The following is a 115,343-nucleotide window of genomic DNA, read 5'->3' as shown; positions in this document are numbered from 1 at the left end:
GCAAGCAGCGGCACCAGCAGTCCTATTAGCAAACTACTGCGTTCTGTTGTGTCGGCAGCGAATGCAGCGCCTGGCCAAGCTAGGCTGACAAGCACATTGCATAGTATTTTTTTCATGGGCATTATCCGCATCCTGATGAAGACAGCTTGATGATTCGTCGGCACGAAACATAGCACCGCGAGCTGTTCGCCAATCCAGCCGAAGCGTTATTCCCTCCGCTTCACTGGTACCGCCCAATCAAAGCTAATTGGTACTTAAACAAACCAAGTTAGATGGCTTAGGCTTCTGCTGATCCGCCATTGTTATTGTTCGTGCGCCAATCGGGCGCACGGCGTGGGGTTATGGCGGGTCTTGCGTATGTCAGATAGCTGCTGTCATTCCGGCGCAAGCCGGATTCGGCCGCCAGCTTGTTCAAGGATAGGTGACCATGCCTGTGGCGCGAATCGACCGCAAACAAAACCCCGTCGGCATTGCATCCGCGGCGCAAGCACAGGGCCATGCGCTGATCGAAGCGTTGCCGTGGCCGTGCATCGTGTTCCAGCGCGAGCCTGATAGCATGCTGACGTGCAATGCCGCATTCCGCGCGGAATTTCCACAGCACGGCGCGGTTGCATCGCGCCAGGCGTTCGAACGTATGTTCGAGGCCACCGGCGGCCAGGGCGGCTCGCCGATCTACTACGCACCGGATACGCGCCGTTGGTATCGCATGGAACACAGCGAGCTGCCGCTCGGCGATCGCGCCGATGCGCTGTTCCTGATCAATATCAGCGAATGCATCGAAGTGCTGCGCCGTCACCGAGCGCAGCACGAACAGCTGTTATCCACCTCGCGCACCATGAGCGTGGGCGAAATGGCCACCACGCTGGCGCATGAGTTGAACCAGCCGCTGTCGGCCGCGATCAATTATCTGGCCGGCTGCGAGCAGATCGTCGACGGCGAAGCGCAGGACAGTCGCCTGCGCCAGGGCATCCACCTGGCCAAGCGCCAGACCGAACGCGCCGCGCAGATCATCGGCAGCATCCGTGAATTCGTGCGCAGCCGCGAACCGCACCGGCGCAATCTCGATGCACGCCAGCTGATCCAGGACGTGATCGAGCTGCTGCGGCTGGAGACCGAGCAATACCAGGTGAGCATCGTCAGCGACGTGGCCGAGCAGTTGCCGCCGATCTTTGCCGACCGCGTGATGATCGAGCAGGTGCTGCTCAACCTGATCAAAAACGCGATGGAAGCCATGCACGAAACGCCACCGGCGCGCCGGCGCATCCATATCGCGGCGCGGCTGGATTACGACGGCATGGTGGAGATCCGCGTCAGCGACCAGGGCTGCGGCATCGATGCCAACGGCATGCAGCAGTTGTTTACGCCGATGTACACCACCAAGCCCGACGGCCTGGGCATCGGCCTGGCCATCTGCCGCTCCATCGTCGAATACCACGAAGGCCGCCTGTTCGCCGAACCCAATCCCGATAACGCCCCGGGCGCGGCACTGATATTCACCGTGCCGCGAGGACTGGCTTGATGACGGCCACGCTCGACAGCCGCGTCTATCTGGTCGACGACCACCAGGAGTTCCGCCAATCCTGCATCTGGATCCTGGAGCAGGCCAATTTCCAGGTACGCGATTTTCCCAACGCGCTCGCGCTGTTGAAAGAACTGGCGCGCGAGGCGCCGCCGGCGCGCTGCTGCATCGTCAGCGATATCCGCATGCCCGGCATGAGCGGCCTGGAATTGCAGACCGAGCTGGTACATCGCGGGCTGTCGATACCGCTGATCTTCGTCACCGGCCACGGCGATGTCCCGCTGGCGGTGGATGCGATGCGCCACGGCGCGGCCAATTTCATCGAGAAGCCGTTCGATGCGCCGCTGCTGATCGACGCGATCCAGACCGCACTGGCCCATCACGCCCCGCAAACCGCGTCCACCGCGCTGGCCAGCCTGACCCGCCGCGAGCGGCAGGTGCTGGACGGCATCATGAGCGGCAAGCTCAACAAGGTCATTGCCGACGAACTCAGCATCAGCCCGAAAACCGTGGAGCTGCATCGCTCCAACCTGATGGCCAAGCTGGGCGCCCACAACGTGGTGGAGCTGACCCGCGTGGTACTGGGCCAGAACTAGATGCTGCGCGAAACGGCCATCATCATGGATCACACCCCAGCCAGCGGCGACACCGCGGACGCGCTCAGCGAAGCCGCCCGCGCCTTGCTCACGCGCGGCAATCTGCTGCTGCAAAACGAGTGCGGCGCACTGAGCCTGCGCGCAGGCGTCGGCCAGCGCCATGCCGCTACGCTCGCCTGCGTACAGTTGGACAGCGCGCAGGGCCGCCTGCTGATCGCGCTGGAACGCGAGCAGCTCAACGCGCCACTCGGCGATGCGCAATGGCAGGACTACGTAGGCGAAGCGCGCCTGCTCGCCTGGTCGCTGGCGCACGAGCCGCTGTTGGATGCGCTGGGCCGTGTGTTCGGCGGCGGCTATGTCGCCACCCGTTTTTTCGCCGCTGGCGCGGATCTCGCCTGCCTGTGGCTGAAGCTTGACTGGCAGGACGACGCCGGCCAGTCGCTGCAAGGCTGGCTCGGACTGGGCGTGGCCGAAACCTGCCTGCTGGCCGCCTGCACAGCATGGAAGCGCGATCCCTCCACGCTCTCCCTGCTCGGCGATGCCACCGAACTGGGCCTGGAATTGCTGCTGCAGGGACGTCCGCTCACACCGGCAGCAGTCGCGGCCTTGCATACCGGCGACGTGCTGCTGCTCGGCGACGGCGCCGAAGGCGAAGCGCTGTTGCAGCCGGATCCGCACACCGCACGCTGCATGTTCGGTCTGCCCGCCGGCTGGACCGTGCAGCGCCGGCACGGGCAATGGATGATCGCCGCCAGGCCGCTGCTGGCCAGCAGCGTGGATGCACAGCGTCCGCACTGTCGCCTGGCCCGGCTCACACTGAGCCCGCACCAAGTGGAAGCGCTCAAGCCGGGCAGCATGCTGAGCTACGACACCACCCTGCTCGGCAACCCGGTCGAGATTCTGCTCGGCGGCGCATGCATCGGCAGCGGCGTGCTGGTGGCGCTGGGCTCGTGGCTGGGCGTACGCATCGGCGATGACGCCCCACACTAAGGACGCGATCCGTGGATTTCAGTAGCTTCTCGCCTGCCCTGATCATCACCGTTGTCGTCGCACTGGCGATGGCGCCGTTCGTGGCGGTGATGGTCACGTCCTTCACCAAGATCGTGGTGGTGCTGAGCTTGCTGCGCAATGCGCTGGGCTTGCAGCAGGTGCCGCCGAACGTGGTGCTCAACGGATTGGCGATCATCTTGTCGGTGTACGTGATGAACCCGGTGATCATGGACACCTACTCCAGCGTGCAGACGCAAATGAGTACACAGGCGCCGGGGCCCATGACCATGGACAAGCTCAGCGCGGTGGTGCAGGCCGGCAAGGAACCGCTGCGGCAATTCCTGATCAAGCACAGCCATGCCACCGAGCGCGATTTCTTCCTGCAAAGCGCCAAGCGGCTGCTGCCGCCGGACCGGCAGGCGGATCTCACGCCGAACGACTACATCGTGATCATGCCGGCCTTCACCGTGAGCGAACTCACCCAGGCCTTCCAGATCGGCTTTCTGCTGTTCCTGCCGTTTCTGGTGATCGACCTGGTGGTGGCCAATATCCTGCTGGCAATGGGCATGATGATGTTGTCGCCCACCATGGTGTCGCTGCCGTTCAAGCTGTTGCTGTTCATCCTGCTCAGCGGCTGGGCCAAGCTGGTGCACGGCCTGGTGCTCACCTACCAATAGGAGCAGCGCATGTACGACCAGGAAATCCAGCTTGCGCGCGAAGCCCTGTGGCTGGTGCTGGCCTTGTCCGCGCCGCCGATCCTGGCTGCCGCGATCGCCGGCCTGATCGTGGCGTTTCTGCAGGCCGCCACGCAGATCCAGGAGCAGACCTTTCCGTATGCGGTGAAATTCATGGTGGTAGTGATTGCCTTGCTCGGCACCGCGGCGATGCTCGGCGGCACCTTGTTCAAATTCGCCGATCGCTTGTTCAGCGATTTTCCGGGCATGCTCAGTTGATGCCGGCGCCGATGGCCCCGTTGTCGATCGAATATCTCGGCAACCAGCTCAATGGCGTGGCGCTGACCTTGCCGCGCATCGTCGCCGCCTTCCTGGTGCTGCCGCTGATGACCTCGGACACCGTGCCGGCGCTGGTGCGCAACAGCTTCTATGTCAGCCTGGCGATCCTGGTCTATCCGCTGGCCGCGGCAGCCAGTCCCAGCACCACCATCATGGCCGGCGCCAGTTGGACCCTGGTGCTGGGCAAGGAGATTTTCGTCGGGCTGCTGATCGGCTTCTGCTTCGGCACGGTGTTCTGGGCGCTGGGCGCGGCCGGCAGCGTAATGGACACCAAGGCCGGCGCATCGATGGCGATGGAAATGGATCCGGTCGCCGGCGAGCAAAGCACCATCACCAGCGTCTTCCTCATGCAGGTGGCGACCTGGCTATTTATGGTCAGCGGCGCCTTCATGGTGTTTCTGGATCTGCTGATGTCCAGCTACGTGATCTGGCCGGTCGCCAGCATGCTGCCGCCGCTCAAACCCGGCGGCATGGAATTCTTCGTCGGGCAATTCAATTACCTGATGACCGCCGTGCTGGTGTTTTCGGCGCCGGCGCTGGTGGTGATGTCGCTGGTGGATATCGCGCTGGGCCTGGTCAATCGCTATGCGCAGCAATTGAATGTGTTCGCCCTGGCGATGCCGATCAAATCGTGGCTGTCCAGCTGGGTGCTGCTGCTGGCGCTGGGCGCGATGATCGAGATGGTGATGCGCAAGCTGTATGAAAATCGCGATCTGCTGAGCGAGCTCAAGCGCATTCTGTAAATACTTATTTACCGTCGCGCGATTCGCGGATCGATTCGGCCCAGCGCAGCAACTCCGCCACTGCCTCGAAGAAGTCGCCCGGCAGGTACTCGTCCACTTCCACCTTTTCGTACAGGCCGCGCGCCAGCGTCACATTGCGCATGATCGGCACGCCCGCCTCTTCCGCCGCCTGGCGGATCAGCGCCGCTTCGTGATCCTCGCCCTTGGCCACGATCACCGGCAGATCGTCCTCGCCCTGCTGGTAGCGAATCGCAATCGCCAGATGGGTGGGATTGGTCACCACCACGCTGGCCTTGCGCACGCCGGCCAGGGTGTTCTGCTGCGACCACTCCTGATGCAGTTGGCGGCGGCGCGACTTGATCATCGGATCGCCTTCGTTCTCCTTCAGCTCCTGCTTGATCTCGCGCCGGCTCATTTTCATTTTCTTGTTGAAGGCGTAGCGCTGGTAAAACACATCCAGCGCCGAGACAAAGAAAAACACGAAAATCACGCCGGTCGCCAGGCGCTTCACCGCAATCCACAAAGCTTCGCCCATCGCTGCCGGCGGCGCGTAAGGCAAATCCACCAACTGGCCGATCAGCGCAAACAGCACCCACGCGAACAAGCCGATCAACAAACTGCTTTTCACCACCGCCTTGACCAGCTCAACCAGGTTCTCCTGCGAGAACAGCCGCTTGATGCCTTCGGCCGGATTCATGCGGCTGAGATCGGGCTTGATCTTCTTGGGCGCGAACACCGGCCCCACCTGCAGAAATTCCACCAGCACGCCGAACGCCATCGCGCCCAGCAGCAGCGGCACGGTAAGCCATAGAAACGTGATGCCGGCGGCCCAGCCGATATTGTGCAAAGCCTGGTCGAAGGGCTGCTGCATGCCTTGCATGATGGTGTCGAACAAGCCATCCAGCCGCGCGCGGATCAGCGGCATGCCCATCATCACCATCAGCAGCCACGCCAGCACCAAGGCGGTGCTGGTCAGCTCGCGGCTTTTGTGGACGTCACCGTCCTTGCGCGCATCGCGCAGCCGCTTGGCAGTCGGTTTTTCGGTGCGATCGCCGCTGTCCTTGTTCTGCCCCGCCATCTGTCACCCGCCGTGCGTTATTCAGCTTCGGGTCAACGCAACGCAAGCTTTTTGCGTTTCCCGGCGAACCAACGCATAGAAGTGTGCGACGCGCCACCGGCAGCCGCCACCTAGGGAATCCCCCAGCTACCGCGGCCGCGCAGGAGACCTACACTGGTGACACGCATCGAATCCAATCTAAGCGCCATGAACCTTAGCGAGCTTCCATCGCGCCTGCTGCCTCCTGCGGGAGCCGAGGCGGGCGCGGTCCAGGCAGCAGGCCGGAGCGTATCGGCCCAGCTGCATGCGGCCACCGGCAATCAATTGCTGGAGCTGGATGTGTGGGGCAACACCGGTGCTGCCGAGCGCGTGCTGGGCACGCCCGCCGCACTCAACGCGCCCTCCACGGTTCAGCTTGATCAACTCGCTCATCACATCCTCGCGCCGCTAGGCTGATGCAGCAGGCATGTCCGCCCAGCTGCAATCCTTAGCCGAACCGCTGCTGGAAACCACGCGGCGGTTGGTGCATGCCCTGCAACAAGAGCCCTCGACCGAACTGCGCCTGGCGCTGGCCAAGCGCATCGTGCGCCAGTTGGGCGATGAGGCGTATCCGGTATTCCTGAAGATGCTGCTGATCGTCGCCGAGAGCGAAGACGCCGCCGCCAAGCAATGCGTGGCCGACCTGCTCGCCGCAGCGGCACAACGCATGGATCTGCCGGCCGGACAACTGAGCGCATGGGGCAGTTCCTACGGCTCCGTGCAACGCCGCCGCCTGCTTGGCCCGATCGAATACCTCACCGTGTGGTACTGCCAGCAAACGCAGCGGCCGATGCTCGACAAGGCCCTCTACGCCGACGCCATGCGCAAACTGCTGGCGCTGTTCGAACTCAATCCGCAGCTGCGTGCGCACTATGCCGGCAAGCTTGAGGCGGAAGTCGGCAGCGAACTGGAAGGCACTTATACGCGCGAAACGCGCGATATTCTCGGCCGCCTCGCGCAACGCTGGCGGCAGGCCGGCAGCACGCCGGATGACGTTGTACAGGCAGCCATTCGCGGCACTGCGGCCGTTACGCCAATGCCGCCAGGCTGGGTCGTCCACCAACTCTAACCCACCCCACGACCGTAGGTTGGGTTACCCCGGACTTGATCCGGGGGTAACCCAACGATGTCGTTACGAAGAAAGATCGTTGCGTTACTAACCCACTCTCGACCGTAGACCGTAGGTTGGGTTAGCGCAGCGTAACCCAACGATGCCGCTTCGTAGCGAATTCGTTGGGTTACGCTGCGCTAACCCAACCTACGTGTTGCTAAGTGCGACCTATGTGCGAACGCTAGTGCGCCACTGCGGCACTACGCTCCCGCCACGTCGCCACATCCAGCGCATAGCACTGCGCCAGCTGCCGCCGATGCTCGCACAGCCCCAGATCGCGAAACCCAAGGCGCAAGGCAATCCGCCGCACGCGCCGATGTTCCGGATGGCAATAGCCCAGCAAGCGCGGCACGCCCACTACGTCGAACGCCTGCCGACACAGCAGATGCGTGCCTTCGATCGCATACCAGCGCCCCCACGCCTCCGGCTTCAGCCGCACATGAATTTCCAGATCGTCGCTACCCTGCACCGGCAGCAGCGACAGCAAGCCGACAAACGTGCCGTCCAGCGCCTCCGCACGCCACGCACCGAGCCCGCGCGCACCGGCATACAGGCGATGCACACAGGCCACGATCGCGGCCACGTCGATAAAACGCGTGGGGCTGTCCATCAGCAAGGGATACGCGCTGGTCTGCGCGAACAGCCCGCTGAGTTGGGGAATATCGTCGTAGTCGAGCGGCAACAGCCGCATCCGTCGCGACTGCGCCACCACCAGCCCTGGCACCGCACGACGCACGCGGCCATCCGCAGCGCTGCGAAAGCTCTCGGCAGACCCCAACGACGGCTCGCTCTGGAATGGATCAGGCGCCATGACAGTCCCGTTCTCCTTGCCGTGCATTACGCCTGCAAGCAGGCGCCGCGCCTAGCTGGGAATTTCCCTAGGAAAGCTCATTCCGCCGCCGGCACGTAATCCTCGTCGCCGATATGCAGCAGCTTGCCGCCATCGGCGTAAAAGAACAGCTGTGCCTGACTGCCGTCGTCGTAGCGCAGGTCGATTGCGTAGTCGTGAACCTGGTAATGACCGCTGCGCGCGCTGTTGGCGGTGGTCGAAGCGCCCGGCGAGATCAGCCCGCCGCTGCCGCTGTAGCTGAAGCTGCCATCCGGCGAAAACTGATACGTATTGCTGCGCATAAACGAGGCATGCCCGCCGGCAATCGCCGTACCGCCGCCACCCACATGCTTGTAGCTACCCTGCAGGCTCATACCCGCGGCCGCCGGCGGCAGGCATTGCGCGCTCACCATCGGATTGCGGCCCGGCATGCTCAGCGCCTTGTCGCCGCCCTGTGCTGTCCAGCTGCCCCAGCGGCGCGCTTCGCTCTCGCGCGATTGCACCGGGTCGATCAGCTCCGGCGCCAGCTTGGGATTCTCATAAGCGCTGCCGTCCTTCAACAACAGATACGGGCGCCAGGTCGGCAGGCGCATGCCGCCTACGCCGATCCTGAAAGCCTTCACCAGGCACACACCTTCCATATCGCTGCTGCCCAGGCCTGCCGCCTGCGCATGCAGCGGCAACAACAGGCCGGCGGCCAACAGGAATACCCAACCGCGCAAAGTAAACATGGGATGCGAGTCCATCAGCACATAAAAAGAAAGCCGGGATACGCGCAGTATCCCGGCCCCTGGATTCACATGGCGTGATTACTGCTTCTGCACCATCGTATCGAGCGACTGGCCCAGCGTCTTGATGATGTTGTTGAAGGCATCCATCATCTGGCTGAATTCTTCCGCTTCCGCACTCAGCTGGGTGGTCTGGCCCGGATCGTCCGAGTTGACGTTGCCGGCATTGGTCTTGAGCGTGTTGGCCGCCTGGTTCAACTTGTCGCCGAGCGCCTTGGCCAGCGCTTCCAGCCAGCCGCCCGAACCGCCGCTGCTACTGCTGTTCATCAGCATATTGATCAGCGGCTCGGATGCGTCTTGCTGGAAATTGCTCAGCGCGTTGCGCACCACTTCGGTGGCTTCCGCACGAGTCATGCCGGCGCTGGCAAGCGTATTGACGGATGAAGCGTAGATGGGGGAGACAGTCATGGTTTTGCCCTCTGCAAGGATGGGGAGTCGCAAATCGACCGATCGTGCTGCGTCGGATCCGCGCCTGGCCTCCCTGCCTGCGACACATCCAGCACTGATGAAGATCGGTAGTAAGGCGGTCCAGAGCTGCCAGACCTTGGCGAAGTATCAAAAGCCGCCTGCCGCAGGCCAACTAGGCCGAACCCTAGGCTAGGGTTTTCCCCATGCCCGCAAGCGATGTTCTTGCGATCGCAACATTTCGCCACGGCCCCAGGGAAAACCCTAATTGCTGCACGCACGCGCGCGGCCGATGCTCATGCTGTGTCGAACACGGGCGATCCCCATCGCCGTCACCCCACTCGATTGCTACGTGCGCCGCTGGCCAGGCATGGCCAGTACACCGAGGAGTTCCGCCATGACCATCTACGCCATTGGAGGCGGCAGCTACACCCCGCCGCAGCAACCCGCACCCAAGCCCGCCACCTATCAGGTGAAAGCCGGCGATTCGCTGGAAAGCATCGCCCAGGCCAATCACACCACGGTGCAGGCGCTGGCCCAGCTCAATCAGCTGGATCTGGATCACCCGCATGCCGTGGTGATCCGCCCTGGCCAGGAGCTGCAATTGCCAGCGCCGTCGGATGACAGCGATACGGCAGCCAGCGATCCCGTGGTGCAGGCGCTCAACAACTACGAGCAAGTTGCCACCAGCACGCGCAACAGCGAATACATAGCCGCGCATTCGGGCAACAATCCGGGCGATCCGGGGCTGCAATTGAATCTCGACCAGGCGCAGACCAAGCTCAACCAGGCGCTGGAATTCCAGGCCGCCGCCAACCAGCGCGCCGGTGCCGCGCCCGACGCGAACGAGATCAACAGCCTGGTGCAGCACTATGGCGCTCTCGCATCATTTGCCAACAACGGTTCGGCACAAACCGGACTGAACCAGGCCGCCAGCACGTTGAATGCGCCCCAGGCGACCAGCGTGGACCAGATCTTCAGCCAGGTATCCGCGCCTTCGGCCGACAACAGCAATCTGGGCACGCGCGAAAACCAGTTCGCCAACGCCCTGGCCGGTCAGCCGCCGGATGTAGTCGCCGCCGTGCGCAACGATCCGCGCTACCAGCCGCTGTTGAACCAGTTTGTCGACGCCACCGTCAGCAGCAGCGCCAACCTGCCGCCGCAAGGCAGCGGCACCGGCGCCGTGGCCAACTGGGAAAACCAGGCACAGCAGAATCTCTCCGATCTGGCTGACATGGTGAATGGGCGCCCGGGCCTCTATAACGGCCTGCCGCCGAGCATTGCCGCGGATATCGTCAAACTGCCGCAGACGCAGCAGCTGATTTCCAATGTATTGACCAGCACCCTGCCCCCCGGCGCGCAAGCCGGTGCCGCCGGCCAGCAACAACTGCAAACCTGGCTGGGCCGCAATTTCCAATCGATGTCGCGCATCGCCGATTCGCTCGGCAGCAACACGCCCGCAGCCACTCAATTCACCCAGCAGACTGCGCAGCAGATCGTCGGCGCGCTACAAGCAGCCAACGTGCCGCCCAGTGCGTATTCGCAATATCTGAATCTGACCGCCGAACTCGGTGCGCCGCCCACCGATATCAATACGCAGGCATCGCCCGCACTGGCCATCGCCATCGCCCAGCAAGTGCAGGCCGGCGGCGACAGCAAAGACGCGCAAGGCATCATCAACGACGTTTGCTCGGCCGTGAACAATGTCGCCACCTCCAGCGGCAGCTATACCACCAGCGTCACACAGGCCTTGAGCGACTACCAAAGCAAAACCGCCGACCTCAACTGGCTGGTCTCCAACTTCGGCGCCAACGCCTCGCAGCAGCAACTCAATACCGCGGTGCAGAACTACATCAACCAGCAGGGGCCTGCCTGGCAAAGCGCGTACAAGCAGGATCAGATTACGCTGCAGAACTCCGGGCAGTTTCTGGCCAACGACATCACTCAGCTGGAAAACCTGCCGCCCGGACTGAAGAGCTCGCAGGTGGACTCCACCTTGAAGAGCCTGGCCGGCAACAGTTCCGTGCAGCAGGCGCTGGGCTTCGCGCTGCAAAGAAATCCCACCGCCGTGCTGGGCACGGATGGTTCGCAGGCGAATGCGCTGCTGCAATTCCTCGGCACCGCGAAAACGCTGGGCGGTGGCGTCACCGGCGGCTCCAGCCTGGCCGGCGCCATCGCGCAGACGTATATGCAGACGCAGTACCAGCCCCAGTTGCTGGCCAGCTTGTCCGGTCTTACGCCGGGCACGCCGCAATTCAGCCAGGCGGTGCGCAACAGCCTGGAGAGTTTCGTACAGCAGCACCCGACCATGGCCAGCCTTACCGGCATCAACGAAGAGAACATCACCAAGCTCTCGCAGCTGTTCCAGCCCGGCGCCGCCGGCGAAGACATGGAAGCCACCGTTACCGGCAACCTCAAGCAATTCGCCAGCAACGCCCAGCCGATGACCAAGAGCCTGGCCTTGACGCTCAGCACCTTCGGCCTGCTCAAGGACAGCATCACCGCCTATAACAGCCCCAGCGCCGGCAATGTGTTCAGCGCCTGCTGCGATGCGCTGGGCCTGTCCAAGAGCGTGGCCGGCACCGTCTTCAACAACGCCAGCCCCAGCAACCCGTTCCTCAAATCGATTGCCGCCTTCGGCGACGGCAGCAATGCCATGGGCCAGCTCACCGGCAAGCTGCTCAACAGCGTCGGCCTGATCACCAATCTGCAAAGCCTCGGCAGCGACCTCAGCGGCGGCAATACCGTCGGCACGGTGAGCGTGGGCATGAACCTCGCCGCCAGCGGCCTGAAATCCGACACGGTCGAGAGCGCGCTGATGGCACTGGGCGCACGCGGCATCATCACCGACAGCGCCGCCAGCTTCCTCGATCCGATTGCCGGTGCGCTGATGTGGGGTTCCAGCCTGATCTCGGTAGGCCAGCTGTTTTTCAGCGGCGGCGCGCATCCGCCCAGCATCACCACCCAGCAGAGCTTCCTCAAGGATCTGGGCTACGGCGGCCTCAGCCAGAATGCGCAATGGGATCTGCTGGCGCAGACCAGCAACAATCCTTCGCTCAGCACGCCGGGCAGCAGCCCGCTGATGCTGCTGACCAAGTACGCGCAGGACAAGGGCTACAACCTGCAGAACGCCGACCAGCGCAACGCCTTCGTCAACTGGGTCAACCAGCTGGCCGCCACACCCGATGCCAACGCCCTCAGCGGCGCCCACACCATCAACGGCCAGACACCCAACCAGCTCGATTCGCTGGTGCAGAACCTCAACGCCGAGCTGGATTACAGCAAGGGCAATATCAGCAACTTCGCCGCCACCAACGCAGCCAGCGACCAGAACTTCAATCAGGCGATGAGTCAGACGGGCCGTTTCAGCGATGTGGCCAATCTCGGCGGCGTCGATGGCGTGCAGGACAATGCCTACGCCGTCGGCAACAACGATCACGTCATCACGGTGGCACCGCGCTCGGGCGATATCGGGGTGATTGCGCCGCAGTCGGCGTATCAGATCGATCAGTTGCTGAAGGTGATCGGCGCCGATCAGCTACCGGCGGCGTAGTTGCAGGAACGCTGTCACAGCGCAACGCGGCAAGCCGGTGCAAGCACGTTGCATCGGCTTCACCCGCGATATCGGCTGGGCGCCACGCCAAAGTAGCGAGTAAACGCGGCACCGAATGCTGCCTGGCGGAGATAGCCGCAACCCGCCACGCCGGGACACTCACTCGGCGGTGCACCACCGTTCCAAGACGCGCCTCAAGCAACGGTGGATTCGGGCCGCGCTGTGTAGGTGTTACGCACAGCTTTGTCAGCCAATGTCCTACATACGTCCCAGGCGGTGCCTTGTTATGGTGTGGCGTCGTCGGTGTATTCACCCGCAGAGGTACCGCCGACGATGCTTGCAGCGATGCAAGGCTGCGCGGGCCGTGGGAGTAGACGCTCCCACGACCCGCTAAACCACAACCAACTTCAAAGGAGTTGATCATGGCCTGCCCGGATCATACGGCACCTACGTGCCCCCTCGACCATCGTGGTCGAATTTTCGACGTCACCTCACCGCCTGCCGAGGCGCTCCCATGGCAACAGCCGCGCCGCGGTGTGCGGCGTCCCGAGCCGCCGCCGGAGGATCCGTACGCGCTGGCCGTGCAGGCCATTGAAAGCGTATTGATCGCCAACCGCGACTATCGCATGCCACCCGGTTCGAGCGACCATCCCCTCGCAGGCCCGCTGCCACTCGACGCAGCCCAGTGCTACGGCCTATGCACCGCTATGCACCTGCTGAGTACGTATGCAAGCAGACATCAAGCGCTGAGTGACTGAGCCGCGCGTACGCGTATGACCGAAGTCATGGACGCGTCAGCTACGGACGCGTCTTTTGCGGCACGTTGCCAATCGCCAACGTGCCGCGTTTTGGCCGCACAACAAAGCGCAGACCTGGAAAGGTCGAGGTAGGTTGGGTTAGCGCAGCGTAACCCAACAATGCCCGTTCCTTTGGTGGAGATCTGTTGGGTTACGCTGCGCTAACCCAACCTACGCGATTCGGCGGCGTCGTTACCGCCAACGTTCGCAATAACGCGGCCCATGATCGCGCAAGCAATCATCGTAATGATCATGATCGTAATGATCGCGCCGCTCCACCGTAACGCAGCCGCCCAGCACCAGCGCACAGGCAATACCAAGAAGAAGAATCTTTTTCATTGTTGTTCTTGTAATGATGGGTAAGGTTTACTGCAGGCTCGCGAGCAGGCTGTCCGCGCCCTTGTCGATACCGCGCTTGGAAGCACCGAGCTTGCCGAAGGTGGCGCCGATGTTCATGGCATTGGGATACTGCTTGTCTACGTACGCCTTCAGCAGCTTCTGGCTCGACGCATCGTAGATTTCCACCGCATAGCTCACCGAACCCGTCATCAGCCCTTCGCGACCGCGGATGGCCTGCACGGTGTTGATCGGCGCGCCGCCCAGATCCATGCGCGTCCAGGTGGAGAGGAACTTGGTGGTGCCCTTGGCGCCGGTAAGCGTTACGCGGATGCGCAGCGTGCCGTCGACCGGTACCGGCGCCTGCTCGAAGCGCTGGCGCAGCTTGCTCTCGAACTGCTGCTGCATGTAGCTGGCCAGTTCTTGCTTGTCCTGCTCGGTAATCTTCGGGTTGAATTGATTGTCGGCGCCGCGGTAGATCGTCACCGGATCCATCACGAAGCTGCGGTAGCGCTTCCAGTCGACGTCGGCGGTGTAGGCGTAAGGCTCGTGGCCGCGCCGGCTCTGCTCATTCGGGCTCAGATAGCTCGATGACTGAATATCCTGATACGGCTTTGGCTGCGGCGAGGCACAACCGGCCAGCGCGCTGGCCGCGCCGAGCAGCAAAAGGCACGAAGCCCTGGAGGTGACCTGCATGATGCGTTCCTAGTCTTGGTGGGGAAGCGCGCCGTGGCGCGCAGGGAGCGCATGGGGGCGGCTCCTTGATGAAGATGCTAGGGAACGGTTTTTAGGAATTGATTAGGGTTGGCCCATGTGCGCGGCCAACCTCATCGCGCCGGAAACAGGATGCGAATGCGCAAGCCCTGCCCCAGCTCGCCCGGGCCGGTTTCGATGGTCGCATCGTGCAACCGGGCAATGCTCGCTACCAGCGAAAGACCGATGCCGCTGCCTTGCGTGGCCGCCGCCGACGCGCGATAGAAGCGCGTAAAAATCGCCTCGCGCTCCGCCTCCGGCACACCCGGACCGTCATCGGCTACTTCCAGCATGGGGTGGCGGCGACCCTCGCGATCCGTATCGCCGCAGCGAACTTCGACCACGCCGGATGGACGGCCGTGCCGCAGCGCGTTGTCGACCAGGTTGCGGATCAGAATGCCCATCTCGTCCACATCGCAGCGCACCAGGCACGCCGCGCCGGACAACTGCAGCCGGGTATCCTGCGCGGCCGCCTGCACCGCAAACTCATCGAGCACATGGCGGCACAGAGCCATCAGATCGACGTCATCCAGCCCGGTGGCATGCAGGCCCGCATCGAGCCGGGCCAGATCCAGCAATTGATCGGCCAGGCGATGAGTGCGCTGCGACACATCCAGCAACTTCCGCAGCGCCTCGTTCTTGCGCTCCGGCGTCGCTGCGCGCAACGCCACTTCGCCCTGCATCTGCAAGGCCGCCAGCGGCGTGCGCAGTTCGTGCGCTGCATCGGCGATAAATTGGCGCTCTGCGCGCATGGCGTTATCCACCCGCGCCAGCAGTGCATTGAAGGCCAGGATCAGCGGACGCAATTCGTCCGGCACTTTCTCCGCCGACAAGGGTTCCGAATCGAACGCCTTGCGCCGCGCGATCTCTTCCGACATCGCCCGCAACGGGCGCAGCGACGTCACCACCGCCCACCACATCAGCACGCCGACAATGGCCAGCTCGATCGTGTTGAGGAACATCGCGGTGAGCATGCTGGCCGGTTCGCTGATGGTTTTTGACGCAGCCGACGCATGCGCCAGCGGGTGCTCTGCGCTGCCGGCAGGCGCGGTTTGCGCAACGTTCCACTTGTCCGGCAACGCACTGATCAGGCGATTGCCCAGCGAATACAGCCCCGAGCGCCACGCGTTCGAAGGGCCCGCCGTGACATAGGAAGCGAACATGGCGATGGAAATGCCCCAGGCCAGCGCGATCACCAGGCCCAAGGCCGCCAGCATGCGCCACTGCAGGGATTTCATGGCGCGTCACCGATGGTGTAGCCATGGCCATGTACGGTGGTGATCACCTCGTCGCCCAGCTTCCGCCGCAATTGATGCACGAAGACCGAAACGGTATTGCTGCCCACCGCCGCACGGTCGCCATAGATGGCGCGCTCCAGATCGTCGCGCGTAATCACATGCCCCTTGCGCTTGAGCATGGTGAGCAGCACCTGGTACTCATGCGCACTCAAGGCTACGTGCTCGCCACCCTTGGTCACGCGCCGCTTCACCGGATCCAGCACCACCTCGCCATGGCTGAGCGTGGGCACCACCTGCCCTTCACTGCGCCGCGTCACCGCGCGCAGCCGCGCCAGCAATTCACCCAGCTGGAACGGCTTGACCAGGTAATCGTCGGCGCCCGCATCCAGGCCACGGATGCGATCGCTCAACTGGCCGCGTGCCGTCAGCATGATCACCGGCACCGTGTCGTAGCGTTCGCGCAGAAAGCGCAGCACGGTGAGACCGGATTCGCCCGGCAGGCCGATATCCAGCAGCACCGCGGCATAGGCATGTTCGACCAGGGCCGTTTTCGCCGCCATGGCGTTGCTGGCGTGGTCGATCGCCCAAGCGTGCTGCCGTACGCCATCGCAGATGGCTTCGGCCAGCATCAGGTCGTCTTCCACTAGCAGCAGATTCACCGGCATGGCCCCTCGGGACAGGATGTGCGACTGCAAGCATGCGCCTGGGTGATTAGGTTTTGATTAATACCCTGGCTGGCGCCGTTGCTTTTCCGGAGAGCGCCAGGCTGCAGATTTGCGCGTTACGTCAACAGTATCTCATCGTCATTCCGGCACAGGCCGGAGTGACGGTTATGGAACTGCGCCACCAGCGTCATGCACCCGACGGCGCCCGCCACTCCGTCGCCGTCAATTTCGCAATGAAAAAATCAGCCACAGCACTCACCTTCGCCGGCCGCGCACGCGCCGTGGGCGTCACGAAATACAGGCCGCCCTCGGGCATGCGCCAGTCCGTCAACAACGGCTCCAGTTGCCGATCGGCAAAATAGGGAACCGCCGCAAACTCCGGCAACTCGGCAATGGCCAGCCCGGCCAGCACGGAAGGCAGCAGCCCCTCCAGCGTGGTGGTTCGCAATACGCCGGTAGGCGTTACCGTGCATTCCTCCCCGGATTTATGCGTAAAACGCCATACATCGCGCCGGCTGCGGTTGAGGTAGGTAAGGCACTGATGCGCCCCCAGATCGTGCGGATGCTGCGGACGGCCATAGCGCGACAAATAACTGGGCGATGCCACCACGTAGCGGCGCACTGGCGCGATCAGCCGCGCGACCAGCGACGAGTCTTCCATGATCGCCATGCGCAACGCGGCATCGAAACCTTCGCCGATCAGATCCACCTGCGCGTCAGCCAGATGCAGGTCGATCGAAATATCCGGGTATTGGCGGAAAAATTCCGGCAACAGCGGCGCCACCCAGCGCACCCCGAAAGCGAGCGGCGCGGCCAGCTTGACCAGGCCGCGCGGGCGGCTTGAGGTCTCGCGCGCAAAGTCCTCTGCGTCTTCGGCATCGGCATAGATTTTTGCCGCGCGCTCGGCCAGCGAACGGCCGTAGTCGGTAAGCGCCAATCGGCGCGAGGTGCGGTTGAACAGCCGGCCGCCCAGCCGCTCTTCCAGCCGCGTTACCGCCCGCGACACCGTGGCGACCGACACGCCCATGCTGCCCGCCGCCCCGGCAAACGAGCCTTCCTCGGCGACCTTGGCGAACATCGCCAGCCCTTCGAAATCCGGCAGTTTTGACATCGACATTCCTGCAACGATGGTTTTCATTCATTTCTATTTCGAAAAATAGCACCCCGCCCTAAATTTGTCCCGTCGCAGCAATCCACCCACTCGGAGACAAACCATGGCTCGCAAGCTCGAAGGAAAAATTGCCGTTGTAACCGGCGCCACCAGCGGTATCGGCCTGGCCACCGCCAAGCGTTTTGCCACGGAAGGTGCCCTCCGACACGACCAAGATCTCCGCCGGCTATGGCAGGAAGATCGACGGAATACTCGGATACAGCTTTCTATCGGACAAGTTGGTCTTGATTGATTATCCGGCGCACCAACTCGGGATTTTCGAGCATCAAAGCGAAACCCGGGCGATGACGAATACGTGCCATAAGCGTTGGGATACGCGTCTTGAGACCGTAGATAGCTTTCCGGTTATATCCAATTTTCGATTTGGAGCCATCACTGCGCCCGTCAGCTTCGACACTGGATCGAATGGCGGCATTGCATTCTTCAAAAGCGCGCTTGCATTGAAGAGCATAAGCTCCGCTCTAACGGAGAAGGGCACGCTCACTCACATTGGAGCGAGAGGTGAATCCAAATCGAAGTCCTATGTGTTCGGTGCGGCGGTGGGGCTGGGGCCATTCACGCTTCCGGCTGGACAGACAGTAAGCCTTCATAACGAAGAAGGCTCAACAGCCACGCGCATCGCGAATATTGGAAACAAGCTGTTCGCGGACATGCAACTCAAGGTGCTGCTCGACTACCCCGCAAAGACCATAACGGTGTTTGGCGACTGCCAGTGACAAGGTCCTGGCATAGAAAACGGAGACATAGGTCTAAGACTTAAGAAACCCAGATAAATGGACGAAGGGAAAGTGCACCCTGCCCCCTGATCTGGCAATCGGCCTTCCTCCATTTCCAAGCCGAAGATTATTCCGTTCAGAACGGTGCTGACTACTAAGTGGTGCGGATTTGCCGATTCCTACCGCGCTTCACCTTGGCCGTATCGTCTCGGCGCCCACGAATGTCACGACCATCATGATTGCGGAAGCCATCAGCCGGCGTCTTCGATAGGCAAGGTGCTACGAAAACCAAGCCATCACTCGTTTTCAAACGTGAACAAGCAAGTTCCGAAAAAAGGCCCCTAACGCACGGGGGCTTTTTTTCTACCAGCTTGATCTCTGGTGCTTTTTTGGAACGGCCATCACTTCCTGACGACTCACCCATCCGTGGATAAGCCCAGCGTTTAAGCTAAATCAGCGCCACAAAATCGCGACAAACAGCCGGATTGTTACGTTTCAGCCAGCAATCCCCTAAAGACGCAACGAAGCGACGAAAATTTCACATCACCGCTAAATTTCCACGTTGCAGAGGTAGCCACAGCGTAAATCGCGTACCGGTTTCTCCCGATACCCACGCAACCCGCCCATCAACGGCCTGCGCGCGGCGCTGCTGATTGTGCAAACCGCGCCCGCCTGCTCGCCAGAGCGTGGCTGCCACATCGAAGCCTTGGCCGTTATCTTCAATGATCACTTGCACGCCATCAGCTGCTGCGGAGGTAGCCACTCGAATGACCGTGGCGCGCGTATGGCGCAGGACGTTGGCGATGCATTCCTGGACAATGCGCAAAATGTTCAAGGCACTCGAAGGATCCAACCAGCTCAGTGCAGGCAGCTCTTGCACATTCCACATCAGCGCAACATTGGCACTTTCCATGCGTGGTTCCAATCGGAAGCGCAAGGTGGCCAGCAACAACAAGAGATCGGCCTCGACCGGCTCCATCGAGTCGATCGCCAACTTCAGATCGTCCATGCAGTCTTTGAGCAGCTGCGATACCTCGATATCGCGCATGCGCCCCTGTTCCACCGAGCGGATGGCGCTGATCAGGGTGGAGCCGAGTCCGTCGTGCATGTCCTGCATCAAGCGCTGGCGTTCGTCGCTCAGCAACTGGCGCTGTTCGATCTCGCGCAGCCGTTGATGGCTTTCTTCCAGCTCGACTTCACGCAAGCGCAGTCGCTGCGCCAAACCGGCATTGACCTGCTCCACTTCGTCGATGGCATTCACGTAGCGCCGATACATCAGCAAGCCTAAGAGGGTGAAGGTAACGCCATTGGTATAGGCGCCGAGAAACCAACCCTCCGGACCTATGACGTTGTTGTGCAGCGCCCAGTCCGACATGCCGAGCAGGACACTAATGGCGATCGCGACGACCACCAATCGCCCTTCCCGCGACGAGCGCCAGGTACAGATGCCCCCCACGAAGCCGACGGTCATCGCCATCAGCAGTTCCACCGCGTAGAACGCCGCCAGCATCGGCGGGGAGTTGGGCAAGGCCCACGGCAGCGGCAGGCTTGCCACGCCAATCAGCAGGGGTGCTGCAATCATGCCGCGACTTAGCCAGCGCAATGGCCGCCCGTGCAGCAGCCGCAGGAGGAAATGCACCGCGGTAAGCAGCCAGCATAAGGAATTGAGCACAAGCCAGCCGAACCAGTCGTGCGCAATCGGCAAATCCACGTAGTAGTGCAGGTGTGCGGCAAAGGCGATAGCGGATAAGTTGAAGAACAATAGATAGCCCGGTTCGTGACAGCGCTTCAACCACACGAACAAGGCAAAGACACCGACCGCCAGAAACGCAGCGTTCAACATCGCCGGCAGTCCCTCCTGCAACCACTGCCTCACCTGATAACGCCCGCGCAATGCATCGGCCGGCCCCAGCCACAGCGAGGACACGGCCACTGGGTAGGCGGGGCTATGCTCCAGTCGAATCACAATTTCCCGCACGGGCGTGTCACTCACACCCGGCTCCAACCCCACCCACAACGGCGTAAACAAGCTATTCCATTGCTGGCCACGCTGTTGCGCCCGATACATCAACTTGCCGTTGATATAGATAGCGATAGGGCCGTCGGTTTTGAGGCGTATGCCGTATAGCGCCCATGATGCCGTTATCGCCTGCGGTCCATCCACGCCCAGCCTGACCCAGGTAATTAGGTTTGCCGGCCCGGCCGGCGCTGTGGCAAGTGGATGCATGGTCAGCGGCAACGCCGTCGCGTGCCAGGCCTGCGGCAAGCTATGGCTGTCCAACGAAGCAGGAGGCGCACTGTAGCCCGGTGTTTCCACCTCCTGCCAACTGGCCTTCGTCAGATGCAGGCATTCGCCAGACCGCTGGATGCCGCTTCCCGCCAGCGAGAGGAACGCGCCCAGGGCAACCAGCAAGGTCACCGAGAAAACCAGTGCTGCCAAAGCGGGAAGATTTTTCAAAAAGCGGCGAGGCGCCCTGTCGATTACCGCACTCCGCAATGTTGACGTACGAACCGAATTAGCCGTCCAGAATCCCCTGATTCCTGGCTTCATATATCGCTTCCGCCTTCGATGTTACGTTCAATTTGCTATAGATACGCCGCACAAAGCTTCGCACGGTGAAAGGCGACAACGACATCAGCTTGGCGATTTCATTGGCCGTAAAACCTTTGGTGATGAGCTCCAGCACTTCTTTCTCGCGCGCCGATAGAAGTTGCGTTGTTTCCTCCGGCGCAACCGGGGGACTTGCGCCACCTCCCCCGATCTGCCGAAATCGCGCAAGCACTTGTCGCGCAATGATAGGACTGATCGGGCTGCCGCCGCTGGCGAGATTGCGAATTTCATTGACGATTTTTGCCGGCGAACTGTCCTTCAGCAGATAACCCGATGCGCCGACCTCGATCGAACGGATGACGTGGGTTTCGTCGCCGAAGTTGGTACTGACCATGACACTGCAGCTACTCCATTGCTGCACGGCGGCCTTGATGACATCGATGCCGGAACCATCGGGCAAGCCCAGATCCACCAGAAGCACATCGGCCGGTGCACCCTGCAGCAGCTGCAGCCCCTCAGCGCGCGTGCCGGCAGTGCCGGCAACGCGGATGTCCCCCGCGCTCGCTATCGCCTCCGTCAAGGCCAGCCGGAAACACAGGTCGTCCTCCACGATGGCCACGTGGATCAGGGGCGTAGTCTGGCCGGTGGCCGGCAATTCCATGAAAGGTCCAGGATTCGAAGGAGGATGTCATTTTGCAATGTGCCGGACAATGGCGCGTGTAGCGTCTTTGTTCTACAGACAGCATAGCGCGCCGCCTGCACGATACCCAGCCATGGTCATCTCTTTAGGCTTTCGCATCCTCGCCACATTGCAGTACCCGATGGACGCGACCGACGACGGCCAGTTTGCCCGCCGCGTGAGCGATTAGGCGTCACACCTCAACCTGGCGCAATCGCTCTGAATCGATACGTGCTCCTCTGATATCGATGTAGATGCCGACGCCGACGCCGACGGTCTTCCTGGCACTTCACTGAAAGAGAGCAAGCCGACGACGAAGCTCGCCAATACGGTCTAGAAACAACTTACATTTCCGCAAACCAACCACAGAGGGAATCGAATGGCCACGACTGATGATTTATCCATCGAGCAATTCATGCAGGAATTCGACTCAGCCATCCAGAAGGCACCCGCAGAACCGACGCTCCGGTCTCAATCGGCATATTCATGGCAGACGCTATGTGACAGCCTGTTGCGACGACTACTGGAGCAATTCCGCGAGGTCTACAATTACCGTAATCAGGCGCGTATTGAGCTCACGGGGGACGGCGTGAGCTCGCTTGGTGTTGTGATGTTCGCGATGGATGGAAAGAGCTTCCCCCCGGGCGGAAACCTTCGGTTTTCCCCCGCACGGATCCCTGGCGAGGTCCAGTTCGACATCATTTTCCTGGACAAAGTCGTAAACACCGGAACGTGCTCGTACGGACTCGCAGACTCGCGCTGGCTGATGCTTCGGCTCAGGGATTTCTGCGACGAATTCCACGCGCGGGCACTATCGTAGTTGCTTGGCTCGTCCCTTGCGCACCCCTCCCCTGATTGGGGGCTGATCCGGCCAGCACCCACCACCGAGGACGACATGCACCAAACGCAAGGGTGCTATGGAAACGAAGTTATCACCCAGCCTTAAAGCGAAAAACACGTTTTGGCAAAAATAAACCCCCGACGCTTCGGGGGTTTATTTTAAAAATCCACCCATTTGTTCTCTGGCAATGGTCGGGCGGCCTCTTTCTACTTGCAACGCGCCAGGCAACGGTGCGTGTAGCATCTTTGTTCTACAGACAGCGTAGCGCGCCATCTGCACGATACCTGGCGATGGGCGCTCGCCCATCGCCGTCACACGGAACCCGGTCCGTTTTTTTATTAATAAATTAATTCGACTGCATGGGTTGTCGCCGCGTTTTTTATCCATGCGCGCTTAAATTTAAATAGGAAAACTCAGAAGAAAATACGGTTGCATACGAGTATGAAAGCAATGATCCATGGCGCGACAGGTTTTATCACGTCACTTTCACGATGCTCATTGTTTTATCTCGGCCAGCAAGGGGGAATTGGGGGAAAGCGGGTAATGCTTTCGCGCATTTGATAACCATCAATGTGCGTTATCCGCGAACTTATATTTCTAACGATATTGCGCCAATGAAATGGCGCGATCTACGGCCGCTCGCCTCGGATTTCTGACCAGGCAAGCGCACGTCGGTGCACGTCGTCGCCTGTGAAAAACCGAAATCCGCATTGACTGATTTTCAGTGAGCCGCTCTCACCAAGGGCAGCTTTATCGACTTTTCCTTACTTTCCACAGGATTAGAGAGCAATGAGAAAGCTAGCCGCAGCAAAACGGGAACATAGTGCGACTTTCAAATGCTTTGGCGCCGCTATATTGGCGCTGGCACCTCTTGGATTCGCCTCCGCGCAAACCGTGGTGCCATCGAATGCGAGAACCTATTGCGCGGTTTCTCCGAGCACATTTGCCAGCTGGTTCGTAGACGGCAAGCCAAGCTTGAATGGCGCGATCAATCCAGCCGACGGCATCCGGTTTCCCCTCCAGAATAGTGACTGCGATTTCTATCATTGGGGCGAGCAGATGTTCCTATGGCTTACCTCGCCTGCCTCGGGAAATTCCGGATCGAACGGCCTCGTATTCACGTCGCCGATTTTCTATAACGTCTCCGGAGAAGATGCGACGAGGCACCGCACTTACTCGCGAAACACGCCTGAAGCCCCGCTCCCTCTGTTGAAGGTGCGTAACGCTCAGACCGGCCCGCACGACCTGCAACTCGTGATGGACAAGGAAGGGCACCTGTTCGAGGTGCTGCCCGCCCTGCAAGCCCTGGATGGCAATTCGCTGATGCGCAATGCGGCCGGCAAAATGGTCGAAGTCAATCGCATCGAAGCCAAGCCCGGCGAAAGGCCCGCGTTTTTCGATACGGCAAACAAACAGATCGTTCAGCCGAAAGCGCCGGCGCTCGATACCACGCTGGCCCTGCGTGTCGCCCCAGAGCTGGTCACGGTCACCCCGGAGCAAACGAAGAACTTCGTGCAGGCTTTCGAGGCGCACGGCAAGGTGGTGTTCGTCGACAGCAATGGCAACACCATTGATCCGACCCAGGGCCAGGCGGGACGTCTGTCGGGCGTGCTTCTGGCGCGGAATGAATCGCTGGTGTACTACGCCACGATGGTGAATGACGTGTACGCGTTCTTCCAGACCGGCAGCCTCAATGGGACCTTTGGCGACCGCGGTCCGGAGGAAAAAAATTACTTCTTCCCCACCACGCAACAGGAGCTCGACCCGGTTATTCGCTATGCGGCGACGAAGGGCTCCAGCTTGCCGGACCGCGTTGCAATGGCGGTCGAACTGAAGACTTCGTGGATTGATATCGCCGGCCTGCCGGCACTGGGATTGAATCCAAGCGACTTCATTACCGTGACGACCACGGTGCCCGACTACGACCGGAGCAATCCGCTGCTGTGGATCCCTACCGGGCGTAGCAATAAGGTGACGCTGGCCATGGTAGGCATGCACGTGGTCGGCAGCGTCGCGGGACACCCGGAAATGATCTGGGCCACCTTCGAACACACCAACAATACGCCGAGGTCCAGTTACACCTACACCAATGACCAGGGCCAAATTTCCACGGTGCCGCAGGGGCGGGCCGGCACCTGGGCGTTCGCATCGCCGAACGCGACGAACTACAACGTGCAGAAGGCCAGTTACGCGGATTCGCCCAATATCACGGCGACCAAGGACCAGACCATTTCGCCCAGCGACACCATGCTCTTGAAGGCTTGGGGTACCGCTTCGGATGATACGGACTCCGCGTTCAAAAATACCGAGGTCATTTCGGCCGACAGCAGCGTACTCACCCAGATTGCCAAGGGTGACGTACGGGCTAACTACATCATGACTGGCGCGACGTGGACCACCAACGGGAAGGCGGTGCGGCGCGACAACCAAGTCGGCACCAACCGTCTCAACAATACGACCATGGAGACGTACGACCAGGGCGTCGACAGCCAACGCAACGGCGCGAACTGCTTTTCCTGCCACACCAACAAGCAGAAGGAAGGCGAGCCTGCCAACACCGATGTCAGCCACATTTTTAGCGCGCTGATCCCGCTGTTTACCAAGTAGCCCTGACTCACCACATGGCCCTGCGTAGCCATTGATATCGGAACACGATCGGCGGCCCCGGCCATGCGCGGGATCGCTCTTGTTCGCCCCATAAGGAGAGCCCCAATGAATTCCAGAAGGCGCTTTTTGAAGTCGTCATTGACCGTCGCAATGATCCCGCTGTTACCTGATATCGCGTTCGCCGACGAGCCACGGGCCGCGGCGGCGGCAGCGACGGTCACGCGCCCCAGTTGGAGCGTGTTTCGCAGCGGACCGCTGTACTCGGTGTACGTCGAGACCATCCGCAAAATGCGCGCCAATACCAATGCCAGCGATCCCAACAGCTGGTTCTATTGGGCCAACGTGCACCAGAACTTCTGCCCGCACGGCATCGCCTACTTCCTGGCCTGGCATCGCGGCTACCTGCACTTGTTCGAGCAGAAGTTGCGCGAGATTTCGCGTAACAACGCTCTGATTGTGCCGTACTGGGACTACTACACCGACCCCAAGATGCCGAACGAATTTCTCGATACGTCCTCGCCGCTGTACATCGCCGGCCGGCGCAACAACAACGTGCACGCGTCGCTCAGCCTCGACCCGTTCGCCAACAACGTGATCAACTTTCCGCAGGGCATGGGCAACGCCTTCGAGCCCTCGGTCGAGAGCCGGCCGCACAATGCCGTGCACAACATCATCGGCGGCGTCATGGCGAATCTGCAGTCGCCGCAGGACCCGATTTTCTGGGTACATCACGCCAATATCGATCGTCTGTGGGCAGCCTGGGTCAAGGCCGGCGGCGGCCGCACCATGCCTGCGCCGTCCTCGTCGTACTGGTCGGGTATCTTCAACTATGCGCCAGGCGTAACCATGCCGCGCAACGTGACCATCTCGACCGTCGGCCTGGGTTATCAGTACGAGAACGAGAACATGCCCAACAGAATTCCCCCGGCGGTGGCGCCGGCACGGCCGCCACTGATCAAACTCAAGGCACTGGCGCCGAAGCTGCTGGGCGCACAGACCCTGGGTGGCGGCGAGCAGCTGTCGCTCGACCAGAAGTCGGTGAGCGTGGAAGTGCCGGTATCCGTGCAGCAACAGCCGCACCTGCGCACCCTGCTGAAGGCATCCAGTCAGGCCGCGAACGCGAATCCCGCCACCGTACGCGTGGTGCTCAACGGTGTATCGCTGACCGAACTCGGCCAGAGCGGCGGCTACTACTACAAGGTCTTTATCGACCTGCCCGAGCGCGCCAACACCGAGCACGGCGAAAGCGACTACCTGCTCGGCACGCTGGGGCCCTTCGAGATCGCCGGCCTGCAGCATCACGCCGAGCACGGTGGCGGGCAGGTACAACTGTCGTTCCCGGCCACCGACGCCCTGCAGCAGATCAAGCCGGAGAAGCTGGACAAGCTCACCATCTCGTTTGTCCGCGTGGACGGCGACAACCCGGTCAACGGCACCGTGATCAATATCAAGGAGTTCCGCGTAGAGGCCGACAACGCCCCGTCGCCGTAGTCGACGGCAGCGACCTTGTCGTCAAGGAAGGATACGGCGATCGCCGCATCCTTCCTCCCGACACATTGTCGGTCCGGTCGGCACAGCCATAGCCATAGCCATCGTCTGGCGCAAGATCACTCAGGGGCAACAAACATGAGCACGATTTCCTCGACTCCGCCGACCGCATCGGCGGCGGGTCCCGGCACAACCGCCGCGCCCGACTGGGACGCCATCCTCGACCAGGCCGGCCCGGACGGGCCTCTTCCGCGCGTTATCCATCATGGCGGATTCTGGGAGGTAGTCATCGGGGTCCATGTGAAACTGGTGGATGCCCTCCGCCAGGTGAAGAGGCAATTTGCGAGGCTCGTGGTATTCGCAGATACCGTGGATGCTCGGCATGACGGCATGATCGATTTAGGGGACTTCGAAGGCCTGGTCATCATCGCCCGGCGTCTGGAGACCAACGGTACGCTGCATTTCCGTGTAAGGACGGGGATGTATACATTACTCGGCGCCTACGTCCGGGAAATCGAACCTGCCAACTGCAAACCGCAAGCGACGACGTGGTTTAACTTCGAAGACGCGGCGGGTGTTCGGCATGCGCTTAGCCAGTCGGGTTACCTCACCGATCCGTTGACACCGCAGGTGACCAAACTGGCATACGAACACGTGACGCTCCACGACACCGTACTGATGCCGTTCGAAGCCCTTCCCATCGACCTCACCTTGATGCCGATGCGCACCTGCAAATCGCTGGCGGATCGCATGCTGCTGGCTGCGCAAGAACTGGGCGCACAGGGCAAGGGGGAATTGGGCATGGAACTGTGCGGGCGCCTGCGCGAGATGCTCGCCTTGTTGCTGCCGATACAGGGCAAAAGCGCCATACCCCCCGATCAGTATCGGAACATGACCGAACTCTTGGGCCTTACGCCGGATAACACAGATTGGCAACCGCTCGCCCTGACGAGCGCCAGCGTACACGAGCTGCTGCAGCCGGTGCGACTGGCTACCGACCAGGTGCCTTACCTGAGCGCATCCTTCTATGGCGACCTGGCCAAAGAGCACGTGCCGGCGCTACAGGTCTACGCCAACAGCTACACGCGCATGGCCGATCGCACGCTCGATCTGGACACGCGCAAACAGGCGGCGCGGCTGGTACTGGGGGAGAAAGACGATGCCGGCGCCTTTCAACAATTGGTCGCCACGCAGTTAGCCGAAAACCTTCGCCTGGCCACCGAAAGCGTCACTCGTGCCCAGAACGCGATCGAACCGCAGAACGCCAATGTGCGTCGCGCCGAGCAAGCCTTCAAGGACGGTCTGGATGCATGGAAAGCCGCCAAGGAAGCCGAAGCGGCCTGGTCCATCGTCGGCGCGGTATTCACCTTCGTCTCAAGCATAGGCTCGATGTTCGGCGGCAACGCCAGTGGCGCCGCCGGTGCAGCGAAAGCGGCGGCGGACGTGGCCAAGACCGCCGCCAAGCTGGCCGAGATCATGAAGACCCTGGTCAAGCTGGGTCAGAATATCCAGAAGATCGTAAAGTTGTGTCTGGCCATCGTGGCGGCAGCGGACAAGATTGCCGACGCAGGCAAGTTTGCCAGCGACTTGGCTGCCATCAGCAAAGAAACCCTGTCCGACGACGCCAAGGGCGCACCGTCAGCCGCGGCTCAGTGGGATCAACTTTGGCTGGAGGTGGAAACGCAGCTCGCACCTGCCATCAAGGAAGGCATCAATGGTGCGGAGGAATACCTGAAAGAGCTGAAGATCCTGGTGATCTACGGCCGCGCCCTGACCACGGCGCAGGCAGCCCTGCCGCCGTTGATCCAGGAGCTTGCTCGCAACAAGCTGCAACGCGAAATCGCCGTGCGGCAACGCGATGCCGTCATACGCGAAATCTCCGATTTGAAGCATCAGCAGATGCTGTCAGTCCAAGCCATGGCGGTGCTCTGGGGCAACTACCGAAACGTGCAACGCGCGTTGCTCGTCGTGCTGTACCAGTACGATGCCGCATGGCGTTACTGGGCGCTGGACGACACGGTGATCGTCCGCGACGACTATCGCGGCATTGCCGACCTGGCCGGCGAACTCAAGGGTATTGCCGATCTCAAGCAGATGCAGGCGCGCGCGCTGGAGAAATTCAAGCCGGCGCCACAGGAATACCAACACGCCGCTTATGCATTGTCGGCTGCGCAACGCGATGCACTGCTCGATGGACAGAAGATCGGCGTGCGCCTTACACCCGCAGACGGCCCATTGTCGGGCTGGGGCCGCACCAGCCGCGTGCGGGTCAAGGAAGTCCATATCTGGGTGGAGTGGGTTGCCGGGAAACGTCCTGCGCGCGGGGAAATCGAGTTCACGGCACGTACCGCCGGTGAATACGACGATCGGCGCCTAGCGGGCCAGGAATACAAAGTTTTCCATTTTCACGGCGCACCGCTAGATCTGACTTTCCGCTACGACGTAGCTGGCTTACCCGCGGATCAGCCCGGTGCTGCCGTGCATGTGCGCGCGGCCATCGCCGATGAGTTCCGCACGTCTTATAGCGAGCCCACGCTGTATGCCGATTGGATTCTGTCTACGCCGAAGGTAGCTGCGGGCGATGGCAAAACCTTGGATCTGCGGAAGCTGAAAGCGGATATCGCTGGCATTCGGGTGGAGTTCTCCGGGACTTACATCAAAGATCCGGAGCGGATGATATGAGGCTTGTTCCGGAGAGCCTTCGGCAGGTTCTCCGGATGGACTTCGCGGAATGGCCATATCGGCGTGATACGCGAAGTAGTCCGCACAGGTCGTGATCCGCTGGACTTGCACGGATGGCGAGACGGTTGCCTTGACCAGCTTTCCCCTGGGTGGTCCTTGCGTAGTGCAGTCGCCAGCGACTCGGCTACCCTACTGAAATGCAGCAAACGCCAAGGTGCTACGGAAACGAAGCTATCACTCGTTTTCAGGCGTGGACAAGCATGTTTTGACAAAAATAAACCCCCGACGCATCAGGGGTTTATTTTAAAAATCCACCAATTTGATCTCTGGTGTTTTTTTAGAACGGAATATCGTCGTCATCGAAATTGTTGTTGAACGCAGGACCGCTCTCCTGCGCCGGAGCGGGCTGGCGCTGCGGCGCATTGCCGCCACCGCCACCGCCGAAATCGTCGCCGCCACGCCGCGGCGCACCGCCGCCACCCTGCGCGCGCTGGTAGCCGCCACCACCGCCACCACCCATGCCGCCGCCTTCGTTACCGCCGCCAAGCATCTGCAGATCGCTGGCGATGATGTCGGTGGAGTAGCGTTCCACGCCGTCCTTGCCGGTGTATTTATCGGTACGCAGCGAACCTTCGATGTAGACCTGGCGGCCTTTCTTGAGGTATTCGCCGGCGATTTCCGCCAGGCGGCCGAACAGCTTCACGCGGTGCCATTCGGTGCGCTCCTGCTTCTGGCCGCTCTGCTTGTCGGTCCATTGCTCGGAGGTGGCGATGCTGAGGCTGGCGATCGCGGTGCCGCTGCCGGTGTAGCGGACTTCGGGATCGGCGCCGAGGTTGCCGACGAGGATGACTTTATTGATGCCGCGTGCCATGGATGACCTCAAAACTGAATCTGGATAAAGGCGTTAGAGCTGGGCGCCAGGAGCCCATCCTGCCGTGCCGGCGTCTCATGCGACGCGCCAGCGGCGGCAGCCCGCCCGAAGCAGGATAGCCATGATACATGCCCGGCGGCGGGGGCCTAGCCCGGGGGTAGCTAGAACTTGGCCACCACCCGCAGGCCCAGCACGGTGGCATCGCGGTTGGCGCTGCTGCCGCCCGGATGGCGGATGTACTGCACGTTGGGCATCAGCGCCAGGCCGTGCCAGAGCTGGAACTGGTAGTTGAGCTCGGTGACGTATTCATAGCCCTGCTGCACCGGCAGCGGGCCGAGGCCGGCGGCGTTAACCAGGCGTTCGGCATTGGCCACCTCGGTGCTGACCCGGTTGCGCCCGATCGCAAAGCCCAGGCGATCGTCCGGCCGCGAGGCGAACGGGCCTTTGTAGAGCAGGCCGATATCGATCATCTGGTCGATCAGGTCGGTATGCGGGTCGGCCTGGACGACATTGCCGAACACGCTCAGACCGCCGCCGCTGCCGTTATGGAAAACGTCCTGCTGGCCCATGAAGTAGCTGCCCGACACGCTGCTTTGCATCAGCGGCGTATTGCCGCCCAGCACGTCTTCGATGCCGTCAACGCTGAGGAACGCATCGTTGTAGCGCGCGGTATTGCGCCAGCCGCCGACACTCCAGGTGCCGGCCAGCGGCTGTCCGCCCTGGCCGGACAACGCGGTATGCCAATCCAGCTGCGCCAGCATCAGCGTGCCGGTATTGGGGCCGGACGTGCTCAGCTTCAGGCCCTGCGACGTGGAGGCATTGTTCGGATTGACCTCGAAGCCGCCGAACTTGATCGTCCAGGCCGCCGAAGGATTGAGTGCGATCACGCCGCCGGTCTGCGCCAGCGGCCACGCGTCCACGCCCTTGGAGATCCAGCCGGGCAGCGCGCCGCAGAAGCCAAGGTTCTGGAAATTGCAGGCGAACGGGAAGAAATCCACGCCGATATCCATGCGGCCGAATTTCACATCGACCAGGCCGTTCCACAGCACCTGTTCCAGATAGAAGCGCGTCAGCCGCGTGACATTGCCGCCGCCGTAGATTTCCTGCGATTCCAGCAAGGTACCCAGGTGTGCCTTGGCGTCGATCTGGCTGCCGTTGCGGTCGTTGATGTCTACATGCAGCGAGCCGCCAGTCCAGCCCCACAGTTTCTGGAAATCGAAGGCGGCGTGGATGTGGATCTGGTCGGCGTAGGCGTCGGTCTGGCGCGTACCGCCGCTGGTGTTGTGGGCGAATTCGCCGAGGTAGTCCACACCCAGATCGACGCCCTGGTCGTACAGGCGCTGGCGTGCTCCGCCCCAATCGCCGGTCAGGGTGGTGTGGGCGTAATCCTGGTCGCTGTCGGCGGCTTGGGCGCTGGCGGCGGTAACGCATCCGGCCATCGCGATCAGGGCAATGATTTGCTGGCGCATGCTGATTCTCCTGGTACGGCAGTACAACGGCACGGTGCTGGCGATAGGCAATGCAGGCCCCCTGCGGGCATGTGGATGCCCGCCCGTGTGCGTTATCGGGTCAGCGGTTGATGGGATGGCCGGGTAGCGCAGGAGCGTCGATGTTTATGACCAGCTCAAGCGATTGCGCCCCGGACCTTGCAATATCCAGACGTTCTTTTTGCTCGTCATCCCGGCGAAAGCCGGGATCCAGTGACTTCGAAGTGAAACAGGCGCTGGATCCCGGCTTTCGCCGGGATGACGGTGAGGTTCTTTGACAGGTTTCGATCCATGTGAATGGCGCGCTGATTTAGCGAAAGCTTTTCAGATCTTGAAAGCCATGGTGGCTTCCACCGCCTGCTTCCAGCCGGCGTAGAGTTCTTCGCGGCGCGCTTCAGGCATGTCGGGCTCGAAGCGATGATCGATCGCCCAATGTTTGGCGATGTCCGCGCGATTCGGCCAGAAGCCGGTCGCCAGGCCGGCGAGATAGGCCGCGCCGAGCGCGGTGGTTTCCGCCACCTTGGGCCGCAATACCGGCACATTGAGAATGTCGCTCTGGAACTGGGCGAGGAAGCCGTTGGCGATCGCGCCGCCGTCGGCGCGCAGCTCCTTCAGTTTCAGTCCGGCATCGTTTTCCATCGCCGACAGCACGTCGCGCGTCTGGTAGGCCATCGATTCCACCGCGGCGCGAACGAAATGCTCCTTGGTGGTACCGCGCGTGAGCCCGAACACGGCGCCGCGCACGTCGCTGCGCCAGTACGGCGCACCGAGGCCGACAAAGGCCGGCACCATGTACACGCCTTCATTGGTGCCGGCGCGTTCGGCGTATTCCTGCGAATCGCTGGATTTGCCGAGCATGCGCAGACCATCGCGCAGCCACTGGATCACCGAACCGGCCACGAAGATCGCGCCTTCCAGCGCGTATTCCACTTTGCCGTCCACGCCCCAGGCGATGGTGGTAAGCAGACCGTTGTGCGAGGCCACGGCTTTGTCACCGGTATTCATCAGCATGAAGCAGCCGGTGCCATAGGTGTTTTTGGCCATGCCGGGCTCGAAACAGGCCTGCCCGAACAAGGCGGCCTGCTGGTCGCCGGCAATACCGGCAATCGGCACTTCGTGGCCGAAGAAATGCTTGCCCAGGGTATGGCCATAGATTTCGCTGCACGAACGCACTTCCGGCAGCATCGCCTTGGGTACGTCGAGCATCTGCAGCAAGTCGTCGTCCCAGCGCAGCTCGTGGATGTTGTACATCAGGGTGCGCGAGGCATTGGTGTAGTCGGTAACGTGCACCTTGCCGCCGGTGAGGTTCCAGATCAGCCAGCTGTCGATGGTGCCGAACAGCAGTTCACCGCGCTTGGCGCGTTCGCGTGCGCCCTCGACGCGATCGAGTATCCATTTCACCTTGGTGCCGGAGAAGTAGGCATCGATCAGCAGGCCGGTCTTGCTGCGTACCATCTTGTCGTGGCCGGCGGCGATCAGCTCATCGCAGATCTCGCGCGTCTGGCGCGATTGCCACACGATGGCGTTGTATACCGGCTGGCCGGTGGCCTTATCCCACACCACCGCGGTTTCGCGCTGGTTGGTGATGCCGATGCCAGCGATCTTGCGCGCATCCACCTGGGCGTTGTTCATCACTTCGGTGATGGTGGTGAGTACGCTGGTCATGATTTCGCGCGGGTTGTGCTCGACCCAGCCCGGCTGCGGAAAGATCTGCCCGAATTCGCGCTGCGCGACGCCGGCGATACCGCCCTCGCGGTCGAACAGGATGGCGCGCGAGCTGGTCGTGCCCTGGTCGATGGCCAGGATGTATGACTTATCCATGAAACGACTCCTATGCAAGCAATCGCGGGCCGGCCATGGGCGCAGCCCGCATCATCGATATGTTCAGTGCGAAGGATCGATCGCGGCGCGTTCGCCGGGATTGACGCCCTGGCTCAGCAGCGCCCGCTGGCGTGCCGGCAGGAAGGGATAGATCAGCCACTGATAAGCCGCACCGCCGACAGCACCGCCGATCAGCGGACCGACGATGGGAATCCACCAGTAGTTGTCCGGTGCCGGCAACGCCGACGAACCCCAGCCAGCAAAATACGCGAACAAGCGCGGACCGAAATCGCGTGCCGGATTGATCGCCCAGGCTTCCAGATATCCCATCGACGCGCCGATGGTGGCCACCAGGAAACCGATGATCAACGCACCGGAATTCGCGCCGGGCGCCATCTCGTTGTACTGCTCGGTGATCGCGAAGATGCCGAACAGCAAGAAGGCGGTCAGCACGATCTGGTCCAGCAGCGCATGCATCGGCGTGATGGCCAGCCCCGGATGCGTGAAGAACACGCCTGCGGCACCGCCCATGGCACGCGTGAGCTGATGGGTCTGGTTGTAGTGATCGATCACCGGCGCAAACAGCAGGTATACGACTGCCGCGCCGATAAAGCCGCCGATCACCTGCGCCACGGAGTAAGGAATCACCTTCTTCCATGGAAAACCGCGGAACAACGCCAAGGCCAAGGTCACCGCCGGATTGGCATGCGTGCCGGATACCGAACCGGTCACATAGATGGCGATCGTCACCGCCAGGCCCCACGCGATGCACACGCCCCAATAGGCGTTGACATAGGGACTGGGGTCGTACAGCACGTACATGCAGGCTACCGAATCGCCGAAGGCGATGATGATGAATACGGCAACTGCCTCGGAAATCAGCTCGCCGATGGTCTGCCGGTTCATGACTGCACCTCCGGCGTGCGTGACTCGAGCGGCCTTGCGATAAACAGGCTTACTGGATGCTTCGACATGTCTCTCCTCATGTCTTGTTCTCCGCGGTGACGATGGACGGGCCGATCGACTGGCCATGTGGTGACGTTGCGCGCTCCTATGGCATGCAAAAGCGCGGTTGCTTCAGGTAAACGAGGCGCGACGCGGCGGCGCATCAGCCAGGTAGCTGGTGAGGCGCATGACTTCGTCGGGCTTGAAACGCAGGCCGAGCTTGCTGCGGCGCCAGAGCACGTCGGTGGCATCCACCGCCCACTCCATCGCGCGCAGGTAATCCACCTCGGCCTGATACAGATCGGCGCCGAAATGCTCGCCCAGGTCCTGTAGCGAGCGTGCCTGGCCGAGAATGCGCATGGTGCGGCCGCCATAGCTGTGCACCAGGCGCCAGGCCATGGTTTCGGGCAGCCAGGGATGCGCCGCCTGCAGTTCGCGCTGCAGCACATCCACATCCTGGCGCTCGCCGCCGGGCAGCGGATGGCCTTTGGAGGTCCAGGCTTCGGTGGCTTGCGGAAACACTTCGGCGAGGCGGTCCATCGCCTCTTCGGCCAGCTTGCGGTAGGTGGTCAGCTTGCCGCCGAAGACGTTGAGCAACGGCGCGCCCTGCTGGTCCAGTTCGAGCAGATAGTCGCGCGTGACTTCGGAGGCATTGCCCTCTTCGTCGTCCAGCAGCGGACGCACTCCGCTGTAGCTCCACACCACATCGCTGGGCGCGATGCTGCGCTTGAAATAGCGATTGGCGGCGTCGCACAGATAGCGCGTTTCATCCTCGTCGATGCGTGGCGTGGAAGGATCGCTGCGATAGTCGACATCGGTGGTGCCGATCAAGGTGAAATCGTGTTCATAGGGAATCGCAAACACGATACGGCGGTCGGGTTGCTGGAAGATGTAAGCATGCTGGTGATCGAACAGGCGCGGCACCACGATGTGGCTGCCCTTTACCAGGCGCAGCGCGTGATCGTGGCCGACCTTGGCGACGTCATCCAGGAACTGCACAGCCCACGGGCCGGTGGCATTCACCAGCGTCTTGGCGCGTACCGTGAAAAGCTCGCCGCGCGCCGACTCCAGCTGCACGGTCCAGCCATCGGCATCGCGGCTGGCGCTGACGCAGCGGGTGCGCGTGAAAACGGTGGCGCCGCGCTCCATCGCATCCATCGCGTTGAGCACCACCATGCGTGCGTCCTGCACCCAGGCGTCGGAGTACACAAAGCCGGTAACGAACTCATCGCGCAGCGGCGGACCCGACTCATGCCGCTTCAGGTTCACCCGCCGCGAGCCCGGCAGGGTGCGCCGGCCGCGGCCCAGGTTGTCGTACAGGAACAGCCCCAGGCGGATCATCCAGGCCGGGCGCAGATGCGACTGATGCGGCAGCACGAAGCGCAGCGGCCAGATGATGTGCGGGGCGGCGCGCAGCAGCACTTCGCGCTCGGCCAGCGCCTTGCCCACCAGGGCGAACTCGTATTGCTCCAGATAGCGCAGGCCGCCGTGGATCAGCTTGGTGCTGGAGCTGGAGGTATGCGCAGCCAGGTCGTCGCGCTCGCACAGGCAGACGGAAAGCCCGCGCCCGGCTGCATCGCGCGCAATGCCCGCGCCGTTGATGCCGCCGCCAACCACCAGCAGATCGAACTGCTCAGTCATGGCCTACCCCGCAGGCTGCGCTTGAAGTTCCCATGTTCGCCGTTCCTTTTTGCTGCGAAAATTTTCATTTTCGCTTAACAAACAAACTGAAATCGAAAATTCGAACAGAAAACAACGTATGAAGTTCGATATCGATCAGGGATGTGAGCGTATTCGAACATTTTCGCTCATTGCACGCTGCAGCGCAGCGAGGCCGTCAAGCTTCCCCGGCGATATGTACCTGCACCCCTGTTTCGCCCAGCATCTGCGCCATCTCGGCCGGCGGTGCGCGGTCGGTAAACCAGGCATGGACCAGGGACATCGGGCCGAGCCGGACCAGGGCATTGCGCCCCAGCTTGCTGTGGTCGGCAGCCAGGAACACCTGACGGGAGTGCTCGATGATGGCCTGCGCCACGCGCACTTCATGCAGGTCGAAATCCAGCAGGGTGCCGTCCGGGTCGATGCCGGAAATGCCGATCACGCCGAAATCGACCTTGAACTGCCGGATCAGCTCGATGGTGGGCTGCCCGGTGACGCCATGGTCGCGCCCACGCACCACTCCGCCGGCCACGATCACCTCGAAACTCGGGTTCTCGCTGAGCATGATCGCCACGTTGAGGTTGTTGGTGATCACGCGCAGGCCTTTGTGGTTCATCAGGGCGCGCGCCACGTCTTCGTTGGTGGTGCCGAGGTTGATGAACAGCGAGGCGTCGTCAGGGATATGGCTGGCCAACAGGTTGGCGATGCGGACCTTTTCCTCCTGCCACAGGCTCTGACGCTTGGCGTAGGTGAGGTTTTCCACGCTGGAGGGCATGCTCACCCCGCCGTGATAGCGGCGCAGCAGGCCGGCATCGCAGAGCGCGGCAAGGTCGCGGCGGATGGTCTGCTGGGTGACGTCGAAGTGTCCGGCCAGGTCCTCCACGGTGGCAAAGCCCTCCTCGCGCACCCGCGCCACGAGCTGCTCCTGCCTGCGGTTGAGTACCAGATCGCTCATCGTCACTTCCGTCCGGACAACTGCCACCATGGTAGCGTGACCGGACGCACAACCCATGCCATGGCGGCGGACGCCGGCCCCGAGCCGCCCTTGCGCGGGCCCCTGAATCGGTTGAAATCAGGCAGAACCCACACGTAATGCAGTCTGCGCCTCTATAATTGGGGACCTATGTCCAGTTCCAGCCGCATGAACTCCTCTGTGCTCCAGACCATCGATCCCGCACGCGACTATGCCGGCGTGCGCGCGCTAGCCGAAGGTGACATGCAGCGCATCGATGCCCTGATCCGCCAACGGCTGGCTTCGGACGTGGTACTGATCAACCAGATTGCCGACCACATCATTGCCGGCGGCGGCAAGCGCCTGCGCCCGATGCTGCACGCGCTCGCCGCGCGCGCCTCCGGCTACGCCGGCGACAAGCACCTGAAGCTGGCCGCGGTAATCGAGTTCATCCACACCTCCACCTTGCTGCACGACGACGTGGTGGACGAATCGGACCTGCGCCGCGGCCGCAAGACCGCCAATGCACTGTGGGGCAATGCCGCCAGCGTGCTGGTGGGCGATTTCCTCTATTCGCGCTCGTTCCAGCTGATGGTGGAACTGGACGACATGCGCATCATGCGCATCCTGGCCGACACCACCAACACCATCGCCGAAGGCGAGGTGCTGCAGCTGCTCAATATCGGCAATGCCGATGTGAACGAGGCCGCCTACCTGGCGGTGATCGAGCGCAAGACCGCGGTGCTGTTTGCGGCTGCCACCGAGCTGGGCGGCATCCTGGGCGGCCTGCCGGAGACGCAGGTGTCGGCGCTGCGCCGCTACGGCATGCAGCTCGGCTACGCGTTCCAGATCGCCGACGACCTGCTCGATTACGTCAGCGATGCCAGCACGCTGGGCAAGAACATCGGCGATGACCTGGCCGAGGGCAAACCCACCCTGCCGCTGATCTATGCCATGCAGCGCGTGGGCGTGGAGCAGGCGCGCGAGATGCGCCATGCCATCGAGCACGGCGGCCTGGATTCGCTGGATCACATTCTTACCGCCATCCGCGAATCGGGCGCGATCGAGCGCACGCGCGAATGCGCCCTGCGCCATGCCTATGCGGCGCGCGATGCGCTGGCCTCGCTGCCGGCGTCCTCGTATCGCGATGCGCTGGCCACGCTGGCGGATTATTCAGTGCAGCGCACGTTCTGAAAACGTGCCCATAAAAGCGCGCCCATAAAAAAAGGCCCATGCCATGGCATGGGCCTTTGCTTGCGTGCTTACTGGCCCTGCGGGGCCGGCCCCTCGGAAGGATCCCGCGGAATGCTCGGGCGCGTTTCGATGCGCCGGAGGATGCCGGATTTGGCCGAGATCAGCAGATATTCGTTTTCCACCCCATGCACCCACTCGTAGCCATCGGTGGGCTTGTCCAGGTGGTAGTGGTGATAGTTGTGGATCACGTTGTTGTCGGCCATGTACTGGGCCGGCACGGGCTGGCCGGTACGGTACATCTGCATGCCGTTTTGCCGCGACGCGGACGGGAACGGCCCCGCCAGCGCGACTGACGAAACCAGCAACAGACTGCAGAACATCGTGGAACGCATATTCATGACATGGATCTCCGTGTGTTGTTGCAACCACTAAAACGAAACGATCCGGCAAATGGCGTACTGCATCCAGCTATTTATAAGGCCGCCCCGCACTCCCCAAAGTTGATCCGCGGGCCGGCCGTTTTTTTCGTCAAGGCTGCCCGGCAAAGGCAGCGCGCAGCCAATCATGCATCAAACGGTAACTGCGTGCCGCAGCGACAGGGTCATATTTGCAGCCGGGCGAATTTTCCTCGGTCTCGGTGAAGCAATGCACGGCATGGCCGATCACCACGAACTGCCACTCGGCCGGGCTGCCGCGCATCTCGTCCAGGAACTTGTCCGCATCCGGCATGGTGCCCTTGTCGTCGGCGCCATTCATGGCCAGCACGCGCGCCTTGATATGTGTGGCAAGCGCCGGATCGTCGGTGGTCAGGCCACCGTGGAAGGACACCACCGCCGCCACGTCCGCGCCACTGCGCGCCAGGTCCAGCACGGCGCTGCCGCCGAAGCAGAAGCCGATGGCCGCCAGCTTGGACAGGTCGATGGGCGCCGTGCCCGCCTGCGCCTTCAATTGCGCCAGCGCCTCGTTCATGCGCTTGCGCATCAGCGCGCGATCGCCATACAGCGGCTTGGTCGCGGCCTGCGCCTGCTCGGACTTGCCATGCTGCGGCCGCACGTTTTCACCATACATGTCGGTAAGCAGGATCACGTAATCCTTGCCCGCGATCATGTCCGCCTTTTGCACGGCTACATCGTTCACGCCCCACCAGTTGGGCACCATCACCAGGCCCGGGCGCTTGGCGCTGCTGGCATCGTCATAGACCAGCACGCTTTTGAAATGCGTGCCGTCCAGCGTCCATTCGACCGTGCGGTGAACCATCTTGGCCTGTGCGGCAAAGCTCAGGGCAGCGAGCAAAGCGAAACAACCCAGTCGAACGAAACGCATGGCGTAATTCCTCAGGTTTGGGTTACTGGATAAACAAGCATCGTTTACAGGCCCGCGGCATGCGCGGCGATCCGTCGCTTCAGCGGCGACAAACGATCGAGCAGGCGCACGCCCAGGCCCCGCGCCGCGACCAGCGGCATCGCTTGCCAGGCGTAGATGCGGGCAAGTGCATCGAAGCCGTAGGCATCGAGCGTGTCCGCGCTGCGCCGGCGGCGTGCGTAGCGGCGCAGCACATGCGTGGCGGCAATATCGCGGCCTTCGTTGCGTGCGGCAAGCAGCGTGTCGCGCAATTCGGCTACATCGCGCAGTCCAAGATTCACGCCCTGCCCGGCCAGCGGATGCACGGCATGCGCCGCATCGCCGAGCAGTACCAGGCGCTCGGCCTGATACGCATCGGCCAATTGCAGCTTCAACGGAAAGGCGGCGCGCGGCGTGCTGGCGACGATGCGCCCGAGGCGAAAATCGCTGGCAATGCCCAGTTCGGCCAGAAACGCCGGCTCATCCAGCGCCTGCACCCGCCGCGCCTCGGCTTCCGGCATCGACCACACCAGCGAGCTGCGTCCATCGGCCAGCGGCAGCAAGGCCAAAGGCCCGGTCGGCAGGAAACGCTGCCAGGCCGTGCCCGCATGCGCACGCTCGGTGGCGACATGCGCGACGATCGCGCGCTGGCCGTAATCGTGGCCATGGGTGCCGATGCCTGCGCGCTGGCGCAGCGGCGAACCGGCGCCGTCCGCTGCGACCAGCAGGCGCACGGAAAGACTTTCGCCGTCGGCCAGTTCCAGCACCACGCGATCGCCGCGTACTTCGAAATCCTTCACCGTGGCGGGACACAGACGCTGCACGCCCGCTGCTTCCAGCGCCTGCCACAGCGTCCACTGCACCAGGTTGTTCTCCACGATGTAGCCGAGAAGGTCGCGGCCTTCATCGCCGGCATCGAAGTCGATTGCGGCGCCGCTCTGCGCATCCCATACATGCATATGGGTATACGGACAGGCGCGTGCATTGCGAATGGACGTCCAGACGTCCAGCTCTTCCAACAAAGCAATGGAGGATGGCGCCAGGCCCACCACGCGCAGATCCAGTTCGTCCTGTGCATGCCATGCCGCGGGGGGGCGCGCTTCCAGCAGGGCGGTAGCAAAGCCGGCGCGGGCGAACGCCAGCGCCGCAGCGGCACCCACCATGCCGCCGCCTACTACAGCGATATCCAGGGCCGGTCCGCGGCGCTGCACGGTTGGAACGGTTCTCATGGCAGACGCTCCAGCACCGCGCGCGGCGGTTGGCCGCGAAAGCCCATGCCGCGCCGGGCCAGCGCCCGCTGCAAGGGTGGTACGCGGTCGTAGGCCAGCAGAGCGAGCGAACGGAACGGCGCCAGCCATGGCTGCGGCATGCAGGCGAAGCGGACCAGGTCATGGCTCATCGCCATGGTGCCTGCACGATCCGGCGCGCGGCGCGCCGCATACTGATCCAGCAAGGCCGCTGCACCAGGGTCGTGCGCGTCGGCGACCAATTCGGCCAGGGTCAGCGCATCGCGCAGCCCGAGATTGAAGCCCTGCGCGCCGATCGGATGGACCGTCTGCGCGGCGTTGCCGACCAGCACCGCACGCGTACTGATCAACTGCCGTGCCGCGACCCGGCGGATCGCGTACGGATGACGCCGGCCCGGCCGCTGCAGGCGTCCCAGCTGCCAGCCGAAACGTTGCTGCGCCAGTGCCAGGAAACCTGCATCGTCCAGCGCGGCAACTTCGTCGGCGATCTCGGCCGGCACGGTCAGCACCAGTCCGCAGCGACGCTCGGCCAGCGGCAGCATGGCGATTGGACCTTCGTCGGAGAAACGCTCCCATGCGCGATGGGCCGGATCGCGCTCCGGCGTTACGGTGCAGACAAATAAGGTCTGCTGGTAGTCATGTGTCTCGACCTCGATGCCGAGCTGCGCACGCACGAAGGATTCGGTGCCGTCCGCACCGACCAGCAGTGCAGCATCGATGTACTGCTCGCCTTGCGGCGTGTTGATCTGCGCACGCCAGCCGCCGGGATGCTGCTGCAGCCCGACCAGGCTGGCAGGCGCCAGGCGCACCAGCTGCGTGCACGCATCGAGCCGACGCAGCAGACCGGCGCCGAGTTCGCGCGCCGGCAAGGTCCAGCCCAGGGCATCCACGCCATGACGTGTCGCATCCAGCCGCGCGCTGCCGAATTCGCCGGCGCGGCTGACATGGATATGCCGAATCGGCGTGGCCTGCGCCGCAACCAGCGGCCATACCCCGATCGCGGTCAAGCCGTTCACGGTCGCGCGCGCCAGCGCGAGATTGCGTTCGTCGTAGCTGGGCTGGGCGTCTGCGCGCGGGGCTGCCGCTTCCACCAGGGTTATCCGGCAGCCGGCCGCATCCAGCGCAATGGCCAGGCTGGCGCCAACCAGCCCGCCGCCGACGATCAGGATGTTGTTGTTGGCGTCAAAGGGAGCAGAGTCATTCATGCGCGGAATCATACGCGGGGCGGCGGCATTCTTCGCATGCTCGGGGGCGGCTGGGCTACACTTGATGTCTTCATTGACCGTCCGTTTTCCAGGGAGCCCCTTATGGCGATGACACAGACCCAACGCCTCAGCATTTTCGCTGCGCTAGCCCTGGGCATGGCGGCAACCCGCCTGCATCACTTCAATACCCTGCCCGATGCCAGCTGGGGTGTGTTCTTCCTCGCCGGCTTCTGGTTGCGTGGCACGGCCCGATGGGCGTTCCCGCTGCTGATGGCCACTGCGGTGCTGGTCGACTACATCGTGATCACCAACATGGGCATCAGCTTCTGGAGCCACTACTGCGTATCGGCCGGCTACTGGTTCCTGATTCCCGCCTATGGCGCACTGTGGCTGGGCGGCAGCTGGCTGGCCAAGCATCAGTCCGGCCTGCACCTGTCCACCCTGGCGATGGCCGTGGCGGCGCTGCTGGTCAGCGAAAACCTGTGCTACGTGATTTCCAACGGCAGCTTCTACTGGCTGAGCCATAGCGTGCCGACGCCGCGCAGCTTCGGCGCCTGGTTCGAGAACATGGGCGACTGGTACCTGCCGTTCCTGCAGACCACGGCGCTGTATGTCGGCCTGGGTGCGGTGCTGCACGTGCTGGTCGCGCAGATCGCGCGCGTGCTGCCGCATCACGGCAGCGTGCAGCACTGAGCGCAGCACCGGCATGGGCAATCGGCTTTCCAAGATCTACACGCGTACCGGCGACGATGGCAGCACCGGCCTGGGCGACGGCTCGCGCGTACCCAAAGATTCCCTGCGCGTAGAGGCCTACGGCACCGTCGATGAATTGAACAGCACCATCGGCATGGTGCTGGCCTGCGAGCACGTCGACGATGCCGTGCGCGAAACCCTGGTCCAGGTGCAGCACGAGCTGTTCGACCTTGGCGGCGAGTTGTGCATCCCCGGCATGGCGATGATCCAGGACGCCGACATCAGCGGCCTGGAAGTGGCGCTCGATGGCTTCAACGAGCCGCTGCCGCCACTGAAGGATTTCATCCTGCCGGGCGGCGGCATGGCCGCTGCCTGCTGCCATCTGGCCCGCACCGTCTGCCGCCGGGCCGAACGCCAGGTGATTGCACTGGGGCGCGTGGAAGAGATCCGGCCGCAGGCGCAGCGCTATTTGAATCGCCTGTCGGATCTGCTGTTCGTGCTCGGCCGCGTGCTGGCCCGGGCCGGCGGCCACGGCGAAGTGCTGTGGCAGCACGAGCGCCGCCGCAAACCCTGAGCGCACCGCATGCTGCAGCTCTATACCCACGCTATCTGCCTGCAGCACGATCCCGGACCGGGCCACGCCGAATCCCCCGCGCGTCTGCGGGCGGTGCTGCAGGCACTGGATCAGGACCGCTTCGCCGAAGTGGATCGCGTGGAGGCGCCCCGCGCCACCCGCGAACAGCTGCTGCGCGTGCATGCTCCCGGCTACGTCGACCGCATCCTGGCGATCCGGCCGGACGTGGATACGGTGCGGCTGGACGAAGACACCTTGATGTCCCCGGCTTCGGCGGAAGCCGGCTTGCGCGCCGCCGGCGCGGTGGTCGCCGCCGTCGACGCCGTGATGCAGGGCAGCGCTTCGCATGCCTTTTGCGCCGTGCGCCCGCCCGGCCATCACGCCACCCCCGATACGGCGATGGGCTTTTGCCTGTTCAACAACATCGCGGTGGGCGCGGCCCACGCGATCGCTGCGCATGGCCTGAAGCGGGTGGCGATTGCCGATTTCGACGTGCACCACGGCAACGGCACCCAGGACATCTTCCAGCACGAACCGCGGGTGCTGTTTATTTCCAGCCACCAGTCGCCGCTGTATCCGGGCACCGGGCGCGAAGACGAACGCGGCATGGGCAACATCGTCAATGCCCCGCTCTCCCCCGGCGAGGGTTCTTACGAATTCCGCGAATTGTGGGATGGCGCGCTGCTGCCGCAATTACATGCATTCAAGCCGCAGCTGGTGCTGGTGTCGGCCGGATTCGATGCGCATCGCAACGATCCGCTGTCCGATATCCGGCTGCAGACCGAGGACTACGCCTGGATCACCGAACGCCTGGTGGAACTGGCCCGCGCGCATGCCGGCGACCGGCTGGTATCCACGCTGGAGGGCGGCTACGACCTGGCCGCCCTGGCCGCCTCGGCCAGCGCCCATGTCAGCGCGCTGATGGATTGAACCGCCATGCCGCCATGCAGGCCGGCGGCATGGACTGGAATCACTTTTGCGGCGCGAAATCCAGCGCCAGCGAATTGATGCAATAGCGCAGGCCCGTCGGCTTGGGGCCATCCGGAAAAACATGCCCCAGGTGCGAGCTGCATGCTGCGCATCGCACTTCCGTGCGATGCATGCCATGGCTGTCGTCCTGCACGAGGCTGACCGCACCCCGGGTGATCGGCTGGAAATAGCTGGGCCAGCCGGAACCGGAGTCGTACTTGGTTTCGGAGGCAAACAAGGGGGCCTTGCAGGCCACGCAGGTATAGATGCCCGGCTCCTTATGCCGGTACCACTTGCCGCTGAAAGGCGGCTCGGTCGCCGAACAGCGGCATACCGCATATTGTTCCGGGCTCAGGCTGGCGCGCCATTGCTCGTCGGTCTTTTCAGGCGGTGGCTGGTTCATGCTGAATCCTTGTGCGGGACGCGTGCCGAGCGAAGGGCCTTTCTGATAGCTTAACGCCCCTTCGTCTCCGATTGACTGCGCCCTCCGTGAAGCCTACGCCCTCCTTGCGTTCCATGCCTCCACGCCGCCTGCTGGCAATCGCCGCATCCGCTGCCTTGCTGAGCAGCCCGGCCATTTATGCCGGCACCGGAAATAAAAAGCCCAAGGCCACCCTGGACGGCTCGGAAGTGGTGTGCCCGCTCGGCACCTTCATCTGCGCCCCGCGCCCCGACAATTTCGCGCTGTGCCGCCCCAACGGCCTGCTGGAGTTCTACGACCCCTTCCTGAGCAAGGATTCGTCGCTGCGCAATACGGCCAAGACCTTCGTCTGGGCCGATCACGTGGAAAGCCCGGACCAGACCCTCTATCACCTGACCGGGCACGTGAAGACCGTGCGCGCCGACCAGGAGCTGCACGCCGACATCGCCGACTACAACAGCGACACCAGCGACTACGACGCACGCGGCAATGTGCATTACCAGGAAGCCGAGCACCTGCTGTCGGCTGACCACATCACCGGCAACACCAACAACAGCACCGGCCTTGCCACCGGCAACGTGCGTTTCCAGATGCTCGACTCGCACGGCAACGGCACCGCGGTACGCGCCGAGCAGCTGGATGCGAACCGCAACCGCTACAGCGTGGCGACCTATTCCACCTGCGACATCGGCCGCCATATCTGGGAAATCCGCGCCAAGAAGATCGATACCGACGAAAACACCGGCCGCGGCGTGGCGCACAGCGCCACCATGAACATGTTCGGCGTGCCGATGTTCTATTCGCCATACATGTCGTTTCCGCTCAACAACGATCGCCAGAGCGGCTTGCTGTATCCGTACTTCGAGCACACCGGCGAAGCGGGCTACCAGTTCCGTATCCCGTATTACTTCAATCTGGCGCCCAACTACGACGCCACGCTTACGCCGCGCTACTACACCCTGCGCGGGTCGATGCTGTCCGGCGAAGTCCGCTACATGTTCCCGAAGACCAGCGGCTCGTTCGCCTTCGAGTACCTGCCGAACGACCAGTACAACGATCAGAGGATCACGCCGACCTCCTTCGACACCCAGGGCTCGCAGCGCTATTTGTACAAGTTCGTCAACAGCACCTCGGTGTGGCCCGGCTGGTCGCTGGGTACCAATATCAGCCGCGCTTCCGACCAGAACTACCTGCACGATTTCGGTGACGACCTGTTCACCGTATCGACCACCTTGTTGTATTCAAGCATGTACCTGTACGGCGCCGGCAATTGGTGGAGCGCACAGGTCGGCGGCGATATCTGGCAGAACGTGGAACCGTCGGTGCCCAATAGCGTGGAGCCGTACCGGCGCCTGCCGCGCGCCGCGTTCAACATGGATATTCCGTTCTGGCGCTGGTACGACGTGGGTATGACCAGCGAAGCGGTGGCCTTCCACAAGCCCGACTCGGTGGAAGGTTCGCGCCTGGATCTGTACCCATACGTGGATGCCGACTTCCAGGGCGCGGCCTGGTTCTTCCGTCCCAAGTTGGCGTATCGCTACACCCAGTATTCGCTCGATTCGGGCTACCAGGGCTACGGCTTTTACGGGCCGATCAGTGCCGGCACGCCGTCGCCATACACGGAAAGCAATCCGAGCCGCTCGCTGCCGATCGTCAGCCTGGATCAGGGCCTGATCTTCGAGCGCAGCACCTCGCTGTTCGGCAGCAACTACACCCAGACGCTGGAGCCGCGGCTGTATTACCTGTACGTGCCGTATCGCAATCAGAACAACCTGCCGTTGTTCGATACCAATACGATGGACTTCGATGACTGGATGTTGTTCGCGCCGAACCAGTTCTCCGGCTCGGATCGCCAGATGAACGCGAACAACCTCACCGCCGCGGTCACCACCCGCTTCCTCGACGATGGCGGTGTGGAGCGCATCTCGGCCACCTTCGGCCAGATCCGCTACTTCACCCCGCAGAAGGTGCAGGTCCCCTGCTCGGGCACCGGCTACTCGTGTACGGCGATCACCAACTGGGCCGGCTCCGACTACGTCGCCGAGCTGAGCAGCCAGTTGAACGACCAGTGGACCATGAGTACCGAGTACTTGTGGAACCCCAACACCCGCAAGACCGAGCTGGGCACGTTCACCGTGCAGCGCCGCCTGGGCTTCGACGGCATCCTCAATTTCTCCTACCGCTTCCGCGAGGGCCTGCTGGAACAATACGACGTCTCCGCGGTCTACCCGCTCACGGCGCGCTGGCGCCTGATCGGAGACTGGACGTATTCGGTCATGGACAAGCGCACGGTGGAAGCCGTGGCCGGCGTCCAGTACGAGGGCTGCTGCGTGAAGATGAGCGTGGTGGCCCGCCACTATGTCAACGGCTACGACGGCGTGATCACCACCCTGCCGGCCGGCCAGATCGGTCCGGGGAGCGACACTGCCGTGATGTTTGAGCTGGAATTCAAGGGCATGGGCGCGCTCAGCGGTCAAACGGACAACATCCTTCGGCGTGATATCCTTGGATATCAATGATCGCGCCCAGGCGGGTCCGGGCGCTCTCCGAGCGGCGGCCAGCCCGGCTCCGGTTCAGGATTACCAACCATTTCCCTCGCCACCGGCGATAGAAGGCTGTTCACTGATGAAGCAGATTTTTGCGTTGTTCCTGCTGACGGTCGCCGTGGCGATCCCGTCAATGGCCCAGGCTCAGCTGCTGGCGCCGCAGAATGCCAGCTCGGGCATGCAGCCGATCGACCGGATCGTGGCCGTGGTCGAAGACGATGTGATCCTGCAGAGCGAGCTGAACGACGCCGTCGCCGCGATCCAGCAGCAATACGCCAGCCAGCCGGGCCAGCTGCCGCCGATCGATGTGCTGCGCCGCCAGGTGCTCGACCGCCTGGTGCTGATGAAGCTGCAGCTGCAGCGCGCCGACGACCAGGGCGTGCGCGTCTCCGACGCCGAAGTGGACCAGGCCGTACAGAACGTGGCCTCGCAGAACAAGATGTCGCCGGACCAGCTGCATGCCGCAGTGGAACAGAGCGGCCTCAGCTTCGCCGCCTTCCGCCAGCAGCTGCACGATCAGCTGGTGGTGCAGAAGCTGCACCAGAGCGTGGTGCATGACTCGGTTTCGGTCACCAATAGCGAAATCGACAACCTGCTCAACAGCCCCAGCTACAAGGCGGGCGAAGTGCACCTGGCACATATCCAGATCAGCATTCCCAGCGGCGCCACCGCCGCCGACATCCAGACCGCGCAGAACAAGGCCGAGCAGGCACTGGCCGCGGTCAAGGGCGGCATGAACTTCAAGGCCGCGGCGATCCGCTTCTCCGACGCACCCGATGCGCTGGACGGCGGCGACCTGGGCTGGCGCCGCATCGACGAAGTGCCGCCGGCCTTCGTCGACACCATCGACTCGCTCAAGCCGGGCGACGTCAGCGGCATCCTGCATGGCCCGACCGGTTTCCACATCATCCAGCTGATCGCCACGCGCGCGCCCTCCAAGCAGATGGTGACCGAGTACCACGCCCGCCAGATCCTGATCCGCCCCAGCGAACTGCTCTCGGCGACCCAGGCGCAGCAGAAGGCGCAGGACCTCTACAACCGCATCGTCAACAAGCACGAAGATTTCTCCAAGCTGGCCAAGGACAACTCCAACGACGACACCACCGCCAATGCCGGTGGCGACATGGGTTGGTTCCAGCAGGGCGACTGGGGTTCGCTGATCGGGCAGAAGGTCGACCAGATGAAGGACGGCGAGATCTCGCCGCCGTTCCAGAGCGAAGCCGGCTGGCACATCCTGCAGCGCCTGGGTTCGCGCAGCACCGACATGACCACCCAGGTGGCCCGCGACCAGGCCCGCCAGGCAATCGGCAACCGCAAGGCCGACCAGGCTTACGACGACTTCCTGCGCGAGCTGCGCTCCAACTCGTACGTGAAGATCCTGGTGCCGGAATTGCAGGCTCCTGCCGGTTCCGACAGCCTCAGCACCGACAGCAAGGCCTCGCCGTAATGACAGGCCGCTTGTGAACGGACGCGCATTACCGCGGCTCGCCCTCACTGCAGGCGAGCCGGCGGGGATCGGTCCCGAGCTTCTTGTCCGATTGGCCGCCAGCTCGCTGGCGGCCAATTTCGTTGCGGTGACCGACAAGGGCTTGCTCGAACGCGCCGCGGCACGCTGCGGCACCACGATCCAGCTGCTCGATGACGATGGCTCGGACAGCCAGCACCGCGCTCCCGGCAGCCTGCGAGTACGGCATGTGCCGCTGGCCGTGGCAGAGCAGCCGGGCCAGCCCGACCCGCGCAATGCACAGCATGTGTTGGCCACCCTGGCCGAAGCGGCGGATGGCTGCATGCAGGATCGCTACGCGGCGGTCGTCACCGCACCGCTGCAAAAATCTTCGATCAACGACGCCGGTATCGCTTTCAGCGGCCACACTGAATTTTTCGCCATGCGCAGCCATGCGGAAGTGGTGATGATGCTGGCCAGTCCCGAACTGCGGGTCGCCCTGGCTACCACCCATCTGCCCTTGAGTGCCGTGCCCGCCGCCATCCAGGCCGACTCGCTGGAGCGCACGCTGCGCATCGTGCACGATGAGCTCCGCGACAAATTCGGTCTGACGCAGCCGCGCATCGCCGTACTCGGACTCAATCCGCATGCCGGCGAGAACGGGCACATGGGGCGCGAGGAAATCGACACCATCATCCCGGTGCTGGAACAACTTCGCCAGCAAGGCATGTCCTTGCTCGGCCCGCTACCGGCGGACACCGCCTTCGTGCCGGCGCAGCGCCAGCATTACGATGCCGTGCTCGCGATGTATCACGACCAGGCGCTGCCGGTGCTCAAGAGCGAAGCTTTCGACCGCACCGTCAATCTCACCCTGGGCCTGCCTTTCATCCGCACCTCGGTCGATCACGGCACTGCGCTGGACTTGGCCGGCAGCGGCAAGGCCGATCCTTCCAGCCTGATGGCCGCGGCGCGAATGGCACTGGATCTCGTTGCCCGGCGCCACCTGTCCGCAGCGCAGCGGTAAGAGACATCTCATGAACGCCCCCAGCCGCCCCAAGAAAAGTTTCGGCCAGCATTTTCTGCACGAGCGCCGCTATATCGATCGCATCGTCAGCGCGATCTCGCCACGCCCGGATGACTTCGTGGTCGAGATCGGCCCCGGCGAAGGCGCACTTACCTTTCCGCTGCTCGCCGCCGCCGGCAAGCTCACCGCGATCGAACTGGACACCGACCTGATCCCGCGCCTGCAGGCCCATGCGGAACGCACCGGCACCCTTTCCATTGTGCATGCCGACGTGCTGAAGGTGGATTTCACGGCGATGGCGCGCGATGCCGGTGTTTCGCGCCTGCGCGTTGCGGGCAATCTGCCGTACTACATCTCCAGCCCGATCCTGTTTCACTGCATCGAGCATGCGGCCGCCATCGCCGACATGCACTTTATGTTGCAGAAAGAAGTCGTCGACCGCATGGCGGCCGAGCCCGGCAGCAAGGTATATGGACGGCTATCCGTGATGCTGCAGCTGGCGTGTCGGGTCGAGCCGCTGTTCGACGTGCCGCCCGGCGCGTTCCGGCCGCCGCCGAAAGTGGACTCCGCCGTGGTGCGACTGGTGCCGATCGCCGCCGAAGCACGCCACGATGCCGATCCGGAGCGCCTGCACAACATTGTGAAGGCCGCTTTCGCCCAGCGCCGCAAAACGCTCAGCAACGCGCTGCGGCAATGGATGGACGCCGATGCAATCCGGCAGGCCGATGTCGATCCCAAGGCGCGGGCAGAAACGCTTTCGCCGGATGACTTCGTGCGTCTTGCGAAGGTCGACGTAGCATCCTGACAACGGCACCGGCCTCCGGCCGCAGCCCAGCTATTGCGCTGCCCTTGAACGCGCATAGCCCGTACAATGCCCTATATGAACGACAAATCCCCCTACACGATCGACGTGCAGGTCCATACCCGCTTCGTGCCGGACCAATCTGCGCCTGACGAAAATCGCTACGTATTCGCGTACACCATCAGGCTGCACAACGCGGGAGTCGTTCCGGCCCGCCTGCTCACCCGTCACTGGGTGATCACGGATGCCAATGGCAAGATCGAAGAAGTACACGGCGAAGGCGTGGTCGGCGAACAGCCCTGGATGCGGCCCGGTGACGATTACGAATACACCTCCGGCGCCGTGCTGGAGACCGCCGTTGGAACGATGCAGGGCAGCTATCAGATGGTCGCCGACGACGGCACCCGCTTCGAAGCGCCCATCCCCACCTTCACCCTTTCCATTCCGCGCACTTTGCACTGAGAGGTATCCCATGATGTGCGCGCAGCAGATCCGTGAGGCGAGGCGCTGATGACAACCTATGCAATCGGCGACGTCCAGGGCTGCTATCCGGAATTGCAGCGGCTGCTGGAAAAATTGCGCTTCGACCCGGCGCAGGATCGCCTGTGGTTCTGCGGCGACCTGGTCAATCGCGGCGGCCAGTCGCTGGACACGCTGCGGCTGGTGCACTCGCTGCGCGAAAGCACCATCGTCACGCTCGGCAATCATGATCTGAGCCTGCTGGCGATCGCCCAGCGCAAGCAGGATGCGCAAGCACGCGTCAATCCCGAGCTGCGCGAAGTGCTGTTCGCCGAAGACGCGCCGGTGCTGTTCGAATGGCTGCGCAGCCAAAAGCTGCTGCATCATGACGAAGCCCTGGGCTGGACCATGGTGCATGCCGGCCTGGCGCCCACCTGGACGCTCAAGCAGGCGCAACGCTGCGCCCAGGAAATCGAGCGCGAGCTGTCCAGCCCGCGCCATCCGCGGCTGCTGAAAAACCTGTTCGGCAATCGACCGGCAGCCTGGTCCAGCCGGCTGCAAGGTATTGAGCGCATGCGCGCATCGATCAATACGCTGACGCGGATGCGCTTCTGCGACGTCAACGGCCGCATCGACTTCGAAGGCAAGGATGCACCGGGCACGCAGAAGCCGGGCATGTATCCGTGGTTCGAGGTGCCCGGCATGCGCCGGCGCGAAGTGCGTATCGTATGCGGCCACTGGTCCGCATTGGGACGGTTTGCCGGCCTTGGCATCTACGGCATCGATACCGGCTGCGTGTGGGGCGGCAAGCTCACCGCGCTGCGACTGGACGTGGAAGAGCCGCAGTACATCACGGTGGATGCCGAGCCGCATCGCAAGCGCCTGGCGGGCGAAGGCGATTAAGGCAGGCGAGGCGTAGGTTAAAAGCGCCCCTGCGTTCTTCAGTTCGTACAGCAAAAGGCCCGGCACACGCGCGGGCCTTTTGCTGTGTGGTGAAACTGTTGGGTTACGCTGCGCTAACCCAACCTACGCCAGGCGCACGATCAGCTCAGCTGACCGTGGCAATGCTTGTACTTTTTGCCCGAGCCGCAGGGACAGGGATCGTTGCGACCCACCTTGGGACCGCTCGGTTCCGGTGCCAGCTGCGGCTGCGAGGCCTCCATGCCGAGCGCGCCACCCGTGGGCGCACCGCCGCCGGTGGTCTGCATCTGGCGCTGCAGGCGCTCGGCCATGCGCTGCTGCTCTGCTTCCATCGCGGCAACTTCTTCCTCGCTGCGGATGCGGATGCGTGCCAGCATCTGGGTGACTTCCACCTTGATGCGCGCCAGCATCTGCGAGAACAGCTCGAAGGACTCGCGCTTGAATGCCTGCTTGGGATCCTGCTGCGCATAACCGCGCAGATAGATGCCCTGGCGCATGTAGTCCATGCTGGAAAGGTGTTCCTTCCAGGCGTTGTCCACCACGCTCAGCATGATGTGCTTTTCCAGCTGGCGCATGGTTTCCACGCCGATCTGCTTTTCCTTGGCCTGGAACAGTTCGTCGAGCAGCACGCGCACCTGCTTCATCACCGTGCCCGCATCGGCTTCCGACTGCTGCTCCAGCCAATGCTTGAGCTGGGTCGACATGCCGAACTCGCTTTCCAGCTCGCGCTCGAGCCCGGCGATGTCCCACTGCTCGTCGATGCTGTCGGCCGGCACGTAGCGGTGAACGATGCCCTCGACCACGTCCTCGCGGATATCGGCGACGGTTCCGGACACGTCGTCCTCTTCCAGCAGCTCGTCGCGCTGGCGGTAGATCACCTTACGCTGATCGTTCGCCACGTCATCGTATTCGAGCAGATTTTTGCGGATATCGAAGTTGTGCTGTTCGACCTTGCGCTGCGCCTTTTCGATCTGGCGGCTGATCATGCGATCTTCCAGCGCCTCGTCTTCCTTCATGCCGAAGCGCTTCATCCAGCGCACCAGGCCTTCGCCGCCGAAGATGCGCAGCAGGTTGTCCTGCAGCGAGAGATAGAAGCGCGAAGAACCCGGGTCGCCCTGGCGGCCGGAACGGCCACGCAACTGGTTGTCGATGCGGCGGGACTCGTGGCGCTCGGTGCCCACGATATGCAGGCCGCCGGCAGCCAGCACCTGCTCGTGGCGCTTCTTCCATTCGGCCTTGACGCGGGCGCGGTCGGTTTCCGAAGCATCTTCCGGCAATGCCGCCAGCGCCGCTTCCAGGCTGCCGCCGAGCACGATGTCGGTACCGCGGCCGGCCATGTTGGTGGCGATCGTCACCGAGCCCGGCATGCCGGCCTGCGCCACGATATGTGCCTCGCGCTCATGCTGCTTGGCGTTGAGCACTTCGTGCGGAATCTTTTCCTTGCGCAGCAGATTGGACAGCAGCTCCGATACGTCGATCGAAGCGGTACCCACCAGCACCGGCTGGCCGCGCTTGTGGCAGTCGCGGATGTCCTCGATCACTGCCTTGTATTTCACTTCCTGGCTGAGGAACACCATGTCCGGGTTGTCCTGGCGGATCATCGGCTTGTGGGTGGGGATCACCACCACTTCCAGGCCGTAGATCTGCTGGAACTCGTAGGCTTCGGTATCGGCCGTACCGGTCATGCCGGCCAGCTTCTTGTACATGCGGAACAGGTTCTGGAAGGTCACCGTGGCCAGCGTCTGGTTCTCGCGCTGGATCGTTACGCCTTCCTTCGCTTCCACTGCCTGGTGCAGGCCGTCGGACCAGCGGCGGCCGGCGAGGGTACGGCCGGTGAATTCGTCGACGATGATCACTTCGCCGTCGCGCACGATGTAGTCGACGTCGCGCTGGTAGATCGCGTTCGCGCGCAGTGCGGCGCTGAGGTGATGCACGATCGCCAGGTTGCGCGAGTCGTACAGGCTGCTGTCGTCCTCGATCACCTTGGCCTGCTGCAGCAGTTCTTCGGCATGCTGCATGCCCTCTTCGGACAGATGCACCTGCTTCTGCTTCTCGTCGACCCAGTAGTCGCCGGCGCCGTCTTCCGCTTCCTGGCGCGTCATGCGCGGCACGATCTTGTTCACCGCAATGTAGAGCTGCGGCGAATCTTCTGCCGGACCGGAAATGATCAGCGGCGTGCGCGCCTCGTCGATCAGGATCGAGTCCACCTCGTCGACGATGGCGTAGTGCAGGCCGCGCTGGCAGCGCTGCTCCTTGGACAAAGCCATGTTGTCGCGCAGGTAATCGAAGCCGTATTCGTTATTGGTGCCGTAGGTGATGTCCGCGGCGTAGGCGGCGAACTTGTCGGCATGGTCCATGCCCGGCCACACCACGCCCACGGTCAGGCCGAGGAAGTTGTACAGCTTGCCCATCTGCGCCGCGTCGCGCTTGGCGAGGTAGTCGTTCACCGTCACCACGTGAGCGCCCTTGCCTTCCAGCGCGTTGAGGTACACCGGCGCGGTCGCCACCAGGGTCTTGCCTTCGCCGGTACGCATTTCGGCGATCTTGCCCATGTGCAGCACCATGCCGCCGATCAGCTGCACGTCGTAGTGGCGCATGCCCAGCACGCGCTTGGCGCCTTCACGCACCACCGCGAAGGCCTCCGGCAGCAGCTTGTCCAGCGCCTCGCCGTCGGCGATGCGCTGCTTGAATTCGGCCGTCTTGCCGCGCAGGCCCTCGTCGCTGAGCTTCTCGAACTCAGGCTCCAGCGCGTTGATGCGCGCGACGGTCTTGGACAGCTGGCGCAGCACGCGGTCGTTACGGCTGCCAAATAGGCTCGTCAGGGCACGGTTGAGCATCGATCTTCCGGATCAGGAAACGGGAGGAAGCCTGCCCGGGCAGGCCCAGGCGGGCAAAGGACTGATGATACTAGGGTCCGATAGGTATCCCAAACGCGGAAACCTGCGCTGGACCCGGCTATTTCGGCACCAGCATGCAGCAGTGTGAACTGCATAGATGACCGGATAGGCCCTGGACAGGGGTGGCGGTGGGGTGCGGCGCTTTCAAGGGCGCCGCAGGGCCGCGCTCAGCGATGGTTTTTCACGTACGCCAGGGGATTGAGCACGCGGCCGTTGTACCAGACCTCAAAATGCACGTGCGAGCCGGTGGACCGCCCGGAGGACCCCGCTTCGGCGATCTCGTCGCCGACGCGCACATGCTCGCCCGGGTGCACCAGCAGCTTGCTGTTATGCGCGTAGCGGGTCATGTAGCCATTGCCATGGTCGATCTCGACCACGTTGCCGTAGCCATTGCGGACGCCGGCATAGGTGACCATGCCTTCGGCAACGGTATGCACCGCACTGCCGTAAGGCACCGCGATATCCAGGCCGGTATGGTGCGCGGACCTGCCGTCGAAGGGGTCGGCGCGCACGCCGAAATAAGAGGAAATGTAGCCGTCTGCCGGCATGCCCGTGGGCTTGAGATTGGAATCGATGCGGGCATTCATCAGCAGGCTCTGCATCGCACTGAGCTGCGCCTGCTGGGTATCGAACTGGGTGGCCAGCTGGTCGATGCTGGCATCGAGGGTCTGCGGCAAAGCATAAGCGCTGCTGCCGCTGGTGACTTCCACGCCGCCCACCGGCGGCGGCTGGTCGAAATTGAATTCGCCGCTGTCGAGCTTGCCGACCTGCACCAGGCGCTCGCCCAGCGCATTGATGCGGGTGGCCTGGGCCTGCAGCTGACCGAGCTTGATGGCCAGGGCATCGAGTTGCCGGTGGGCATCGTCGCGCAGGTCGCCGAGCTGCACATCCTGCTGCTTTACCTGCTTATGCAGTGCGTCGATCTCGGCCATCGCGCGGTCGCGCGGACTGACCACCGCCAGCGCCACGCCGGCGCCAAGACTGGCCAGCGCCAGCACCGCTGCAGCGCCGATACCCAGAACGCGCCAGCGCAGTCGCTGATTGGCGAGGTCCAGTGTTTTTGGAACCTTCCCTGCGCGTGAGACGAGTATGATTTGCATGTCATTACCAGTTGTAGTTACCCGATGCAGCGCGACGCCCCCGTCCCACCCCGCACCGGCCATGGACCGCAATCCATTACCGCCGTTGGTCCGGTCGCCGCACTGGCCAAAAAGGCCGGCAAGCTGGAAGCCTTGGACCGCGCACTGCGGCAGACGTTGCCGTTGCCACTACGTGAGCAGGTCAGGTTCGCCAACTTCCGCGACGACCGCCTGGTGTTTCTGGCTTCCTCGCCGGCCTGGGCATCGCGGCTGCGCCTGCAACAGGCGCAAATCCTCGCTGCCGCTCGCGCCATAGGCGCGAATGCCGGCTCAGTTACCGTGAAAGTGGCCCCCCTTCCTCCGCCGAATCCCCAGCCGGAGCAATCAAAACCGCTTTCAGCCGCAGCCGCACTTCATTTGAAGGCAGCCGCAAAATCGATACAGGATCCCGAATTGCGGGCCCTATTCCTGGAACTGGCGTCCGTCGCCGAACCTGCGGATTCCAACCCCGACGGAACGCCCTGAGCTGAAGCGTTCTTCCCGGCAGATGGGCCGACATCGGCCTACCCCTCGGGCGGGAAGTCGGATTTATACCACGCACCCCCCTGCCCAGGTCTCTAGGACCTGTCTCGGCATCGTGAAAGTGTGAACCCGGAAAGTGTGAACTGGATCACAAAACAAACAAGCCGGACCCAGAGGGCCCGGCTTGCGGGGTCAGAACCCGGGTTTTCAGATCGCCTGGGCGGGATGCGCGTAGGAGATCGGCGCGGTGGCCGGATCGTCCTGATAGCTCACTTCTTCCCAGGCGGAAACGTCGGCCATCAGCGCACGCAGCAGCTTGTTGTTCAACTCGTGCCCGGACTTGTGCGCGTAGTACGCGCCGATCAGGCTGTGGCCGAGCAGATAGAGATCGCCGATCGCGTCGAGGATCTTGTGCTTGACGAACTCGTCTTCGTAGCGAAGACCGTCTTCGTTGAGCACGCGGTAGTCGTCGAGCACCACGGCGTTGTCCATCGAACCGCCGAGCGCGAGGTTGTGTTCGCGCAGCATTTCGATGTCACGCATGAAACCGAAGGTACGTGCGCGGCTCACTTCCTTCACGAAGGAGGTGGTCGAGAAGTCGATCTCGGCGCGCGAGGTGCGCTTGGAGATGATCGGGTGGTTGAACTCGATCGAGAAACCAACCTTGAAGCCCTCAAACGGCTCAAAACTGGCCCATTTATCGCCTTCCTGCACTTTCACCGGCTTCTTGATGCGGATGAAGCGCTTGGCCACGGATTGCTCTTCGATGCCGGCAGATTGCAGCAGGAAGACAAACGGGCCGGCACTGCCGTCCATGATCGGCACTTCCGGCGCGGACAGATCGACATAAGCATTGTCGATGCCCAGGCCGGCCATGGCCGAGAGCAAGTGTTCCACCGTTGAAACACGAACGTCACCATTCACCAGCGTGGTGGACAGACGCGTGTCGCCGACACGATCCGGACGCGCATGAATATCGACGGGCGGATTGAGATCGGTGCGACGGAAAACAATGCCGGTGTTCGGTGCTGCCGGACGCAATGTCATGTAGACCTTGTCGCCGGTATGCAGCCCGACGCCGGTAGCACGGATGATGTTTTTAAGCGTACGCTGCTTGATCATTTATTGGGTACCTGTAAGGGGCAGCAGCCAATGCGAGCCAGGATGCTAACACAGTCTTAACCTGCGGAAAAATAGACCATACCGAACCGTCCGGTGAATCCTTCATTTTCCTTTCATCCACAAATGCAAGTCATTCGCATTGGGATGCTGCAAGTACCTTTAATAAATCAAGCACTTGCGATATGACACAGAGCCCCGCGCCGGGGACGGGAAGTTCCGGCAACGGGACTCTGGACCAGCTGAGGCGGCATCCACACCACACTAGCCAATCGTGCGCCATCCTTAGGCCGCACTGTCTATCGCATTCAAACGCACGAATACGACGTCAGCCGACATAGCGATGTCCCCTAGCCGCGTCCGGCCTTCTGGCGACGGCGAGGCAGCAGGCAGGGAGGATATCCTCGCTGCCCGGCACGGGGAACTATGACAAGTTAATACGTCGTTAGTTCATGACATTCACATTTCTTTACGCATTAATCTGCCTGGCGGCGCAAGAACGCGGGGATGTCGAGATAGTCGAAGCTCGGATCGGCGCTCTTGGCCTGGCTGTCACCGCCACGCGGATTGCTGGCCACGATCTCCGGCTGGGCGTAATCGACCACCTCGTTGCCGGTACCGGTGCGCAGCACCATCGGACGCGGCCGCTGGCGCATTTCCACCTGCTGGGTCACTACCGGGCGGACCGGCTGGCGCGAGGTGGCGCGGTTCAGGCCGGTGGCCACCACGGTCACGCGCACGTCGTCCTGCATTTCCGGATCCAGCGAGGTACCGATCACCACCGTGGCGTCTTCGCTGGCGAAGTCGTGGATGATGCGGCCGATTTCGTCGAACTCGCGCATGGTGAGGTTCGGACCGGCGGTCACGTTGACCAGGATGCCGCAGGCGCCATTGAGGTTGACGTCTTCCAGCAGCGGGTTGTTGATCGCCGCCTCGGCCGCGGCCTGGGCGCGGTCGTCGCCGCGGGCGGTACCGGTGCCCATCATCGACAGGCCCATTTCGCTCATCACGGTACGCACGTCGGCAAAGTCGACGTTGATCAGGCCCGGGCTGGTGATCAGGTCGGCAATGCCCTGCACCGCACCCTGCAGCACGTCATTGGCCGCCTTGAAGGCGTTCAGCAGCGTGACTTCGCGACCGAGCACCGACAGCAGCTTTTCGTTCGGTACGGTGATCAGCGAGTCCACGTGCTGGGACAGGTCTTCGATGCCCTTGAGGGCGACCTGCATACGGCGGCGACCTTCGAACGGGAACGGCTTGGTCACCACCGCCACCGTCAGGATGCCCTTCTCTTTGGCCAGCTGCGCAACCACCGGAGCCGCACCGGTGCCGGTGCCGCCGCCCATGCCGCAGGTAATGAACACCATGTCCGCGCCTTCGAGCATTTCTTCGATGCGCTCGCGATCTTCCAGCGCGGCCTGGCGGCCCACTTCCGGATTGGCGCCCGCGCCCAGGCCCTTGGTGACATTGGCGCCCAGTTGCAGGTGCATGCGACCGCCGCAACCCTTCATGGCCTGCGAGTCGGTGTTGGCGACGATGAATTCGACGCCTTCGATGTTGGAGTTGAGCATGTGCGCCACGGCATTGCCGCCGCCGCCGCCCACGCCGATGACTTTGATCACCGCATTCGGTGCGAGTTTTTCGACCAGTTCAAACATTTCCCGTCCTCCGTAGAGCTTTCGTTGTCGTTGTAACCGCGGCACCGCTCCTGCAATGCCTTGGTGGCGAGCGAACCTCCATTCGCCCATGCCGCGCGTCCTGCGCGGCCAAAACTAGAAATTCTTGGTAACCCAGCTGCGCAGCTTGTCGACCAGGCCGCCGACGCTGCCGCCGGTAGTGCCGCTTACGCGCATGCCGCCCGAACGCGCGCCATGCAGCAGCAGGCCTACGCCGGTGGAATGCAGCGGATTAGCGATCACCTCACCGAAACCGTTCACGTGCTGCGGCACGCCGATGCGCACCATCTTGTGGAAGATCTCTTCGGCCAGCTCCAGCGCACCTTCCATGCGCGAGGCGCCACCGGTCAGCACCACCCCGGCCGCGACCAGGCTGTCGTAGCCGGAGCGGCGCAGCTCGTCCTGCACCATCTCGAAGATTTCCTCGTAGCGCGCCTGCACGCTCTGCGCGAGCGACTGGCGCGCCAGCCGGCGCGGCGGACGATCGCCCACGCTCGGCACCTGGATGGTCTCCTCCGCGTGCGCCAGCTGTGCCAGCGCACAGGCGTACTTGATCTTGATTTCCTCGGCATGCGCCGTGGGCGTGTGCACGCCATAGGCGATGTCGTTGGTCACCTGATCGCCGCCGACCGGCAGCGACTTGGTGTAGCGGATCGCACCCTGCGTGTAGATTGCGATGTCGGTGGTACCGGCACCGATATCGACCAGGCATACGCCCAGCTCGCGCTCGTCATCGGTCAGCACCGACTTGGCGCTGGCCACTGCCGAAGGCACCAGTTCATCCACCGACAGGCCGCAGCGCTGGATGCATTTGCTGATGTTCTGCACCGCCGCCGCCGCACCCGTCACCAGATGCACGGACGCTTCCAGGCGTACGCCGCTCATGCCTACCGGCGAGCGGATACCGTCCTGGCCGTCGATGCGGTACTCCTGCGACTCCTTGTAGAGCACCTTGCGATCGGCCGGAATCGCCACTGCGCTGGCAGCCTCCAGCACCTGGTCCAGATCGCCCGGTGCCACTTCGCGGTCGCGGATCGCAGCGGTACCGTGCGAATTGCGCGTTTCCAGGTGGCTGCCGGAAATGGAGGCATACACCGAACGGATATCGCAGCCGGCCATCAGCTCGGCTTCCTCCACCGCGCGCTGGATCGAATGCACGGTGGATTCGATGTCCACTACCGAGCCGCGCTTCATGCCGCGCGACACATGCGAGCCGATGCCGATGACTTCGATCGGTTCGCCCGGCTCGTACTCGCCCACGATCGCCACCACTTTGGAGGTGCCGATGTCGAGGCCGACAACTAGTTGTTTTTCGTTTTTGGCTTTCATGTGCGGGGCGTGCCTCCGGCTGTCGGAGCGGTCGGGGCGGCCGGCGCTTGCGGCCATTTCACGGCAAAACCGTTGGTGTAGCGGAGATCGGCGTAGACAAAACCCTGCTCGTGGCCGGCGGTCACCTGCGGATAGACATCGAGGAAGCGGCGCAGGCGGCGGCCGGCCTGGCTGCGATCGCCAATCACGATCTGCGCGCCGGTATCGGTCGCCACGCTCCAGCTGCCGCGATCGGTCAGCGTCACGCCGGTGATCTTCAGATGCGTGCCGGTGAAGGCTTTCTGCGCATCGGCAAAAAAACTCACTACTTCGGCGAGATGATCGTCGGGGCCGTGCAGGTCCGGCAGCTGCGTGTAATCCGCAGCGTCGGGCACGCTGAATACCTTGCCTTCCTGGCTGATCAACTGCGTATTGTTCCAGCGTGCAAACGGCTGGCGCTCGTAGACGCGCAACAGCAAGGTATCGGGCCAGCGCTTGCTCGCTTCCACCGATTCCACCCACGGCAGCGCAGCCACGGCCTTCTGCACGTTGTCCAGATTCAAAGCGAAGAAGCCCTTGCCCAGGCGCGGCCGTACGGCGGCACGGATCTGCTCCGCGCTCACGTGCTTGAACTCGGCCTGCATCGTCAGCTGGGTCACCGGCCAGCGGTCGGCGGCGAACCAGCCGCAGAGCACGCCGACGATCGGCATCACCACCAGGGCGATGGCCAGGCACCATGCGACGAGGCGGATGCTTCCCCTCATGCATCCTCCCTGAAACTGGTTTCGAGCACGCGCCAGCACAGTTCCTGGTAATCGATACCGGCAACCGCCGCGGCCTTGGGCACCAGCGAGTGCGAGGTCATGCCCGGTGCGGTATTCACTTCCAGCAGCCAGTCGCGGCCCTGGCGATCGCGCATCACGTCGACGCGGCCCCAGCCGGAGCAGCCCAGCGCATCGAACGCTTCCAGCGACAGGCCGCGCAGCGCCGCTTCCGCATCGCCTTCCAGGCCCGGGCAGATATAGCGTGTGTCTTCAGCGATGTACTTGGCGTTGTAGTCGTAGAACGCCCCCTTGGGCACGATGTGGATGCTGGGCAGCACCTGGCGGCCGAGGATGCCGACGGTGAGTTCGTCGCCCTCGATCAGGGTTTCCATCAACAGGTCGCCCGGATACTTCTGCGCCAGCGCCACGGCGGCATCCAGATCCTTTTCTTCGAACACGCGCGTGATGCCGACGCTGGAACCTTCGCAGGCCGGCTTCACGATCAGCGGGAAGCCGATCTGCCGGGCGGCCGCATGCACGTCCGCGCCGCGCGGCAGCGCCACGAATTTCGGCGTCGGCAAACCCAGCGACTGCCACACGCGCTTGGAACGCGTCTTGTCCATCGACAGCGCAGAACCGAGCACGCCCGAGCCGGTGTACGGCACGTGCAAAGACTCCAGCGCACCCTGCAGCACACCGTCCTCGCCGCCGCCATGCTGGCCGTGCAGGATGTTGAACACGCGGGCGAAATGACCCGCACGCAGCGCATCGAGCAAGGCCGGGATGCCGTCGATCGCATGCGCATCGACGCCGCGCGCCTTGAGCGCGGCCAGCACATTGCGGCCGGAGTCGAGCGATACCTCGCGCTCGGCCGAACTGCCGCCCATCACCACGGCGACGCGACCAAATTGTGCGGGGTCCTGGATCTTCATGTTTCGCTCGTCCTCAAATGGCCCACCTGGGCCAGCTCCACCGCCGCCGCGCCGATATCGCCGGCACCAAGCAGCAGCAACAGATCGCCGTCGCGCAGCAGCGCCGGCAGGGTGTCCTTCAATTCGCGCGGATGGCCGACCAGCACCGGATCGACCTTGCCGCGCGCACGCACTGCGCGCGCCAGCGCACGGCCATCGGCACCGGCAATCGGCGCTTCGCCGGCCGGATACACCTCGGTCAGCACCAGCACATCGGCCTCGGCCAGCACCTTGGCGAAATCGTCGAGCAGGTCGCGCGTGCGGCTGTAGCGGTGCGGCTGGAAGCCGACCACCAGCCGGCGCTCCGGCCAACCGCCGCGTGCTGCGGCAAACACCGCCGCCAGTTCGCGCGGATGATGGCCGTAGTCATCGACCAGCATCACCTTGCCTTGATCCAGCGCAATCTCGCCACGGCGATGGAAGCGGCGGCCCACGCCCTGGAAGTGCGCCAAGGCGTGCGCGATCGCATCGGCTTCAACACCCAGCTGCCAGCCGATCGACGCAGCCGCCAGCGCATTCAGCACGTTGTGCCGGCCGGGCAGATTGAGCGTTACCGGAATGGGATTGCTCAAACCAGGCAGCAGCAGATCGAAATGCATTTCGAAGCCGCGCTGCTCCACATGGATCGCGCGCACGTCGGCATGCGTGGCGTCAATACCGTAGGTCATCACGCGGCGCGTGGTGAGCTCGGCCAGCTCGGCCACTTCCGGATCGTCCACACACAGCACGGCCAGGCCGTAGAACGGCAGACGATGCAGGAAATCGTTGAACGCCTTGCGCACCAGCGCAAAATCGCCCTGGTAATTCTCCAGGTGATCGGCGTCGATATTGGTGACCACCGCAATCACCGGCGACAACAGCAGGAACGAGCCATCCGACTCATCCGCCTCGGCGACCAGATATTGCCCGGTACCCAGCCGCGCATTGGCGCCGGCCGCGTTGAGCTGGCCGCCGATCACGAAGGTGGGGTCGTAATTGGCTTCCGCCAGCACGCTTGCCACCAGGCTGGTGGTGGTGGTCTTGCCGTGCGTGCCGGCCACGGCGACGCCGCGGCGGAAGCGCATCAGCTCGCCAAGCATCTCGGCGCGCGGAATCACCGGAATGCGCGCCTCGCGTGCAGCGACCAGTTCCGGATTGTCGGCCTTGATCGCGCTGGAGGTAACGACCACGTCCGCATCGCCGATATGCGCGGCGGTGTGACCGATGCGCACATCAATACCCAGCTCGCGCAGGCGCAAGGCGGTGGGCGATTCGCTGCGGTCCGAACCGGACACAGCATAGCCGAGGTTATGCAGCACTTCGGCAATGCCGCTCATGCCGACGCCGCCGATGCCGATGAAGTGCACACGGCGGAAGGTGCTCATCAAATCTTCGTGAGCGAGCAGGCGACGCGGCGTCATGCAACCACCTCCAGGCAGGCACGCGCGATATCCGCCGCGGCATCCGGCTTGGCCAAAGTGCGTGCGGCTTCCGCCATCGCCAGCAACTTGCTGCGGTCGCTCAGCAGCGCAGTCAGGTGCTGCGCCAAATCCTTTGTCTTCAAATCACGTTCCTGGATCAATTCAGCTGCACCGGCTGCGACCAGCGCCTCGGCGTTGCGGGTCTGGTGGTCGTCCACCGCGTGCGGAAACGGCACCAGCACCGCGCCCAGGCCGCTTGCGGTCAGTTCCGCCAGGGTCAGTGCGCCGGCGCGGCATACCGCCAGGTCAGCCCATGCATAAGTGCCGGCCATGTCTTCGATAAACGGCACGATGCGCGCTTCGACGCCGGCATCGGCGTAGGCCTTGCGCGCTTCGTCGATGCCGCGGTTGCCGCACTGGTGCAGCACATCGGGCCGCTGTTCGGCCGGCATCTCGGCCAGAGCCTGCGGAATGGACAGGTTCAATGCGCGTGCGCCAAGACTGCCGCCCAGCACCAGCAAGTGCGGCTTGCCCTGGTGTGCCGCCATGCGCTGAGCCGGCGCCGGCAAGGAAGCAATCGCGCCGCGCACGGGATTGCCGACCCACTGCGCGTTCGGCAACGCGTCGGCAAAGCCGGCCATCACACGTGCGGCATGCGCGGCGAGCTTGCGATTGGTGAATCCGGCCACGCGATTCTGCTCGTGCACCAGCAAGGGACGATGCAGCAGGCGCGCGGCCAGGCCGCCCGGGCCGGCGACATAGCCACCCATCGACAACACGCTGCGCGGCTTCAGGCGGCGCAATACCGCCAGTGACGACAGCAGCGCGCGCAACAGCATCCACGGCGCGAGCAGCCGCTGTTTCAGCCCTTTGCCGCGCAGACCGCTCACTGCCACCGTATGCAGTTCGATCCCATGCGCAGGCACGACCTTGGTTTCCATGCCGCCGGCCGCGCCCAGCCATACCACCGGCACACCTTGCGCACGCAGCGTTTCCGCCACCGCCAGGCCGGGGAAGATGTGACCGCCGGTACCGCCGGCCATGATCAGCACGGGTGCCTGTGCGCTCATGCCGCCACCGCCTCGCGCTCGCGCGCGGTGGCCGGATTGGCATCGGGCACAGCCGCCGCCGGTACGCGCGTCGCCATCTGGCGCGCATCGATGGCGCGATAGATTTCGAAGGTGGCGCGCAACAGCACGCCGGCCATCGCGCAGGTCAGCACGATGGACGAGCCGCCGTAGCTGATCAGCGGCAAGGTCAGGCCCTTGGTCGGCAGCGCGCCGAGGTTCACGCCGATCGACACCATCGTCTGCAGGCCGAGCATCAGCGAGATGCCGAAGGCGATGTAGCCGGCAAAGCGCTGGCCAATTTCCACGCCCTTCAAGCCCACGTGCAGGCCGCGCCATACGGTCAGCGCGAACAAACCCATTACGGCCAGAATGCCGAACAAGCCCAGTTCCTCGCCGATCACCGCGAAGATGAAGTCGGTATGCGCCTCGGGCAGGTAGGACAGCTTCAGCACGCTCGATCCCAGCCCCACGCCCATCCATTCGCCACGGCCGATCGCCATCAGCGACTGCGTGAGCTGGAAGCCGTCGTCGAACGGATGCGCCCATGGATTCATAAACGAGGTAAGGCGCTTCATGCGATAGCTTTCGCTGGTCGCCGCGATCGCCAGTAGCGGCATCAATGGCAAGCCCATCAGGAACAGGAAGATCGGCCGCGAACCGCCCAGCCACACCATGGCGATGGTCACCGCGATGATCAGCGTGGCCGAACCGAAGTCCGGCTGCGCCAGCAGCAGCAGCACGATCACGCCCGACACGCCCAGCGGCTTGATCAGGCCGAGGAAGCGCGTTTCGATGCTTTCGCGATGGCGCACCAGATAGCTGGCCAGATACACCACCAGGATCAGCTTCACCGCTTCCACCGGCTGGAACGAGGTGACGATCAGGTTGAGCCAGCGCCGCGCGCCGTTGAGCTTCATGCCCAGGTGCGGCACGAACACCGCCAGCAGCATGATGAAGGCCACCAGCATCAGGAAGAAGGCGTGCTTCTCGATCACCTTCAGCTCAGTGCGCATCGCCACGCCGGCCGCGACCACGCCCAGCGCAAGGAACAGCAAGTGGCGCTTGAGGTAGTAGAACTGCCCCATGTGCGAACTGTCGGCCACGGCGATGGAGCTGGATGCCACCATCACGACACCCACGCAGGCAAGACCGACCAGGGCCACCAGCAGCGGCAAGTCGAACTTGCCGCGCGGGCCCTGCCGGCGCTTTGCCTGGGTTGTGTCGAAGCCGAACATTTCTCAGCGCACCTTCAAGGTAGCCAGACCAATCAACACCAGCACTACGCTGATGATCCAGAACCGCACGATCACCCGAGGCTCGGGCCAGCCTTTCAATTCGAAGTGGTGATGGATCGGCGCCATGCGGAAAATGCGCTTGCCGGTCATCTTGAAGCTGGCTACCTGCAGCATCACCGACACCGTTTCCATCACGAACACGCCGCCCATGATCAGCAGCACGATTTCCTGCCGCACGATCACCGCGATCGCCGCCAGCGCGGCGCCGATCGCCAGCGCGCCCACGTCACCCATGAATACCTGCGCGGGATAGGTGTTGAACCACAGGAAGCCCAGGCCCGCGCCGGACATCGCGCCGCAGAACACTGCCAGTTCGCCCGCGCCCGGAATCGCCGGAATGCCGAGGTATTCGGAGAACACCTTGTTGCCGGCCAGATACGCGAATACGCCGAGCGCGCCCGAGACCAGCACGGTCGGCATGATCGCCAGGCCATCCAGGCCGTCGGTGAGATTCACCGCGTTGGAGAAACCCACGATCATGAAATAGGTGATCACGATGAAGAACACGCCCAGCGGGATCTCCACGTGTTTGAACAGCGGCACGAACAGCGCCGTTTCGGCCGGATTGACCGCGGTGTGGTAGAGGAACCATGCCGCCGCCAGACCGAACACCGACTGCCAGAAATACTTCCAGCGCGAGGCCAGCCCGCGGCTGTCCTTCAGCACCAGCTTGCGGTAATCGTCGTAGAAGCCGATCGCGCCAAAGCACACCATCACCGCCAGCACCAGCCAGACATAGCGGTTGTCCAGGTCGGCCCACAGCAAGGTGGCGACCGCTACCGACAGCAGGATCATCACCCCGCCCATGGTCGGCGTGCCGGCCTTGGACAGATGCGTCTGCGGACCGTCCTTGCGCACCACCTGCCCCGCCTTCAGCGCGGCAAGCTTGCGGATCAGGGCCGGCCCGCACAGCAGCGACATCGCCATCGAGGTCAGCGCCGCCATGATGGTGCGGAAGGTGATGTATTGAAAAAGATGCAGGGCGGTGAAATGCCGAGCCATCCAGTCCGCCAGTTCAAGCAGCATGGGGCGCGCCCTCCTTCGACTGTCCGCTCTTGAGCGCAGTCACGACGTGTTCCATGCCTGCCGAATGCGAGCCTTTGACCAGGCAGGTAACGCCGGCCTGCAGTTGCGCATGCAGTGCATCGATCAGCGACGCCTTGTCGGCAAAATGCCGGGCGCCGGCCCCGAACGCTTCCACCGCAGCGGCGCTCAACGGCCCCACCGCGAACAATTTCTGGATACCGCGCTCGCGCGCGTGGCGCCCGACACCGGCGTGCAGCGCGCGTGCATCGGCGCCCAGTTCCGCCATGTCGCCGATCACCAGCCAGCGTTCGCCATCGGCCAGCGCGAGCGTGTCGATCGCGGCATGCATGGAGCTGGGGTTGGCGTTGTAGCTGTCGTCGATCAGGGTCCAGCCATCCGGCATGGCGATGCGCTTGAGGCGCCCTTCCACCGCCGTGGCTTGCTCCAGCCCTTCGACGATGGTGTCCAGCGGCACATCCAGCGCCAGCGCAATCGCACTCGCCGCCAGCGCATTGGCAATGTTGTGGCGGCCGGGCAGCGGCAGCTGCACATCGGCATCGCCGTGCGGCGTGCTCAACACGAAGTGCGAGCCGTCTACGCGCTGCTCGAGGATGTCCGCGCCGATATCCGCCTTGTGATCCAGGCCGAAGCGCAGCAGCTTGCGGCCGCCGGCCAGGCCGGCAAAGAAGCTGGCGAACGCATCGTCGGCATTGATGATGGCCACGCCGTCGGCCGGCAGCGCGCGATAAACCGCGCCCTTGGTTTCGGCGACCATTTCCACGGTACCCATCCGCTCAAGATGCGCGGGCGCGATGAGATTGACGAGGCCGATATCTGGCCGTGCGATGGCGGCGAGATAGTCAATGTCGCCCGGTTTGCCGGCGCCCATTTCCAGCACCGCGTATTCGGTGTCTTCGGGCATCCACAGCAAGGTCAGCGGCAGACCGATCTCGTTGTTGAAACTGCCGGCATTGAAGTGGGTGCGGCCGTGGCGCGACAGAATCGACGCGGTGAGCGTCTTCACCGTGGTCTTGCCGTTGGAACCGGTAATGCCGATCACGCGGGCATTGCGCTGAGCGCGCACCGCGCTGGCCAGGTCGCCCAGTGCCAGTTCCACGTTATCGACCTGCACCTGCGGCAGATCGCTGTCGACGCGGCGCTCGACCAGCGCCGCCGCGGCGCCGCGCGCTTTCGCATCGGCAAGATAATCGTGGCCGTCGACGCGCTCGCCCTTGAAGGCGGCAAACAGGTCGCCCGGCTTGATCTTGCGCGAGTCGATCTGCACGGTGGCAATGTCGGTATCGCTGCCGAGCAAATGGCCGTGTGTCCACATCGCGATGGCACTGAGCCGCATCATGCGTGTCCCTCCAGAATGGCTTGTGCTACCGCCATATCGTCAAACGCACGCTTGCCGCCCGCGCCCTCCTGATAGGTTTCGTGGCCTTTGCCTGCAATCAATATGACGTCGCCCGCCTGCGCCAGCTGCAGCGCAGTGCGGATCGCCACGGCGCGGTCGCGCTGCGCAGTGGCTGCCTGAGGTCGCTGCATGCCGGCCAGAATCTGCGCCACGATCGCGTCGCCGTCTTCGCCGCGCGGGTTGTCGTCGGTGACGATGACCACGTCGGCCAGCCGCTCCGCAATGTCACCCATCTGCGGACGCTTGCCCGGATCGCGCTCGCCGCCGCAGCCGAACACGCAGATCAGGCGCGCGGCGCAGTGCGCGCGCAAAGCGTTCAAGGCCTGCTCCAGCGCATCCGGCGTATGGGCGTAATCGACCACCACCAGCGGCAGTCCGTGCAGGCCGCCCAGGCGATTCATGCGGCCGTTGATCGGCTCCAGCGATTCGACCACATCGGCGATGCGCTCGAACGATTCGCCCAATGCGCCGACGCAACCCACCACCGTCAACAGGTTCGCCACATTGAAGCGCCCCAGCAGGCGGCTGCGAATCGGGCGCTCGCCCCACGGCGTGCGCAGCGCGAACAGCACGCCTTCGGCCGAGGTGACGATGTCGTCGGCGACGATATCGGCATGCTTATCGCCGCTGCTGCTGAGCGTGAGCTTGCGTACGCCCGGCGCCAGCTTGCCGGCCAGCTCGCTGCCAAAGGCGTCGTCGGTGTTGATCACCGCGGCGTCCAGCGTCGGCCACGCGAATAGCTTGGCCTTGGCCGCGCCATAGGCCTGCATGCTGCCGTGATAATCCAGATGGTCGCGGGTGAGGTTGGTAAACGCGGCCACGTCGAAATCCATCGCCGCCACCCGGCCCTGCTCCAGCGCGTGCGAGGACACTTCCATCGCCACGTGCGTGGCGCCGTCGCGGCGAAACTCGGCCATCAACCGCTGCACTGCAATCGCATCCGGCGTCGTGCGCTCGCCTTCGCGCAGCTGGCCATGCAGGCCGGCGCCGAGCGTGCCGATGGTGGCGGCGCGATGACCCAGCTTTTCCAGCGCCTGCGCCAGCAGCTGCACGGTGGAGGTCTTGCCGTTGGTGCCGGTTACGCCGATCACCCGCATTGCCTCGGACGGACGACCAAAAAAGCGCGATGCAATTTCACCCACAAAGCTGTGCAGGCTGTCGATCCACAGCACCGGCACGCCGAGGTCGTCGAGCACCCGCGACGGCGCTTCGGCCAGCACTACGCTGGCGCCACGCTGCACCGCGCCGCTGACGAATTCGATGCCATGCCCACGCGTGCCGTGCAGCGCGAAGAATGCATCCCCACTGCGTACCTGGCGCGAATCCAGCGCAAGTCCGGAAACGACAATCGGCCCGATGGCCGAGGTCTCCGCGATACCTTGCAGCAGATGGTCGAGACGCTGGGTGTTCATGGCTCGACTACCTCCTGGGAGGAAGCGTCGTCCTTGTTGTTCTGGGTTGGCGCGGCACCGGCCAGGCCGCCGCCGGACTGCATCGGGCCGCCGACATACCAGCGGCCGATATTGTCGGGCGGTACATCCAGCAGGCGCAGCGCACCGTCCATCACGCGCTGGAACACCGGCGCGGAAACGGCGCCGCCGAAATAGCCGTTTTTGGGATTGTTGATCACCACCACCGCCACCAGCCGCGGATCGGTGGCGGGCACGATGCCGGCGAACAGCGAGTTGTAGTTGTTCTTGGCGTAGCCGCCGGCCGCGGCAAGATGCGCGGTACCGGTCTTGCCAGCCACGCTGTAGTTCGCGATCTGCGCGCGCGTGGCGGTGCCACCCGGCGCGGTGACGGTCTCCAGCATGGTCACCAGCTCGCGCGCAATCTGCGCCGAGACGATCTGCTTGCCGGGGTTGTCGCCATCCTTGATGAAGGTGGGCGGATGCATCACGCCGTCGTCGGCCAGGGTGGCGTAGGCGGTGGCCAGCTGCAGCGGCGTGACGTTCATGCCGTAGCCGAACGCCATCGTCGCCTTTTCCAGCGGACGCCAGGTCTTGCCCACCTTGAGGAAACCGGACGATTCGCCCGGGAAGCCGCTGCCGGTGCTTTCGCCGAAGCCGAACGCCTTGTAGGCGTCGTATACATATTGTGTGTCCAGCGACAGCGAGATCTTCGCCGCGCCGATGTTGGACGACTTGGTCAGCACGCCGGTGGGCGTGAGCATGCCGTTCGGATCGTCGTCGCGGATATCGTGGCCATAGAACATCCAATGGCCATTGCCGGTGTCGACCATCGGCGACGTCGGCGTGTACTTGCCGCTGGACAAGCCGGCCGCGAGCGTAAACGGCTTCATGGTCGAGCCCGGCTCGACCACGTCGGTCAATGCGCGATTGCGGCGTGCCCCACCGTTCGACCCGGTCACCGCATTCGGGTTGTAGGTCGGCAGGCTGACCATCGCCAGGATCTCGCCGGTGCGCACGTCGAGAATCACCATCTCGCCCGAATCGGCGTTGACGTCGTCCAGCTGCTTCTTCAGTTCGCTATAGGCCAGGAACTGGATGCGGCGGTCGATGCTGAGCGTGAGGTTCTGGCCCGGCTGCGGCGCACGCACCTGCTCCACGTCTTCCACCACGTGGCCCATGCGGTCGCGGATCACCCGCTTGGCGCCCTGCTTGCCCGACAGCCAGCTGTCGAACGCCAGCTCCAGCCCTTCCTGGCCGTGGTCGTCGATATTGGTGAAGCCCAGCACATGCGCGGTGACTTCGCCGGACGGGTAGTAGCGCTTGTATTCGCGCTGGCCGTTGACGCCGGGCACGCCCAGCGCCAGCACGCCTTGCGCCATGTCGGGACTCATCTGCCGGCGCAGATAGGCGAATTCGCGATCCGAGCGCTGCTCCAGATACGACTTCAGATCGTCCGGCGTGGTGCCCAGCGCCTGCGCAAGCGCAGGAATGCGGTCGGCGTTTTCCAGCACTTCCGACGGCACCGCGGTGATCGACACCATCGGCGTGGACACTGCCAGCGGCTCTCCATTGCGATCGAAAATGGTGCCGCGCGATACCGCAATCGGCACCACGCGCAGGAAGCGCGCATCGCCCTGGTCCTGGTAGAACTGCTTGCGCACCACCTGCAGATCGAACGCGCGCGCCATCAGGCCGGCCGAGGCCAGGCCGAGGATGCCCAGCACCAGCACCATGCGCCGGCGCGTGCTGAGCGTCGCGCCCTGGCGGCGGGCTGCCGGCTTGGCGATGGGGCGCTGATGGCGGTTCATGGCTGCCGCACCAGTTGCACATCCTGCGGACGCGGCGACAGCATGCCGAGCTTGGTCCGCGCTTCATCGTCGATGCGGCGCGGCTCGGCCCAGGTGGCCTGTTCCAGTTCGAGCTGGCCGTATTCGATATTCAGGGCGTCGCGCTGCGCCTGCAGCTGGGTCAGCTGCACAAACAGCGAACGGCTCTGGTGGCGCGTCCACACTACTGCGATCGCGCTCGCCATCACGGCCAGCAGCAGTATCAACAGAGAGAGCACGCCGATCACGCGCATGGCTGCCCTCCCTGCGGCAATTTTTCCGCCACGCGCAGCACCGCCGAACGGGCGCGCGGATTGGCAGCCTGCTCGGCGTCGGAGGGAAATTGCGCCTTGCCCACGGCAGCCAGGCGCGCCGGCGCCGCCACTACCGGCGGACCGCGGCGGCTGCCCTGCACGCGGCCGGAGTGGTCGCGGATAAACAACTTCACGGCGCGATCTTCCAGCGAGTGGAAGCTGATCACCGACAGGCGCCCGCCCACATTGAGCCGCGACATTGCCGCATCGAGACCGCGCTGCAGCGCATCCAGCTCGCCGTTCACGCGAATGCGCAAGGCCTGGAAGCTGCGCGTGGCCGGATGCTTGCCCGGTTCGCGGCGGCCCACTACGCGTTCGATCAGCGCGGCCAGTTCGCCGGTGCGGGCGATCGGTGTTTCGCCGCGGCGCTCGACGATGGCGCGCGCAATTTTGCGGCTGAAGCGTTCTTCGCCGAACACCCACAGCACCTCGGCGATCTCGCGTTCTTCGGCACGGGCGAGGAAATCGGCGGCGCTTTCGCCCTGGGTCGGATCCATGCGCATGTCGAGCGGCGCATCTGCCATAAAGCTGAAACCGCGCGCAGCTTCATCCAGCTGCGGCGAGGACACGCCCAGATCCAGCAGCACGCCGTCGAGACCCGCCGCGGTTTCTTCCCATTCGGCCAGGGTGGAGAAATTGGCATGGCGGATCGACACGCGCGGATCGCCGGCGAATTCCTGTTGGGCGGTGGCAATCGCCTGCGGATCGCGATCCATCAGCAGCAGGCGGCCATCAGGGCCCAGGCGCGACAACACGGCGCGAGCGTGACCGCCGCGACCAAAGGTGCCATCGAGATAACGCCCGCCCGCTCGCACGGCGAGACCCTCCACCGCTTCATTCAGCATCACCGGGATGTGCCGCAAAAGTTGCTCGGCCATGCCGCACTCCCGCTCTTGTTCGAATTCTTCCCGCGGTGACCGTCACCGGTCAGAGCCGCAGGTCCGTCATGTCGTCGCTGATCTCGTCTTCGCCGATGGTCTGGCGGATCTTGGCCAGGTGGGCCTGTTCGCTCCACAGCTCGAACTTGTTGCCCATGCCCAGCAGAACCGCCTTTTTCTCGATCCCGGCCGCCGCACGCTGGCTGGCCGGCAACAGCACGCGCCCCGCACTGTCCGGCTCGACCAACGCGGCCGCACCGACCAGCTTCATTTGCAAGGCGCGATGTACCGCCTTGACGTTCGGCAGCGCGTTCACCTGATCGCGCACCCGCTCCCATTCGGCGTGCGGGAACAGCCAGAGGCAGCCCGACTCGAACGGGTTGTAGGTGATCACCAGCCGATTGGCGCAGGCCTCCGTCACCAGCTCCCGATACGCAGTCGGAATAGCCAGCCGGCCCTTGTCATCCACAGTGATGGCGGTTTCGCCCTGGAACACGACCCAATGAACCCCACGAAATTCCACGATTTCACACAGGGACCCACGATAGTCTCGCCCCCTGAGACTGTCAAGAAATTTTTGCTTGTGAATCAAAGAGAAAGGCGAGACTCTGGCAGAAATTCCAGCAGTTTCTAGGAAGCGCGCAGAGGTGCTTGATCGCTGGGGATTTTTTGCTCAGAAAGGCACTCCCCAGCTAAGCATGCCAAGGCCGCGCCGGCAGCCTCGCATGAACAGCTGTTCAAACAGGGCGCCGGGGCGGCGATCGGACTGATCCGAGGCCGACACCCGGCGATGCCTGGCAGAAGAGAGAGGCGGAGCCGGCCTGTAAGCCGGGTTCTGTACGCCTTGCGGCGCGACAGTCATTCATCTCGGCCAGGCGTCACCGCCTGGCTCCAGCAACCTACCCGGGAACAACGCGGGCCGCGTTATCGTTCCCCTATTCGGTCTTGCTCCGGGTGGGGTTTACCGTGCCACGCGACGTTGTCCCCGCGTGCGGTGCGCTCTTACCGCACCGTTTCACCCTTACCTGTGCCCTTGCGGGCCATCGGCGGTTTGCTTTCTGTTGCACTGGCCGTCAGCTCGCGCTGCCCAGGCGTTACCTGGCACCCTGCCCTATGGAGCCCGGACTTTCCTCGATGCGCTTGCGCGCGACGCGACTGTCCGGCCGACTCCGCACGCCATTATAGCCGGCTTGCGCGCCCCAACAGCGCATGCACGTCAACCTTCGCCTTTATCGCCATACAGCAGCTTGCGTGGCGCGCCGCTGATCGCGGCGGCGAGCTTGGCCGCTTTTGCGGGCGGCAGTTCTTCGCGCAGGATGGCGAACACGCGCTGCCCTTCGGCCAATTTGGCGTCGGCTTCTTCGCCGCGCCCGGCGACCAGGATCACGCATTCGCCGCGCTGCTGATTCGGATCTGCGGCCACCCGCGCCGCCAGTTGCTGCAGCGGTTCGCCCAGCACGGTTTCGAACATCTTGGTGAGTTCGCGCGCCAGCACCGCTTCGCGTTCGGCGCCGAATACATCGCGCATATCGGCCAGGCTCTCGGCCACGCGATGCGAGGACTCGTAAAAGATCACGGTACGCGGATCGCCGGCAAGCTCTTCCAGACGGCTGCGCCGCGCCGCCGATTTCGGCGGCAGAAAACCTTCGAACACGAAACGATCGCTGGGCAGCCCGGCCACCGAAAGCGCGGCGATGGCCGCGCAGGCGCCAGGCACCGGCACACAGCGAATGCCCGCTTCGCGCGCCGCACGCACCAGCCGAAAACCGGGATCGCTGATCAGCGGCGTGCCGGCATCGGAAATCAATGCCACCGATTCACCCTGCTGCAGACGGCGCACGATGGCTGCCACCGCTTCGCGTTCATTGTGCTCATGCAGCGCGATCAAGGGCGTGGCGATGTTGTGCTGGATCAGCATCGGGCGGCTGTGCCGCGTATCTTCCGCCGCAATCACAGTGACGCTGCGCAAGGTTTCGATGGCACGTGCAGAGATATCGTCGCGATGCCCTATCGGCGTCGCCACCACCCATAGGCAGCCGGCCTGATCTGAAGTCATGGTGGAGTCCTGTATGCGGCGTCGCAACGATACGATCGGCTATGATCGCCCAATTGCCCCCCAGTTCGCTAAGAATGAGGAAGTTCATGCGCCTTGGTCGTCTTGCCCTGTCAGGACTGCTGGTTTCGCTGGTGCTGAGCGGCTGCGTGCCGTCAGTCGTGCCACGCTCCCCGGCCGAAATCGCCGCCGCGCAGAACGCCGACAACCTGGCCAAGCAGGGCCAGTTCGACCGGGCCGCGCAGGCTTATCTGGCCCTGGCCGCGCAAACCCCGGGCAGCGCCGATCATTACAACCTGCTGGCGGCCGAAGCGTACCGGCAGGAAAACGCGATGGATCGTGCCGCGCCGATCGTGGCCGGCATCCAGCGCAGGGAACTGAGCGATGACGAACCGGCGCGCCTGGACCTGCTGCGTGCCGAGATCGCGCTGCGCCAACGCGATCCCGCCACGGCACTGCGCCTGACCACGCAGCACGACATGGACGTACCGCCCAGTCTGCAGCCGCGCCTGCTCACGCTGCGCGCCGATGCGCAGGCCGAGAATGGCGACCTGTGGAGCGCCGCGCGCACGCGCATCAGCATGGACGGCCTGCTGCAAGGCGCCGACCGTTCGCAAAACCGCGACCAGGCGGTGGCCTTGCTGGCCAAGCTGGGCGCCGATCCGCTCAAGCAGCGCGCCGCCGCCATGCAGCCGGACGATCCGATGCTGCCGTGGATCAATGAAGCACTGGGCCGGCTCGGCGTCGCCGTGGCGCAGCTGCAACCCAACCTCACTCAGGCTGTCGGCACCCTGGTGCCCGGCAGCGGCGCCAGCGTGCGCGAGGGCTACAAGATGCCGGTGCAAGTCGCGCTGCTGCTGCCCAACAGCGACGGACTGATGGCCGCGGCCGCGGCGATACGCGAAGGTTTCTTTGCGGCCTACTACCAGGACAGCGACACCCACGCACCGCGCGCCGCGGTGCGCGTCTACGACAGCGGCGGCAATGCGGCCAGCGCGATCAAGGCCTATAACCAGGCGGTCAGCGACGGCGCGAAGTTGGTGGTCGGGCCGCTGACGCGCAGCGAAGTGATGGGCGTGCTCGGCCAATCCGCGCTGCCGGTGCCGGTGCTTGCACTCAATCATTCGGATGGCAAGAACGTGCCGCCCGGCACCGCCAGCGAATTTGCGCTGATGCCGGAAGACGAAGGCGCGCAAGCCGCCGACCATATGGCCGAGCGCGGCATTCACAGCGCTTACGTGGTGATTTCCAGCGACGATTTCGCCAAGCGCGCGTCCGCGTCATTCAAGGCCGAATTCGCCGCCAAGGGCGGCCAGATCGTAGGCAATTCGCAGATCGCGGCCAGCAATGTGAATTATGGCGACGCCATCAGCGCATTGAATGCCGGCAGCGCCGGCACCGATGCCGGCATCTTCATCAGCATGCGTCCCGAGCAGGCGCGGCTGTTGTTGCCGCAGCTGCGCGTAGCGCGCATCACGCTACCGGTATTCGCTACTTCGCATGTCTATGGCGGCAGCGACAACCCCACCGCGGATCGCGATCTGGAAGGCGTGGAATTCTGCGATGCGCCCTGGCTGTTCGACGCGCAGACCGGCCTGCCCAGCTATCAGGATGTCGCCACCCAATTGCCGGCCGCGCGCGCCGGCACCGCGCAGCTGTTCGCGTTCGGCATGGATGCATGGAATTTGGTGCCCTACCTCGACTGGCTGCGCAGCCATCCCGGCAGCTATCTGCCCGGCGCCAGCGGCCAGCTCGCCGCCGATACGTTTGGACGCATCAATCGCGTGCTCGCCTGGCTGAAGTTCCAGGACGGCGTGGCGCGCCCGATCAACGGCAGCCTGCAAATGGACAACGCGCCGGGCGGCCCCGCGCCGGCTGGCAGTGCGCCCGCACCGGCCAGCAGCGCACCTGCCCCGGCACCGGCCAACGGCTGATGCGCGCGGCGGGCGCCGCGTTCGAGCAGCGTGCCTGCGCTGAACTCGAACGCGCCGGATTGAAGCTGCTCGCGCGCAACTACAGCACGCGCTACGGCGAGCTGGATCTGGTGATGCGGCACGGCGATACCGTGGTGTTTGTGGAAGTGCGCCACCGCGTGCGCGGCGGTTTCGGCGATGCAGTCGCGTCGATCACCCGCAGCAAACAGAGCCGGCTGGTGCAGACCGCGCAGCTATGGCTGGCCGCTCATCCGCAGCATGCGCAGCGCCCCTGCCGTTTCGACGTGGTCAGCTACGACGGCCCCGTCGGCGACGCACAGATGAACTGGCTGCAGGGCGCCTTCGACGCCGCCTGACGAAGCATCCGCCGCGGTGGGATACTGCGCGGATGACCCTGCCTGCCGCCCTGCTCGAGACCTTGCACACCAGCTTTGGTGCCGACGTTTCCACTGCCGAAGCCGAACGCCTCGCCTACGCCTACGACAATTCGCGTCGCAACGCGCTGCCGGATGCGGTGGTATTCGCCCGCGAGCACGCGCAGATCGAAACGCTGGTGCAGGCCTGCCGCAGCCATCGCATACCGGTGATCGCCCGCGGCCGCGGCACCAATACCACCGGCGCCACGGTGCCGGTCGACGGCGGCGTGGTGGTGAGCTTCGAGCGCATGAACCGCATTCTGCGCATCGATCCGGACAACCGGTTCGCGATCGTCGAACCTGGCGTATTGAATGGCGATCTGCAACGCGCCTTGGCCCCACACGGCTTCTTCTGGCCGCCCGATCCCACCTCGTCGCCCTGGTGCAGCATCGGCGGCAATCTGGCCTGCAATTCAGCCGGACCGCGCACCGTGAAATACGGCAGTCCGCGCGAAAACACGCTCGGCCTGCGCGCCGTTGCCGGCACCGGCGAGGGCTTTCGCTGCGGCACCTATACCAGCAAGGGCGCCACCGGCTACGACCTTACCCGCCTGTTGATCGGATCCGAAGGCACGCTCGCGCTGATCACCGAAGCCACCCTCAAACTGACGCCAAAACCCACCGGCCTGCGCACCTTGCGTGCGATGTATCGCGATGTGAACAGCGCTGCGCACGCCGTGGCGCGCATCATGGCGCAGCCGGTGACGCCATGCGCGCTGGAATTTATCGACGATGTCGCGCTGAAGCTCGCCCACGATCACGGCGGCGACAGCGTGCCGCTGGCGGGTGCGATGCTGATGATCGAAGTCGACGGCGAACCGGACACCTTGCCCTCGGCGGTGGAAGCTGTCGCACGCGCCGCTCGCGGCGATGGACTGGAAGAACTGCGCGTCGCGGAGACCACCGAGGAAACGCAGGCGCTATGGTCTGCACGCAAGGCGCTTTCGCCGGCGCAACGCACTATCTCGCCGAACAAGATCAACGAAGACGTCGTCGTGCCGGTCAGCCATTTGCCCGAACTGGTAGCCGGCATCCGCGCGTTGTCGCGCAAGCACGACGTACTGATCGTCACCTTCGGCCACGCCGGCAACGGCAACTTGCATGTCAACTTGTTGCCACGCGATGAGGCCGAACGCGAGCGCGCGCATGCTTGCCTGGCCGAAGTATTCGCGCTGGTGATTTCCTTGCAGGGCACGCTGTCGGGCGAACACGGCATCGGTCTGGTCAAACGCGAATTCATGCCGCTGGCGCTGGCGCCGAGCACGCTGACGCTGATGCGCAACGTCAAGGCGGCGTTCGATCCCGATGGCATCCTCAATCCGGGCAAATTGCTGCCGTGAGCCCCAACGCACTGACCTCGCTGTTGGCGGAAATCCGCGCCTGCCGGCTGTGTGCCGCGCAGCTGGCCGCAGGACCGCGGCCGGTGCTGCAGGCCAGCGCTTCGTCGCGTCTGCTGATCGTGAGCCAGGCCCCCGGGCGCAAAGTGCACGCCAGCGGCATTCCCTTTGACGATGTCAGCGGCGATCGCCTGCGCGGCTGGCTGGGCATCGATCGCGACACCTTTTACGACGCGCAACGCATTGCCATTGTGCCAATGGGCTTTTGTTTTCCCGGTACCGGCAAAGGCGGCGACCTGCCGCCGCGACCCGAATGCGCGCCGGCCTGGCATCCGCGCCTGCTGCCGCTGCTCAAGCACGTGCAGCTGACGCTGGCGATCGGGCAATACGCGCAGGCCGGCATGCTCGGCGCGCGCGGCGGCAAGACGCTTACCGATACGGTATTGGCGTGGCGCACTCATCTGGCGCAAGGCGTGTTGCCGCTGCCGCATCCGAGTCCGCGCAACCAGTTGTGGGTGAAGCGCAATCCGTGGTTTGAGGCGGAACTGGTGCCGGTATTGCGGCGCGAAGTGCAGAAGGTGCTGCGGACGTAGGTTGGGTTAGCGCAGCGTAACCCAACGATGTCGCTTCGAAGATAGATCGTTGGGTTACGCTACGCTAACCCAACCTACCCCAAGCTGCGTGGGGCTGCGTGGTGCGGGAAATGCTTACGCTGCGCGCGACGAATAAATCAGATGCAGGCCGAACAGCATGAACACCGCACCGGCGCAGCCATCGATCCAGCGGCTGATGCGCAGATAGCCGCGGCGCATCACCGGCAAGGCAAAGCAGCCGGCGACGAACGAGAACCACAAAAAGGTCTCCGCCACCACCATCGCCCACAGTCCCCAGCGCGCACCGGCGCTGACGCCGGTGCCGACAAAAGCGGAAAAGATGCTGCCGAAATAGATCACCACTTTCGGATTGGCCAGATTGGTGAACAGCCCATTGCGCATCGAGCGCCAGGCGCCGACGAATACCTGCACTGGCTCCGCCACCTGGTCCGGCTTCGGCTTGGCCAGCGCACCGCGCAGCATCTTCACGCCCATCCAGCACAGATACAGGCCGCCGGCGATCGCAATCAGGTGCTGCACCCAGACCAGCTTCTGCAGCAGCAGCTGCAGCCCCAGCAGCGCCAGCGCCGCCCACATCGCCACGCCCAGGGTGATGCCGGCCACGCCGGCCATGGCCTCGTGGCGGGAGCGGCTTACCGCCGTCTGCGAGACAAAGAAGAAGTCCGGCCCCGGCGTCATCAGGGCGATGATCTGCACGATCGCAATGGTGATGAACAGGCTCATGGACGGGCTCCGGGGAACAGGCGTGCAGTGTAGCCGCGGCCGCGGTCCGCGGCACACGCTTACGTCGCACCGCGCCTTGCCCCCTACACGCCGCTTCCTCTAGGCTGACAAGGATTTCGGCCCAGGGATTGTCCCGGCCACACACGGGGAAAATCCGGTCCATGAGCCTGAAGTTGCGACTCATCGCGATGAACTTTCTGCAGTACTACGTCTGGGGTGCGTGGCTGATCACCATCGGCGCGTACTGGTTCCAGAACCGGCATTGGTCGGGCTCCCAGTTCGGCGCGATCTTCTCGACCATGGGCATCGCCTCGCTGTTCATGCCTTCGATCACCGGCGTGATTGCCGACAAATGGATCCGCGCCGAGCGCCTTTACGGCACCCTGCACATCCTGGGCGCCGGCGTGCTGTGCATCGTGCCGCGGATCGACAACCCGCAAACCCTGTTCTGGGTGATGCTGCTCAACATGATGTGCTACATGCCCACCATCTCGCTGTCGATCACGGTGGCCTACAACGCACTCAAGCAGGATGGCGTGGACGTGGTGCGCGTGTATCCGCCGATTCGCGTATGGGGCACGGTGGGCTTTATCGTGGCGATGTGGGTGGTGAGCCTGCTGCATCTGGAAACCACCACCGGCCAGTTCTACGTCGCCGGCATCGCCGCGCTGGTGCTGGGTGTGTACGCCTTCACCCTGCCGCCCTGCCCGCCGCGGCTGCGCGGCCAGGATCACCGTTCCTGGCTGGACGCGCTGGGGCTGACCTCGTTTGCGCTGTTCAAGCGCGGCAAGATGGCGGTGTTCTTTATCTTTGCGATGCTGTTGGGTGCTGCGCTGCAGCTGACCAACGCCTACGGCGATACCTTCCTGCACGATTTCGAGCATGTGCCGGCGTACAAGGACCTGGTGGCAGTGCGCTACCCGGCCATCATCATGTCGATTTCGCAGGTCTCCGAAACGCTGTTCATCCTGGCGATTCCGTTCTTCCTGAAGCGCTTCGGCATCAAGACGGTGATGCTGATCAGCATGCTGGCCTGGACCCTGCGCTTCGGCCTGTTCGCCTTCGGCAATCCCGGCCCGGGGCTGTGGATGATCGTGCTGTCGTGCATCGTCTACGGCATGGCCTTCGATTTCTTCAACATCTCCGGCTCGCTGTTCGTGGAAGGCCAGAGCGATCCGGCCATCCGCGCCAGTGCCCAGGGCCTGTTCATGCTGATGACCAATGGCATCGGCGCCGTGCTGGGCAGCTCGCTCAGCGGCGTGATCATCGACCGCTACTTCACCAGCCCGGACCATGTGCTGGACTGGCACGGCATCTGGATCACCTTCGCCGGCTATTCGCTGGTGGTGGCGGTGCTGTTCCTGTTCCTGTTCCGCCACAAGCACCAGCCCGAGGCCCTGCAGAAGCTGCCCGCGCACTGAGTCCCGGCCGGATCCCGGGTAAAATGCCCGGATGCAAATCGGACCCTACCGCATCGACCCGCCGGTGGTGCTGGCCCCCATGGCCGGCGTCACCGACAAGCCGTTCCGCCTGCTGTGCAAGCGGCTGGGCGCCGGGCTGGCCGTGTCCGAGATGACCGCCTCCGACCCGCGCCTGTGGCAGACGCGCAAATCGCTCAAGCGCATGGATCACGAGGGCGAGCCCGAGCCGGTCAGCGTGCAGATCGCCGGCTACGACCCGGCGATGCTGGCCGAGGCCGCGCGCTTCAACGTGGCCAACGGCGCGCAGATCGTCGATATCAATATGGGCTGCCCGGCCAAGAAGGTGTGCAACGTGTGGTCCGGTTCTGCGCTGCTGCAGGACGAGCCGCTGGTGGCGCGCATCGTCAAGGCGGTGGTGGATGCGGTGGACGTTCCGGTAACGCTGAAGATTCGCACCGGCTGGGACCGCCAGCACAAGAACGCGCTGCGTATCGCCCGCATCGCCGAAGACAACGGTATCGCAGCGCTGGCTGTACACGGCCGCACCCGCGCCGATAAATACCAAGGCGTGGCCGAATACGAAACCATTGCCGCGGTAAAAGCGGCGGCGCGCATTCCGGTGCTGGCCAACGGTGATGTCACCACGCCGCAGCAGGCTCGGCACGTGCTGCAGGTGACCGGCGCCGATGCGGTGATGATCGGCCGCGGCGCGCAGGGGCGGCCGTGGATTTTCCGCGAAATCGCCCACTATCTGGCGACCGGCGAACAGTTGCCGGAGCCGTCGCCGGCCGATGTCTGCGCCATCCTCAGCGGCCATCTGGAACATCTGTACGCCTTCTACGGCGAGCAGGCCGGCGTGCGGATCGCGCGCAAGCATCTGGGCTGGTATGCGAAAGACCGGCCGGAAAACGCGGCTTTTCGCGATGTGGTCAATCGCGCCGAAAACGCGCACGAGCAATTGCGCCTGACCCGCCACTATTTCGACGCGCTGCATAGCGCGTGGTCGCTGGCGGCGTAGCGCCCGCAAGCCCTTGCGCTGCGAATGCGGGCATCATCGCGCCTTGCATCCGAGCCTCCCTCCACCATGACGCTTCGCTTATCGCATCGGCATGCGCCCTGCTTGCGCATCGCCCTGCTGGCCATCGTGTGCTTGCTCGGCGGCTGCCGCGCCGCGCTGTTCGCCGGCCTCAATGCCACCAATCATCGGGCCGGCGTGACGGTGCCGCCCAGCGTGGTGTTCGATGCGCAGCACGGACTGAAGCTGGATATCTATCGGCCGCAACATGCCGAGCACGCACCCATCGTGGTGTTCTTCTACGGCGGCAGCTGGACGCACGGCGAACGCGCCTGGTATCGCTTCGTCGGCGATACGCTCGCCGCTCACGGTGTGGTGACGGTGATCCCCGACTACCGCAAATACCCGCAGGTGAAGATGGATGGCTTTATGCAGGATGCAGCCAAGGCCGTGGCCTGGGTGCACCAGCATGCGGCCGAGATCGGCGGCGCTGCCGACGGGATCTTCGTGATGGGGCATTCGGCCGGCGGCCAGATCGGTGCGCTGCTGCTTACCGATCCATCCTGGCTCGCCCCCTACGGGCTGCATCCTGCCGATATGGCCGGCTTTATCGGCCTGGCCGGCTGCTACGACTTCATGCCGATTCCGGCCAGCGAACACGACATGCTCGGCATGTTCGGCCACGACGCCGCGTCCCAGGCGCGCGCCCAGCCGGTGCGTTTCGTCAGCCAGCAGGAGCCGCCGATGCTGCTGTTGCAGGGCGAGGCCGATCACGAAGTCGATCCCGCCAACGCCGTGTCATTCGCCAAGGCACTGCAGCGCGAACACGACGCGGCCACCCTGCGCCTGTATCCGGGCGTCAGCCACAACGCTCTGGTGTTCGCCTTGTCGCGGCCGTTGCGCCACGACGCCCCCACCCTGGCCGACGTGCTGGATTTCATCCACGCCCATACGCCGTCCGCCGGCACCCCATAAGGACGTCCATCCGCCCATTTGACCGGCGCCAGCCGTACGGCTATCGTTCGCCGGCCGAGGTTTTCATCTTTTCATCTTTATGAAGAGATGAAATTAAAAGGGAAGCCGGTTTGAATCCGGCGCTGCCCCGCAGCGGTGTGTGGAAACGACCTTCGTCATCAGCACTGGGCCCCGGCCCGGGAAGCGACGAACAGTAGGCGGCGCGAGCCACGTCCACGAGCCCGAAGACCTGCCCTGGCCGAAGCCAGCCATTCGCAATGGCGCGCTTCGTACGACCTGGGTGCTCCGCGGGGAGCCCCCGGCACCGCGCCCCCGCCGGCGCGGCGTCGGCCTGTCCGCGGATTCATCCAGCTCGCCCGCGGGGGCGAAGGTCGACGGCGCGCGCAACGGACCCGCTCCGCGGCAACGCCTGCCCTTCGTTCCTCTTTGCCCTGTTATGCAATGAGGAATCTTTATGACGCACACCACTTATCTTGGCTTTCCCCGCATCGGCTGCCGCCGCGAACTGAAGCGCGCACTGGAAAATTACTGGCGCGACGGCGATGCAGCACCGCTGCTCGATACCGCCAGAAGCTTGCGGCAACGGCATTGGCAGCTGGCCGGCGAGGCCGGCATCCAGACCGTCGCTGCCAACGACTTTTCGCTGTACGACCACGTGCTCGACACCGCCGTGCTGTTCGACGCCGTGCCGGCGCGTTACCGCCCGCTGCTGCAAAACGATCCGCTGGCCGGCTATTTCGCCATGGCCCGCGGCAATCGCGAACTGCACGCACTGGAGATGACCAAGTGGCTCGATACCAACTACCACTACATCGTGCCCGAGCTGCAGGCAGGCCAGCGGTTCCAGCTCGGCACCAACAAGCCGCTGGCGGAATGGCTGGAAGCGCGCGCGCTCGGACTGGATGCGCGCCCCGTCATACTGGGTCCGGTGTCGTTCCTGCGGCTGTCGAAAACCGTGGATGGCAGCGATGCGCTGAATCTGCTCGACGCACTGGTCCCGGCCTATATCGAACTGCTGGAACAGCTGGCTGAAGCCGGCGTTGCATGGGTGCAGCTGGATGAGCCGTGCCTGGTGCAGGATCTGGACGAGGCCACCCGGCATGCCTATATCGCGGCATACAGCGCGCTGGCGGTCGGGCCGTCGCCCAAGCGCCTGCTCGCCACCTATTTCGGTGGCCTGGGCGACAACCTCGCGCTGGCGACGAGCCTGCCGATCGATGGCCTGCATATCGATCTGGTACGCGCACCGGAGCAACTCGATGGCGTGCTGTCAGCATTGCCCAAGCACTGCGTGCTGAGCGCCGGCGTGGTCGACGGACGCAATATCTGGCTCAGCGATCCGGCCCGCGTGACGCCGCAGCTGCAGAAGATCGCCGCTGCGCGCGGCACCGACCAGCTCTGGCTGTCGCCTTCCTGCTCGCTGCTGCACACGCCGTTCGACGCCACGCAGGAAACCGCGTTGCCGGCCCAGCTGCGCAGCTGGCTGTCGTTCGCCCAGCAGAAACTGGAAGAAATCCAGCACTACGCCAAGGCGCTGGACGGCGACGCCAACGCCAAGGCGAGCCTGGAGCAGCAGCTGGCGGTGATCGCCGCGCGTAAGCAGGCACAAGGTGTACTGCGCAGCGAGGTGCGCGCACGCGTGAACGGCCTGAGCCCGCAGGCCACCCAGCGCCGCTCGGGGCTGGCGCACCGCCGTCGCGTGCAGGCCGAAGTGCTGGCATTGCCGCCGCTGCCGACAACCACGATCGGCTCGTTCCCGCAGACCGATACGCTGCGCCATGCGCGTGCCGAGCACCGCGCCGAGCGCATCGACGACCAGGCCTACGACAGCGTGCTGCGCGAGGAAATCGAGCGCGTGATCCGCTTCCAGGAACACATCGGCCTCGACGTGCTGGTGCACGGCGAACCCGAGCGCAACGACATGGTGGAGTATTTCGGCGAACAGCTGGAAGGCTTCGCCTTCACCCGCCACGGCTGGGTGCAGAGTTACGGTTCGCGCTGCGTAAAACCGCCGATCATCTGGGGCGACGTATCGCGCCCGCAGGCGATGACGGTGGACTGGTCGCGCTACGCGCAATCGCTGACCGACAAGCCGGTGAAAGGCATGCTGACCGGACCGGTGACAGTGTTGCAGTGGTCGTTCGTGCGCGACGACCTGCCGCGCGAGCAGGTCTGCCTGCAGCTGGCGCTGGCATTGCGCGACGAGGTGCATGACCTGGAGCACGCCGGCATCCGCGTGATCCAGATCGACGAGCCCGCCCTGCGCGAAGGCCTGCCGATCCGCCACGCCGAGCACACCGCCTATCTCGACTGGGCAGTGCGCTGCTTCCGCATCACCGCTGGCGGCACCAGCGACAGCACGCAGATCCACACGCATATGTGCTACAGCGAATTCAACGACATCATCGAGGCCGTCGCTGCACTCGACGCCGACGTGATCTCCATCGAGAGCAGCCGCTCGCGCATGGAGTTGCTGCAGGCATTCGAGGAGTTCCGCTATCCGGGCAGCATCGGCCCAGGCGTGTACGACATCCATTCGCCGCGAGTGCCCTCGCAGCAGGAAATGGTCGATCTGCTGGAGCGGGCGCTGACCGTGCTGGAGCCGGCCCAGCTCTGGGTCAATCCGGATTGCGGCCTGAAGACGCGCGGCTGGAAGGAGACCGAGCCGGCGCTGGTAGCGATGGTCAATGCCGCGCGGGAGCTGCGCGCGGCAATCGCGGTAAGTAGCTGATCCGGCTACCGTAGGCACCCCTCCTCGCGCGCCGGGGAGGGGTGTCGATGGCCGCGGCAAAACGCCTGAATCCGGGCTCACTGTCATGTGGATATGCCAGACTTGGCGGTGAAAAACCGGGCGGCTGCGTGTATCATGCGCAGTTTCCCCTTTCCATCTCTTTATCCGTAAAGAAGGATATAAGCCCCGATGAGCAACTACCTCTTCACCTCCGAATCGGTCTCCGAAGGCCATCCGGACAAAGTCGCCGACCAGATTTCCGATGCCGTCCTGGACGCGATCCTGGCGCAGGATCCGCGCGCCCGCGTGGCCTGCGAAACCATGGTGAAGACTGGCGTGGCCATCGTCGCCGGCGAAGTCACCACCAGCGCCTGGATCGACCTGGAAGCGTTGACCCGCAAGGTGATCGTGGATATCGGCTACAACTCCAGCGACGTCGGTTTCGACGGCGAAACCTGCGGCGTGCTGAACCTGATCGGCAAGCAGTCGCCGGACATCAACCAGGGCGTGGACCGCAAGAAGCCCGAAGAACAGGGCGCTGGCGACCAGGGCCTGATGTTCGGCTACGCCACCAACGAAACCAAAGATTTCATGCCGGCGGCGATCTACTACTCGCACCGCCTGGTCGAGCAGCAGGCCAAGGTGCGCAAGAAGAAGAACTCGCCGCTGCCGTGGCTGCGCCCGGACGCCAAGAGCCAGGTCACCCTGCGCTATGAAAACGGCGTGGCCACCGCCATCGACGCCGTGGTGCTGTCCACCCAGCACGATCCGGACGTGAAGCAGAAGGATCTGGTCGAGGCCGTGCGCGAGTACATCCTCAAGCCCGTGCTGCCGGCCAAGCTGCTGCACAAGAGCACCAAGTTCCACATCAACCCGACCGGCAAGTTCGTGATCGGCGGCCCGGTGGGCGACTGCGGCCTGACCGGCCGCAAGATCATCGTCGACACCTACGGCGGCTGGGCCCGCCACGGCGGCGGCGCGTTCTCGGGCAAGGATCCGTCCAAGGTCGACCGTTCGGCTGCCTACGCCGCCCGCTACGTAGCCAAGAACATCGTGGCCGCCGGCATCGCCGACCGCTGCGAAGTGCAGGTCAGCTACGCCATCGGCGTGGCCGAGCCGACCTCGATCTCGGTGACCACCTTCGGTACCGGCAAGATCAGCGACGAGAAGATCGAGAAGCTGATCCGCAAGCATTTCGACCTGCGCCCGTACGGCATCATCAAGATGCTGGACCTGATCCATCCGATGTACCAGCAGACCGCCAGCTACGGCCACTTCGGCCGCGCCCCGTACGAAGTGAAGGGCCCGGACGGCAAGACCTTCACGGCGTTCTCCTGGGAGAAGACCGACAAGGCCGACGCGCTGCGCGCCGACGCCAAGCTGTAAGCGATCCGCTTACAGCACCAACAAAAACCCCGCGGCATGCCGCGGGGTTTTTGTTTGCGTGTAGCTGCCGTTGCCAACCAAGACCGGAACGGCGGCGAAATGGGGATTACTCGTGCTTGTCCTGCGAGGCCGCCAGCATCACCGGCTTCTTGCCCTTGCGGTCGCGGTGCGCCAGCCGGGTAGTGCCCTGCTTGGACTTGCCCTTGGCCTTGCCCGACGACTTGGCCACCTGCGGGCAGCTGCGGCCGCGATGCGGTTTGCAGGCAGGCGCAGCAGCGTGGGCGCGGCGATGAGTCACCGGCGCGTCTTCCGCGTCGGCCGTTTCGATCGGCGACAGCGCCGCCAGCACGCGGCGAGTGGTGCCGCCCATGCTGGCCTGCGCCACCAGCGCATCCGGGGTCGGACGATGGTCGAAGCCATCGTCCAGCAGGCGCGCCATCAGGTTGTCGCGCGCACGGGCCGAGCGGCCGCCCAGCACCACCGCGAACAGGCGGTGCCCGTCGTGCACTGCGGTGGAGGCGAGATTGAAGCCGGAGGCATCGGTGAAGCCGGTCTTCAGGCCGTCCATGCCCGGGTAGCGATCCATCAAGTTGTTGTGACCGCGGATCAGCTGGCCGCGGAACACGAACTCCTTGGTGGAGAAGTAATGCGAGTACTGCGGGAAATCGTGGTACAGCGCCATCGCCAGCTTGGCCAGGTCGCGCGCGGTGGACTTGTTGTCCGGATCCGGCAGGCCGTTGGCGTTGGCGAAATGGCTGGAGCTCATGCCCAGCAGCTGGGCCTGGGCATTCATCATGTCGGCGAAATGGCCTTCGCTGCCGCCCAGGCTCTCCGCCACCACGGTGGCGGCATCGTTGGCCGACTTGGTGACCATGCCGAGAATGCAGTCGTTGACCGATACCGTCTGGCCGGCGCGCAGGCCGAGCTTGGTCGGGGCGCGCGAGGCGGCCCAGGTCGACACCGACAGGTCCTGGTCGACCTTCAGCTTGCCGCTCTGCAGCGCCTGGAAGGTCAGGTAGAGGGTCATCATCTTGGTGAGCGACGCCGGGTAGTTCTGCTCGTCGGCATTGACGTTGCTCAGCACTTCGCCGGTGGCCGGATCGATCACGATGGCGGCATAGCCGGCATGGGCTACCGCACTGAAACCGGCCAGACCGATCACGAACATCGCCGCGAACAGGCCCAGGAGCCGGCCCAGCAACTGCCGTGGCTGTATGGACTGGACGATGTTCACCGCGGCCTCCTGACTTCTCAAACCGCGGCCTGCCCCCGCGTCGCGCAACCTTAATGCATAGCCATCGCAATTTCCAGAGGAAATACTTTAATCGGCCATGCTAAGTGCATGTTTTTGTAAATTTTAACTTCCGCCAAGGGCGCAAGAACCTGTTAGCCCGCCGTGACGGGAATCTGAATTATTTATCGACCTGCGCCCGGCTGTCTTTAGGACAGGGCTAAACAGCGGCTTTCGGTGAGCCAGCCGGTAGAATGGGCGGATGTCCCTGATCCAACTCCAGCGTGTCGACTTCAGCGTCGGCGGCCCCCTCCTGCTCGAACATGTCGATCTGTCGATCGAAGCGAACGAGCGCGTCTGCATCGTCGGCCGCAACGGCGAAGGCAAATCCACCCTGATGAAGCTGATCGCCGGCGAGCTGCATGCCGACGACGGCGAAGTACGCGTGCAGAACGGCGTGGTGGTGGCACGCATGGCGCAGGAGGTGCCGCAGGCCACTGCGGGCAGCGTCTTCGATGTCGTTGCCGACGGGCTCGGCGATCTTGGCCATTTGCTTGCGCGCTATCACCACCTGCTGGCAGAAGGCGACTTCGAAGCACTCGGCGATGTGCAGAATCAGATCGAAGCGCAGCATGGCTGGGATCTGGATCGTCGCGTCAGCGATGTGCTCACCAAGCTGGAATTGCCGGCCGATACGGATTTCGCCGCGCTGTCCGGCGGCATGAAGCGTCGTGTGCTGCTGGCGCAGGCATTGGTGCGCAAGCCCGGGGTGCTGTTGCTGGACGAACCCACCAACCATCTTGATATTGAAGCGATCGATTGGCTGGAAGGTTTTCTCAAGCAATTCGAAGGCAGCATTGTCTTCGTCACGCATGACCGCGGTTTTCTGCGTGCGCTGGCTACGCGCATCGTGGAAATCGATCGCGGCCAGCTCACCAGCTGGCCGGGCGATTACGACAATTACCTGCGCCGCCGCGAAGAACGCCTGCACGCCGAAGCGCAGGCCAATGCTTTGTTCGACAAGAAACTCGCGCAGGAAGAAGTGTGGATTCGCCAGGGCATCAAGGCGCGCCGCACGCGCAACGAAGGCCGCGTGCGCGCCTTGAAGGCCCTGCGGCGCGAACGTTCCGAGCGGCGCGAATTGAGCGGCAACGCCAAGATGGCGCTGGCCAATGCGCAGGCATCGGGCAAGAAGGTGATTGAACTGGAACACGTGCACCAGGCCTTCGGCGGCCGCGTGCTGATCGACGACCTCAGCACCAGCATCATGCGCGGCGATCGCGTCGGCATCATCGGCCCGAACGGCGCGGGCAAGAGCACCTTGCTGAAAATCCTGCTGGGCGAACTGAAGCCGCAACGCGGCGAGGTCACTCTCGGCACCGGCCTGCAGATCGCTTATTTCGACCAGCACCGCGCCCAGCTCAACGACGCACTGAATGCGCTCGACAACGTGGCCGAAGGTCGCGAGTACATCGAGCTCAACGGGCAGCGCAAACACATCATCGGTTATCTGCAGGATTTCCTGTTCTCGCCCGAACGCGCACGCGCTCCGATCACGCGCCTGTCCGGCGGCGAACGCAATCGCCTGCTGCTGGCCAAGCTGTTCGCGCAGCCGTCCAACCTGCTGGTGATGGACGAACCCACCAACGATCTCGACGTGGAGACGCTGGAGCTGCTGGAAGAATTGCTGACCGAATACAAGGGCACCTTGCTGCTGGTGTCGCACGACCGCGAATTCCTCGACAACGTAGTGTCGAGCACGCTGGTGCTGGAAGGCGCCGGCCAGGTCGGCGAATACGTCGGCGGCTACAGCGACTGGCTGCGGCAGAAACCGGCCGTGCGGTGGGGCACTGAAGCAGTTGCATCGGCGGCGCCGGAAAAAGCCGCCGCGTCTTCCGCCACGCCAGTCGAGAGCGAAAAGCCCAAGCGCAAACTCAGCTACAAGGACGCGCGCGAACTCGAGCAACTGCCTGCGCGTATCGAACAGCTCGAAGCGGATGTCTCCGCCCGCGCCGAAGCGATGAACGACCCGTCCTTCTACCAGCAGGACAATGCGGCGATCCAGCGCGCGAACGAAGCGCTGGCCAAGGTGCAGGCCGAGTTGGACCAGGCTTACGCGCGCTGGTCGGAGCTGGACAGCTGAAACCCTGGCGCCCCGGCCACGCCGGGGCGAACCACAAGCATGCGGGCTTAGTGGGCGCTTTTTTCGGCCGTACCCTGCATCACGCGATCGGTCCAGGCAATGCCGATCGCCGACACGATGAAGACCACGTGGATGATCGTCTGCCACATCACCCCGGTGGGTGTGAGCGTGGCGCATTTGAGCATGGCGCCGTTGCCGTCGCTCTGTGCGATGGTGGCCAGCATTTCGGACGAGCAGAACGGCAGGCCTTGCAGTGTGCCGGCGGCGATGAATGTTTTCAGCAGATGGATCGACGAGATGCCGATGATCGCCATCGCCAGCTTCACCTTCAGCACCGAGGCGTTCACATGCGACAGCCATTCGGGCTGATCCGGATGGCCGTCCAGTCCAAGGCGCGACACGAAGGTTTCGTAGCCGCCGACAATCACCATGATCAACAGATTGGAAATCATCACCACGTCGATCAGGCCGAGCACGATCAGCATGATCTCCTGTTCGCCCAGCGACGATGCTTCGTGGATCAGATGCCACAGTTCTTTGGCGAACAGGTAGACGTAGACGCACTGCGCCACGATCAGGCCCAGATACAGCGGCAACTGCAGCCAGCGGGAGCCAAAGATAAGAATCGACAGCGGGCGAAGGCGGGGCTTGTTTGCGGGGTCCATGCTCGAATCGGTTCGCTAGGGAAATCCACGCCAGCGTAGCGGTTCGGCAAAAAGCCAGGCAAGGTCCGGCGCGGCCAACGGTGTCCGAATATCGGCGTACCGGCGTGCGGCACGCCGGCCGGTCATGGCGACGCGGGCCGGACCTCCAGCGGCAGCCACAGACTGGCCCGTGCACCGGCACCGCCGGACCGGGCCAGCAGATTCGCACCGCCGCCGTGCGCCTCGGCGATCTGCCGCGCCAGCGCGAGGCCGATGCCGGAGCCGCCGGGCTTGGTGGTGAAAAACGGCACGAACAGGTTATCGCTGGGCGGCGGTCCGGGGCCGTCGTCGTCGATTTCGATCACCGCCTTGTCGCCGTCGCGCCGCCAGCGCACTGCCACACCACCGCCTTCGGGCAGCACCGCTTCCACCGCGTTGCGCAATAGATTGATCAGCGCCTGCTCCAGCTGGTCCTGATCGGCATGTACATGCAAGGGCTCGGCGGTTTCCACCTGCACCGCCATGCGCTGCTCCAACCGCACGATGCCCTGGATCAAGGCCCCCAGCTCCAGCTCGTGCGACTGCGGTGCAGGCAGGCGCGCCAGCGTGCTGTAGCTGGCGAGAAAACGCGTCAGCGACGAGGCGCGCTGGCCGATCACTTCCAGTCCGCGCTGGAAGTCCTCGCGCCAGTCATCCGGCAACGGCTCGCGCGTCGCCAGGCTGGCGAGCGTGCCGGCCATGGAACGAATCGGCGTCAGGGAGTTGTTGACCTCGTGCCCCAGCACGCGCAGCAAGCGCTGCCATGCCTGGCGCTCTTCATCGCGCAGCACGCGGCCGACATCATTGATCACCAGCAGGCGGCTGCGCCGGCCACCGCTGCGCAACAGCGCCTGGCGGATCTCGAAACGGCCGCTGCGGCCGGGAAACGTGTGCGGCAGCACGCGCGTGGCCGGCTCCTCCAGCCAGCCGGCCAGGCCAAGTTCTTCCGCACGACGGCCGAACAAGCGCTCGCGCGGCGCATCCAACAGCGCTTCGGCGGCGGGATTGAGCAAGCGCAACCGCTGTTCTTCGTCGAACACGAACACGGCGCTGTCCAGCGCCGCCAGCGTCTTGCTCAGCAGGTGCGAGGCTTCCTCGAAATCGAGCCGCTCCTGCTGCAGCCGCGCGGCCAGTTCGTTGACGTTGTACACCACCTCGCCCAGCACGCTGTTTTGCACACCGCGCAAGCTGTAGTCGCCTTCGCGCAAGGCCTCCAGCAGACTGAACAAGGTGTAGACCGGATACGTCACGCGGCGCGAATGTACGCGCGCCAGCCATGCAGTCATCACCAACACGACAACGGCACCCAGCAGATACGTGCCGGTAGTGAGGCGACCGGCCCACCACGGCGACAGCAGCAGCACCAATAGCGAAGGCAGCACGACCAGCACGCTGCCGCCCAGCACGCGACGCTCGAAGCGCTGCAGGCGCCCGATGCGACGCGATGGCTCAGCCGACCTGGGCATCACCGGATACATCCCGCAATGCATGCTTGGCCATGCGCCGGTACAGCGACTGGCGCGTGATGCCCAAGGCATCCGCCGCATGCTGCAGATTACCGTCGCAGCGATCCAGCGCCCGCTTGACCAGCCAGGCCTCGGCCTGGTCCAGCGTCATCTGGTCCAGCGTCTGGGCAGCTTCCGGTGCCGCGCCGAAGGAAAGCGCGGCGGCGGTGACCTGGTCATGCTCGGCCAGCAACGCAGCACGTTCCATCAGGTGCTGCAGCTCGCGCACATTGCCCGGCCAATGCCAGCCCTGCAGGGCGCGCTCGGCCGACGCCGCCAGTCGCAGCGAAGCGCGGCCATAACGCTGCGCACTGTGCGCCAGGAACGAGCGCGCCAGCGGCAGGATGTCTTCGGTTCGCTCGCGCAAAGGCGGCAAGCTCACTTCGAACGTATTCAAGCGATAGAGCAGATCGCGACGGAAGCGGCCCGCCGCCACTTCGCCCTGCAGATCGGCATTCGTCGCCGACACCAAGCGCACATTCACATGCTGGGTATGCGACGAACCCAGCCGCTCGAACTCGCCATCTTCCAGCACGCGCAACAGCTTCGGCTGCTGCGACGCAGGTACATTGCCGACCTCGTCCAGAAACAGCGTGCCGCCGTCCGCCAGTTCGAAGCGGCCGATGCGTTCGCTCTTCGCATCGGTATACGCGCCGCGCACATGGCCGAACATTTCCGACTCGAACACGCTTTCGGCAATACCGCCCATATTGACCTTGACCAGCGCCTGCGCCGCACGCGCCGAGCGCTGATGCAGGTACTGCGCAATGACGCCTTTGCCGGTGCCGTTTTCGCCCAGCACCAGCACGTTGGCGTCGCTGGGCGCGATGCGCTCGACCATCGCCACCACCCGCCGCATCGCGGCAGATTCGGCAATCAGTTCGCTGCTGGAGCTATCGCGCAGCAAGGCGTTCTCCGCCTCCAGCCGTCGCTGGCGGCGCGTGCTGTCGCTCAGGGCGATCTGCGCTCGCAACACGCTCATCAGGCGCGCGTTGTCCCACGGCTTCTCGATAAAGTCGGCCGCGCCACGCCGCATCGCCTGCACCGCCAGCGGCACATTGCCCCAGGCCGTCATCATCACCACCGGCATGTCCGGCGCCTGCCGGCGCAGGCTTTCGAGCAAGTCCAGGCCCTCTTCGCCGGAGGTGGTGTCGCGGCTGTAGTTGCCATCGATCAGCGCGCAGGTAAAATCGCGCCGGCCGACGGCTTCCAGTGCCTGCGCCGGACTGGCTGCGCCGACGCAAGCCACGCCTTCGGACTTCAACAACAGGCGCAAGGCTTCGCGCACATCGGCCTGATCGTCGGCCACCAGTACAGTAGGAATCGATTCGCGCGCCATGCCCTGGGTCATGCTCCTGAGTTTAAGGGAAGCGCCGTGCTCATTCGTGGCGCAATGCAACTACCGGCTGCACCGCCAGCGCACGCCACAGCGGCAGCAACGAAGCGCCCATCGCCACCAGCACGATCACCACCAGCACCGGCACGAATACCTGCAGATCGTAACCCTGCGTATGCAGCTGTTCGTTGGCCAGCAAGGCCGACCAGGGTAAGGCCAGGCCCACGCCGATCGCCAGCCCCAGCCCGAGCTGGAATACCAATTGCCGTCCAACGTGCCCCACGATGGCCAGATGGCTGGCGCCGATCGCACGCCGAATGCCGAGAATGCCGAGTTCGTGCGTACGCTGCGCTACCGCAAAGGAGAGCACGCCATACAAACCTGCAGCAGCGAGGATCAGGGCGATCAGGCCGACCGCGCTGAACACCTGGATCATGATGGTGAGCTTGATCCGCGCAATGGCGATGGCATGCGCCTGGGTGCGGAAGGCGTAAAGCGGGGTGGCCGCATCCAGCTCATGAGCCATGCGGGTCAGCGACGGCGCATAGGCGACGGCCGCTTCACGCGTATGCACGGCAATCCGGGCATAGCTGAGCGGTACCTGCCACAGCGGCCGCATGAAACTGGGCAGCGCGGTCTGCAAGGTACCGTCGAGCTGCAGCGGCGCCACTACGCCGATCACCTGCAGCGTTTGCGGGTCCGGATCTTCCGGATGCAGTACCAGTTGCTGCCCCACCGCGCTACGTCCGGGCCACAAAGCCTGCGCCAGCCGCTGGTCGACCACCGCCAACAACTCGTGCCGATGGCGATCCTGCACATCGAAAAAGCGCCCAGCCAGCAGCTTCAGGCCATAGGTACTGGCGAAGTGCTCGTCGACAACGCCCATCTGCGCGCGCTGATAACCGTCGGCCGTGCGTGCCTGGCCATAGGCTGCAACAAATTCATGGCTGCCCAGCTCTGCATCGGGAACGGTGTTGGCCACGCTGGCATCCAGCACACCCGGCGCCGCGCGCAGGCGCTCGGCCAGCCGCTCGAAATAACGCAACTGCGCGTCATCGTCCGGATACAAAGCCGGCAGCAGCTGTACCGATGCGGTAAGTACATGCGCCGGATCGGAACCGCTGCCGATCGGCTGCGCCAGCACCCGTTCCAGGCCGCGCACAAAGGTGCCGGCGCCCACCAGCAGGATCACGGTAAAGGCGATCTCCACGACCACCAGTGCCTTGGCGGTACGCGCAAAGATGCCGCCGGTAACGGCGCGGTCGCCGTCGCGCAGCGCATCCTGCAACTGCGAACGCGAGACATGCCAGGTGGGCAGCAGGCCGGCCAGCACGGTGGTCAGCAAGGCGGCGATGGCGCCGAAGGCGAACAGGCGCGGATCGATCCGAAAATGCAGGAAGTACGGTGGCGCGGTGTCGTTGCTGACCAGCATGTCGACAAACCACCGGAAACCGAAGTGCGTGATCAGCAAGGCCACCGCATAGGCGGCCCCGCTCACCAACAGGCATTCCGCCCACTGTGCGCGCAGCAGGCGGCCCTGGCTGGCGCCCAGCGCACTGCGCAGCGCCAGCTCGCGTCCGCGATTGAGCGTCTGCACCAGTTGCAGATTGGCCACGTTGGCGCAGGCCAGCAGCAGCACCATTACGCCAGCGGCAAACATCAACCAAATGTAGCTGCGGATGTGCTCATCCATGAATCGCATGACCAGCGGCTTCATGACCAGATGACGACCCGCGCGCTGGCCGCGCAGGCTGCTGCCCAGATGGCTGGCCAGTGCCGCCCATTCGTCCCGCGCTTGCACCAGCGAGATCCCAGGCTTGAGCAGGCCGATGGTCTCCACATCCAGATCGCTGCCCGCCTGCAGTGGCTGTGGTAGCCATATATCCGTGACGAAAGGAAACGCGAAAGTCTTGGGCAGTACACCGATCACCGTCGCCCACTCGCCGTTGATGCGCAGCTTGCGGCCGATCACGGCGGGATCGGCGTTGAAATCGTGTCGCCACAGCGTTTCACCCAGCAGTGCTACCAGCGGCGCACCGGGCTGATCATCCTGCTCGGACGTCAGCCGGCCCAGCAATGGCTGCACACCGAGCATGGGCAATACAGATGCAGAGACGCGGGTGCCGACATGCGTCACCGCGCGAGTGCCGGTATCGACATCCACCATCAGTTCGCTATACGCACCGGAGCTTTCGAAGCTGTGCATGCCCGCACGCAGAGGCAGAAATTCTGCTGCGCTCATATCGCTCAAGCCGGTGCCATCCAGATTGGCATAGCCCATCGCCATCAGGCGCTGCGACTGCGGGAACGGCAGCGGCCGCAGCACCATGCTGTCGACCAGGCCAAACAGGAACAACACCGCCCCCAGGCCGATACCCAGTACCGCCACCGACAGCGCCGCGTAACCCGGCCGGCGACACAGACGCCGCCATGCACTGCTCAACTCGCGCATCATCATCGCCTATTCCCCTCGCAAGGCACGCGTCGGTTCCACCCGGCTCGCACGCCAGGCCGGCAACAGGCAGGCGAGCAGGCCGGACAAGGCCAGGGTGAGACACACCGCCGCCAATACCGGCAGGTCGAATACCTGGCGATTGATCTGCAACAGCACCGCACGCAGCAAGCCGGCCAAAATAAAGGCCAGGGCGAAACCGGCCAACAAGCCGATCACCACTTGCAGCAGTCCTGCCCGCAAAATCCCGGCGATCAGCCGCGCTGGCGAAGCCCCCAGCGCCATGCGCACGCCGAATTCGCGTTCGCGAATGGCTACCGCCACCGACATCACCGCGTACATGCCCACGGCTGCAAGCAGCAAGGCCAGGCCGGCAAACAGACCGATCAACAACAAGTCCAGCCGCGTGCCGGCAGTAGTCTCGCGCACCACACTGCGCATACTGAGCAACTGGGACACCGGCTGGCTGGGTGCCACCTCGGCCACCACGCGGCCGACCATGCGACGGTAGTCGTCCGGATTGCCATGCACGGCCAGTGCAAAGCGCAAAGGATTGACGGTGCGCACGATCTGCATCAGATCGTCCGGCATCTGCGCCAGCGGCAGATACAGAATGCCATCGGTATCGCCCAGCGGACCGAACGGACTGATCGTATCGATCACGCCGACGATCCGCGCCGAGTGCGGCGCCAGCGATGGAATCGCGCCCATCTCGATCATCTTCCCCACCGCATCGCCCCCGTACATCTGGTCGGCCAGGCGCTGATTGACGATAGCAACGGCTTCGCCACCCCTGCGATCGCTGGATTGGAAACTGCGGCCTTGATGCGCGGGAATCTGGAACACGCTGAAGAAATCCGGATCGACCGCGCGTACCTGCGGAGTGGCCGTATCCGGCACATCCTGACCAGGCGCGTGGATGCTGCCGAGATAAAAATTCTGCGACAGATCGCCGGCCGGCAGACCGGTCCCCGCCGTAGCGCGGACTACGCCAGGCTGCATGCGCAGCCGATCCAGCAACTGCTGCGCCAGGCGCTGGATCGCGGCGTTATCGCTATAAGTGCCACGCACCGGCGCCAGCTCGAAAGTAAGAATGCCATCGCTGGAAAACCCCAGGGGCACCCGTGCCGCATCGTATAGCGCATGCAGAAATACCCCGGCGGCACACAGCAAGGTGCTGGCCAGCGCGACCTGGGCCGTTACCAGCACGCGCCCCAGCAGGCCACCACGACGCCCCGTGCCACCGCGTCCGCCCGCGCGCAGTTCATCCGGCGACGCATTCTTGAGGCCCCACCACAAACCCAGCGCAACCGACAGCGACACCAGGGTCAGCGCCAGTACCAAGGCCAGCACATACGCCGATGCCTGTACTTGCAGGCTGCTGCCGGCCAGCCACTCCGCAGGGATCAGCCCGCGCAGCGCCTGCAGGCCCAGCCACGCCAGCAGCATGCCGGCCACCGTGCCGGCGATGGCGATCAACAAACCCTCGGCGAGCAGCGGCAGCAGGCGTCGCAACCACGGCGCACCCAGCGCATCGCGCACCGCGGCATCGTGGCTGCGCGCCATGCTGCGCAAAAGCATCAGATTGGCGAGGTTGACCAATACGATCAGCAGCACCATCGATGCGCTGGCCAGAAACATCATCAAAACCGGCCTGGCGCGCACGCGCATCGCCGTCTGCAGATCGTCGGCGCGAAAGGCCTCGTGCGCCGCGAAGCTGGCGCCGGCGCCACCGATGCGCAGATACATGGCATGCACTTTCGCGGCGAATTCCGCGCCTACGGCCGCCGCCGTTACATCCGGCGCCAGACGTGCGATGACATAGAAATTCCTGCCTTCGTCTTCGCTGTCCGCCGGCAACGCCATCGGCAGCAACAGATCGGCTTGCTTGATATCGACTCCTGCAGGCAGCACGCCGATGATCTGGTGACTGACCCCTTCGATGCTCATGTTGCGCCCGAGCACCGAGGCATCGCCGCCGTAACGGCGCAGCCAGAAACCATGACTGAGCAGCACGACCTTGGGCCCGTTCGGGCGATCCTCATCCGCGCTGAAATTGCGGCCCAGCGTCAGCGCTACGCCCAACGTCGCCAGATAACCCCGGTCGGCATGCACGGCAGGCAGCAATTGCGGTACGTCATCCACCGCGATGTTCGCATCCTCGGCGCGAAACCGGATCAGGCCCACGGACTGCACGCCCTGCAAGGGCAACATGTGCTGATAAATCACCGGCGAGGTGGTGTAGGCCACACCGGATCGTTCCCGCCCCAATTGCACCAGCCGCGAGGCCTGCGGATACGGCAGCGGCCGCAGCAGTACAGCTTCGATCAGCACATAGACCGCCAGGCTCGCGCCGACGCCCAGCGCCAGCACGCCGGAGGCGAGCAGGAGATAGCCGGGTCGGCGACACAGCGCGCGCCAGGCCAGCCAGATCTCCTTCAAGCCGGCATTCATGCATCCACCTCGATACGCGCACCGATCAGCGCATCGAGCCGTTGCTCGTCCTCGCGGCGCAGGCGCTCGAAGGTTTCCTCATCCACCACCCGGCCGTCGAACAGACGCACCTTGCGCTGTGCCAGCTCGGCATAGCGGGCATCGTGCGTGACCATGCAGATGGTGGCGCCGCCGCGATGCAGTTCTGCCAGCAGTTGCATCACTGCCTCGCCGTTGCGGGAATCGAGGTTGCCGGTCGGTTCGTCCGCCAGCAGGATCGCAGGCTTTCCGACCAGCGCACGCGCCACGGCAACGCGCTGCTGCTGGCCGCCGGATAGCTGGGCCGGATAGTGGCGCATGCGATGCAACATGCCTACGCGCTGCAAGGCTTCTTCCACTCGCGCGCGGCGTTCCGCCGCGCCGATATGCTCGCGATAGGTCAGCGGCAGCTCGACGTTTTCCTGCACGGTGAGATCGCCGATCAGGTTGAAGGCCTGGAAGATGAAACCGATCTCCGCATTGCGGATGCGCGCGCGTGCCGCGGCATTCAGGCCGGCCACATCGTGCCCGTTCAACACGTAGCTGCCGGAGCTGGCGGTATCGAGCAGACCGAGGATGGACAGCAAGGTGGTCTTGCCGCAACCGGACGGCCCGGAGATGGACACGTACTCGCCACGCTGCACATCCAGATGCACATCACTCAGGGCATGCGTTTCCACTTCGTCCGCCTGGAACACTTTGCGGATGCTGCTGAGTGCAATCACAGAAGCCGTGTCGTTCATAAGTTCACCGATCTTTTCAGCTGGGTTAGGAGTTCAATGGATATGGGCACGACGCTTACTGCACGCGGATACGATCATATTTATCCCACTGGCTGACGTCGGACAGCACCACCTGGTCGCCCGCGTTGAGCCCATGCAGGATCTGCACGCGGTCGACCGAAACCGCGCCGATCCGCACCGCCACGCGGCGGGCTGTGCCGTTGGCCGGATCGAGCCGGAACAAGCTGATGTCCCCCTCTGCACGCGCCAGCGCCGGACGCCCCACCGACAATACGTCGTCGAGTTTGGCGATCAAGATGCGGCCGTCCACGGAGAGGTCCGGACGCGCCCCTGCGGGCAGGCTGGCGGGTAGCGCGACGTCGACCTGCACCGCCCCCTCGCGAACCGCCGGATCGATGCGCTCCACCTTGCCTTCGGCCACGCCGTTATGCGTGTCCACGCTGACTGGCATGCCCATGGCGACGTCCTTGGCCTGCACCTCCGGCACCTGCAGGCGCGCGATCAGCACATCGGGTCGCGCCACCCGCGCGAGATTGGCACCGGCCGCCACCTGCGCGCCCTCCTGCACGGCCACCTCCTGCAAGACGCCATCGATGCCCGCCTTCACATCCAGCGCATCGGCCTGGCGCTGGCGCAATTGCAGATTGCTGCGTTGCTGCAGCAATTTCGCGCGCACCGCATCCATCTGCGCCTTCATGGTCATGGCGAAGGCGTCGACGCGCTGCTGCTCGATCTGCACATGAGCCTGCAACTGCTTCAGCGCAATTTGTTCCTGCTGATACTGTACCTCGGGAATTACGTGCAGCTGCATCGCCTTGCTGTCGGCATCGGCCTTGACCTTGGCCGACGCGTAGTCGGATTGCGCCAGGGACAGCGCGGAGCGCTCATCCAGCAACTGCGAAGTGAGATCGGCCTGCTTGGCGGCCACATCCGCCTGCGCCGCGGCGACTTCGGCCTGGGCGTTGCGCAGATTGTCTTCCACTGCCGGATCGGACAGCCGCATCAGCACCGTCTCCGGCGTAACGCGAGCGCCGGGCCACACCAGGATCTTTTCCACCTGGGCCGGCGTGGCGGCCGCCAACCAGCGGATCTCGCGCGGCACCAGCGTGCCAGTGGCATTCACTTCACGCAGCATGCTGCCGCGCTGCACGGTATCGACCCACAGACCCGAACGCTCGACCTGCGGCAGCGCCGGATCCAGCTGCCGCGCCAGCAAGGCGATCAGCGCCACGGCAGCCACGCTGGCGCCTGCGATCAGGCGCTGCCGGCGGCGCTTGCGAACTTTGTAGAGCGGGTTGGCGATATCCATGCAGGTTGCATGGCAAGCCGCGTGCCAAGTTGCACGCCACAAAAAATAATCGCCAGATCAGTGACTTTGCCGCCGCCCCGCGCATCGGCGAGGCGTACGTCTGTCCGTTTCCGTACAACAGGCATGCGTAAGCGGACACGCTTGTTGCCCCCATCCGTGCCAGCGGGATGGCGCAGGCTCAGCCGGTGTTCTGCAGGCCTTGCGCCACACCATTCACACAGGCGACCAGCGCATGCAGCAGGCTGTCGTCGCTGCGATCGGTGGCGCGCCAGCGTTGCAGCAGATCCACCTGCAGCAGGCTCATGGGGTCGACATAGGGATTGCGCAGGCGAATCGACAGGGACAGGCGCGGATCGTCACGCAACAGTTCCTGGCTGTTCTTCAGGCGCAACACCCAATGCCGGGTGCGCTCGAATTCTTCGCGGATCAGCGTGAAGAACGACTCATGCAGCGGGCCGGACAGCTTTGAGAACGCCTCGGCGATATCTAGATCGCATTTGGCCAGCACCATTTCCACGTCGTCGAGCAGGTTGGCGAAGAACGACCACTCGCGCGCCATCTCCACCAGCGCCGCCTCGCCATGCGTGGCCGCCTGCTCCAGCGCCGTACCCAAGCCATACCAGCCGGTAATGATCGAACGGCACTGCGTCCAGGCGAACACCCAGGGAATCGCGCGCAGGTCCTGCACACCGCGCATGCTGCGCCGGCGCGAGGGACGCGAGCCCAACGCCATCTGTTCGATCACGTCGATCGGCGTGGCAGCGCGGAAGTAGTCGACGAAACCTTCGCGATCGACCAGTTCGCGATAGGCGCGGCGGCTGTCGCTCGCCAGTGCGCTCATCTGCTCGCGCCATTCCGCTTCGCGCGGCTCGTCTTCGCGCGGGCGCAGGCTGGCGCGCAGCACCGCACTGACCGTCTGTTCGAGATTGCGCAACGCCAGCGCGCGGATACCGTATTTACGATGGATGACTTCGCCCTGCTCGGTCACGCGCAGCACGCCTGCCACCGAACCGCGCGGCGAAGACATCAGCGCCGGCGTGATACGTGCACCGCCACGGCTGGCCGAGCCGCCGCGCCCGTGGAAGAACGCGAGCCGGATGCCGGCCTGCTGCGCCACTTCCAGCAATTCCACCTGGGCGCGCTGCAAGCCCCAGCGCGAGGCCAGCGTGCCGCCGTCCTTGCCGCTATCGGAATAGCCGAGCATCACCCACTGGCGATCGTCGCGCGCACGCAGATGGGCGCGATAGACCGGATCATCCAGCAGTGCGCGCAGGGTGTCGGGCGCGTTCTTGAGGTCGTCGACGGTTTCGAACAGCGGCGCGATATCCAGCGGGACGCTATTGGCCCTCTCCCCTTCGGTGAGAGGGTTGGGTGAGGGGCTGCTGTGCGGAGCGGAAGCTTCCTGCAAGGCTGCCCCCTCTCCCCGCAGGGGCGACGGAGCAAACACGAAGCCGCCATGCCTAGCCAGCGCCAGCACCGCCAGCACATCGGCTGCCGAGCGCGCCATGCTGATGATGTACAGGCCGATCGCGTCCTTGCCGTAGCGGCCACGCGATTCGTGCAGGGTAGCGAATACCGCGCGCAGCGATTCGGCCTGCGCATCGTCGACGCGCTCGAGGCTTTTTTCGCCGCTGGCGTAGCGGCGCAGCACCACCACGCGTTTGGCCGGCGCACGTTGCGTCCAGCTATCGTCCTGCAGCAATGCGCTCAGCGCATCGTCGTGCACGCGCGAATCCTGGCGCACATCCAGCCGCGCCAGATGGAAGCCGAAAGTGCGCACACGCCAGATCAAGCGGCGCACGGCATACGCGCCAGCGTTGAGGCCGCGATGATCGATCAGGCCATGCACAATCAGCAGCAGATCGTCGAGCAGTTCCTCGGCCGAGGCGTAGCCTTCCGCATGCCCTTCTTCCAGCGTGGCTTCGAGCCGTGCGCGCATCAAGGTGAGCAGGCAGCGGTACGGCATGTCCGCATGGCGCGGCCGGATCGCCGCGGCGGCGCGCGGAAACTGTTCGCGATACAACTCCAGGCGTTGCAGCAGCGCGGGAGCGAAATCGACGCGGTCGTCGGTCTGGCTCAGCAGGCGCGCAAGACCATCGATGTCGGCGATGTAGTGCTCCAGCACGTGCGCGCGCTGGGTGGCGAGGCTGTTGGCGATGGTCTCGGCGCCCACATTGGGATTGCCGTCCATGTCGCCGCCGACCCAGGTGGCAAAGCTGAGCAGACGCGGCAAGGGCACTGCCACGCCATAAACTTCCTGCAGCGCGTCGGCCAGCACTTCATAGAAGGCGGGCACGATGCGGTAGATCGGGTTGGCCAGATAAAAACCGACGTGGTGATGCTCGTCCTGCACGCTGGGGCGGATCGGCGAGGCTTCCGCCGTCTGCCAGCCCGCGGACAAGGCCATGAAGATGCGGTCGTCGTCTTCCTTGCGTTCCTGCGGCGTGCGGGTGGGATCGAAATCGTCGACCAGCGCGCGCACGATCGCCTGCTCCTTTTCCAGCAGCGAGCGACGGATCGCTTCGGTGGGGTGCGCGGTGAAGACCGGCTCCACCTTGAGCTTGTACAGCCATTCCAGCAATTCGTCCGCACCGACACCCTGTTCTTTCAGCCGCTGCATCACATCCAGCAGCGACTCGGGCTGCGGCTTGCTGCCTTCGCGCTGGTAGTCGCGGCGGCGGCGGATGCGGTGCACGCGCTCGGCAGTGTTCACCGCCTGGAAATAGGCCGCGAAGGCGCGAGCCAGCGATTCGGCCGCGGCCGCATCCAGGCCGGCCAGCGATTCGGCCAGGTCGTCTACCGCGCGTCCCTCGCGCCGTCGCCGGATGGATGCCGTGCGCACCTGCTCCACCCGCTGATAGAAGCCTTCCCCGCCCTGCTCGGCGAGCATGCGCCCCACCATGGCGCCGAGACGGTGTACGTCCTCGCGCAGGGGACCGTCCTGGGGCAGGAATTCAGGGTCGCGACTGGCTTCCATGGGGCCTCCTTACAGTGAGTCCCCTAGCCTAACCAATTTATGACGCATTGCAGCGTTCCAAGTCGTCATAAGCGCCGATCTATGGATAAAATGACGGTCTTCGCCGAGGGGCGCTGCGACCGGTATTGGGATGCGGATCCATCCGCAAGAGCCTGCACTTCCCCGTGCAGACTCCCTACCCCACTCAATACGGCCAGGCTCGGTGGATGCTTCGAATGCAACGGCGCTCATGACGTGAATTCTCGCGTCGGTCCGGCTTTGCCGGATTTCCCCAATGAGACTCGGAGACATCCCGAATGAATGCTGTCACCAAAGACACCTCGGCGCAGGACTACAAAGTCCGTGATATCGCCCTGGCCGACCTCGGCCGCCGCCGCATCCGCATGGCCGAAGAAGAAATGCCCGGCCTGATGCAGATCCGCGCTCGCTACGCGCCGGAGCAGCCGCTGAAGGGCGTGCGCCTGTCCGGCTCGCTGCACATGACCAAAGAAACGGCGGTACTGATCGAGACGCTGAGCGCACTCGGCGCCTCGGTGCGCTGGGCCTCGTGCAACATCTTCTCCACCCAGGACGACTGCGCCGCGGCCATCGCCGCCGCCGGCATCCCGGTATTCGCCTGGAAGGGCGAGACGCTGGAGGAATACTGGGACTGCACGCTGGACATGCTGACCCATCCGGGCATGCAGGGTCCGGAACTGATCGTCGATGACGGCGGCGACGCCACGCTGCTGATCCACAAGGGCGTGGACATGGAAAACGGCGACAACTGGGTCAACACGCCCAGCGGCAACCATGAAGAACAGGTGATCAAGGACCTGCTCAAGCGCACCGCCAAGGAGCGTCCCGGCTTCTGGAAGAAAGTCGCGGCCGACTGGAAGGGCGTGTCGGAAGAAACTACCACCGGCGTGCATCGCCTCTATCAGATGATGGAAGCGGGCAAGCTGCTGGTGCCGGCGATCAACGTCAACGACTCGGTCACCAAGAGCAAGTTCGACAACCTCTACGGCTGCCGCGAATCGCTGGCCGACGGCATCAAGCGCGCCACCGATCTGATGGTGGCCGGCAAGGTGGCGGTGGTGTGCGGCTACGGCGACGTGGGCAAGGGCTGCGCTCATTCGCTGAAGGGTTTCGGCGCGCGCGTGATCGTTACCGAGATCGACCCGATCAACGCCCTGCAGGCGGCGATGGAAGGCTTCCAGGTCACCACCGTGGAAGAAACGCTGGGCCTGGGTGACATCTACGTCACCACCACCGGCAACAAGGACATCATCACGCTGGAACACATGGCGGCGATGAAGAACAACGCGCTGGTGTGCAACATCGGCCACTTCGACAACGAGATCCAGATGGATCGTCTGAACACCGCCAAGGACGTGGCGCGCGAGAACATCAAGCCGCAGGTGGATCGCTACACCTTCGGCGGCAGCGCGTCCAAGAACGGCGGCCACAGCATCTACATGCTGGCCGAAGGCCGCCTGGTGAATCTGGGTTGCGCGCATGGCCACCCGAGCTTCGTGATGTCCAACAGCTTCTCCAACCAGACGCTGGCCCAGCTCGACCTGTGGACGCACCGCAACAGCTACGAGAAGACGGTGTATCGCCTGTCGAAGAAGCTGGACGAAGAAGTGGCGCGCCTGCATCTGGAGCAGATCGGCGTGAAGCTGACCAAGCTCACCGCCGACCAGGCCGCTTACATCGGTGTGCCGGTGGAAGGTCCGTACAAGCCGGAGCATTACCGCTACTGATCGGCGGTTTTTCCGGAAATAAAAAAGGCGCGGAGCAATCCGCGCCTTTTCTTTTGCTCCCTCTCCCCGCAGGGGAGAGCAAGAACAACACCGTCAGACCGGTTCCAGCCAGCCCCACTTGTCCTGCGTCTTGCCATTGAACAAGCCGAAGTAAAGCTCCTGCAGGCGGCGCGTGACACGGCCGGCCTTGCCATTGCCGATCTGCTTGCCGTCCACTTCGCGAATCGGCGTGATCTCGGCCGCGGTGCCGCACATCAGGATTTCATCCGCCAGGTAGAGGTATTCGCGCGGAATATCGCGCTCCACCACTTCGATGCCGTCTTCGCGCGCAAGCACTTTCAGCGTATCGCGCGTGATGCCGGCAAGAATCGAGGCACTGGCCGGCGTGGTGTGCAGCACGCCGTCGAACACCAGGAACAGGTTTTCGCCCGCGCCTTCGCTGAGCAGCCCGCTGGATGCCAGCGCGATGCCTTCGCCGAAGCCAAGGCGGCGTGCTTCACGCGCGATCAGCTGGCCGGAAAGATAGTTGCCGCCGGCCTTTGCACCTGCCGGGATGGTGTTGGGCGCGAAACGCTGCCAGCTCGACACGCACGCCGTGATGCCCACTTCCAGCGCCTCCGGCCCCAGATACGGACCCATCGGCCACGCGGCTACGGCCACGTCGATCGGCGTTTCCGCCGACAGGCCGAAGCCGCCCAGTCCGCGATATGCCACCGGGCGCAGATAAGCCGCGGCAAGACCGTTCTTGCGAATGACTTCGCGGCATGCGGCAGCGAGATCGTCCTGCGAATAAGGCAGCGCCATGTCGTAGATCTTGGCCGATAGGTACAGGCGCTTCAGATGATCGGTCAGACGGAAAATGGCCGCGCCTTCCGGCGTTACATAGCTGCGAATTCCCTCGAACACCGATGAACCGTAATGCAGCGCATGCGACATGACATGGGCGGTGGCGTCCTTCCACGGCTTGATTGCGCCGTTCTGCCAGATCCATTCGGGGTACTGTTGAGCCATGGGGAATTCTCCGTTGGGGACCGCCCATGATACCCCCACGCGGCCTTAATCGCCCTTATTCCCCGGGTCGCAGCCAGAGGCAGCCCGCATGGTGGACCACGTCGAAGCGGGTCTGCCCGGTGCCCCCGCTGCCATCTTCGGACTCGGTCTGTACCAGCAGGGCTGCACCATGCGCCGGCGCATTGCCGGCGGACCCGGCCGGCGATGGCCCGGGCGCATCGTCAGGTTCGGCATCGTCGTCCGCCGCTCCCGTCACCGACACGCCGATCAGCGGATGGGCCATCAGCTGGTTGTACACACGGATGTCCGCCACCACCGCTTGCTGGCCATCGCCGTTCCATAGCATCAGTCCAGCCAGCCGATTGGGGCTGCGGTCGGCGAAGGCATCGATCACGGCCTGTTTCAGGTGCGCGAGATCCGCGGCGCACAACACTGCCGGTGGCGTTGCGGTGGTGACCGCAGGCGGTGCGGCAACGGTGGCTGGCGGCGGCAGCAGCGGTGCGGCATTTACGTCGGTGCAGACGCGGTCGGTGAATACCGGAATGCCGTTGGCGCCCAGACAGCGATGAATGCCGCCCTGCGCGCTGGCAGCGGCAACGGGTAGCAACAACAACAGCAGCAGTAACGAAAATTGCAGGCGCATCGAACCAGCATAGTCCGATGCGCTGCTGCGTTCAGTGCAGCTGGTCAACCACCGCGCGCGTCGCTTTTGCACGGTTCAGCGTATAGAAGTGCAGGCCCGGTGCGCCGCCATCGAGCAGTCGGCGGCATAGCTGCGCGACCACTTCCGCGCCCATCGCGCGGATCGAATCGGCATCGTCGTAATAGGCCTGCATGCGCTTGGCGATCCAGCGCGGAATCTCCGCGCCGCAGGCATCGGAGAAGCGCTTGAGCTGCGCGTAGTTGGAGATCGGCATGATCCCCGGCACCACCGGCACCGACACGCCCAGCCGGCGCACGTCGTCGACGAAGCGGAAATACGCATCGGCGTTGAAGAAGTATTGGGTGATCGCGCCATCCGCACCGGCATCGATCTTGGATTTGAAATGGCGCAGGTCGGCCTGCACGTCTTCCGCTTGCGGATGCATCTCCGGATAGGCTGCCACTTCGACATGAAAATGGCTGCCGCTGTGTTCGCGGATAAAACGCACCAGCTCGGCGGCATAGCGGAAGTCGCCCGGCGAAGCCATGCCCGACGGCAGGTCGCCGCGCAGCGCCACGATGCGGCGATAACCCGCTGCGCGATAGGTATCGAGCAGGTCGGCAATCTCCTGGCGGGTGCCGCCCATGCAGGACAGATGCGGCGCCACGTCCAGCCCATGCTGTTGGTGCAGGCGCGCCACGGTCTCGCTGGTATAGCTCAGGGTGGAGCCGCCGGCACCGAAGGTAACCGACACATATTCAGGCTTGAGCGCCTTCAGTTCCTTGGCCGCCCGGTCGAGCTGGGTGCGCTGTTCGTCGGTCTTGGGCGGGAAGAATTCGAAGCTGATGGCCGGCATTGCTCAGGTCCTTGGCGGCGGGTCGGGCAAGTATATATCTCTTATTCTCGATGAAGCGATATATATCGTTGTCGGAATTCCCCCTCAGCTACGCAAGCCGTTTACCCCATGCCACTCGAGCCCATCGATGGGCTGACACGTCCGGCAGGGGTCTGTCATCATCCCCCGATTGTTTTGCCCGGCCCCTTGCCGGCGTTCTGTTTCAGGGAGTACGCATGTCTTCATCCAACGCCATTCGCCGTGACGTAGGGCCGTTTGCCCTGATGCTGACCGGATTGGGCTCGATCATTGGTTCGGGCTGGCTGTTCGGCGCCTGGAAGGCCGCCGGCCTGGCCGGCCCCGGCGCGGTGTGGGCCTGGGTGCTGGGCGCTGCGATCATCATGACCATCGCCCTGACCTACGCCGAGCTGGGTGCGATGTTTCCCGAATCCGGCGGCATGGTGCGCTATGGCCACTATTCGCACGGCTCGCTGGTCGGCTTTATCGCCGCGTGGGCCAACTGGATCGCGATCGTCTCGGTAATTCCGGTGGAGGCCGAGGCTTCGGTGCAGTACATGGCGTCCTGGCCGTGGGAATGGGCGCACGATCTGTATCACGTCACCGACGGCCAGGGCGAACTGAGCCATGCCGGGCTGGGGATCGCCGCGGTGCTGGTGATCATCTACTTCCTGCTCAACTTCTGGAGCGTGAAACTGTTCGCGCGCTCCAACACCATGATCACCGTGTTCAAGCTGGTGGTACCGGCCGCGACCGGCCTGGCCCTGATCGCCAGCGGTTTCCATCGGGAGAACTTCTCGGTCGGCATCCATGGCGGGGCGCACGCGGTGGACTTCGCTGCGGTGCTTACCGCGGTGGCCACCGCCGGCATCGTTTTCAGCTTCAATGGTTTCCAGAGCCCGGTGAATCTAGCGGGCGAAGCACATAATCCCGGCCGCAGCATTCCGCTCGCCGTGGTGGGTTCGATCCTGCTCGCCACCGTGATCTACGTAATCCTGCAGGTGGCCTATCTGGGCGCAGTGCCGCAGGACATGCTGGCCAAGACCGGCTGGCACGGCATCGATTTCCGTTCGCCGTTCGCCGAACTGGCCATCATCGTCAATCTGCACTGGCTGGCGATGCTGCTGTATGTCGATGCCTTCATCAGCCCGAGCGGCACCGGCATGACCTACACCGCCACCACCGCACGCATGATCTACGGCATGGAGCGCAACGGCACCATGCCGAAGGTCTTCGGCCATATCCATCCGACCTGGGGCGTGCCGCGTCCGGCGATGTGGCTGAACCTGGTGGTGTCGTTCCTGTTCCTGTTCTTCTTCCGCGGCTGGGGCACGCTGGCAGCGGTGATCTCCGTAGCCACCATCATTTCCTACCTCACCGGCCCGGTCAGCGTGATGACACTGCGCCGCACCGCCACGGAACTGCATCGGCCGCTGCGCATCGCCGGCCTGCCGGTGCTGGCAGGCGTCGCCTTCATCATGGCGACCGAGCTGCTGTATTGGGCGAAGTGGCCACTTACCGGCGAAATCATTTTGCTGATGGTGGTGGCCTTGCCGATTTACCTGTTTTACCAGGCGAAATCGGGTTGGCACGATTTCGGACGACAACTGAAAGGCGCTTGGTGGCTGATCGTCTATCTGCCGACGATCGCCCTGGTCTCATGGGCCGGCAGCACTACTTTCGGCGGCAAGGGCTTTCTGCCCTATGGTCTCGATCTGCTGGTCGTCGCCGTGATCGGCCTGGTGTTCTACCTGTGGGGCGTGAAGAGCGGCTGGCGTACGCCCTCCGTAGAGGCTGCGCGCGCCGAAGCCGGCCATCACGCGGAATAAGCACCGCTGCCGCGGGATGAAGAAGCGGCCGAACGCTTAAGCAGATACCGCTGAAAAGGCGCTCGCTAGCCGAGCGCCAATGCATCGCCAAGCAAGGCCTGGGCGGTTACTTCCGGCCCGGCGCCAGGCCCCTGAATCACCAGCGGCTGGGTGTGATAGCGCGTGGTGGTCAACGCGAATTGATTGTCGGTGCCGTACAGCCTTGCCGCCGGATGCGTCAGCGGCACTTCGGTAATGCCTACACGTGCGCGCCCCCGTTGATTGAGTCGGGCAAGAAAACGCAGCACCTGGCCGCGCGCAGTCGCCGCCTCGTGCAACGCTGCCAGCGGCTCATCGAGTTCTTCCAGGCGGTCCAGGAACGCGTCGGTGGAAATATCGCGCAGGGCTTCGGGCACCAGGCCTTCCACCACTACTTCGTCGCTGCCCAGTGCAAAACCGGCATTGCGCGCCAGGATCAGCAGCTTGCGCGCCACATCTTCGCCGGAAAGATCGGCACGCGGATCCGGCTCGGTGTAGCCGAGCTTGCGCGCATCGCGCAGCAAGGCCGAGAACGGACGGCTGCCGTCGTATTGATTGAACAGATACGACAGCGAGCCGGAAAACACGCCTTCCAGTGTCAGCAGGCTGTCGCCGCAGTCGCACAGCCTGCGCAGCGTCGACAGCACCGGAAGGCCGGCGCCGACCGTTGCCGAATCGCCATAGCGGCCACCCGCGGCACGCGCAGCCTGCAAGGCGCGCCAACCGGCCAGCTGGCCGCCGGCCAGCGACTTGTTGGCGGTAACCACGTGATAACCCTGGGCCAGCCATTCCGCATGACGCGACGCCAGCTCGGACGAAGCGGTGGCATCGACGATGACTTTCAGTTCCGCATGATGCGCATCCAGGGCCGATAGCAAAGCTGCATCATCGCGTGCAGCACCTTCCCGCTTGAGCCGCTCACGCAGATCACGTACTGCGAGCTGGGCGGCGTCCGTCTGCTGCTTGCGCGAATTCGCCGCGCCGACCAGATGCAGCCGCTTGGCCACCGGTGTGCAAAGCAGCTTGAGGAAAGCGCCGCCGACCACGCCGGTTCCCAGCAGGACCACCGCGATGTCGGCTTTTGCGGTTTGCGGCGTGCTGCGCGCGGCGATGTCTTTCAATACCGCACTCATGCCGTTACCCGGCGTTTCGATGCATTGGCGTCAACTGCCTGCGCACGCTGCAATGCCGCGTCGAGATCGCGCAGCAGATCGTCGCCATCCTCGATGCCGATCGACAGACGCAGCAGCGTGTCGGCAATACCTGCAGCGCGACGCGCTTCCGGTGCCATGGCAGCATGCGTCATCGAGGCCGGATGCGCGATCAGGCTTTCTACGCCGCCGAGCGATTCGGCCAGCGAGAAGTAATGCAGCCCGTCGACGAAGGCCCGGATCTGTGGCTCGTCGCCTTGCAGCTCAAAGCTCAACATGGCGCCGAAACCCTGCTGCTGGCGTGCAGCCAGTGCATGTCCCGCATGATGATCAAGGCCGGGGTAATAAACCTTGCGCACGACAGCGTGGCGATCGAGATGTTCGGCGATGCGCTCCGCATTCTCCTGGTGCTGGCGCAGGCGCACGCTCAACGTACGCAGGCCGCGCAAGGTGAGAAAGCTATCGAACGGTGCACCGGTAAGGCCGTTGCAATTGCCCCACCACTTCAACTGATCGGCGACGGCGGCATCCCGTGCAATCACGGCGCCGCCCACCACGTCGCTATGGCCGTTGATGTATTTGGTGGTCGAATGCACCACCACGTCCGCGCCGAGCACGAGCGGCTGCTGCAAGGCCGGCGAGAGAAAGGTGTTGTCGACCACCACCAGGGCGCCCACTGCATGCGCAGCCTGGGCAACGTGGCGAATGTCGGTAATACGCAGCAGCGGGTTGGACGGCGTCTCCACCCATACCAGGGCGGGCTTGTCCGTCAGGCCGTCAGCCAGTGCCTGGTTGTCGGTGAGATCGGCAAAGCGCACCTTGAAACGACCCTTCTTTGCCCAGGCGTCGAGCAGGCGCCAAGTACCGCCGTAGCAGTCGTGCGCAGCAAGCACCGTAGCGCCCGCGGGTACCAGCTCCAGGGCCAATGCCACGGCGGCCATGCCGCTGGCGGTAACCACCGCACCGGCGCCCTGCTCCAGTTCGGCCAGTGCATTGCCGAGCAGATCGCGGGTGGGATTGCCGCTGCGCGAGTAATCGTAGGCGCGCTTGTTGCCAAAGCCGGCAAAGCTGTAGTTGGTGGACAGATGCAGCGCCGGCACAACGGCCCCATGCTGCGTATCCGATTCAATGCCTGCGCGCACGGCGCGAGTGCTGGCAGCGGTTCCGTTTACGACATCAGCGCTCATGATTCAGGCTCCACAACGACAGGGAATGGCTTGGCGCAGCAGCGGCGCCAGTTGCTGGGTTTCTTTGAGGAAGGCATCGTGGCCGTAGGGCGAATCGACCACTTCGAGCGTGGCCGAGCCACGCAGGCGACGCTGCAGTTCGCATAGATCCGCAAGCGGTACCAGGCGATCGGAAGGAAAGCCGATCAGCGTCGCCGGAATACGCACATCTTCCGGGGCGACCTCGTGCAGATCGATCGACTCGGACAAGGCGAGGAAACGTTCGAGATCGAAACGCTTCACGAAACTGCGGCCCGCGTGCTCGAGATAATCTTCGACCGGGAAGTGGAAACGGCCTTCGCGATAATCCGGCGTGCTTTCAAAGCGACGTGCAAATTCTTCGCTGCCGCGGTACGTGGTCATGGCCAGCTGACGGGCCAGCGACAAGGCCTGTTCCACTTGGCCGGTGGATTGGCCCAGGCGCAGAATTTGCCGCTGGATCGAACGCGTCGCCGTCGACAGCGGATGCGCGCGATGCGCGCCTGCCAACAACACCAACTTCTCCGCCTTGTTCGGATGACGGGCCGCAAAGGCGAGCGCAACCATTGCGCCATACGAGGAGCCGACAAATGCAGAAACCTGCACGATGCCCAAGGCGTCCACCAGGGCGGCCAGGGCGTCTGCCTGATCCTCGCTGGAGATGGCACGCGGCTGCTCGTCGAAATCGGCCGGGGTGAGCCAGTCGATGCTCAGCACCCGGCAATGCGCCAGATCGATCGCCTGGCCATCGCCCACCAGCCCCGACCACCAGCCTGGCTTGCCCTGTTCGCTATCGGCGACATGGCGATCGGCGGAAATGCCGCCCTGCACAATGACCGTCGGTGCGTCGGGCGCGCCCGTCCACTGGTAGCGCACATCCACGCTGCTGACCGATGCGCCGTACTTCGGCTGCAGGTTCAGCCGCCGGCTGCTGTGCTGCGCAGTGAGCACGGTGCGTGCGTGCAAGGGCACGATCACGGCCGTATGACGGTCATCTAGGGAGGAATTGGCGAGTTGCGGCATCTTGGTTCTCCATTTGCATCGCCCTGCGGAGAACCATTAGAGAGCTGCCGCCAGATCAACCATGCTGGCGCATGCGGTTGACGACATCCCATCTTCCGGTCGACGCCCTAGGCGCCCCGCAGGAGTTAGCACCGTTGCAGGTTTGATCCTGCAGGTTGCCCCGGCTTCAAAGGGCCTGTCCCTCAGCCGGTCTCGATGAGTGGGGTTGACTATACCGATGCGTTTTTTGCGCGTCAATGGACGTTTAGACGTCTATACGTAAAAACGCCCTGAAATTCCCCTGGCTTTACTGCATATGGGAAATGGCCATATACCTACCGGTTGATGGATGTCCATACATGACGGACGGCCAAAAGATCGCTAATCTCAGGCCCTTTCCGCCCCTCAGGCAGCCTCCCATGACGATCAGGGCCGATCTTTCCTCCGCCGTCGGACGCACGCCCCTGCTGCGCCTGCGCCACGCCTCGGCCCTGACCGGCTGCGACGTGCTCGGCAAGGCCGAATTCCTGAATCCAGGCGGCTCCATCAAGGACCGGACGGCTCTGGGCCTGATCCTCGATGCCGAGCACACGGGAGCGCTCAGGCCTGGCGGGGTCATCGTGGAGGGCACGGCCGGCAATACCGGAATCGGCCTGGCGCTTATCGGAGGCAGCCGGGGCTACCGATCGGTGATCTTCATGCCGGATACGCAAAGCCGGGAGAAGATCGATGCGCTGCGCGTCGCAGGGGCACAGGTGCGGCTGGTGCCGGCGGTTCCGTTCAAGGATCCGCGGCACTACGTGCATATCGCCCGCGCCTATGCGGAGAGCTTGAACGAGACGTCGCCCGGGAGTGCCTGGTTCGGTAACCAGTTCGACAACGTGGCCAATCGCGACTGGCACGAGGCCACCACCGGGGTGGAGATCTGGGAGCAAACGGAAGGCCGCGTCGACGGCTTCGTCTGCTCCTCAGGTACCGGAGGCACCCTTGCCGGCGTGGGGCGTGCGCTCAAGGCACGTAAGCCAGGGGTGAAAATTGCTCTGTCCGATCCAACCGGCTCCGCCCTGGCCAGCTATATCAACCGCGGCGAATTGCTGGCCGAGGGGAATTCCATTAGCGAGGGAATCGGCTCCAGTCGTATCACGGCCAACTTTGAAGACGCCCCGATCGATTTGGCCTGGTCGATAGACGATCAGGAATCCGTGCCGTTGTTGCACCGGTTGTTGCGCGAGGAAGGCTGGTGCGTCGGCGGGTCAAGCGGCGTGAACCTGGCCGGGGCGATCCGGCTCGCGCAGACGCTGGGTCCAGGCCACACCATCGTTACCGTGCTCAGTGATGCCGGTACGCGTTATCAAGCCAAGCTGTTCAATCCAGCTTTCCTGCGCGGGAAAGGCATTCCGGTTCCGGACTGGCTGGAGCAGGCTTTTACAGGCTGAAACAGCCGTTAGATCGCAGGCAGATTTAAGGGCCAAATTGTTGGTTCTGGCTTGCCGTAGGCGCGGCGCATAAATCAAAAAAGACCGCCGAAAACGGCGAGGGATTTCAGGATAGAGCGACCAACGACGACCTGTTGAGGTTGCGCCGAGGCGCATAAAGCAAAAACCCTCACCGAAAACGGTGAGGGTTTTTTAGGATAAAGCCCCTGGCGGTGACCTACTCTTGCATGGAAGTCCACACTACCATCGGCGCAGCTGCGTTTCACTTCCGAGTTCGG

General features: G+C 64.0%; 98 protein-coding genes, 1 other RNA gene and 3 riboswitches (1 of these 102 running past the window's edge). Of the genes, 39 read left to right on the top strand and 60 right to left on the bottom strand.

Translation table 11 applies throughout. The annotated features are described in order from the left end of the window. On the bottom strand, window positions 1-116 hold the beginning of the coding sequence (locus IGX34_RS13630; protein WP_192556275.1) for a FliO/MopB family protein. 223 nt of this gene lie to the left of the window's left edge; the window shows 116 of its 339 coding nt (coding positions 1-116); its start codon is at window positions 114-116; the stop codon falls past the left edge of the window. Between the two features lie 311 nt (window positions 117-427). Here IGX34_RS13630 and IGX34_RS13625 point away from each other — a divergent pair, with 311 nt between their 5' ends. From IGX34_RS13625 to sctT, 6 genes are read left to right on the top strand one after another with little or no spacing between them, the layout of a single operon-like run. Beyond that, a complete protein-coding gene (locus IGX34_RS13625) occupies window positions 428-1,519 on the top strand; it encodes a sensor histidine kinase (RefSeq protein WP_192556274.1) in 1,092 nt (363 codons plus the stop codon). Next, the gene (locus tag IGX34_RS13620; protein ID WP_192556273.1) at window positions 1,519-2,115 is read left to right on the top strand and encodes a response regulator transcription factor; all 597 of its coding nucleotides are present in this window, start codon (window positions 1,519-1,521) and stop codon (window positions 2,113-2,115) included. The genes IGX34_RS13625 and IGX34_RS13620 overlap by 1 nt, the downstream gene beginning before the upstream one ends. 24 nt (window positions 2,116-2,139) lie before the next feature. Next, window positions 2,140-3,105 (top strand): FliM/FliN family flagellar motor switch protein, encoded by a 966-nt coding sequence (locus IGX34_RS13615; protein ID WP_192556272.1) that lies wholly within the window; start codon window positions 2,140-2,142, stop codon window positions 3,103-3,105. Between the two features lie 11 nt (window positions 3,106-3,116). Continuing rightward, window positions 3,117-3,782 (top strand): type III secretion system export apparatus subunit SctR, encoded by a 666-nt coding sequence (gene sctR / locus IGX34_RS13610; protein WP_192556271.1) that lies wholly within the window; start codon window positions 3,117-3,119, stop codon window positions 3,780-3,782. 9 nt (window positions 3,783-3,791) lie between these two features. Next, entirely contained in the window at window positions 3,792-4,058 is a 267-nt protein-coding gene (gene sctS / locus IGX34_RS13605; RefSeq protein WP_192556270.1) for a type III secretion system export apparatus subunit SctS, read from the top strand. Then, window positions 4,058-4,861 (top strand): type III secretion system export apparatus subunit SctT, encoded by an 804-nt coding sequence (gene sctT, locus IGX34_RS13600; RefSeq protein WP_192556269.1) that lies wholly within the window; start codon window positions 4,058-4,060, stop codon window positions 4,859-4,861. Before sctS ends, sctT begins: the two co-directional genes overlap by 1 nt. 4 nt (window positions 4,862-4,865) lie before the next feature. Here sctT and sctU read toward each other — a convergent pair whose 3' ends face one another. Beyond that, window positions 4,866-5,939, bottom strand: a complete 1,074-nt coding sequence (sctU, locus tag IGX34_RS13595; RefSeq protein WP_192556268.1) for a type III secretion system export apparatus subunit SctU — start codon at window positions 5,937-5,939, stop codon at window positions 4,866-4,868. 156 nt (window positions 5,940-6,095) lie between these two features. On the opposite strand from sctU, the gene IGX34_RS13590 reads away from it, so the two are divergent. Both IGX34_RS13590 and IGX34_RS13585 read left to right on the top strand, forming a co-directional pair. Next, window positions 6,096-6,374, top strand: coding sequence for a hypothetical protein (locus IGX34_RS13590; protein ID WP_192556267.1), 279 nt, complete (start codon window positions 6,096-6,098; stop codon window positions 6,372-6,374). 10 nt (window positions 6,375-6,384) lie between these two features. Next, on the top strand, window positions 6,385-7,026 hold the full coding sequence (locus tag IGX34_RS13585; RefSeq protein WP_192556266.1) for a hypothetical protein: 642 nt from the start codon (window positions 6,385-6,387) through the stop codon (window positions 7,024-7,026). A gap of 223 nt (window positions 7,027-7,249) precedes the next feature. On the opposite strand, the gene IGX34_RS13580 is transcribed toward IGX34_RS13585, so the two are convergent. From IGX34_RS13580 to IGX34_RS13570, 3 genes are all read right to left on the bottom strand, one after another. Continuing rightward, window positions 7,250-7,879 (bottom strand): GNAT family N-acetyltransferase, encoded by a 630-nt coding sequence (locus IGX34_RS13580; protein ID WP_192556265.1) that lies wholly within the window; start codon window positions 7,877-7,879, stop codon window positions 7,250-7,252. 77 nt (window positions 7,880-7,956) lie between these two features. Continuing rightward, window positions 7,957-8,628, bottom strand: coding sequence for a hypothetical protein (locus IGX34_RS13575; RefSeq protein WP_192556264.1), 672 nt, complete (start codon window positions 8,626-8,628; stop codon window positions 7,957-7,959). Window positions 8,629-8,706: 78 nt separating this feature from the next. Then, window positions 8,707-9,093 carry a hypothetical protein gene (locus IGX34_RS13570; RefSeq protein ID WP_192556263.1) on the bottom strand — a complete coding sequence of 129 codons (387 nt, stop codon included), beginning with the start codon at window positions 9,091-9,093 and terminating at the stop codon, window positions 8,707-8,709. A 394-nt stretch (window positions 9,094-9,487) separates the two neighbouring features. Here IGX34_RS13570 and IGX34_RS13565 point away from each other — a divergent pair, with 394 nt between their 5' ends. Continuing rightward, window positions 9,488-12,643, top strand: coding sequence for a LysM peptidoglycan-binding domain-containing protein (locus tag IGX34_RS13565; protein WP_192556262.1), 3,156 nt, complete (start codon window positions 9,488-9,490; stop codon window positions 12,641-12,643). A 989-nt stretch (window positions 12,644-13,632) separates the two neighbouring features. On the opposite strand, the gene IGX34_RS13560 is transcribed toward IGX34_RS13565, so the two are convergent. The 5 genes from IGX34_RS13560 to IGX34_RS13540 form a co-directional block, all read right to left on the bottom strand. Then, window positions 13,633-13,779 carry a hypothetical protein gene (locus IGX34_RS13560; protein ID WP_192556261.1) on the bottom strand — a complete coding sequence of 49 codons (147 nt, stop codon included), beginning with the start codon at window positions 13,777-13,779 and terminating at the stop codon, window positions 13,633-13,635. Window positions 13,780-13,806: 27 nt separating this feature from the next. Beyond that, on the bottom strand, window positions 13,807-14,472 hold the full coding sequence (locus IGX34_RS13555) for a DUF3313 domain-containing protein (RefSeq protein ID WP_192556260.1): 666 nt from the start codon (window positions 14,470-14,472) through the stop codon (window positions 13,807-13,809). A 131-nt stretch (window positions 14,473-14,603) separates the two neighbouring features. Beyond that, window positions 14,604-15,767 carry a sensor histidine kinase gene (locus IGX34_RS13550; protein ID WP_192556259.1) on the bottom strand — a complete coding sequence of 388 codons (1,164 nt, stop codon included), beginning with the start codon at window positions 15,765-15,767 and terminating at the stop codon, window positions 14,604-14,606. Next, on the bottom strand, window positions 15,764-16,426 hold the full coding sequence (locus IGX34_RS13545; RefSeq protein WP_192556258.1) for a response regulator: 663 nt from the start codon (window positions 16,424-16,426) through the stop codon (window positions 15,764-15,766). Before IGX34_RS13545 ends, IGX34_RS13550 begins: the two co-directional genes overlap by 4 nt. A gap of 193 nt (window positions 16,427-16,619) precedes the next feature. Next, window positions 16,620-17,543, bottom strand: coding sequence for a LysR family transcriptional regulator (locus IGX34_RS13540; RefSeq protein WP_192556257.1), 924 nt, complete (start codon window positions 17,541-17,543; stop codon window positions 16,620-16,622). A gap of 103 nt (window positions 17,544-17,646) precedes the next feature. Here IGX34_RS13540 and IGX34_RS22505 point away from each other — a divergent pair, with 103 nt between their 5' ends. Together IGX34_RS22505 and IGX34_RS13530 are read left to right on the top strand one after the other, a co-directional pair. Then, window positions 17,647-17,835, top strand: coding sequence for an SDR family NAD(P)-dependent oxidoreductase (locus IGX34_RS22505; protein WP_425598790.1), 189 nt, complete (start codon window positions 17,647-17,649; stop codon window positions 17,833-17,835). Continuing rightward, window positions 17,828-18,319: a hypothetical protein gene (locus tag IGX34_RS13530; protein WP_192556256.1), complete on the top strand. Its 492-nt coding sequence runs from the start codon at window positions 17,828-17,830 to the stop codon at window positions 18,317-18,319. The genes IGX34_RS22505 and IGX34_RS13530 overlap by 8 nt, the downstream gene beginning before the upstream one ends. Before the next feature lie 538 nt (window positions 18,320-18,857). Here IGX34_RS13530 and IGX34_RS13525 read toward each other — a convergent pair. Both IGX34_RS13525 and IGX34_RS13520 read right to left on the bottom strand, forming a co-directional pair. Further along, complete coding sequence (locus tag IGX34_RS13525; protein WP_225737456.1) at window positions 18,858-20,870, bottom strand: sensor histidine kinase; 2,013 nt, start codon at window positions 20,868-20,870, stop codon at window positions 18,858-18,860. Beyond that, window positions 20,836-21,531, bottom strand: coding sequence for a response regulator transcription factor (locus IGX34_RS13520; protein WP_192556255.1), 696 nt, complete (start codon window positions 21,529-21,531; stop codon window positions 20,836-20,838). Before IGX34_RS13520 ends, IGX34_RS13525 begins: the two co-directional genes overlap by 35 nt. A gap of 397 nt (window positions 21,532-21,928) precedes the next feature. Between IGX34_RS13520 and IGX34_RS13515 the strand changes: the two genes are divergently transcribed. After that, window positions 21,929-22,369 (top strand): hypothetical protein, encoded by a 441-nt coding sequence (locus IGX34_RS13515; protein WP_192556254.1) that lies wholly within the window; start codon window positions 21,929-21,931, stop codon window positions 22,367-22,369. A gap of 174 nt (window positions 22,370-22,543) precedes the next feature. Here IGX34_RS13515 and IGX34_RS13510 read toward each other — a convergent pair whose 3' ends face one another. Further along, window positions 22,544-22,777 carry a hypothetical protein gene (locus IGX34_RS13510; RefSeq protein ID WP_192556253.1) on the bottom strand — a complete coding sequence of 78 codons (234 nt, stop codon included), beginning with the start codon at window positions 22,775-22,777 and terminating at the stop codon, window positions 22,544-22,546. A 402-nt stretch (window positions 22,778-23,179) separates the two neighbouring features. On the opposite strand from IGX34_RS13510, the gene IGX34_RS13505 reads away from it, so the two are divergent. The 3 genes from IGX34_RS13505 to IGX34_RS13495 all read left to right on the top strand — a co-directional run bounded on the left by IGX34_RS13505 (window position 23,180) and on the right by IGX34_RS13495 (window position 29,167). Beyond that, window positions 23,180-24,997, top strand: a complete 1,818-nt coding sequence (locus IGX34_RS13505) for a hypothetical protein (RefSeq protein WP_192556252.1) — start codon at window positions 23,180-23,182, stop codon at window positions 24,995-24,997. Window positions 24,998-25,102: 105 nt separating this feature from the next. Then, the gene (locus IGX34_RS13500) at window positions 25,103-26,488 is read left to right on the top strand and encodes a tyrosinase family protein (RefSeq protein ID WP_192556251.1); all 1,386 of its coding nucleotides are present in this window, start codon (window positions 25,103-25,105) and stop codon (window positions 26,486-26,488) included. A 135-nt stretch (window positions 26,489-26,623) separates the two neighbouring features. Further along, window positions 26,624-29,167 (top strand): hypothetical protein, encoded by a 2,544-nt coding sequence (locus IGX34_RS13495; RefSeq protein WP_192556250.1) that lies wholly within the window; start codon window positions 26,624-26,626, stop codon window positions 29,165-29,167. A 337-nt stretch (window positions 29,168-29,504) separates the two neighbouring features. On the opposite strand, the gene ssb is transcribed toward IGX34_RS13495, so the two are convergent. The 6 genes from ssb to IGX34_RS13465 all read right to left on the bottom strand — a co-directional run bounded on the left by ssb (window position 29,505) and on the right by IGX34_RS13465 (window position 36,905). Further along, complete coding sequence (ssb, locus tag IGX34_RS13490) at window positions 29,505-30,038, bottom strand: single-stranded DNA-binding protein (protein WP_192556249.1); 534 nt, start codon at window positions 30,036-30,038, stop codon at window positions 29,505-29,507. Window positions 30,039-30,199: 161 nt separating this feature from the next. After that, complete coding sequence (locus IGX34_RS13485) at window positions 30,200-31,507, bottom strand: carbohydrate porin (RefSeq protein WP_192556248.1); 1,308 nt, start codon at window positions 31,505-31,507, stop codon at window positions 30,200-30,202. Between the two features lie 342 nt (window positions 31,508-31,849). Beyond that, window positions 31,850-33,346: a glycerol kinase GlpK gene (gene glpK, locus IGX34_RS13480; protein WP_192556247.1), complete on the bottom strand. Its 1,497-nt coding sequence runs from the start codon at window positions 33,344-33,346 to the stop codon at window positions 31,850-31,852. 63 nt (window positions 33,347-33,409) lie between these two features. Next, entirely contained in the window at window positions 33,410-34,252 is an 843-nt protein-coding gene (locus IGX34_RS13475; protein WP_192556246.1) for an MIP/aquaporin family protein, read from the bottom strand. 171 nt (window positions 34,253-34,423) lie between these two features. Beyond that, complete coding sequence (gene glpD / locus IGX34_RS13470; protein ID WP_192556245.1) at window positions 34,424-35,932, bottom strand: glycerol-3-phosphate dehydrogenase; 1,509 nt, start codon at window positions 35,930-35,932, stop codon at window positions 34,424-34,426. Between the two features lie 196 nt (window positions 35,933-36,128). Beyond that, window positions 36,129-36,905: a DeoR/GlpR family DNA-binding transcription regulator gene (locus tag IGX34_RS13465; protein ID WP_225737455.1), complete on the bottom strand. Its 777-nt coding sequence runs from the start codon at window positions 36,903-36,905 to the stop codon at window positions 36,129-36,131. Window positions 36,906-37,091: 186 nt separating this feature from the next. Between IGX34_RS13465 and IGX34_RS13460 the strand changes: the two genes are divergently transcribed. After that, the gene (locus tag IGX34_RS13460; protein WP_192556417.1) at window positions 37,092-38,096 is read left to right on the top strand and encodes a polyprenyl synthetase family protein; all 1,005 of its coding nucleotides are present in this window, start codon (window positions 37,092-37,094) and stop codon (window positions 38,094-38,096) included. Between the two features lie 68 nt (window positions 38,097-38,164). On the opposite strand, the gene IGX34_RS13455 is transcribed toward IGX34_RS13460, so the two are convergent. From IGX34_RS13455 to ubiH, 4 genes are all read right to left on the bottom strand, one after another. Further along, on the bottom strand, window positions 38,165-38,494 hold the full coding sequence (locus IGX34_RS13455) for an RcnB family protein (RefSeq protein ID WP_192556243.1): 330 nt from the start codon (window positions 38,492-38,494) through the stop codon (window positions 38,165-38,167). A gap of 130 nt (window positions 38,495-38,624) precedes the next feature. Beyond that, window positions 38,625-39,419: a dienelactone hydrolase family protein gene (locus tag IGX34_RS13450; RefSeq protein ID WP_192556242.1), complete on the bottom strand. Its 795-nt coding sequence runs from the start codon at window positions 39,417-39,419 to the stop codon at window positions 38,625-38,627. Between the two features lie 44 nt (window positions 39,420-39,463). Next, on the bottom strand, window positions 39,464-40,666 hold the full coding sequence (locus IGX34_RS13445; RefSeq protein ID WP_192556241.1) for a UbiH/UbiF/VisC/COQ6 family ubiquinone biosynthesis hydroxylase: 1,203 nt from the start codon (window positions 40,664-40,666) through the stop codon (window positions 39,464-39,466). Next, the gene (gene ubiH / locus IGX34_RS13440; protein WP_192556240.1) at window positions 40,663-41,889 is read right to left on the bottom strand and encodes a 2-octaprenyl-6-methoxyphenyl hydroxylase; all 1,227 of its coding nucleotides are present in this window, start codon (window positions 41,887-41,889) and stop codon (window positions 40,663-40,665) included. The genes IGX34_RS13445 and ubiH overlap by 4 nt, the downstream gene beginning before the upstream one ends. A 102-nt stretch (window positions 41,890-41,991) precedes the next feature. On the opposite strand from ubiH, the gene IGX34_RS13435 reads away from it, so the two are divergent. Genes IGX34_RS13435 through IGX34_RS13425 form a run of 3 tightly spaced genes read left to right on the top strand, consistent with a single transcriptional unit; the run spans window position 41,992 to window position 44,086 of the window. Continuing rightward, window positions 41,992-42,582, top strand: coding sequence for a hypothetical protein (locus tag IGX34_RS13435; RefSeq protein ID WP_192556239.1), 591 nt, complete (start codon window positions 41,992-41,994; stop codon window positions 42,580-42,582). Window positions 42,583-42,595: 13 nt separating this feature from the next. Next, a complete protein-coding gene (locus IGX34_RS13430) occupies window positions 42,596-43,156 on the top strand; it encodes a cob(I)yrinic acid a,c-diamide adenosyltransferase (protein ID WP_192556238.1) in 561 nt (186 codons plus the stop codon). 9 nt (window positions 43,157-43,165) lie between these two features. Further along, window positions 43,166-44,086, top strand: coding sequence for a histone deacetylase family protein (locus IGX34_RS13425; protein ID WP_192556237.1), 921 nt, complete (start codon window positions 43,166-43,168; stop codon window positions 44,084-44,086). Between the two features lie 40 nt (window positions 44,087-44,126). Here the strand turns inward: IGX34_RS13425 and msrB are convergent, their stop codons facing one another. Continuing rightward, window positions 44,127-44,528: a peptide-methionine (R)-S-oxide reductase MsrB gene (gene msrB / locus IGX34_RS13420; RefSeq protein ID WP_192556236.1), complete on the bottom strand. Its 402-nt coding sequence runs from the start codon at window positions 44,526-44,528 to the stop codon at window positions 44,127-44,129. 113 nt (window positions 44,529-44,641) lie between these two features. On the opposite strand from msrB, the gene IGX34_RS13415 reads away from it, so the two are divergent. The 6 genes from IGX34_RS13415 to IGX34_RS13390 all read left to right on the top strand — a co-directional run bounded on the left by IGX34_RS13415 (window position 44,642) and on the right by IGX34_RS13390 (window position 51,724). After that, window positions 44,642-47,065 carry an LPS-assembly protein LptD gene (locus IGX34_RS13415; protein WP_192556235.1) on the top strand — a complete coding sequence of 808 codons (2,424 nt, stop codon included), beginning with the start codon at window positions 44,642-44,644 and terminating at the stop codon, window positions 47,063-47,065. A gap of 106 nt (window positions 47,066-47,171) precedes the next feature. After that, complete coding sequence (locus tag IGX34_RS13410) at window positions 47,172-48,539, top strand: peptidylprolyl isomerase (protein WP_192556234.1); 1,368 nt, start codon at window positions 47,172-47,174, stop codon at window positions 48,537-48,539. 13 nt (window positions 48,540-48,552) lie between these two features. Further along, a complete protein-coding gene (gene pdxA / locus IGX34_RS13405; protein ID WP_192556233.1) occupies window positions 48,553-49,560 on the top strand; it encodes a 4-hydroxythreonine-4-phosphate dehydrogenase PdxA in 1,008 nt (335 codons plus the stop codon). Window positions 49,561-49,570: 10 nt separating this feature from the next. Then, window positions 49,571-50,365 carry a 16S rRNA (adenine(1518)-N(6)/adenine(1519)-N(6))-dimethyltransferase RsmA gene (rsmA, locus tag IGX34_RS13400; RefSeq protein WP_192556232.1) on the top strand — a complete coding sequence of 265 codons (795 nt, stop codon included), beginning with the start codon at window positions 49,571-49,573 and terminating at the stop codon, window positions 50,363-50,365. Window positions 50,366-50,440: 75 nt separating this feature from the next. After that, a complete protein-coding gene (apaG, locus tag IGX34_RS13395) occupies window positions 50,441-50,824 on the top strand; it encodes a Co2+/Mg2+ efflux protein ApaG (protein WP_192556231.1) in 384 nt (127 codons plus the stop codon). A gap of 48 nt (window positions 50,825-50,872) precedes the next feature. Then, window positions 50,873-51,724, top strand: a complete 852-nt coding sequence (locus IGX34_RS13390) for a symmetrical bis(5'-nucleosyl)-tetraphosphatase (RefSeq protein ID WP_192556230.1) — start codon at window positions 50,873-50,875, stop codon at window positions 51,722-51,724. A gap of 140 nt (window positions 51,725-51,864) precedes the next feature. Here the strand turns inward: IGX34_RS13390 and secA are convergent, their stop codons facing one another. Then, window positions 51,865-54,579 (bottom strand): preprotein translocase subunit SecA, encoded by a 2,715-nt coding sequence (gene secA / locus IGX34_RS13385; protein ID WP_192556229.1) that lies wholly within the window; start codon window positions 54,577-54,579, stop codon window positions 51,865-51,867. A gap of 227 nt (window positions 54,580-54,806) precedes the next feature. Continuing rightward, a complete protein-coding gene (locus IGX34_RS13380; RefSeq protein WP_192556228.1) occupies window positions 54,807-55,739 on the bottom strand; it encodes a M23 family metallopeptidase in 933 nt (310 codons plus the stop codon). Window positions 55,740-55,763: 24 nt separating this feature from the next. On the opposite strand from IGX34_RS13380, the gene IGX34_RS13375 reads away from it, so the two are divergent. Then, window positions 55,764-56,243, top strand: a complete 480-nt coding sequence (locus IGX34_RS13375) for a DciA family protein (RefSeq protein WP_192556227.1) — start codon at window positions 55,764-55,766, stop codon at window positions 56,241-56,243. A 204-nt stretch (window positions 56,244-56,447) separates the two neighbouring features. Here the strand turns inward: IGX34_RS13375 and lpxC are convergent, their stop codons facing one another. The 17 genes from lpxC to rsmI all read right to left on the bottom strand — a co-directional run bounded on the left by lpxC (window position 56,448) and on the right by rsmI (window position 74,772). Beyond that, window positions 56,448-57,362, bottom strand: coding sequence for a UDP-3-O-acyl-N-acetylglucosamine deacetylase (gene lpxC / locus IGX34_RS13370; protein ID WP_192556226.1), 915 nt, complete (start codon window positions 57,360-57,362; stop codon window positions 56,448-56,450). Window positions 57,363-57,835: 473 nt separating this feature from the next. After that, a complete protein-coding gene (gene ftsZ / locus IGX34_RS13365) occupies window positions 57,836-59,017 on the bottom strand; it encodes a cell division protein FtsZ (RefSeq protein WP_192556225.1) in 1,182 nt (393 codons plus the stop codon). 114 nt (window positions 59,018-59,131) lie between these two features. After that, the gene (gene ftsA / locus IGX34_RS13360; RefSeq protein WP_192556224.1) at window positions 59,132-60,364 is read right to left on the bottom strand and encodes a cell division protein FtsA; all 1,233 of its coding nucleotides are present in this window, start codon (window positions 60,362-60,364) and stop codon (window positions 59,132-59,134) included. Further along, complete coding sequence (locus IGX34_RS13355) at window positions 60,361-61,107, bottom strand: cell division protein FtsQ/DivIB (RefSeq protein WP_192556223.1); 747 nt, start codon at window positions 61,105-61,107, stop codon at window positions 60,361-60,363. Before IGX34_RS13355 ends, ftsA begins: the two co-directional genes overlap by 4 nt. After that, entirely contained in the window at window positions 61,104-62,039 is a 936-nt protein-coding gene (locus IGX34_RS13350) for a D-alanine--D-alanine ligase (RefSeq protein ID WP_192556222.1), read from the bottom strand. The genes IGX34_RS13355 and IGX34_RS13350 overlap by 4 nt, the downstream gene beginning before the upstream one ends. Further along, on the bottom strand, window positions 62,036-63,478 hold the full coding sequence (murC, locus tag IGX34_RS13345; RefSeq protein WP_192556221.1) for a UDP-N-acetylmuramate--L-alanine ligase: 1,443 nt from the start codon (window positions 63,476-63,478) through the stop codon (window positions 62,036-62,038). Before murC ends, IGX34_RS13350 begins: the two co-directional genes overlap by 4 nt. Continuing rightward, window positions 63,475-64,548, bottom strand: coding sequence for an undecaprenyldiphospho-muramoylpentapeptide beta-N-acetylglucosaminyltransferase (gene murG, locus IGX34_RS13340; RefSeq protein WP_192556220.1), 1,074 nt, complete (start codon window positions 64,546-64,548; stop codon window positions 63,475-63,477). The genes murC and murG overlap by 4 nt, the downstream gene beginning before the upstream one ends. Continuing rightward, entirely contained in the window at window positions 64,545-65,783 is a 1,239-nt protein-coding gene (gene ftsW, locus IGX34_RS13335) for a putative lipid II flippase FtsW (protein WP_192556219.1), read from the bottom strand. Before ftsW ends, murG begins: the two co-directional genes overlap by 4 nt. A 3-nt stretch (window positions 65,784-65,786) precedes the next feature. Next, window positions 65,787-66,869: a phospho-N-acetylmuramoyl-pentapeptide-transferase gene (gene mraY / locus IGX34_RS13330; protein ID WP_192556218.1), complete on the bottom strand. Its 1,083-nt coding sequence runs from the start codon at window positions 66,867-66,869 to the stop codon at window positions 65,787-65,789. After that, window positions 66,859-68,226: a UDP-N-acetylmuramoyl-tripeptide--D-alanyl-D-alanine ligase gene (locus tag IGX34_RS13325; protein WP_192556217.1), complete on the bottom strand. Its 1,368-nt coding sequence runs from the start codon at window positions 68,224-68,226 to the stop codon at window positions 66,859-66,861. The genes mraY and IGX34_RS13325 overlap by 11 nt, the downstream gene beginning before the upstream one ends. Then, window positions 68,223-69,698 carry a UDP-N-acetylmuramoyl-L-alanyl-D-glutamate--2,6-diaminopimelate ligase gene (locus tag IGX34_RS13320; protein ID WP_192556216.1) on the bottom strand — a complete coding sequence of 492 codons (1,476 nt, stop codon included), beginning with the start codon at window positions 69,696-69,698 and terminating at the stop codon, window positions 68,223-68,225. The genes IGX34_RS13325 and IGX34_RS13320 overlap by 4 nt, the downstream gene beginning before the upstream one ends. After that, window positions 69,695-71,506, bottom strand: coding sequence for a peptidoglycan D,D-transpeptidase FtsI family protein (locus IGX34_RS13315; RefSeq protein ID WP_192556215.1), 1,812 nt, complete (start codon window positions 71,504-71,506; stop codon window positions 69,695-69,697). Before IGX34_RS13315 ends, IGX34_RS13320 begins: the two co-directional genes overlap by 4 nt. Continuing rightward, the gene (gene ftsL, locus IGX34_RS13310) at window positions 71,503-71,778 is read right to left on the bottom strand and encodes a cell division protein FtsL (protein ID WP_192556214.1); all 276 of its coding nucleotides are present in this window, start codon (window positions 71,776-71,778) and stop codon (window positions 71,503-71,505) included. Before ftsL ends, IGX34_RS13315 begins: the two co-directional genes overlap by 4 nt. Next, window positions 71,769-72,716: a 16S rRNA (cytosine(1402)-N(4))-methyltransferase RsmH gene (gene rsmH / locus IGX34_RS13305; protein ID WP_192556213.1), complete on the bottom strand. Its 948-nt coding sequence runs from the start codon at window positions 72,714-72,716 to the stop codon at window positions 71,769-71,771. The genes ftsL and rsmH overlap by 10 nt, the downstream gene beginning before the upstream one ends. Before the next feature lie 49 nt (window positions 72,717-72,765). Beyond that, on the bottom strand, window positions 72,766-73,212 hold the full coding sequence (gene mraZ / locus IGX34_RS13300) for a division/cell wall cluster transcriptional repressor MraZ (RefSeq protein WP_192556212.1): 447 nt from the start codon (window positions 73,210-73,212) through the stop codon (window positions 72,766-72,768). 312 nt (window positions 73,213-73,524) lie between these two features. Further along, an RNA gene (gene rnpB, locus IGX34_RS13295) (RNase P RNA component class A) lies at window positions 73,525-73,887 on the bottom strand. 45 nt (window positions 73,888-73,932) lie between these two features. Continuing rightward, entirely contained in the window at window positions 73,933-74,772 is an 840-nt protein-coding gene (rsmI, locus tag IGX34_RS13290; protein ID WP_192556211.1) for a 16S rRNA (cytidine(1402)-2'-O)-methyltransferase, read from the bottom strand. Window positions 74,773-74,858: 86 nt separating this feature from the next. Here rsmI and IGX34_RS13285 point away from each other — a divergent pair, with 86 nt between their 5' ends. Genes IGX34_RS13285 through IGX34_RS13270 form a run of 4 tightly spaced genes read left to right on the top strand, consistent with a single transcriptional unit; the run spans window position 74,859 to window position 79,049 of the window. Further along, the gene (locus tag IGX34_RS13285) at window positions 74,859-76,703 is read left to right on the top strand and encodes a penicillin-binding protein activator (RefSeq protein WP_192556210.1); all 1,845 of its coding nucleotides are present in this window, start codon (window positions 74,859-74,861) and stop codon (window positions 76,701-76,703) included. After that, window positions 76,703-77,059 (top strand): YraN family protein, encoded by a 357-nt coding sequence (locus tag IGX34_RS13280; RefSeq protein ID WP_192556209.1) that lies wholly within the window; start codon window positions 76,703-76,705, stop codon window positions 77,057-77,059. Before IGX34_RS13285 ends, IGX34_RS13280 begins: the two co-directional genes overlap by 1 nt. Window positions 77,060-77,091: 32 nt before the next feature. Further along, on the top strand, window positions 77,092-78,459 hold the full coding sequence (locus IGX34_RS13275) for an FAD-binding oxidoreductase (RefSeq protein ID WP_192556208.1): 1,368 nt from the start codon (window positions 77,092-77,094) through the stop codon (window positions 78,457-78,459). After that, complete coding sequence (locus IGX34_RS13270) at window positions 78,456-79,049, top strand: uracil-DNA glycosylase family protein (protein WP_338015471.1); 594 nt, start codon at window positions 78,456-78,458, stop codon at window positions 79,047-79,049. The genes IGX34_RS13275 and IGX34_RS13270 overlap by 4 nt, the downstream gene beginning before the upstream one ends. Before the next feature lie 114 nt (window positions 79,050-79,163). On the opposite strand, the gene rhtC is transcribed toward IGX34_RS13270, so the two are convergent. Beyond that, window positions 79,164-79,793: a threonine export protein RhtC gene (gene rhtC / locus IGX34_RS13265; RefSeq protein ID WP_192556207.1), complete on the bottom strand. Its 630-nt coding sequence runs from the start codon at window positions 79,791-79,793 to the stop codon at window positions 79,164-79,166. A gap of 161 nt (window positions 79,794-79,954) precedes the next feature. Between rhtC and IGX34_RS13260 the strand changes: the two genes are divergently transcribed. The 5 genes from IGX34_RS13260 (at window position 79,955) to metK (ending at window position 87,321) form a co-directional block, all read left to right on the top strand. Further along, window positions 79,955-81,214, top strand: a complete 1,260-nt coding sequence (locus IGX34_RS13260) for a nucleoside permease (RefSeq protein ID WP_192556206.1) — start codon at window positions 79,955-79,957, stop codon at window positions 81,212-81,214. 31 nt (window positions 81,215-81,245) lie between these two features. Further along, entirely contained in the window at window positions 81,246-82,232 is a 987-nt protein-coding gene (gene dusB / locus IGX34_RS13255; RefSeq protein ID WP_192556205.1) for a tRNA dihydrouridine synthase DusB, read from the top strand. A gap of 102 nt (window positions 82,233-82,334) precedes the next feature. Then, the gene (locus IGX34_RS13250; RefSeq protein ID WP_225737454.1) at window positions 82,335-83,204 is read left to right on the top strand and encodes an alpha/beta hydrolase; all 870 of its coding nucleotides are present in this window, start codon (window positions 82,335-82,337) and stop codon (window positions 83,202-83,204) included. Between the two features lie 40 nt (window positions 83,205-83,244). Further along, window positions 83,245-83,455: riboswitch (cobalamin riboswitch) on the top strand. A 203-nt stretch (window positions 83,456-83,658) separates the two neighbouring features. Further along, window positions 83,659-85,935 carry a 5-methyltetrahydropteroyltriglutamate--homocysteine S-methyltransferase gene (gene metE, locus IGX34_RS13245; RefSeq protein WP_192556203.1) on the top strand — a complete coding sequence of 759 codons (2,277 nt, stop codon included), beginning with the start codon at window positions 83,659-83,661 and terminating at the stop codon, window positions 85,933-85,935. A 189-nt stretch (window positions 85,936-86,124) separates the two neighbouring features. Continuing rightward, window positions 86,125-87,321: a methionine adenosyltransferase gene (gene metK / locus IGX34_RS13240; RefSeq protein ID WP_192556202.1), complete on the top strand. Its 1,197-nt coding sequence runs from the start codon at window positions 86,125-86,127 to the stop codon at window positions 87,319-87,321. Between the two features lie 106 nt (window positions 87,322-87,427). Here metK and IGX34_RS13235 read toward each other — a convergent pair whose 3' ends face one another. Next, the gene (locus IGX34_RS13235; protein ID WP_338015470.1) at window positions 87,428-88,555 is read right to left on the bottom strand and encodes a D-alanyl-D-alanine carboxypeptidase family protein; all 1,128 of its coding nucleotides are present in this window, start codon (window positions 88,553-88,555) and stop codon (window positions 87,428-87,430) included. A 259-nt stretch (window positions 88,556-88,814) separates the two neighbouring features. Here IGX34_RS13235 and IGX34_RS13230 point away from each other — a divergent pair, with 259 nt between their 5' ends. Then, a complete protein-coding gene (locus IGX34_RS13230) occupies window positions 88,815-90,695 on the top strand; it encodes an ATP-binding cassette domain-containing protein (RefSeq protein ID WP_192556201.1) in 1,881 nt (626 codons plus the stop codon). A gap of 47 nt (window positions 90,696-90,742) precedes the next feature. On the opposite strand, the gene IGX34_RS13225 is transcribed toward IGX34_RS13230, so the two are convergent. From IGX34_RS13225 to ppc, 8 genes are all read right to left on the bottom strand, one after another. After that, on the bottom strand, window positions 90,743-91,360 hold the full coding sequence (locus tag IGX34_RS13225; protein ID WP_192556200.1) for a TIGR00645 family protein: 618 nt from the start codon (window positions 91,358-91,360) through the stop codon (window positions 90,743-90,745). A gap of 122 nt (window positions 91,361-91,482) precedes the next feature. Further along, window positions 91,483-92,844 (bottom strand): sensor histidine kinase, encoded by a 1,362-nt coding sequence (locus IGX34_RS13220; protein WP_192556199.1) that lies wholly within the window; start codon window positions 92,842-92,844, stop codon window positions 91,483-91,485. After that, entirely contained in the window at window positions 92,828-94,222 is a 1,395-nt protein-coding gene (locus IGX34_RS13215) for a sigma-54-dependent transcriptional regulator (protein ID WP_225737453.1), read from the bottom strand. The genes IGX34_RS13220 and IGX34_RS13215 overlap by 17 nt, the downstream gene beginning before the upstream one ends. A gap of 40 nt (window positions 94,223-94,262) precedes the next feature. Next, complete coding sequence (locus tag IGX34_RS13210) at window positions 94,263-96,677, bottom strand: ADOP family duplicated permease (protein WP_192556197.1); 2,415 nt, start codon at window positions 96,675-96,677, stop codon at window positions 94,263-94,265. A gap of 3 nt (window positions 96,678-96,680) precedes the next feature. Further along, window positions 96,681-99,125 (bottom strand): ABC transporter permease, encoded by a 2,445-nt coding sequence (locus IGX34_RS13205; protein ID WP_192556196.1) that lies wholly within the window; start codon window positions 99,123-99,125, stop codon window positions 96,681-96,683. After that, a complete protein-coding gene (locus tag IGX34_RS13200; RefSeq protein ID WP_192556195.1) occupies window positions 99,122-99,886 on the bottom strand; it encodes an ABC transporter ATP-binding protein in 765 nt (254 codons plus the stop codon). The genes IGX34_RS13205 and IGX34_RS13200 overlap by 4 nt, the downstream gene beginning before the upstream one ends. 55 nt (window positions 99,887-99,941) lie before the next feature. Beyond that, complete coding sequence (locus tag IGX34_RS13195; RefSeq protein ID WP_192556194.1) at window positions 99,942-101,195, bottom strand: efflux RND transporter periplasmic adaptor subunit; 1,254 nt, start codon at window positions 101,193-101,195, stop codon at window positions 99,942-99,944. A gap of 178 nt (window positions 101,196-101,373) precedes the next feature. Beyond that, window positions 101,374-104,172 carry a phosphoenolpyruvate carboxylase gene (gene ppc / locus IGX34_RS13190; protein WP_192556193.1) on the bottom strand — a complete coding sequence of 933 codons (2,799 nt, stop codon included), beginning with the start codon at window positions 104,170-104,172 and terminating at the stop codon, window positions 101,374-101,376. Between the two features lie 99 nt (window positions 104,173-104,271). After that, window positions 104,272-104,408, top strand: a riboswitch (S-adenosyl-L-homocysteine riboswitch). A gap of 60 nt (window positions 104,409-104,468) precedes the next feature. Here ppc and ahcY point away from each other — a divergent pair. Next, complete coding sequence (ahcY, locus tag IGX34_RS13185) at window positions 104,469-105,917, top strand: adenosylhomocysteinase (RefSeq protein WP_192556192.1); 1,449 nt, start codon at window positions 104,469-104,471, stop codon at window positions 105,915-105,917. 93 nt (window positions 105,918-106,010) lie between these two features. Here the strand turns inward: ahcY and IGX34_RS13180 are convergent, their stop codons facing one another. From IGX34_RS13180 to metF, 3 genes are read right to left on the bottom strand one after another with little or no spacing between them, the layout of a single operon-like run. Beyond that, window positions 106,011-106,928: a branched-chain amino acid transaminase gene (locus IGX34_RS13180; RefSeq protein WP_192556191.1), complete on the bottom strand. Its 918-nt coding sequence runs from the start codon at window positions 106,926-106,928 to the stop codon at window positions 106,011-106,013. A gap of 55 nt (window positions 106,929-106,983) precedes the next feature. Then, window positions 106,984-107,571: a DUF4124 domain-containing protein gene (locus tag IGX34_RS13175; RefSeq protein WP_192556190.1), complete on the bottom strand. Its 588-nt coding sequence runs from the start codon at window positions 107,569-107,571 to the stop codon at window positions 106,984-106,986. A gap of 31 nt (window positions 107,572-107,602) precedes the next feature. Then, the gene (metF, locus tag IGX34_RS13170; RefSeq protein WP_192556189.1) at window positions 107,603-108,427 is read right to left on the bottom strand and encodes a methylenetetrahydrofolate reductase [NAD(P)H]; all 825 of its coding nucleotides are present in this window, start codon (window positions 108,425-108,427) and stop codon (window positions 107,603-107,605) included. Between the two features lie 215 nt (window positions 108,428-108,642). Here metF and IGX34_RS13165 point away from each other — a divergent pair, with 215 nt between their 5' ends. After that, window positions 108,643-110,253 (top strand): APC family permease, encoded by a 1,611-nt coding sequence (locus tag IGX34_RS13165; RefSeq protein ID WP_192556188.1) that lies wholly within the window; start codon window positions 108,643-108,645, stop codon window positions 110,251-110,253. A 65-nt stretch (window positions 110,254-110,318) separates the two neighbouring features. Here IGX34_RS13165 and IGX34_RS13160 read toward each other — a convergent pair whose 3' ends face one another. From IGX34_RS13160 to metX, 3 genes are read right to left on the bottom strand one after another with little or no spacing between them, the layout of a single operon-like run. Beyond that, entirely contained in the window at window positions 110,319-111,404 is a 1,086-nt protein-coding gene (locus IGX34_RS13160; protein ID WP_192556187.1) for a homoserine dehydrogenase family protein, read from the bottom strand. After that, window positions 111,401-112,609, bottom strand: coding sequence for a cystathionine gamma-synthase (metB, locus tag IGX34_RS13155; RefSeq protein WP_192556186.1), 1,209 nt, complete (start codon window positions 112,607-112,609; stop codon window positions 111,401-111,403). Before metB ends, IGX34_RS13160 begins: the two co-directional genes overlap by 4 nt. A 3-nt stretch (window positions 112,610-112,612) precedes the next feature. Continuing rightward, a complete protein-coding gene (gene metX, locus IGX34_RS13150) occupies window positions 112,613-113,650 on the bottom strand; it encodes a homoserine O-succinyltransferase MetX (protein ID WP_192556185.1) in 1,038 nt (345 codons plus the stop codon). Between the two features lie 85 nt (window positions 113,651-113,735). Continuing rightward, window positions 113,736-113,852, bottom strand: a riboswitch (SAM riboswitch). Between the two features lie 196 nt (window positions 113,853-114,048). Between metX and IGX34_RS13145 the strand changes: the two genes are divergently transcribed. Next, window positions 114,049-115,065, top strand: a complete 1,017-nt coding sequence (locus IGX34_RS13145; protein ID WP_192556184.1) for a cysteine synthase A — start codon at window positions 114,049-114,051, stop codon at window positions 115,063-115,065. Between the two features lie 74 nt (window positions 115,066-115,139). Here the strand turns inward: IGX34_RS13145 and IGX34_RS22090 are convergent. After that, window positions 115,140-115,343 (bottom strand): hypothetical protein (locus IGX34_RS22090; RefSeq protein ID WP_225737452.1); only part of this gene is annotated, 204 nt, incomplete at its 5' end.

Source organism: Dyella acidiphila (assembly GCF_014863405.1).
Lineage (GTDB): Bacteria > Pseudomonadota > Gammaproteobacteria > Xanthomonadales > Rhodanobacteraceae > Dyella_B > Dyella_B acidiphila.
Note: the sequence above shows the minus strand (reverse complement) of the source record. Positions and strands in the feature narration are given on the sequence as shown.

Bases quoted from the DNA above. Each gene is read 5' to 3' on its own strand.
- IGX34_RS13450 (WP_192556242.1), bottom strand. From the start codon at position 39,419: ATGCGTTTCGTTCGACTGGGTTGTTTCGCTTTGCTCGCTGCCCTGAGC.
- IGX34_RS13455 (WP_192556243.1), bottom strand. From the start codon at position 38,494: ATGAATATGCGTTCCACGATGTTCTGCAGTCTGTTGCTGGTTTCGTCA.
- dusB (WP_192556205.1), top strand. From the start codon at position 81,246: ATGCAAATCGGACCCTACCGCATCGACCCGCCGGTGGTGCTGGCCCCC.
- rsmH (WP_192556213.1), bottom strand. From the start codon at position 72,716: ATGGCCGAGCAACTTTTGCGGCACATCCCGGTGATGCTGAATGAAGCG.
- IGX34_RS13230 (WP_192556201.1), top strand. From the start codon at position 88,815: ATGTCCCTGATCCAACTCCAGCGTGTCGACTTCAGCGTCGGCGGCCCC.
- IGX34_RS13500 (WP_192556251.1), top strand. From the start codon at position 25,103: ATGAATTCCAGAAGGCGCTTTTTGAAGTCGTCATTGACCGTCGCAATG.
- ssb (WP_192556249.1), bottom strand. From the start codon at position 30,038: ATGGCACGCGGCATCAATAAAGTCATCCTCGTCGGCAACCTCGGCGCC.
- metX (WP_192556185.1), bottom strand. From the start codon at position 113,650: ATGCCGCAACTCGCCAATTCCTCCCTAGATGACCGTCATACGGCCGTG.
- IGX34_RS13435 (WP_192556239.1), top strand. From the start codon at position 41,992: ATGGCGATGACACAGACCCAACGCCTCAGCATTTTCGCTGCGCTAGCC.
- IGX34_RS13560 (WP_192556261.1), bottom strand. From the start codon at position 13,779: ATGAAAAAGATTCTTCTTCTTGGTATTGCCTGTGCGCTGGTGCTGGGC.
- IGX34_RS13165 (WP_192556188.1), top strand. From the start codon at position 108,643: ATGTCTTCATCCAACGCCATTCGCCGTGACGTAGGGCCGTTTGCCCTG.
- IGX34_RS13215 (WP_225737453.1), bottom strand. From the start codon at position 94,222: ATGGCGCGCGAATCGATTCCTACTGTACTGGTGGCCGACGATCAGGCC.
- sctS (WP_192556270.1), top strand. From the start codon at position 3,792: ATGTACGACCAGGAAATCCAGCTTGCGCGCGAAGCCCTGTGGCTGGTG.
- IGX34_RS13320 (WP_192556216.1), bottom strand. From the start codon at position 69,698: ATGAACACCCAGCGTCTCGACCATCTGCTGCAAGGTATCGCGGAGACC.
- IGX34_RS13380 (WP_192556228.1), bottom strand. From the start codon at position 55,739: ATGCAAATCATACTCGTCTCACGCGCAGGGAAGGTTCCAAAAACACTG.
- IGX34_RS13485 (WP_192556248.1), bottom strand. From the start codon at position 31,507: ATGCGCCAGCAAATCATTGCCCTGATCGCGATGGCCGGATGCGTTACC.
- IGX34_RS13615 (WP_192556272.1), top strand. From the start codon at position 2,140: ATGGATCACACCCCAGCCAGCGGCGACACCGCGGACGCGCTCAGCGAA.
- ftsA (WP_192556224.1), bottom strand. From the start codon at position 60,364: ATGAAAGCCAAAAACGAAAAACAACTAGTTGTCGGCCTCGACATCGGC.
- IGX34_RS13325 (WP_192556217.1), bottom strand. From the start codon at position 68,226: ATGATGCGGCTCAGTGCCATCGCGATGTGGACACACGGCCATTTGCTC.
- metE (WP_192556203.1), top strand. From the start codon at position 83,659: ATGACGCACACCACTTATCTTGGCTTTCCCCGCATCGGCTGCCGCCGC.
- IGX34_RS13220 (WP_192556199.1), bottom strand. From the start codon at position 92,844: ATGCCCAGGTCGGCTGAGCCATCGCGTCGCATCGGGCGCCTGCAGCGC.
- IGX34_RS13430 (WP_192556238.1), top strand. From the start codon at position 42,596: ATGGGCAATCGGCTTTCCAAGATCTACACGCGTACCGGCGACGATGGC.
- IGX34_RS13505 (WP_192556252.1), top strand. From the start codon at position 23,180: ATGAGAAAGCTAGCCGCAGCAAAACGGGAACATAGTGCGACTTTCAAA.
- ftsL (WP_192556214.1), bottom strand. From the start codon at position 71,778: ATGCGCGTGATCGGCGTGCTCTCTCTGTTGATACTGCTGCTGGCCGTG.
- IGX34_RS13460 (WP_192556417.1), top strand. From the start codon at position 37,092: ATGAACTCCTCTGTGCTCCAGACCATCGATCCCGCACGCGACTATGCC.
- IGX34_RS13175 (WP_192556190.1), bottom strand. From the start codon at position 107,571: ATGCGCCTGCAATTTTCGTTACTGCTGCTGTTGTTGTTGCTACCCGTT.
- IGX34_RS13425 (WP_192556237.1), top strand. From the start codon at position 43,166: ATGCTGCAGCTCTATACCCACGCTATCTGCCTGCAGCACGATCCCGGA.
- IGX34_RS13200 (WP_192556195.1), bottom strand. From the start codon at position 99,886: ATGAACGACACGGCTTCTGTGATTGCACTCAGCAGCATCCGCAAAGTG.
- IGX34_RS13520 (WP_192556255.1), bottom strand. From the start codon at position 21,531: ATGGAATTGCCGGCCACCGGCCAGACTACGCCCCTGATCCACGTGGCC.
- glpD (WP_192556245.1), bottom strand. From the start codon at position 35,932: ATGACTGAGCAGTTCGATCTGCTGGTGGTTGGCGGCGGCATCAACGGC.
- IGX34_RS13315 (WP_192556215.1), bottom strand. From the start codon at position 71,506: ATGAACCGCCATCAGCGCCCCATCGCCAAGCCGGCAGCCCGCCGCCAG.
- IGX34_RS13260 (WP_192556206.1), top strand. From the start codon at position 79,955: ATGAGCCTGAAGTTGCGACTCATCGCGATGAACTTTCTGCAGTACTAC.
- murC (WP_192556221.1), bottom strand. From the start codon at position 63,478: ATGACGCCGCGTCGCCTGCTCGCTCACGAAGATTTGATGAGCACCTTC.
- IGX34_RS13475 (WP_192556246.1), bottom strand. From the start codon at position 34,252: ATGAACCGGCAGACCATCGGCGAGCTGATTTCCGAGGCAGTTGCCGTA.
- IGX34_RS13525 (WP_225737456.1), bottom strand. From the start codon at position 20,870: ATGAAGCCAGGAATCAGGGGATTCTGGACGGCTAATTCGGTTCGTACG.
- IGX34_RS13495 (WP_192556250.1), top strand. From the start codon at position 26,624: ATGAGCACGATTTCCTCGACTCCGCCGACCGCATCGGCGGCGGGTCCC.
- ppc (WP_192556193.1), bottom strand. From the start codon at position 104,172: ATGGAAGCCAGTCGCGACCCTGAATTCCTGCCCCAGGACGGTCCCCTG.
- rsmI (WP_192556211.1), bottom strand. From the start codon at position 74,772: ATGACTTCAGATCAGGCCGGCTGCCTATGGGTGGTGGCGACGCCGATA.
- IGX34_RS13620 (WP_192556273.1), top strand. From the start codon at position 1,519: ATGACGGCCACGCTCGACAGCCGCGTCTATCTGGTCGACGACCACCAG.
- IGX34_RS13195 (WP_192556194.1), bottom strand. From the start codon at position 101,195: ATGGATATCGCCAACCCGCTCTACAAAGTTCGCAAGCGCCGCCGGCAG.
- IGX34_RS13205 (WP_192556196.1), bottom strand. From the start codon at position 99,125: ATGAATGCCGGCTTGAAGGAGATCTGGCTGGCCTGGCGCGCGCTGTGT.
- IGX34_RS13375 (WP_192556227.1), top strand. From the start codon at position 55,764: ATGCAGCGCGACGCCCCCGTCCCACCCCGCACCGGCCATGGACCGCAA.
- IGX34_RS13415 (WP_192556235.1), top strand. From the start codon at position 44,642: ATGCCTCCACGCCGCCTGCTGGCAATCGCCGCATCCGCTGCCTTGCTG.
- glpK (WP_192556247.1), bottom strand. From the start codon at position 33,346: ATGGATAAGTCATACATCCTGGCCATCGACCAGGGCACGACCAGCTCG.
- IGX34_RS13350 (WP_192556222.1), bottom strand. From the start codon at position 62,039: ATGAAGATCCAGGACCCCGCACAATTTGGTCGCGTCGCCGTGGTGATG.
- IGX34_RS13160 (WP_192556187.1), bottom strand. From the start codon at position 111,404: ATGAGTGCGGTATTGAAAGACATCGCCGCGCGCAGCACGCCGCAAACC.
- ubiH (WP_192556240.1), bottom strand. From the start codon at position 41,889: ATGAATGACTCTGCTCCCTTTGACGCCAACAACAACATCCTGATCGTC.
- IGX34_RS13210 (WP_192556197.1), bottom strand. From the start codon at position 96,677: ATGATGATGCGCGAGTTGAGCAGTGCATGGCGGCGTCTGTGTCGCCGG.
- metK (WP_192556202.1), top strand. From the start codon at position 86,125: ATGAGCAACTACCTCTTCACCTCCGAATCGGTCTCCGAAGGCCATCCG.
- IGX34_RS13445 (WP_192556241.1), bottom strand. From the start codon at position 40,666: ATGAGAACCGTTCCAACCGTGCAGCGCCGCGGACCGGCCCTGGATATC.
- IGX34_RS13410 (WP_192556234.1), top strand. From the start codon at position 47,172: ATGAAGCAGATTTTTGCGTTGTTCCTGCTGACGGTCGCCGTGGCGATC.
- metB (WP_192556186.1), bottom strand. From the start codon at position 112,609: ATGAGCGCTGATGTCGTAAACGGAACCGCTGCCAGCACTCGCGCCGTG.
- IGX34_RS13355 (WP_192556223.1), bottom strand. From the start codon at position 61,107: ATGAGGGGAAGCATCCGCCTCGTCGCATGGTGCCTGGCCATCGCCCTG.
- IGX34_RS13145 (WP_192556184.1), top strand. From the start codon at position 114,049: ATGACGATCAGGGCCGATCTTTCCTCCGCCGTCGGACGCACGCCCCTG.
- IGX34_RS13575 (WP_192556264.1), bottom strand. From the start codon at position 8,628: ATGTTTACTTTGCGCGGTTGGGTATTCCTGTTGGCCGCCGGCCTGTTG.
- IGX34_RS13275 (WP_192556208.1), top strand. From the start codon at position 77,092: ATGACCCTGCCTGCCGCCCTGCTCGAGACCTTGCACACCAGCTTTGGT.
- apaG (WP_192556231.1), top strand. From the start codon at position 50,441: ATGAACGACAAATCCCCCTACACGATCGACGTGCAGGTCCATACCCGC.
- rsmA (WP_192556232.1), top strand. From the start codon at position 49,571: ATGAACGCCCCCAGCCGCCCCAAGAAAAGTTTCGGCCAGCATTTTCTG.
- IGX34_RS13280 (WP_192556209.1), top strand. From the start codon at position 76,703: ATGCGCGCGGCGGGCGCCGCGTTCGAGCAGCGTGCCTGCGCTGAACTC.
- IGX34_RS13570 (WP_192556263.1), bottom strand. From the start codon at position 9,093: ATGACTGTCTCCCCCATCTACGCTTCATCCGTCAATACGCTTGCCAGC.
- IGX34_RS13225 (WP_192556200.1), bottom strand. From the start codon at position 91,360: ATGGACCCCGCAAACAAGCCCCGCCTTCGCCCGCTGTCGATTCTTATC.
- ftsW (WP_192556219.1), bottom strand. From the start codon at position 65,783: ATGTTCGGCTTCGACACAACCCAGGCAAAGCGCCGGCAGGGCCCGCGC.
- IGX34_RS13550 (WP_192556259.1), bottom strand. From the start codon at position 15,767: ATGAAATCCCTGCAGTGGCGCATGCTGGCGGCCTTGGGCCTGGTGATC.
- rhtC (WP_192556207.1), bottom strand. From the start codon at position 79,793: ATGAGCCTGTTCATCACCATTGCGATCGTGCAGATCATCGCCCTGATG.
- IGX34_RS13465 (WP_225737455.1), bottom strand. From the start codon at position 36,905: ATGAGCGATCTGGTACTCAACCGCAGGCAGGAGCAGCTCGTGGCGCGG.
- metF (WP_192556189.1), bottom strand. From the start codon at position 108,427: ATGCCGGCCATCAGCTTCGAATTCTTCCCGCCCAAGACCGACGAACAG.
- IGX34_RS13510 (WP_192556253.1), bottom strand. From the start codon at position 22,777: ATGGATAAAAAACGCGGCGACAACCCATGCAGTCGAATTAATTTATTA.
- IGX34_RS13515 (WP_192556254.1), top strand. From the start codon at position 21,929: ATGGCCACGACTGATGATTTATCCATCGAGCAATTCATGCAGGAATTC.
- IGX34_RS22505 (WP_425598790.1), top strand. From the start codon at position 17,647: ATGGCTCGCAAGCTCGAAGGAAAAATTGCCGTTGTAACCGGCGCCACC.
- msrB (WP_192556236.1), bottom strand. From the start codon at position 44,528: ATGAACCAGCCACCGCCTGAAAAGACCGACGAGCAATGGCGCGCCAGC.
- IGX34_RS13580 (WP_192556265.1), bottom strand. From the start codon at position 7,879: ATGGCGCCTGATCCATTCCAGAGCGAGCCGTCGTTGGGGTCTGCCGAG.
- IGX34_RS13285 (WP_192556210.1), top strand. From the start codon at position 74,859: ATGCGCCTTGGTCGTCTTGCCCTGTCAGGACTGCTGGTTTCGCTGGTG.
- sctU (WP_192556268.1), bottom strand. From the start codon at position 5,939: ATGGCGGGGCAGAACAAGGACAGCGGCGATCGCACCGAAAAACCGACT.
- IGX34_RS13565 (WP_192556262.1), top strand. From the start codon at position 9,488: ATGACCATCTACGCCATTGGAGGCGGCAGCTACACCCCGCCGCAGCAA.
- IGX34_RS13625 (WP_192556274.1), top strand. From the start codon at position 428: ATGCCTGTGGCGCGAATCGACCGCAAACAAAACCCCGTCGGCATTGCA.
- lpxC (WP_192556226.1), bottom strand. From the start codon at position 57,362: ATGATCAAGCAGCGTACGCTTAAAAACATCATCCGTGCTACCGGCGTC.
- IGX34_RS13555 (WP_192556260.1), bottom strand. From the start codon at position 14,472: ATGCAGGTCACCTCCAGGGCTTCGTGCCTTTTGCTGCTCGGCGCGGCC.
- IGX34_RS13390 (WP_192556230.1), top strand. From the start codon at position 50,873: ATGACAACCTATGCAATCGGCGACGTCCAGGGCTGCTATCCGGAATTG.
- IGX34_RS13540 (WP_192556257.1), bottom strand. From the start codon at position 17,543: ATGTCAAAACTGCCGGATTTCGAAGGGCTGGCGATGTTCGCCAAGGTC.
- IGX34_RS13180 (WP_192556191.1), bottom strand. From the start codon at position 106,928: ATGGCTCAACAGTACCCCGAATGGATCTGGCAGAACGGCGCAATCAAG.
- IGX34_RS13585 (WP_192556266.1), top strand. From the start codon at position 6,385: ATGTCCGCCCAGCTGCAATCCTTAGCCGAACCGCTGCTGGAAACCACG.
- ftsZ (WP_192556225.1), bottom strand. From the start codon at position 59,017: ATGTTTGAACTGGTCGAAAAACTCGCACCGAATGCGGTGATCAAAGTC.
- sctT (WP_192556269.1), top strand. From the start codon at position 4,058: ATGCCGGCGCCGATGGCCCCGTTGTCGATCGAATATCTCGGCAACCAG.
- ahcY (WP_192556192.1), top strand. From the start codon at position 104,469: ATGAATGCTGTCACCAAAGACACCTCGGCGCAGGACTACAAAGTCCGT.
- secA (WP_192556229.1), bottom strand. From the start codon at position 54,579: ATGCTCAACCGTGCCCTGACGAGCCTATTTGGCAGCCGTAACGACCGC.
- mraY (WP_192556218.1), bottom strand. From the start codon at position 66,869: ATGCTGCTTGAACTGGCGGACTGGATGGCTCGGCATTTCACCGCCCTG.
- murG (WP_192556220.1), bottom strand. From the start codon at position 64,548: ATGAGCGCACAGGCACCCGTGCTGATCATGGCCGGCGGTACCGGCGGT.